The following is a 113,002-nucleotide window of genomic DNA, read 5'->3' on the forward strand; positions in this document are numbered from 1 at the left end:
GGGGGGGGGGCGCGGGGGGGCCCCCCCCCCCGGCCGGGGGGGCGGGGGGGGGGGGGGGGGGCCGGGGCCCCCCGGCCCCGGCCCCCGCCCCCCCGGCCGGTCACCCCGCTGCGCTGGACACGCCTGCGATCAGGTGGCGCGCTCGATGTTGTCGGCGCTGGTGTTCGCGGACTTGCTGGCGTCGTTCAGCGTGTCGACCCACTTGTCGAAGGTCGGCTTCACATCGCGCCAGTCGTCCCGGAACCGGTCGGCCTTCGGACCCTTCCAGTAGCCGGAGCTGTCCGCCGTGGCCGACTGCAGGTCCTTGATCAGGAGCTGCAGGTCGTGGGCCTTGCGTGCGTACAGCTTCGACAGTTCCCGGAGCCTCGTGAGATCTGCACCGCGATCCATGGGCGTTCCTCCCCGTGTCATCAAAGGCAAGCGGACTGTCCGTTCGCAACAGTGGACGCTACAACACCACCTGCAGTTCCCGTCCACCGCTGTTGCGAATGGGATCTTCCGGTGAACGACCGGTGTGTACGGCGTGTGGCAGGGCAGGTCAGACTCCTGCCGTGGCGCGGGGGATGCGACAGTATCCTGGGGTTCCGGAGACAGCGGGGGAGAGCTGCTATGGCAAATCCTGACATACAGGAACTCAATCAGCGTGCAAGCCAGTTGAGGTCGCTGGCCGACCACATAGACGAACTCGTCGACACCGCGAAGAACCACAGCACCACCGGCATGAAGACCTGGTCGGGTCCGAACGCGGACGACGTGCGAGGCGCGCTGAGAACCTGGAAGACGAAGTGCGGCACGGTCGCGAAGACCTTGCGCGACGAGGCGCAGAAATGCTCTCAGGACGCCAAGGACTTGCAGGACAAGAAGAAGTAAGAGGCGAAGAGACCAGTGCCCTCCTTTGACAGCTCCCGTGCCCGCTTCCGTCTCGCCGACCGCCACATCGCGGTCTTCGCCCACCTCGTGGACGGTGAGACACCGCCGGAGGAGTTGACGCAGTCACTCACCGAGCTGCAACGCATCGGTCTGGTGGGCGAGGAGGGCGAACTCGCCCCGCTCCTCGGCGACCTGCTCCGCACCCTCGCCGACCCGGTCATGATGATCCAGGTGGAGATCACCGGAGCGCACGGCCCGTTGAACCACGGGGTGGTGGTCGGTCAGGACGCCGTGATCGCCCACGACGGCTGGCCGGGCGAGGAGGAGTCGGAGTACGTCTCGATCGAGCCCAACACCCTCGTCTGGGAGCTGGCCCGCAAGGTCAACCTGCACCGCGGGGAGCGGCCCGAGGAGGGCGCCCCCGAGTTCCGTGTCGGTACGACGATGGCCGCCCTGGACGCCGCCTTCGTCGCCCTGGAGGAACCGGGCCCCGACGACGACGCCACCCGCGACCTCGTCCGCACGGCACTCGTCGAGGCGGACCCCGCGCTCGCGGACCGGGACCAGACACTCACCACCCTCCGCGACCTGATCGTCTCCCTGAACGCGACCTGGCGTATCACCACGAGCTGGGACGGCGAGCACGAGGGCGAACGGGCAGCCATGGTCCGCGCCCTGGCCGTCTGGGACTGCGGCCCTCTCGGCCACTGGATCCGCGAACAGCCGGAGGAGCCGATCCTGCCCGGGCAGGTCGGCCCCGAGAGCCCGCTGGTCCTGGTGCGTTCCCACGCGGCGGAGGTCTGGCGGAAGATCACCGCCCTGATCCCCGACCGGGAGGAACTGGTCGGCGGCGGCAGCACCGCGTGACCACCGCCCACACGGTCCCCGCGGGGGCGGTGCCCCCCGCCCGCGGGCCGGGACGACGCTGGTGGCCGGCGACCCTCTGGGTCACCCTGGGCACCCCGTCGGCGCTGGCCGGCTGCGGCTGGCTCGGACAGGACGCCGGCCTGCTTGCGACGCTGCTCGGTGTGGTGGTGGCCCTGCTGGTGCTCGCCGCGGCCTGGATCCTGTGCGGCGCGAAGGCGGGCGCCGGCGTCGCTGTGTTCGGCTTCGCCTTTCTCCTTTTCGTGGGCCCCGCCCTCGGCGACTACGCGATGCGGGAGCGCGGAGTACGGCACGACGACGCCGTGATCACGGAAGTCAGTACCTACCGGGGGAAGGGCGGGGAGAGGCGCCCCGTGTGCACGGTCGCCCTCACCGACACCGACACCGACACCGACCGCGGACGCACCGTCGAAGTCGGCGACACCGGCGGCTGCACACGCGACTTCACCCCGGGCACCCACGTCACCCTCGTCGACGACCCGGAGGGCCGCCTCGCCCCACGCCTGGCCGACAAGGCCGACGGAGTCGCCCCTTACCTCCTGTGGACACTCGCCGGCCTCCTCACCGCCCTGGAGACCTGCGCCGTCTTGGGCAGACTGCACCGGCGCCGACGGCACGACGAGGCACCGCCGCATCTGAGCTGACGGCACGCTCGATCGGGTCGACGCAGGAAGCGGTCCTACACGCGATCCCCTACGAGCGCGAAGGCGAACGCAAGGCGCCGGTCGATCCAGTCGGCATGCACGGTCACCTGTTCGCTGCCCTCCGACGCCATGACCACCTCATCTCCTACCCGCCAGTCGAGCGAGCGGGGTTTGGAGCGCTGGTCACCGCCTTCGGCACCCAAGTCGGCGACTGCGCTGACGACGGTTCCGAGCAACCGGCCGGCCACACGACCGGCGATCTCCTTGGCGTCTCCGCTGACCCACTCATTGCGCCCCACGATGGCCGGGTGGCCCGGCTGCTCGATGCGCCAGGTGTGTCGCAGAGGGCGGTGCTTCGGCGGCACACGCGTGAGCTTGCCGAGGACCTGTCCTCGCCCGTCGCGCACCAGGTGGCGCTGCTCGCCCTCCTCGTCGACGGGCGGTTCCACGTGGCACAGGAGGCGACGGAGCCCGGGATCCTCGTACAGGGTGTGTTCAGGACGGGACGACAGCGCGGGTGGATGTGCCTCGGCGTTCCCCAGGAAGGCGCAGGGTGCCATGACGCGCAGAGCATCGGGTCCCTGCACCACCCGCACCGCGGGCGTTCCACGCACGGCGTACTTGCGCTTGACGGTCGCGGGGCGTTCCACGGATGAGATGACGAACGTCTGGACGTCGACCCATTCGATCGGCTCCACCGGGGGCTCGTCGACCTTCTTCCTGCCGAACGCCATGTCTGCCTCTCCAGGCCTCTCGGGGCCCTCTCCCCACGCTCGCCGAACGACTCTACCGAGACACTTCGCGGATGGCGTGGCCCGCTACGCGCTCGTCCGGGTCAGCTCGACGCCCTGCTCCGTCAGGCCCGTCACCTCGAACAGCACCCCCGCGAACTCCACCGTCTCCCCGCTGCGTACGTCCTTGTAGAGGGCGACCGGGATTCCGGCGCAGTTGGCGGCGATGCCCGCGGTGCCTGTGGTGGTGTCGACGTAGGAGGCCGTGAGGGACAGGCCCGTGGGGAAGCGCTGGACGCCGCCGTTGTCGAGGAGGGAGAGGGTGGCGCCCTTGGGCGGGAAGCCGCCCGCGGCGGTGGTCAGGACCGTGCGGTTGGTGGTGAAGCAGAGGCCGTCGTCGGCGGGGCCCTGCCGGGATTCGAGGACCTCCGGCGCGGTGGCGAGGGCCGCGCGGTCCTCGGCGGCCTTCGGCTCCAGGACCACGCGGTAGGTGCAGATCTGCCGCACGGTGTAGTCGTGGCCGGCGACGGTGAGCTCCGCTCCGGGCTCGACGTTCCACTGCCGTTGACCTGACGCGTACGTCGCGCCGTCCCGCAGTGTCGCCGTACGCTTCGTGCCGTCCGCGTCGGCTCCGGCGTACTGCACGCCGCCACCGCCGGGCAGCCGGAAGCCGCCCCCGCGCAGGACGTGCACGCCGTCGGCCGGGGCGGTCCCCACGCAGGCAGGGCCCTTGTCGCGGGCCGCGGGGCTCGCGCCGTCGCCGCCCTCGTCACCGCCGTCGGACGACGAACCGCAGCCAGCCAGCGCCAGCGCGGCCAGGGCGACGATCGCTGCCGCCGTCCCCGAAACCCCGTATCGCGTACTACTCACCGGCCTGAACACCGCTCTCTTCCTCGGCCACGACCTCGGTCGGGCGCTCCAGAACGACACGGGTGCGGTAGTCGACCTCCGCCACCCGCCATGTGTCACCGGTGATCTCCACGGTGTCGCCCGCGGTCAGTCCGTCGTACTCCACGGGCGGCCGGCCCTCGCAGCTGACCTGGATGCGGCCGTGCACCGAGGGCTGCGCGAAGACCGTCGCGACGATCCGGTGCGGGAGCCCGTCGTGCCGCACCGTGTACGGCACGTGGTACCGGAGCACCCACCGGCCGTCGAACTCGAAGGGGTACTTCACCTGGGGTCGGTCGGGCACTGCACTCACCTGTGGGGCATCGTCACGGGACATCGAAGGCCTCGGGTCCCTGGAAGTACTTGTCGAGCTGGTCCTGGCTGACGGTGATCGGAGGGTAACCCTGCACGCCCCAGGGATTGCCGAGGATGATCTTGCCGTCGTCGGTGAAGCCGCGCACGTAGTAGGCGTGGTTGCTGTGGTACGTGCTGCCCCACTCCTGCGGATGGTCCTTGTCCAGACCCTCGTCGTCCGGGGTGGAGAGGGTGACGACCTTCCCCGACTCGTACGCGCTGCGCAGCGAGTCGATGTCCTTGTCGTCGTCCTTGCCGATGCCGAGGAAGCCGCCGGACTCGAGGTCGTCGCCCTCCCGGCCGGTCAGGTAGGGGGCGGCCTTCTTCGGGTCGTCGCCCTCGATACCGCCGTACCCGCGCTCCCCCTCGCCGTCCTCCGAGTAGGTCATCGCGAAGGCCTTCTCGTAGTACGCCGGCCAGGTCTCACCGTTGCCGTACGTGCTGATCGGGTTCCCGTTCTGGTCGGTGGGCAGGTCGGAGGTCATGGTCACCCAGTGGTGATTGCCCTCCTTGTCCCAGACACGCACGCTGACCGTGCCGTTGGGGTTCTCCTTGATGCCGTCCTGGATGAACTTCGGGTCCTTCTGCGCCAGGCCGGCCAGCGAGGCGACGTACCAGCAGTCGCCGAACTGGTTCTGGCTGACGTCGTCGGCGGAGACCCCGTTCTGGAACAGCGGGTCGGAGGGAGGCGCCCAGTGGATGCCGTTGTTGGTCTGGCCGTTCTGGCTGTTGCCGCCGCTCTCGTAGGCGTCGGTGTTGGTGAACGTCGGCTGCATGCCGGGGAAGGCCGCCTGGAACTTGCCCACGTTCTCCGGACTGATCTTGGACAGCATCAGGCTCAGCGTGTCCCGGCGCGCGGTCTCGGGCAGGCCGTTGTGGTCGAACGGGCTCCAGTTGGAGTCGTCGGTGTCGGTGAGCAGCTCGTTGTAGAAGGCCAGGTCCTTGGGGGAGGCCTTCGTCATGAAGGCGTCCAGCTCGGCCGCGGTCAGGCCGTCCAGTTCCCCGGAGAACTTCTCCAGGTCCTCCCGGTTGCCGTTGCTGCCGAAGTCCTTGCCGTCCAGGGCCCGCAGGTCACGCAGAGCGGAGTCGATCTTCTTCGCGTCCGGCGGCTTCTCGTCCAGGAAGACGCTGCCGTCACTGACCGGGTACCCGCGCTTCTCCAGCTCCTGCAGGCCCTCCAGCTGCTTGACGCGGCGCTTCATGGACGCCTGCATGTCGCCCAGCTCGCCCTGGAGCGAACCGGGCAGGCGCCGGCGGCCGCCGAAGAACGACGGCATGGGGATCAGATCGCCGACCAGCCCCTGGAGATCGGGGTCACGGGAGGCGCTCTGCCCGGCCGGCAGGTTCTGCTGGGCGGTGGTGAGCAGGGTCGCGAGTCGGCTGTGCAGCTGCCCCGAGTGCCCGGCGAGGCTGTCGAGATCACCGGCCAGCGCCCGCAGCTTCGCGGCGTCGAAACCTCGGAAGGCCATCAGTTGCCGCCCGTCCCGGCCTTGGCCTTGTCCTTCTCCTTGGCCTGCAGGTCCAGCTCCTCCGCCTGGCTCTCCCAGCGGGTCGCGTCCGCCAGCAGGGCCGTACCCATGCCGTTGAGCGTGCGCTGCCGCTGCTGCAGGGTGCCGGTGCACTCGTCGGCGAACGGACCCTGCCAGATCGCACCCTTGTCGTCACCGGTACGGAAGCCGGCGGCGCGCGGGGAGGCCTTCTTCACCGCGTCGTCGAGATACGGCCCGAGGTGACGGGCCAGGATGCGCGCCTCGCGGGCACACTCGCGCAGCTGCTTGGCGCGCTTCTTCAACTCGGCGGCGTCCTCGCTGGGCCCCACGTCCGCATCCTCCCCCGTTCGCCTTCTCCGTACGGCGCCGGGCTCGCTCGACGGAGCCATGACACCGCTGGTGCAGCATACGGGGCGGGGGACCAGGGCCCAGGTGGGGGCGATTCGTCTCCACGGATGACGCACAACCACCACACTTGCGCCCCGGCCGAGGCCGGCGACGCGCCGTTCCGGCACGGGCGCGATACCCCGCCGGCCGGCTCGGAGCCCTCGCGGCCACCCTGCGACAGCCGGGCTCCGCCTGGCACCATGAGGTGATCCGCCTCCCGCGGGGCGGAGCCGGTGATCGACGGACGGGGGACAGGCATGGCGTTCCGAGGGGCGGACCCCGAGGATCTGGAGCATCTGGCGAAGCTGCTGGACGGGCGTGGTGGGACGGCGGAGCGTCTCGACGAGGCTTTTACCCGGGCGTCCCGGCTGGGGGTGAGCGGGCAGCTGGCGGTACTGAAGCCGATGCGGGCGTGGTCGGCCGACGGGGCCAGGGACCTGCGCAAGCGTGCCGTGATCCTGCGGCTGGAGAACGGTGATCCGACGGCGGGCCTGCTGTGGGCGGGGTTCACGGCGGAGGACCTGGAGAAGTACCAGGGCGAGGGGATCAAGCCGGAGACGCTGCTGTTGGCCAACTCGGTGGCGGCGAGCGGTGATCCGGCGGCGAAGGATCTGGCGCGGCAGCCGGGGGAGAAGCTCGGCGACTGGGTGGCCCGGCTGGAGGCGCACGCGCTGTCGAAGATCCCCGGTCTGGAGCCGCACGAGGAGACCCTGACCGAGATGATCAAGTTCGGCAGCGACGCGTTCAACGTCGCCGCCGCGGCCCAGGTCGTGGGCGCGACCGGTTTCTCGGGAACCAAGGTCCTGCTGGGCAACGCGATCAAGACCGGCAAGCTCGGTCCGATGAAGGACGCCCTCGCCGCCCGGTGGACCGCGCCCGGCAGCAACCCCCTCCTGAACTGGGCGGGCACCAAGCTGGGCAACTACAACCCGCCGATCCGCTCGCTGTCCGCGCCGGGCAGCTGGTTCCCCGGTCAGCTCGGCAACATGGCCTCCCGGAGTCAGACGTACCAGCGGGTCGCCAACGTCCCCCTGAGCTCCGGCTTCCTCGGTGACCGCTGGGGCGGCGGATGGGACATGCTGCGCCGACGCGGGTTCATGAACGCCAAGCTGCTGGGCGTCACTCCCAACCAGGCCATCAACTTCTTCGCCGGGTCGGACGACCTGGCCCGCATGTACGGCGGGCTGACCCACTCCGGGCAGGCGGTCACCCGCGCGGGGCAGGCCAGCCTCATCACCGTGGGCAAGGCGGGAGGGTTCGGCGCGGCGGCGAAGACCGCGGGACTGTGGCGAGGGGCCGGAATCGTCGGGTCGGCTGGCGCGACGGCGTTCTCGGTGGCCAACATCGCCACGATGGACCACGGGAAGGAGTGGGAGAAGAGCAAGGCCGGCTACCTGGCCAACTACGCGGAGGTCGGGTTCAACGCCTCCCTGACCGCCGCTATGGTCGCCCCCACCCCCCTCACCATCGGCCTCGCCGTGGGCACCGGCATCGTCTACGGCGGACTGAAGGTCGTCGAGCACTGGGACGACATCACGGAAGGCGCCGAGAAGGCCGCCGACTGGGTGGGCGACAAGGCGAGCGACATCGGCGGCGACATCGCCGACGGCGCCAAGAAGCTGGGCAGCGCCCTCAACCCGTTCGACTAGCCCCTACATAGGAAACGAGCACCTCACCGCCATGGAGACGAGTAGCGAGCCCCTGAAGTTCGAGCTGTCGCCGTACACGGACCGGCCCAAGAAGGCGTTGCCCACGACCGGCATCAGGGGAGACGTGGGCCGCTTCGGAGCCGTGGCGGTGGAACGCTGCCCGTTGCACCGGCCGCAGGCGAAGGGCATGGACACCGTCCGGCTGACCGGCCCCGCCTTCCCGGAGACGGTCTTCCGGGGCAAGCGCAGGTCGGGGATGCCCTCCCTCTTCAAGGCCGAGCTCACCCTGGACGGCGGCCCCGCCGAGCTCCGCTTCAACCCCCGGGCCCTGCGCAGGGAGGACCGGGCCCTGCGCATCGCCTACGAGGGCCGGGAGTACGTCTACTCCGTGGAGGGCCTGGGCAAGGCGAAGGTCCTGGAGCGGGAGGGCGTCCGGGTCTCGATGCAGCCCGGCCGGTTCGTCCCGTCGGCCGGAACCGGCACCACGGGCACCGCCACCGGACCGGCCGACGCCGTGGACCTGGCGATCGCCATCGTGCTGGAACAGGTGGACACCGACGTCCTCACCCTCGGCGGCGCCGCGCTGTCCTCCCCGTTCGCCCTGATGCAGCACTTCTCGGACCGGGCGGAGTAGGACCGGGCGGAGTAGCTGCCCCGGCGAGGCCTCGGGAATGGCCGGGCGTCACTGGAAGATCTCGAGCCAGCCCAGCGACCTGCCGAAGAAGGCGCGCACCGCTCCACCCCGGGTGAGGTTGCGGGTGTTGACGCCGCACATCACGGCGGCGAGGGCGAGATCGGTGGCGTCCGCCGGGCCCAGAACGGTGAAGGTGGCCTTCCTCCGCGACCCCTTGCCGTGCCGGCGCGTACGAATCTCCACACCGTCCCGGACCAGGGCGCGGTCCCGGTGCCGGGCGCTGGTCGCGAAGTAGCGGTACTCCCGCCCGGCGACCCGCATCCGCAGGGCACGCCCGGCTCTGGTCTGCGCCCAGCGGTTGCGCTTGAGGCGGATGCCGTCCCGGCCGACACTGAGCCGTCCACTGAAGAGCGAGGGCTTCCGTCCGTAGGCCCATCCGTCGAACGAGGTCGTGGGAACGGTGTCCCCCCGGACCTCCGCCACGTGACGGTCCCCGTGCCGTCGCGCCGGGTAGGTCACCTCGATCCGCCCGAACTCGCCCGCCGTCCCCCGGTACCCGAACTTCCAGGTGAGCCGGTGACCCGAACGGTCCTCCCAGTGGTCGAGGCTGTACGTGTGCGGTTGCATGCTTCCTTCCCTTCGCGCATCTCGCCGAGGGCGTGCCCGGGGTTCAACCCCGCGGGCTCTCGGAACCCCGCCGGGCCCGTGTCAGGGCGTCCAGCAGAGCCTCGCGGTCGTGGGTGGCGATCAGCAGCGCCTCGCCCTCATCCGTCTCGACCACGATCTGGTGCATGCCCATCGGCACGCCCCAGCCGCCACCCATGATCCGCGGCGGCCCGATCACGTGGCTGCTCCGCCGCAACTCCGCGAGCTCCGCACGGGACCGCGAGGCGAGGAGCGCCGCGAACTCAGCGTCTGTGGGCTGCTCGCGGGCCTCGCGAATCGACTCGACCGACAACGCCGCCACCGCGACCGTCTCCCGTCCCACGGTCAATCGACCGTCCTGAATGCGGACTTTGTAGTAGATGCGCTTGGAGATCGGCACACTATTGAACACGAGCCCGAGAAACGTCGAGAACCCGAGAACGACGAACCAGACCGTGCTGTCGTGGGGGAGCAGGACGCTGCCCTGATAGGCCACCCATGCGGCCAGAACCACTGACGTGGTGACGGCCCAGCGCATGGGCAGCTTCTCACGGTACGTCACCGCCCGCCCGAGCGGTGCGCCGGCCGCGCTCGCCCCATGGTCCCCCGCCCGTCCCACGACGGCTCCCTCCCCTCACGCCGAGCTTCGCTGGGGGCAGGTTACCCAGGCGCACTCCCGGGCTGCGTGGAGTGGCCGACCGCAGCGGCCCGGTCCCGGTGGTGGCGCGGCTGCTCTTCACGCGGTTGCAAAGATGAACTCCTCACGGTCACCGGGTCGTCACATCGGCCCCTCGGCTGACTCACGGCACTTCGATTGCCTTTGCTTTACTGTTCCATGACGCGGCAACCGGCACGGGGCGCGAGATCAGGCGCCAACGGGGCCCCGTTCCGCCCATGTCGGATTCACGGCATGTGCGGGGAATGGCCGTGGCCGGGAGAACGGGCGCCGTCGGAGTGAACCGAGGACAGGAAGGTGTCAAGCGAATGAGCGGGGTTTCCTTTGAGCTCCAACGCGCGGCATCCACCCGAGGGCGCAAGGGTGAGATCTATTCGTGGATCGGCGAGGTGAGCGGTCTCGGCCGTATCGAGCTGAGCTTCCCCACGGAACACAGTGACTACCCGGCGGAGTACTGCGAAGTGGCGGTGACCGGAGACAGCTTCCCGCTGGTCACCTATCTTGGTCTGCGGTATTTGCGGCGACCCCTCCTCGCGCGGGGTGAGATGCGGGTCGACTGGGACCCGGCGGACTTGTCCCGCAACCTCTACTGGTGGGGACGGCGGGGGCGCGCTCTTCGTATCCAGGTCAAGGGCCGCTCGTACGAGTACGCGCAGGTCGGCGGCAAGTGCAGTCACGAGTTGAGCCGGGCCGGCGCGGGCGTCCGCATGAGGCGTTCCAGTTGGAATAATCCGCGAACACTGTCCGGGACCTGTTCCGGCGCTGCGGACTCGCTTGACATTGCTGTCGCGGTTGTTCTGGAGGCCGTGTACACACGGAATCTTTCAGCGCCCGGAGCTCTGGTCTCCATGCCGGGACGCTTTCTGAACCGGTGCAACTTCATTTGAACTCGGGGGACAGGATCTAATGCCTTCTTTGGATGCGGCACGGCGTCGACTGCGGTTGTCCGACGCTCACATCAGCGTGCTGGGACTGCTCGTCGACGAGGCCCGGATGCCGGAGGAGCTGACACAAGCGCAGGCCGAACTGCGGGACGCGGGGCTCATCGACAACGAGAAGATCGTCGCCGATCTCTACCCGCTCGTTTCCACACTCATGGCGCCGCGCGTCATTGCGCGCGTCGAAGTGACTGGACCGCAGGGGGTCACCAGCAACGGGGCCGTCATCGGTGATGAGTTCATCTTCATCCACGAGGCCTGGCCCGGTGCAGCGGAGTCGGAGTACGTTCCCGCGGAACCCGAGACCCTGGTGTGGTCACTGGCGAGAATGGTGGACCTGCACCGTGACCTCACTGGTGAGGCCGACAGCGGTGAGACGATCGCATCCACCATGGGCATGTTCGACCAGGTCGTCACACGCATGGAGGCGGGCGGGTCCGAGGAGCCGGAGGCCGTCGCAGAGACGACCGGTGCTCCCTTGCGTCTCACCGAGATCCTCGCGGAACTGAACTGCATGTGGCGTATGACGGTGGTCTGGCAGGGCGGCGGGGAGGCGACGGGGCCCGACGGACTGTCGGTGTCGGCGCTGTGGGTCTGGGACTGCGGGATCGAGGGCTACTGGCTGCGGGAACTGCCCGCCGAGCCGGTCAGCGACGGCGACGTGGACGAGAGCAGCGAGCTGCGGGTACGGCGTACCTCGGCCAAGGAACTCTGGCGCATGATCACGGACTTGCTTCCTGACGAGACGCAGCTCGCAGCCGCTCGTCCGTCGGCTTACTGAGCCCGGAGCAGGCGAATCTCGGCACCGCTCGGGTTCCTTCCAGAGTTTCCGCGTGCCGTTTTACCGAGCGAGACCGCGTGCAGGGCACGGCTGACGAAAACGGGGACAGATGAGCGACAGTTCGAAGCGAATGGCCAACCCGTCGGACCTCGAGCACTTGGCGAAGCTGTTCGACGGCAGGGGACATATCAAGGACAAGCTGGACGAGGCCTTCACCCGGGCCTCTCGGCTGGGCGTCGGGGACAAGCTGGCAGCCATCAGGCCGATGCAGTCCTGGACCGGCGATACGGCCGTGGACCTGCGGCGACGTGCGGCGATTCTGCGGGCTGAAAAGGGCGACCCCAAAGCCGCAGCGCTGTATGCGGGTTTCAAGCCGGAGGACCTCAAGGGTCTGTCCCTACCGCCGGACGCGATGTTGATAGCGAACGCGTCCATCGCCAGTGGCGACAAGTTCGATGCCGCCTGGCTGAAGCGCAAGCCCGGCGAGACGTACCAGGACTGGTTGCAGCGCATCCCGGGAGACGCTGTCGCCAAGGTCAGCGGCGACGAGAATCTCGGCGAGGTGGTCGGTGACTACATCGAACTGACCGCCCTGGCGTCCACGGTCCCGGGCGCCTTCAAGATGGCGACCCTGGGCACTCTCAGTCTGGTCAAGCGGTTCAAGCACGGTGACTTCATGAAAGCGCCGGGCACCACTCTCGCGCAGATCCTCAAGGGGCGTCCGCCGTCCCTGCTGCCGGCTCGCATAGCCAGGTTGGGCGCTCAGATCGGCCGGAGCACACCCACGGTCGTCCTCGACGTCCTGACCGGCTCGGACAAGCTCGCTCAGCTCCATGGCGGAAGGCTGTATGCCTGGGAGGCCAACCTCCTCAGGGTGGGCAACAACGTCGGTAAGGCCTCCCGGGTGGCGGGCGCCAGCCGTCTGGGGGCGCTGAAGTCCGGCGCGGGCGCTGCGTTGCGTACCGCCGGCTGGTGGCGGGCCGCCGGTATCGGCGGCAGCGCGGTGTCCACGGTGATCGGGGCGTACGACGTCTACCAGGAGGGCAACCCGGTAGAGGCCTTCAAGAGGGACAAGGCCGGTTACGTCTCGAAGGTGTCCGGCGTGGCCTTCAACGCGTCGCTCACCGCGGCCATGGTCGCCCCCAACCCGATCACGATCGGGGCGGCCGTCGTCACCGGCGCGGTCTACGGTGTCTCCTCCATCGTGGACAACTGGGACACGGTCAAGCAGTTCCCCGGCAAGGTCGCGGACGCAGGAGCATGGGCGGGGAAGAAGGTGGCGGAGGGCGCCGGAAAGCTGGCGGACGGCGCCAAGAAGCTGGGCAGCGCGCTCAATCCGTTCGATTGACCCACCGCGACAGTCGGCGCTACAGCCAAGGTGGACCATGTCCCAAGGATCGTTCGAACTGCGACGTCTCACCAACTCCGTGACGTCACAGATCCAGCACCACGTGACGTTCTGGCGTGGCGAGGTGGGCGGGCTGGGCACCGTCGAGCTCGTGGTCCCCGCCCTGGAGGTCGTGCCGGTCGCGGACCAGACGCGAACCTGCGGCGCGATGGTAGTTGGAGAGAGCGTCCCGACCTCCTACTTCACCGGCATGCCGTACGGCGGGCGGCCCCGGCTGGCCTCGGGGCGGCTGAACGTCGCGGGGCAGCAGGCCGCCTTCGAGCGCAGCGCCCTGAGCACCAGCCGACAGGGGCGGGCCCTGCGGATCCGGGCCGTGGGCCGGGAGTACCGGTACGTCGAGACGCGCGGCCGGCGGCACCACGTGCTCGAGCGCGCCGAGGCCCGGATCGAGATGGCCCGCTCCGGCTGGGCCCGCCCCGACGTCCTCTCCGGCACCCCGCACGGCGCCGTGGACTCCATCGACATCAGCCTCGCCGTCCTCTTCGAGGGCGTGTACACCCGCAACCTGTCACTGAGCGGGGCACTGCTCTCGGGACCGGGACGGCTGGCGGACCGGTTGGGGGGATAGGAGGTCCGTCAATCGACAGTAGGTTCGTTCCGCCGGGGGCTGTAAAGCAGTCTGTTGAGAGTCTCGGATACTGCACCGACCGTGGTCAGTTCGAGGGTGTCGACGCCTTCGAACACCACGGCCAAGGCCAGATCGAGCGAGTCGACCTCACCCGTGGCGGCGCCGAAGCTACTCATTCCCTTACCGGCGGTACTCTTCGCTCGGTTCAGTGTCACCGCAACGCCGGGGCGGCGCAAGGTGGCACCTTTGCCGTGAGAAGTGACGCAGTATTCATAAACTCGTTCCTGACAGATCAGGCGGAGGGCGCGTGAGGAATTACTCAAACCCTTGCTGTTGTAACTCATCTCACAGAGATGCCCGTCAGCTGTAAGTCGGGAGTTCTTGAGCGTCGGCCGACCGGGGCCCACCGTTCGGTAGGTGACTTCCGGCATCCTGTCCCCCCGCAGGCGTACCTCGCAGTGAACTCCTGGTGTCTTGCTGAACCCCTTCCTGCGCTCAACCTCTACCGTCACTTCCCCAAAGCCCCCGACGACCCCGCTGTGGCCGTACACCTTCTTTAGGAAGAAGGGTGTGAGCTCGAAACTGAAATCTGTCATCTTTCCTTCCGGTTGGGATCGGCTTCGCTTCAGAACCAGCTCATGGGATTGGCCGCTTTGGCGATGCTCTTTGCGCCGTCTGCAATTCCTTCCCCGGCCTTGGTCAGTTTGTTGCCCGCCCAATCGGCCGCCTTGCCGGCGCCGGCCTTGATCTCCGGCCAGTGCTCAACCACCTTCGCCCCGCCGTACACGAGGCCTGTGCCAACTGTCAGGCCGATGGTCAGAGGGGTCGGGGCCACCATCGCTGCGGTCAGTGAGGCATTGAACCCGACTTCCGCGACATCGGCGACGTAGCCGGCGCCCTTCCGCTTGAAGGCTTCCGCGGGGTTGCCCTGCGCCGCAACGTTTGCGGCACTGAGGCCCGTCGAGAGAGCGCTCGTGCCGATACCCGCGACGCGGAAGACTCCGGCCGTTTTCCCGGCTGCGCCGAGTCCCTTCAACAGAGGGGATGCGGTCTTACCTGCGGCAATGACCGATGGCCGCGCGTTACTCAGCTTCTGGAAGTGAGCAGCGGTTCGGGCGACCCGCAGAAGGTTCGCGTTGCCGGCGCGAGCGACGAATGCGCCGGAGTGGGTCAGTCCGCCGTAGCGTATGGCCAGCGCGTCGGAACCGACCAGTGTGTTGATGCCCCTGGTGACCAGTGGGGAGCGCACCACTGGAAGCCTTCGGAAGGCGTCCCAGGCGTGGCCCAACGCCGTCGACCGCATCGTCGCAGTGAACGGAACTCTACTGACACTTCTGTAGGCGGAGCTTCGAGTGAATGCATTGCCCAACTGACCGGGGAGCCAGCTACCGGGCGCGGCAAGGGATCGCAGTTCACCGGTCGGCAGCCTGACCAGTCTGTGGCCGGCCATTGCACGCAGCGCGCCCCCGCGGCTCCACCAGTTGGATTCGATGGCGCCTCGCAGCCAGCCGCTGTACCAGGAATTCCGGAACAGGACATTGGTCATGCCGGCCCCCGAGGCGAGCGTCACCCCGCCGATCTTGACCATGCTTGCGGCATCGCCGACGTCAGTCAGGAACGTCGCGATCCCCTTCTCGCCGATCCTCTCGAGCCCGGGAACCTTGGCGAGATAGTGAGCCTCGATGCGGGCCAGCCATTCGCTGTACGTTTCCCGAGGGCCCCGCTCGAAGAGCTCGTCGGCTCGCACCAGTTGGGCTCGTCTGCGAAGATCGGTCGGCGTCTCCACGACCCAGGCCCGCATCGGTCTGATGGGGGCAAGCTTGTCGGAGACACCGAGGCTGGAGGCCCGTCGGAATGCTTCGTCGAGCTTGTCCGCCAGGCCCCCTCTCCCGTCCAGGAGCTTGGCGAGGTGGTCGAGGTCGTCCGGGTTGACGGTCCGCATCGTGGCCCCCCCTGGTCATGCGCCTGCGGCAGCGAGTTCGGCCGAGTCCGGCAGCAGGTCGGTCAGCATGTCCCAGATCTCGCCGACGCTGGATCGTACGACCGTCAGGATGCTCTCGGGGCCGACCTGCCCGTCCTCGGTCGGTTCCTGGGGCCGGGTGCGCAGCCAGTAGCCGTGGCGACCGCAGTCCCACACCGTGATGCTCCGCAGCGCCTGGCCGCCCCGCTTGTCCTCCCAGGCCGCGGTGACGCTCCACGACGAGTCCATGGAGAGGACCAGATCGACGAGGTCCGAGAGCTGTGGTTCGGCAAGGACTGCTGGTGCGGAGAGGGCTTCGAGCGCAATCGCTTTCGCGGTCGCCGGGTCGTCGGAAGTGCCCTCCACGGCCTTGAACATCTCGTCGAGCACCCCCATGGTCGTCTTGATCTCGGAGACCGTGGTGGTGTCCGAATCGTCGAGGGCGACGCGCCGCAGCTTGACCTTGCGGGCCATCTCCCACACCAGCGTCTGCGGCTCGATGGGGACGTACTCCGACTCTTCCTCACCCGGCCACGCGTCGTGAGAGAAGACGGAGTTCCGTCCGACGACCAGGCCGTGGGTCAGCAGGCCGTGCCGGCCGGTGACCTCGGCTTGGATCAGCACCACCGGACGGGCCAAGGTGGTCAGGAGCTCCCGCAGGATCGGTGCGAGCTCTCCCTCCGGGCCGACGAGGCCGGCCCGCTGCAACTCGGTCAGGGAGTGGTGGAGCTCCGCGGGTGGGACTTCCTTGTCCAGCAGGTGGGCGAAGACGGCGATGTGGCGGTCGGCGAACTTGAAGCGGCCCCGGGAACTGTCGAAGGAAGGCATGTCACGCAGTTTCCCGCACGCTGTGTTGCACGTGCTCAGCGGCGCTGGACCGAAGGCGTCACCGCGTGGGCCAGCGCGGTGAGGAAGGCCGTGCGGTCGCGGGTGGCGACGCGGAGGGGTTCGGCCCCGTGGGTGCGGAGCACGACGCTGTCCATACCCATCGGCACGCTCCAGCCGCCGCCGACCAGGCGGGGTTCGCCGTGGTCGGCAGTGCGGAGGCCGGGCACGGGGGCGTCCACGGCGTTCAGGGATGTCGCGTACTGCTCGCGAAGGGTGGGGTACGTGGCCTGGGCGGCCGCCTGCACGGACGCCGGGTCGAGGGCCGTGAGCGGGATGCGCTCACGGCCGACACGGAGGGTCTCCTCGTCGACCTGGATGCGGTGGTAGACGAACTTCGAGAACGGAACGGCGAGGCAGGGCAGCAACAGCAGGAGGAAGAGCGCGCACATGCCGAGCCACAGGCCGAACTCGTCGGGGATCGTGTCCAGTCCCATGTACGCCATACCGGCCGCATACGCGGCGATGCAGATCGCCGACCAGGTCTTCGGGGTCTTCTCTACGTAACGCATTTTCCTCATCCGACTGCTACTGCCGTACGTCACCGGTTGACGGACTGGATCTCCTGGACCGTGACCGCCTGTGCGTTCCCGAAGGTTCCGTCAGGCAGGTCGCCGCCCGCGCCCCCGGAGCCGGTCCACGCGATGTCCCAGGTGATGGTGGCCTGGAGGTTGTAGGTCCCGTCACCGGACGAACGCAGGTACTTGATTCCGCAGGGCGGGGTCCGGTCGGCCTTGCCCTTGGCGTACGGCTCGCCGATGGAGTCGTCGGCGTTGATCGTGCATGCGCCGGAGGCGGGGTAGGTCTCGGCGTCCGGCGTGCCCGGCTCAAGCTTCAGGGAGACCGGCCTGGCGGTCGTCGTGGCCGTGAGGGCGAAGCCGGGAGCGTTGATCTCGGCCGTGGCCTGGACCTCGTCGAAGACGGCCTTGTCGAGCCACGCCCAGGTCGGCAGGTTCACCTTCGTGGCCTGCTCGGGAGCGAGGCTGACCTTGGTGTCCGGCAGCTGCATGTGCTGGTAGGCGAGGGCGGCGAGGATCTCCGGCCTGATGGCTTCCTCGTGCTGAGGCGGCGGGGCCTCGCCGTTCTCCACCCAGAAGGGGAGGTCGGTGCAGGCGCTGCGCTTGAGGATGTCCGGTTCGTCAGGGTTTTCGACGCCGGCCCAGAACATGCCCTCGCCGTCCTTCTCGACGTTGTAGTCCCTGTAGCCGGGGGTGTCGGTCCAGCCGAACTCGTCCTCGTAGTGACTCCTCGCCTGGCCGATCGCCGCACCCGCGTGTCCGGTCATACCGGGAGTGCTCGCTGCCTTCTCGAGGTCCGCGGACATCTTCTTCTTGAAGTCCTTGGCTCCGAGGTACGGGGCGTACCAGCATGGGGGAGGCGTCCAGTTGACGTCCGTGGACGTCACATTGCCCTTGCCGCCGCCCTTGGCGACGGACCCCGAGTACTGGATGCGGGCGGCAGCGTAGATGCCGGTCTTGTCGCTGCCGGCTGTCTGCTCTGCGCTGGCTCCCTCGCCGGAACCCACCGGCTTCGCCGCATGGGCGGTCCCCGTCAGGACGACCGTGCTGAGAATCAGCGTGAGTGTCGCGGTGCCGATACATGCACGAAGGGATGTCGTCACTGGCACTTTGCCGCCTTCGTCTCGACGAACACCTTGGAGGCCTGCCAGAGCCCGTTACCTGTGGGGTACTTGACCATGATGATCTTGTAATGGTCGAAGTCCTCAATGCTTGGTTCGGTCGTCAGGATCTTGTCGGTCTTGATCTCCTTTCCGTAGAACTTGCCTGAGTCCGCACAAAAAGCGACCTCGACTGAGTTGCCATTGCTGGCCGAACGAGTGGTGGCGTCGTAGTGGCGCAGTGTGCCGGTGGCGGTCCAACCGCCCTCGATCCACGCGTCGATCTGCGTCTTCGCGTAATGCAGCCCCTCGCCCGTCGCGTAAGCGGCTACGGCGGCCTCCCTGGAGGTGCGCTTGTCCACGCCCCGATAGATGGCGCGGAAGAAGTTCGCGGCATCTTCCATCGCCGCAGCCTCGTTCTTGTCCTTCGGCTTCTCCCAGTCGAAGACCAGGTTCATGTCCTTGGGCAGGGAGACGTCCACGCCGTCCGGCTTGTCCGCGGCCGGGGCGCCCGACGGGCTCGGTGACTTCGTCGGCTGTGACGAGCTCTGGTCGGCACCGGCGATCTTGTCGTTCTCGCCCGAGTCGTCGTCCCCTCCTCCGCAGGCCGTCAGCAGCAGGGCTGCCGTCGCGGTGAGTGCGGCGGCAACGGGCAAAGAGCGGCGCTTCACTGTGGGCTCCCCGTGAGACAAAGGTTCAGTCAAGAGAACAGACGCTATCGGTGGGGTTCATGGTTTCGCCAGAGCGAACCGTCCGAGGCCGGAGGCCGGCGGCGCACGCGCTTCCGGCCCCCGACCGGCAGGTGCTCGGCGCCCCTCACCCCAGCTTGCGGTTCTGCGCGTTCACCACCGTCGGTGACAGCTTCGCGTCGCTCGGCCTGCGGTTGGCGATGGCCATGCCGTCGACCGAGAAGTGGACGGCGAGGACGTCGCCGCTGCGGACGACCTCGGTGTGCAGGACGTGCGGGACGCCGAGCGAGGTCATCGTGGCCTTGAAGCCGAGCGACTCGTCCCCGGCGGGCGTGACCTGCTCCGGGGTGACGGAGTCGTAGGGGGTCTTCGCCCCGTTCGCCTCGGCCGTGAAGCCGCCGCCGCACGACTCCACGGCCTTGCGTACGCCGGCGAAGGCGGACTTCGCATCCCCGGACCGGTGGGCGGTGAGGGTGATGTAGGTGAAGCCGATGCCGTTCGCCGAATCGGATTCCGGCGCTCCGGTGTCCCGCTGTCCCGAGACCACCCGGGTGAGGTCCGCCTCGGGGTCGCCGAGGGGCAGTTGGTTCATGGCGTGGGCCAGCGGTGCGCAGACGGGCTTGTCGAGCGTCACCTCGTCCGGGGTCCGGGCGAAGCGGAACTCTTCGTCGGGCTCCGCCACCCTGAGCCCCTTCACGTCGGACGTCGTGACCATCGTCCGGGCCAGGCGCTCCGACGCACTGGTTTCCTTCGTCGAGGGCGCGGTCGTCGCCGGCTCGCCGACCGCCGAGTCCGAGCCGGAGTCGACGTCCCCGGTGCCGCCGCAGGCGGTGAGCGCGGCGACCGCGAGCAGGGACAGGGTGGCGAGCGCGGCCGAGGTGGCGCGATTCATGCGGGCTCCTGCGTGGGGGGCGTCACTGTTCCGAGCGAAGATCTTGGCACGGTCGATCCGTTCCCTCGTGAGTGATTCGTGCAGGCATGATGGCGGCACCGTGACGGATCGCACGCCCGGAAGGCTCCCGGGCTCCGCTCCTGAATTCGCACGCGCACAGTCGGGCCGGTCGTACGCAGGGCGGCGCTCAATGGGGTTGTGGCCCTGCGAAGTTGCGGACGGGTAACACCGGGTGGAGAGGGGTTCGAGGAGGTGGCCGTGCCTTGAGGGGCTTATGTGCTGCTGATACGGTGCCATGGCTTGACACTCGCCCCAGCGCTGGATATTCGCCCAGGTCGGACGGGTGCGTCAGGGGATGTCCCTGGACGTCACCGACCGGGCGGCGCGGGTGAAGTGTCCGAGAATGCAGGCGATTCAGGTGATTTCGCGCGCTGAGTAGTGCGCGGAGACGAATCTTGGGTGTACGGGGAGCGGTTGCGTGAAGATCCAGGAGCGTACGGGGGCGGGCGCGGGACGTTCCGCGGCTCCGGCTCAGCCGTCGGTCGGTGACCGGCTTCCCAGCCCCCCTCGCGAGCGCAAACCGGCGTTGGCCGCGCTGGCGGTGCTGCTGATCCTGGTGGGAGCGCTGGGGGCCACGATGCTGGTGCTGCGGGCCGGGGACCGGATCGAGGCGGTGCAGGTCACCGCCGACATCAAGCCCGGAGAGTCCCTCACCGGGAAGAACATCAAGCCCGTCATGGTCAACGACGACTCCGGCGCCGACTTCGTGCTGTGGGAGCAGCGGGCGAGCCTGATGAAGCTCCAGGCGAAGTCCACGATCTACGGCGGCACGGTCGTCGTCGGCCAGATGTTCGCCGACAAGACCGGCATGGAGCAGGGCAAGGCCACGGTCGGCGTGTCCCTCAAGGAGGGCCAGTACCCGGCCGGTCTGGGATCGGGTGACAACGTGGCCGTCTACCGCGTGGGCAGCAAGGCCTCCTCCGGTGGCAGCGAGCAGAACGGCTCCTCCGGCTCGTCCGGTGCCGACAGCTCCCTGCTGGTCGAGCGCGCGGTCGTCGTGTCCGCCGGGTCGACCGACAGTGACACGATCAGCAGCACCGCCCTGCCGGTCACGCTGACCGTGGACGCCGGCGACGCGGCCGCCGTCGCGCAGGCCGCCTCCGCCGGCGAGGTCGCCGTCGTCCTGATCCCCGGCAACTAGAAGGCGACCCCCATCCCATGGCCCTCATCGCCCTCGCCGCCGACAAGGGTTCCCCCGGCGTCACCACTGCGGCCGTCGCCCTCGCGGCGGTCTGGCCGCGCCGTGTCCTGCTCGCCGAGACCGACCCGGCCGGCGGCGACCTGGTGTACCGCTCCGCCGCCGCGCACGGCGGACCGCTCAACCCGAACACCGGCATGCTGTCGATAGCGGCCACCGCCCGGCGCGGCCTCGTCCCCGACCAGCTCTGGGACCACGTGCAGCCGCTGAGCGGCGGCCTCGAAGTCCTCGTCGGGCTCGGCATCTCCGAGCAGGCCGCCGGTCTCGCGGGCCTGTGGCCCACCCTCGGCCGGGCCTTCGCCTCGCTCGCGGACTCGCCGAACGCCCCCGCGGACGTCATCGCCGACTGCGGACGCATCAGCGGTGACACGCCGGCCACCGAGCTGTTCCCGCACGCCGCGCTCGTGCTCCTCGTCTCCCGTACCGAGCCGGAGGCCATCGCCCGGGTCCGCGACCGCGCCGCCGCCCTGTCCGCCAAGCTGCACGGCGGCCCGCGCGGTACCGCGACCCTCGGCATGCCGATGATCGGCGTCGTCCTCGTCGCCGACACCAACGACGCGGCGAAGCTCTCCGGCCAGGTCAACGACATGCTCGTGCACGCCCAGACCGGCGCCCGCGTGGTCGGCACCATCGCCGACGACCCGGCCGGCGCCGACCAGCTGGCCGGCCGCAGGCGCGGCCGGCTGGAGAAGTCGCTGCTCATCCGCTCGGCCCGCAAGGTCACCTCGGACCTGTACCAGCAGTTCGGCGCGGCCTGGTCCATGCCCGTCGGACCCGCCGGCACCGACCTGTCCGGCCACGCGGGGGCCGGCCGATGACCGCTGTCGACCACTCACTGGTCAAGCGGTTCCGGCAGGACGCCGGCGACCGCATCGCCGAGCAGCGCCGCCAGGACCAGGTCAGCGGCGTCACGCCGATGTCCACCGAGGACGAGCGGCAGTACGCGCGCGCCGTCATCGCGCAGATCCTGGAGGAGTACGCCCGCGCGGAGATCAACGCCGGGCGCACGCCGCTGGACGCGGAGACGGAGGAGGCGTACGCCGCCGCCGTACACGCGGCCCTGTTCGGCGTCGGGCGGCTCCAGCCGCTGCTCGACGACCCCGAGGTCGAGAACATCGACATCAACGGTTGCGACCACGTCTTCGTCGGCTACTCCGACGGACGCGAGGAGCGCGGCGAGCCGGTCGCCGAGACCGACGAGGAACTGATCGAGCTGATCCAGATCCTCGGCGCCTACTCGGGCCTGTCGTCCCGCCCCTTCGACTCCGCCAACCCGCAGCTGGACCTCAGGCTGCCGGACGGTTCGCGTCTGTCGGCGGTCATGGACGTGGCGCGGCGCCCGGCGCTGTCCATCCGCCGCGCCCGCATGGGCAAGGTCTTCATCTCCGACCTGGTCGGCAACGGCACCCTCACCCCCGAGCTGGGCCACTTCCTGGCCTGCGCGGTCCGGGCCCGCAAGAACATCATGATCGCCGGCGCCACGAACGCCGGAAAGACGACGCTGCTGCGCGCCCTCGCCAACGAGATCCCGCCGCACGAGCGGCTCATCACGGTCGAACGGGCGCTGGAGCTGGGGCTCGACACCTTCCCCGACCTGCACCCCAACGTGGTGGCGTTCGAGGAGCGGCTGCCCAACTCCGAGGGGCAGGGCACCATCAGCATGGCGGAGCTGGTCCGCCGCTCGCTCCGTATGAACCCCTCCCGCGTCATCGTCGGCGAGGTGCTCGGCGACGAGATCGTGACCATGCTCAACGCGATGTCGCAGGGCAACGACGGCTCGCTCTCCACGATCCACGCCAACAGCTCGCACGAGGTCTTCAACCGCATCTCGACGTACGCCCTCCAGGCCACGGAGCGGCTGCCGATCGAGGCCAGCCAGATGCTGGTGGCGGGCGCCGTCAACTTCGTCGTCTTCGTCCAGCGGCGCAACAACTTCCAGAGCGGCGGACGCCTCCAGCGCATGGTCACCTCGGTCCGCGAGGTCAACGGCGTCGACGGACGCGTGCTGTCCAGCGAGGTCTTCGCCGAGACGCCCGACGGCCGGGTGGTGCCGCATGCCCCCATAGCCTGCCTGGAGGAACTCATCGCCTACGGCTACCGGCCCAACGGAACCTGGGGGTGAGGGACATGACCACGCACACCACGGATGTCATCACGTACACCACGGATGTCACCACGCCCACCGCGGACGTGACCGCGTACTCCGCGGACGTGAGCACGTACTCCGCCGACGTGACCGCGTACTCCGCGGACGTGACCGCGCACACCACCGGCGTGCCGCTCGCCGCACTGGACTCCCTCGGCTCGATGGGCGGCCTGTTCTCCACCACCGTCCTGTACGCGCTGGGCTGCGGTGTCGCCGTCGGCGGCGGCCTCGCCCTCCTCCTCCTCGCCGTGCGCGGCCTGCCCGCCAAGCCCGAGCACGAGAAGCGGCAGGCGGCCGAGCGGGCGAGCGAGCTGATCCGCTGGGCCGGTCAACGGGGTTCCCTCGCGGCCATCGTCGGCCTCGTCGTGCTGCTCCTGACCCGTTGGGCGGTGCTGGGCATCGCGGCCGGCGTCCTCGTCTTCTTCTGGGACCGCCTCTTCGGCGGCGCCGGTGAGGAACGGGCCGCCATGAAGCGCGTGGAGGCCCTCGCCTCCTGGACGGAGTCGCTGCGCGACACCATCGCCGGCGCGGTCGGCCTGGAGCAGGCCATCCCCGCCTCGGCCCGTGCCGCCGCCCCCGTCCTGCGTCCGCACCTGGACGCGCTCGTCGACCGGCTGCGCTCCCGCACGCCGCTGCCCGAGGCGCTCCAGCACCTCGCCGACGAGATCGACGACGCGTCCGCCGACATCATCGTCGCGGCGCTGATCCTCAACGCGCGGCTGCGCGGCCCGGGTCTGCGCCAGGTCCTCGGCGCGCTCGCCAAGTCGGCGCGCGAGGAGGTCGACATGCGTCAGCGGGTCATGGCGCAGCGCGCCTCGACCCGCCGGTCGGTCCAGATCGTCGTCGCGGTCTCGGTGCTGTTCGTCCTAGGCCTGTCCGTCTTCAACCGGGACTTCGTCGAGCCGTACGGCTCACCCGTCGGCCAGCTCGTCCTGGCCTGCGTGTGCGGACTCTTCGCGCTGGGCTTCTGGTGGCTGCGCAAGCTGTCGACCATCGAGACGCCGGAGCGCTTCCTGGTCCGGGACGGCTCCGACGTCCAGTTCGTGCGCCCCCGCACCGCGGACCGTACGGGCGCCCAGGGCCAGCCCGCGCAGCGCCTGCCGCAACCGTCCCAGCCGTCGCAGGCGTCTGGGGACGAGGGGGTACGACGATGAACCTGACAATGCCGGTCCTGGTCGGCGCGGTCATCGGCCTGGGCGTCTACGCCCTGGTCCGCGCCCTGATGCCGAGCAGGCGGAGCCCGATCCAGCAGGTCGCCCGCATCGACGCGATGCGGGCCCGTGGGACGGCGTACGAGTCGGCCCGGACGGTCCAGGACTCCGGCCGCCTCGGTTCGCTGCGGGCCCAGGTCGGCGCACGCGTCGCCGAGCTGTACATGCAGCAGGGCTGGGAACAGCGCTCGCTGCGGGCGGACCTGGCGGTGTTGGACCGCAGCTGGGAGAAGTTCCTGGCGACCAAGGCGCTGCTGGCGGCGGGCGGCCTGTTCTTCGGGCCGTTCCTGTTCGCCATCGTCTGGACGCTGGGCTTCAACGACAGCCCGATCGTCCCGGTCTGGCTGGCGCTGCTCTGCGCCGCGGTCTTCTTCTTCCTCCCCGACCTGGAGGTGCGCCGGGACGCGGCCGAGAAGCGCCGCGACCTGCGCCGCGTGATCGGCGCCTACCTGGACCTGGTCTCCATGAGCCTGGCCGGCGGGCGCGGCCTGCCCGAGGCGCTGATGGCGGCGGCGGAGGTGTCCGACGGCTGGGCCACCCACCGGATCCGCAACGCCCTGGCCGACGCGCGCATCACCGGCATCAGCCAGTGGCAGGCACTGGGCCAGCTCGGCGAGGACCTCGGCGTCGAGGAACTCAAGGACCTGTCCGCCTCGCTGGCCCTGGTGGCCGACGACGGCGCCAAGGTCCGCGAGTCCCTCGCCTCCCGCGCCGAGACCATGCGCCACCGCGAACTCTCCGAGATCGAGGGCAGCGCGGGCGAGAAGTCCCAGTCGATGCTCGTGGCCCAGCTCCTGCTGTGCGCCGGGTTCCTGGTGTTCCTCATCTACCCGGCGGCGATGCGGGTGTTCCAGGTGTGACGCCCCGTCCCCGCCCTCGCCTCTTGCGGCTCCTTCGACTCCTTCGGCTCAGCAGCTCCGAGCCGCTTCCACCCCAGAACTGATACGAAAGGACACAAGCCACCATGAACGGACGGAACCTCCGCACCGGCACCACCGGCATCGTGCCCGTGGACTTCCTGATCACCTTCCTGCGGGCCCGCGTGGACCGCGCCCGCTCCGGCGAGCTGGACCGCGGCGCGTCCGCGGTCGAGTGGGTCATCATCTCCGCTGTCGTCGTCGCGATCGTCGGCGTGGTGGCCGCCATCATCAACGCCGCGCTCAGCGAGGGCGCCAACAAGGTCGGCGAGTGCATCAAGGGCGCGGACGCGGGCAGCACCTGCTGACCGCGGGCACGGGTTCCGCCGCGGCAGGCAGTACGGGAAGCAGGGGGATACGGGGTGTCAGTGCGCGTACGTGGTTGGGTGCGCCGACGCGTGGAGGCTGCCTCCGCGCGCGGTGACTCCGGCATGACCGCGATCGAGTTCGTGCTGCTCACGCCGGTCCTCTTCTTCATGATCTTCGCGACCGTGCAGTTCGGGCTGTACTTCTTCGCCGACCACGTGGCGCAGGCGGCGGCCCAGGCGGGCGCGCGCAAGGCCCGCGCCACGGCGCACGACCAGCCCGGCGGCTGGCGGGGCGAGGCCCAGGACGTGGTCGACAGCTACATCCGCCAGCTGGGCCCCCAACTGGTCCTCTCCCCGGACGTGAAGCTGCTCCAGCCGGAGCAGGACACGGTCGGTGTGGAGATCACGGCCCGCATCCCCACCGTCTTCCCGGGCCTGGACCTGACGGTGCACGCCCAGTCGATGGGGCCGGTGGAGCGGTTCGTCCAGGAGGGGGAGAACTAGATGGACGACTCCCGTCCGACCACCGGTGACGAGGGCCTGTCCACCATCGAGGTGGTGATCCTGGCCCCGGTGATGATCCTCTTCATCCTCGTCCTGGTGGCCTTCGGCCAGCTCGTGGACGGCCGCGGCGCGCTCGACGGAGCGGCCCGGGACGCCGCCCGCGCGGGCTCCATCCAGAAGGACCACGGCACGGCCCTCGCCGAGGCGAAGAAGGCGGCCGAGTCCAACCTGGCGGACGTCTGCGCCGGCCCGGTCTCCGTCCTCCAGAAGAGCGCGGGCTTCGAGCCCGACACCCTCTTCACGGTCGAGGTGAGCTGCGAGGTGCGGGGCCTGGCCTCCATCGGCCTGAACATCCCGACGACGCTGACGGCGAGTTTCAGCTCCCCGCTGGACCCCTACCGGAGGACGGCGTGAGGGCCCCCGTACGCACCTGGCTCACCGACCGGCGCGCCCGCCTCGACGACCGCGGCTCGGGCGCCGGCGCGGTGATCGTCTTCGCCCTGGTCTTCCTCTCCCTCTCGGCCTTCGTCATCGACGGCGGCATGTCCATCTCCAAGCGGGAGCGTGCCGCGGACATCGCCGAACAGGCCGCGCGCTACGCCGCGCAGGACATCGACCGCGAGGCCCTCTACGACGACGTGGGCGGCCCCGCCCCCATCAACTACGAGAACTGCGACGCCCGGGTCAAGTCCTTCGCCGCGGAGATGGACATGACCGGCCAGGACATCGCCGCGACGCACTGCGTGACGGCCGACGTCGCCCAGGTGCAGGTCGAGGTCCAGCTGACCTACTCCCCGGTCTTCACGGGGATGTTCTACGGCGGCGACGTGGTCGTCCACGGGCAGGCGGTGGCGGAGAACGAGGTGGGCTGACCCGACGCCTCTCCTTCCCTCCCGCCCCGCGCCCCATCCCCCCACCAACGGAGGTACCACTCCCATGCGCACACGCCCGACCACCACCGCGGCCGCCGCCCTGACGGCCGCGGTCGCCCTGATGCTGTCCGGCTGCGGCGGCTCCGACACCGAGGACTCCGGCAAGGACAAGATCGCGGGCGCGGACACGGGGGCTTCGGCCTCGGCGTCCCCGACCGCCTCAGCGCCCGCCGGCGGGGACGGGATCGAGCGGCCGGAGGTCAGGCTGCCGTCCGACGTCGAGAACATCTTCGAGGACGGCTCGACGGGTGACACGAAGAAGGACGCCGTACTGGCGGACAACGAGAGGCGCGTCAACTCGATCGACGAGGCGATCGTCGTGGATGCGGACAAGCATCCGGCGCTGGAGTTCTACTCGAAGGGCGACGCCCTCATGTCGGCCGCCACCTACATCAAGTCGTTCTACGACAACGACCGCAGCTTCACGGGCAAGACCCGTTATTACGACCGTGAGGTCACGTTCGCTAAGGACGGATCGGCAACCGTCACGTACTGCATGGACGCGACCGGCACATACCCGAAGAATCGCAAGACCGGCAAAGTGGACCGTTCGGTCAAGGCGTCACCCAGTGACTACGCCTTCTACAACACCCGGTTGGAGAAGAACGCCCAAGGCGTGTGGCAGACGACGAGTGTGTCCTCGACCGAGGCGGCCAAGAGGTGCATGTGATGCGAGTTGCTTTCTCGACCCGCCTGCTCCTGGTCCCTGTCCTGGCCCTGGGAATCGGCGCGGTGCCGTCCGTAGCCGTGGCAGGTGGCGGCCGCGACGCCGGAGGTGGCACGGAGGCCAGCTCCAGCGCGTCCTCCCAGGAGGGCGTCATCAGGGCGGAGACCAAGGTCACGACCACTGTGAACGGCAGCTCTCGGACTACCGGCACGGGGACACTCACACCGGACAACAGCGATTGGACGCCGCCGGCGTGTTGGTACGAGCCCGCCTTCTCGCCCAAGGAGATCGAGGAAACCGTAAAGCTGTGGCGGAGTATTGACGGCTTGCCGTTCCTTGGTGGCGTCGGGGACTTCGTCGGTGACTCTCTGGATGCTTACTACAAGGACGGAGAGCCCTACAAAAACTACAACCTCGACAAAGAGGGCGAGGGAATGTTCTGGGCGGCGGTGAAGAACCCCAACCGCAAGGACGATCCCGAGGCCAACTCCTGTGACAAGCAGCCCTTCTGGGTGGACGAGGGCGAGGTTCCTGAAGAGCCCTTGGCTCTCACCCCCCAGGTGCTCGCCGAATACGCCTACGACGAACTCCCCGTCCCAGGCACCGAGATCACCATGGCGCCGGCCGGGGCCACCAAGGTGAACCTGCCGACCTGGATCTGGCTGGACAAGGCGAAGTTCAAGAAGATCTCCGTCACCGCCAGCCTCCCCGGTACCGGGCTCTCCGCGACCACCACCGCCGAGCCCGTCTCCCTGCACATCGACCCGGGCACCGGCGACGCCCAGACGTACCCGGCCTCCGGCGACTGCGGGATCAACGGCGACGGCAGCATCGGTGAGCCCTACGCGGCCGGAAAGGCCGACGACACCCCGCCCTGCGGCGTCACCTACCTGCGCGCCTCCGGCGCCGACGGCGCGTACCCCCTGCAGGCGACCGTCACCTGGAAGATCTCGTGGACCAGCACCACGGGCGAGGGCGGCAAGCTCCCGGAAGGCACGTTCGGCGCGACGCAGGACGTGACGGTCCAGGAGATCCAGTCGGTGAACCGCTGATGCCGGCCGGTGGACGGGGCGGCGACGCCCCGTCGGCCGTGGCGCGTCGGCTCACCGGCCCGTCGCTCCGCCGTCGCTTGTGCGGGGGCGGTGAAGAGGTCCCGGCGCCAACGGGCAAAGACCGTAAAGCGGGCGGCGGTCGTGAGGTCGGCCCCCGCCGGCCCTTCGACGCTGTCGGTATGAGTCCATAAGATCTCTGTAGGCTCAGCACACCCCTCATACCTGGTGCACCGACCTCATATCTGGTACACCGACCACCCCGACCACCCCTGCTCACACTCACCACACGATCCGGGAAACCCGCCATGCCGCGACGCCGCACCCCCAGCTCGTCAAGCTCGACGGGAAGTTCGCCGGCCCCGAGAAACCGGACGCCTCAGCCGGTGCGGGTGCGGCGGCGGTCGTTCGGGGACTTCGTCAAGGCGTTCCTGGCCTTCGTGGCGCTGGTGGGGCTGGTCGTCGGGGTGCCCCTCGGGCTGGCCGTGACCGTCGGGTGGCCGTTCCCGGACGGTGCGCCCGGTCTGGACTGGCTGCAGCGCGAGATCACCGTCGACACCTTCCTGAGCATCCTGACCGTCATCGTCTGGTTCGCCTGGGCGCAGTTCGCCGCCTGCGTGCTCGTCGAGGTCAAGGCCGCGCTGTCCGGCGTGGGGGTGCCGGGGCGGGTGCCGGGGGCCGGACCCAGTCAGCTGCTGGCCCGGCAGCTCGTGGCCGCGCTGCTGCTCGTCGGCGCCACCGCGGCGAGCCTCACGCCGGGGCTCTCGCAGCTCGGGCACAGCCTGGAGGGGAACCAGAAGCCGTCCGTGGCGGCCGCCCAGCAGACGCCGGGACTCTTCGCCCAGCAGCAGGAGCAGGCCGCCGCTGCCGCGGGCGCCCTCGCCGAACAGGCCGGTCAGGCAGCGGCCCGCGCCGACGGAGCCTCCGCCGCGCACGGCGACACGAAGTACTACCGCATCCAGCCGCCCGAGGGGCGTCACCACGACTCCCTCTGGGAGATCGCCGACCGGCACCTCGGGGACGGGCGTCGGTACCACGAGATCTTCGAGCTCAACAAGGACCGCGTACAGCCGGACGGTTCGAAGCTGTCCGAGGCCTCCCTGATCCGGCCGGGATGGATCATGGAGATGCCCGGCGACGCCCGCGGCGGCGAGCTGGTCGAGATGCCCGACGAGGCGCCGAAGGTCTCCGAGCAGGTGCAGCAGCAGATCCAGGACTACGCGCGCACCGGGGACCAGGCGCAGGGGAGCGGCGGCGCCCAGGGCGGCGGGGCCGGCGACGCCCACGTCTCCCTCCCCGAGCAGCGACCCGCGCCCGCACCGGCGGCCCCGAGCGCCGGGCAGGAGCACACCACCCCCGCCGAGGCCGGACCGACCGCGCAGGACGGCCGGTTCGGGGACTCCTTCGGGCTCCCCGAGGCTCTCCTGGCCGCCCCCCTCCTCGCCGCCGGCCTCCTCGGTGCCCTCGGCCGCCGGCGCCGGCAGGCGCTGTGGCAGTCGGCGCTCGGCGGCATCGGCGGACGGCGCGGCATGGAGCCGCCCACGCCGAGCGGCGACGCCCAGGACGTGCAGGACGCGCTGCTGGTGGGCGCCGACCCCGAGGGCGTACGCCTGCTGGACCGGTCCCTGCGCGGGCTGGCCGGCGCGCTCGCCGCCGAGTCGCGGCCGCTGCCGGTCGTCTACGCCGCCTGGATGGGCGGCAACGGCGACCTGCACCTCCAGCTCGCCCAGCCCGCCGGGAAGCCGCCGGCGCCCTGGCAGGTCGGGCAGGACCAGACCTTCTGGCTGCTGGCCCGCGCCGACGCCGAGCGGTACGAGGACGTCGACACCGCGGCGCCGTACCCCGGGCTCGTCAGCCTCGGCACCATGGACGACTCCCGGCTGCTGCTCAACCTGGAGTCGGTGCCCGGCCTGGTCTCGCTCAGCGGTGCGCAGGCCGACCGGGCCGCCGTCTTCGCGTCGGTCGCCGCCGAACTGGCCACCAACGGCTGGTCGGACCGCATGACGATCACCCTCGTCGGGTTCGGCGAGGACCTCACGCCCCTCGCGCCCAACCGGATCCGGCACCTCGACGGCTTCGACGACCTCTTCGAGACCATGTCCGCCGAGACCCGGCAGCGCCGCGGCGCGCTCGGCGCGGCCGGGCACGACTCCGTCCTCACCGGCCGCACCGGTCCCGCCCAGCACACGCGCTGGGCACCGCACCTCGTACTGCTCGCCGCCCAGCCGTCCGACGAGGACGCCCTGCGCCTGGCCGAGCTCGCGGCCGACGCGAGCCGCCTCGGCATCGGCTACCTGGTCGGCACCGAGGGAGCGGAACTGCCGGGCGCCGCCTGGGAGATGGAGATCACCGGCGAGGGCAGGCTGCTCGCGCCGCTCCTCGGCCTGGAACTGGAGGCCCAGTTGCTGCCGGCCGCCCAGCAGCGGGCCGTCGTCGAGCTGTTCACCGACGCCGACCCGGAGCACGGCCCCGGCGGCCCCGGCGGACCGCCCCACACCCCGCCGTTCCTGGTCGACATCAGCGAGCAGGGCCGCCCGGCGGTGTACGCCCGCCTCGTCGGGTCGTACGAGATCATCGGCCTGGAGGCGCCCGACGGCGAGCGCAGCGCCCAGCTGCACGAGGCACTCGCCCTGCTCCTGCTGCACCGCGAGGGCGTCCACCCGCGCGTGCTGGCCTCCGCGCTCTGGCCGCGCGGGGTCACGCCGGACGTGCGCGACGCGCTGCTGGAGCGCCTGCAGGCCTGGCTGGGCACCGACCCCGACGGCACGCCGAGGCTCGGCACCGACGCCACCGGGCGGCTCACCCTCGCCCAGTCCGTCGTCTCCGACCTGGACGTCCTGCGCTCCCTCTACTACGAGGCGACCCAGGGTCGGGGCGTCGGCAGCCGCCAGGTGCGCGGCCGGCTCCTCACCGACGCGCTGGTGCTGGTGCGCGGGCCGTTGCTCGCCGACCGGCCCGAGGGCCGCTACCGCTGGCTCACCCACGAGATCGTCGACGCGCAACTGCCGCTGCTCGTCGCGGACACCGGGCTGGCGCTCAGCGAGTTCCACCTGGAGAAGGACCGCGCCGAGAAGGCGATCGAGGCGCTGAACGCGGCCCTGCGCACCGCCCCGGCCGACGAGCGGCTGTGGCACGAGCTGCTGCGCGCGACGCACGCCACGGGCGACCCGGACCGGCTGCACGCCCTCGCCGCCGACCTCGTCGGGCGCAGCGGCGCGCGCGGCCTGCCGCCGCGCACCGAGGCGCTGCTCGACGAACTGCTGCCGACCTGGCGCGAGGGCGTCGCCGCCGCCGGATGAGCACCGCCCTGCTGCTCGTCCTCGTCGCCGCGCTCTGGGGCGCGGCGACCGGCGCGCTCCTGCCCCGGGCGGCCTACCGCTTCTCCGCCCCTCCGGGGGAGGCGTGGCGCGAGTGCTGCCCGCGGGAGCACCCGGTCGCGGGCTGGCTCGGCCGGGCCCGGTGCGGGCAGTGCCCGGCCGAGGCGGCGTCCTACGGTCCCCGGGCGACCATCCCGGCCACCGTCACCGCCCTCGTCTGCGCCGCCCTCGCCGCCGCCGCCGGGACCCGTCCCGAGCTGGCCGTCTGGCTGCTGCTCGCCCCCGCCGCCGTCCTGCTCGCCGTGGTCGACCTGCGGGTACGGCGGCTGCCCGACCCCCTCACCCTGCCGCTCGCCGGTGCCGCCCTCGCCCTCCTCGGCCTCGCCGCGCTCCTGCCCGAGCACGCCGGCCGCTGGACCACCGCCCTGCTGGGCGCCCTCGCGCTCGGCGCCGGCTATGGCGTGCTGTTCCTCATCAACCCGGCCGGCATGGGCTTCGGCGACGTGAAACTGGCCCTCGCGGCCGGCGCCGCCCTCGGCTGGTACGGCTGGTCGGCGGTCATGCTCGGCACCCTCGCCGGTTTCCTGCTCGGCGCGCTCTACGGCGGTGCCCTCGTCGTCGCCCGGCGGGCCGGCCGCAAGACCGCCATCCCCTTCGGCCCGTTCCTGCTCGCGGGCGCGTTCCTCGGCGTCCTGGCCGGGGCCGGTGCGGCCTGAGCGCGGACCCGTGAAAGGCCTGGCGTACGCTGGGTCGCGTCCGTCCACAACCCCTTACGAACTCTGCGAAAGGGACGCCGGTGACCGAGAAGGCCGACCTTCAGCCCATCCTCGACCGCGCCGCCGCCGGTGGGCGGATCACCCCCGAAGAGGCGCTCGACCTCTACCGGGACGCGCCGCTGCACGCGCTGGGCGCCGCAGCCGACGCCGTACGCAGGCGGCGGTACGCCGGTACCGAGCACATCGCGACGTACATCATCGAGCGGAACATCAACTACACGAACGTGTGCGTCACGGCGTGCAGGTTCTGCGCCTTCTACGCCGCGCCCAAGGACACCGCCAAGGGCTGGACCCGCGACCTCGACGACATCCTGCGCCGCTGCGCGGAGACGATCGAGCTGGGCGGCACCCAGATCATGTTCCAGGGCGGCCACCACCCGGACTACGGCGTCGAGTACTACGAGAAGCACTTCGCCGCCATCAAGAAGGAGTTCCCGCAGCTCGTCATCCACAGCCTGGGGGCGAGCGAGGTCGAGCACATGGCGCGGATCTCGAAGGTGTCGGTCGAGGAGGCCATCACCCGTATCCACGCCGCCGGGCTCGACTCCTTCGCGGGCGCCGGCGCCGAGCTGCTGCCCGAGCGTCCGCGCAAGGCGATCGCGCCGCTGAAGGAGTCCGGCGAGCGCTGGCTGGAGATCATGGAGATCGCGCACAACCTGGGCGTGGAGTCCACCTCCACCATGCTCATGGGGACCGGCGAGACCAACGCCGAGCGCATCGAGCACCTGCGGATGATCCGGGACGTGCAGGACCGCACCGGCGGCTTCCGCGCCTTCATCCCGTACACCTACCAGCCCGAGAACAACCACCTGAAGGGCCGTACGCAGGCCACGCTCTTCGAGTACCTGCGGATGATCGCCATCGCCCGGCTGTTCATGGACAACGTCGCCCACATCCAGGGCTCCTGGCTGACCACCGGCAAGGAGGTCGGCCAGCTCTCCCTGCACTACGGCGCCGACGACCTCGGCTCGATCATGCTGGAGGAGAACGTCGTGTCGTCGGCCGGTGCCAAGCACCGCTCCAACCGGCTGGAGATCATCGACCTGATCCGCAAGGCGGGGCGCGTCCCGGCGCAGCGGGCCACGACGTACGAGCACCTGGTCGTGCACGACGACCCGGCGAACGACCCGGTCGACGAGCGAGTCGTCTCGCACATCTCGTCCACGGCGATCGAGGGCGGCACGGCCCACCCCGAGCTGAAGCTGCTCGCCTCCAACTGACGCCGCCGTGCTGACGATCCACGTCTCCGAAGCCTCGCCCGAGGCGGCCGTCGTCGTCGACGGCGCGCTGCTCGCCGCCGTCGGCCCGTACGAGGCACTGGCCGCCGCCCATCCGCGGGCGCGGGTGCGCCGGTGGCCCGGCCTCCTGACGCCCGGCCTGCTCAACCCGTACGGTCCGGAACTGCTGGAGCAGGCCTACCACCCCGACCCGCGCGAAGCGGACCGGCTGGGCACCGAACCGATCTTCGGGAAGCGCGCGCTCGCCCTCCTCGGCGCGGACCCGTCCGCGCGGGGCGCCAGCGCGCGCCGAGGGGTGCAGCGCATGCTGGCGCACGGCACGGTCGCCGTCGCCGGAGAGCTGCGGGGCCGCGCGGCCCTGGACGCGGTGCGCGGCGCGGGGCTCGCCGTGGCGGCGCGTCCGGCCACCCTGCCCGGGCCCGCGTCCCTCTCGCCGAAGCCGCTGGTGCTGCTCCCCGGGCTCGCTCCCGGGAAGCCCGCCCGGTTCGCGGTGTTCGACGTACCCGACCGGGCCGCGCTCGTGCGGGACGGCGCGGCCACGTGCGTGGCCACCGTCGTGGGCGGCCGTCTGGTGTACCGGGGGCGCTGAGCGGGCGGTCCCGGGGCCCGAGCGCGCGGTCCCGCGAGGCGCGCTGGCCGGCCTACGCGCCGAACGCCGCCCCGAACGCCCCGTCCTCCTGCTCCACGCCGCTGCACGTGGTCAGCGCGTCGTCGGCCGACGCCTCCTCGCCGCACCGCCGGTCCCGGAAGGCGGCCCACACCGACACCCACGCGAGGCCCTTCTCCTCGGCGAAGGCGCGCACCTCCGCCGCGTCCGCCAGGGTGAAGGTCTCGCCGGCGACGTCGTTGACGCCGAGCATCGAGGTGAGTGCCATGCCGCGCCAGGAGTCAGCGTCCGAGGTGCCGAAGACCTCGCGGAGCTGCGGGTGCGCGGCCCGGGCCGAGGCGAGGGCGTACGCGCCCATGTCACCGTCGTACGACTCGCCGTAGTTCATGGTCATGAGATTGACCGTCGAGACCCGGGCGCCGTGGTCGTTGGCGGACGCCAGCAGGGCCAGGCCGTCGGCGTCCAGGCCGGAGGGCATCACCGGGAGGGTGAAGGAGACCTCCAGGTCGCTCCGCTCCTCCTGGAGCAGCGCGATCGCCGCCGACCGCAGGGCGACGGAGTCCGTGTCGGTCAGGTCGTCGCCCTCGACGTCGAAGTCCGCGCGCGTGGCGCCGGCCGCGTCCAGGGCCGCGCCGTACGCGTCCGCCAGGTCCGAGACGCTGTCGCAGGCCGCCGCCAGTTCCGTCCCGGAGGCGCCGCCGAAGGAGACGCGGACGTCGGCGCCGGACTCCGTCAGCCGCGCGACACGCGAGGCGACGGCGGGGTCGTCGATGTCCTGGACACCGTTCCAGCGCGGGACGCAGTCGTCGCCGGAGGAGAGGACGAACGCCAGGTTGTACGTCGCCGGGGAACCGCCCGAGTCGGTCGCGGAGGCCGTGGTGGCGCTGACGTAGGGGGCGTAGGCGGTGACCGGCGCGGACGACTCGGACGGTGCCGTGGTGGCGCCGCCCTCCGTGCCGCCGCCCGCGCCGTCGTCCTGTCCGGCGCAGCCCGCGGTGGCCAGGGCGAGCAGCAGGGCGCACCCTGCCGCCGTCTTCCGGTATGCCCTCATGTGCGGCACGCTCCCGTTCTCGTCGTCGGACGAGTGAACGTCTCACGCGTTGCTGGGGCTTTCCTGAGGAAAGGGGCCGTGTTCCCGTCGTCCCACAGGACGCGCACAGGCTGCGGCGCCATTCATCGGAATCCCACAGCGCGGTCCGAGTCCGCGCCGGACAAAGCTCCCTAGCGTCCGGGGAATGCACTCCGAGCCTGCCCTCCCCTCCCGCGCCGCCCCGCGCGGTCGCCGTCGCAAGCGCGGCAACGGACCCGCGCAAGGGCCCGTCTTCGTCGACGGTTCCGGACGCCGGGCCCGGCTGCTGCGCCGGCTGGGCCTCCTCGTCGGGGCGGTCTGCCTCGGCTACGCGGCCGTCCTCGGCCTGGCCTTCATGGGCGTCGGCACCTCGGTGAACCCGTCCTCGCTGCTGCCCTTCGGGGGCGGACGGGAGGCCGGTCCGGGACCCGGCGGCGGCACGCGTCCGCAAGGCGGCCCGGGCCCCACGGGCGCCCCGCCCGCAGCGACGGCCGGGCCCCCTACCGCCACGTCCGGCGCCACCGCTCCCGGCGCCGCCACCACCGACTGACCGGGAACGCCCTCACCCCATGACCACGCCCCCACCCCCCTCCCCGCCCGCCCGGCGCCGTCGCCGCGCCCCCTCCCGCATCGAGCGGGCCGCCGGCCGCGCCGCCGCGCTGCAACGCCCGCGCGTCCTGCTCGCCCTGCTGCTCCTGCTCGCGCTGACCTGCGTGATGCTGCTCGACGGCTATCTGCGCGCCGAGGTCGGCGGCGACCAGCGCGTCCGCACCGGCGCCAGTGCGAGCGACGTACCCGAGGAGGTCCTCGACGGCGGGCCGATCCTCACCTTCCCCGGCGGACGGGCCACCACCGTCTCCGTCCCGGACAGGACGATCGCCCTGACCTTCGACGACGGCCCCGACCCCACCTGGACGCCGCAGGTGCTGGAGATCCTGGAGAAGTACGACGTGCCCGGCACGTTCTTCCTGGTCGGCTCGATGATCGCGCGCTACCCGGACATCGTCGGGGACCTGGTCGAGCAGGGCAACGAGGTGGGCGTCCACACCTTCACCCACATCGACCTCTCCTACCAGAGCGAGTCCCGCGTCACCCGGGAGATCGAGCAGACCCAGCTCGCCCTCGCGGGCGCGGCCGGCATCACGACCACCCTGTTCCGGGCGCCGTACTCCTCCCAGACGAACGCCATCGACAATTACAGCTGGCCCGTCTACGAGCAGCTCGGCGAGGACGGCTACACCAGCGTCTTCATCGACACCGACAGCGACGACTGGAAGCGCCCCGGCGTCTCGAAGATCGTCGAGTGGGCCACTCCGGAGGACGACGAGGGGGCCTCCGTCCTCTTCCACGACTCCGGCGGCGAGCGGTCCCAGACGATCGAGGCGCTGCCGAAGTACATCGAGAAGATGCAGGCGCAGGGCTACACCTTCACCACCGTCAGCGGCGTCATGGCGGAGCAGCGGCCCGCCGCCGGGCCCGCCGGACAGGCGGGCGGCGCGGCCGGCCCCGGGGGCGGCCTCCAGGCGGCCCACCACGAGGCCACCGGCACCACCCTCTACGAGGGCAAGGCACTCGTCGCGGCCGTCGCCGTCGCGGAGTGGGTGGTGCCGACGCTGTCGGCCGGACTCGTCGTCGTGGGCGTGGCCGTCATGGGCCGGTTCGGGCTGATGCTGCTCCTCGCCCGCCGCCACCACCGGCGGCGCAACCGACGCCGCTTCAGCTGGGGCCCGCCGGTGACCGGCCCGGTGAGCGTGATCGTGCCGGCGTACAACGAGAAGGAGTGCATCGCGGCCACCCTCCGCTCGCTGGCGGACAGCACCCACCCGATCGAGATCGTCGTCGTGGACGACGGCTCGACGGACGGCACCGCCGAGATCGCCGAGTCCCTGGGCCTGCCGGGCGTGCGGGTCGTCCGGCAGGCCAACGCGGGCAAGCCGGCCGCCCTCAACAACGGGGTGCGGCACGCCCGGTACGACATCGTCGTGATGATGGACGGCGACACCGTCTTCGAGCCGGACACCGTACGGCACCTGGTGCAGCCCTTCGCCGACCCTGCCGTCGGCGCGGTCGCGGGCAACGCCAAGGTCGGCAACCGGCGCACCCTCATCGGCGCCTGGCAGCACATCGAGTACGTGATGGGCTTCAACCTCGACCGGCGCATGTACGACCTGCTGCGCTGCATGCCGACCATCCCCGGCGCGATCGGCGCGTTCCGCCGCGAGGCGGTGCTCCGGGCCGGCGGCATGAGCGACGACACCCTCGCCGAGGACACCGACATCACCATCGCCCTGCACCGTGCCGGATGGCGGGTCGTCTACCAGGAGCACGCCCGGGCCTGGACGGAGGCGCCGGGCTCCCTGAAGCAGCTCTGGTCGCAGCGCTACCGCTGGTCCTACGGCACCATGCAGGCGCTGTGGAAGCACCGCGGCTCCCTGACCGACAAGGGACCGTCGGGCCGCTTCGGGCGGGTCGGCATGCCGCTGGTCGTGCTCTTCCAGGTCGTCACGCCGGTCTTCGCGCCGCTCATCGACGTGTTCACCGTCTACTCGATGCTCTTCGTCGACTTCCGGGCGGCCCTGCTCGCCTGGCTGGCGGTCCTCGCCGTGCAGCTCGGGTGCGCGGCCTACGCCTTCCGCCTCGACCGGGAGAAGTACCGGTACCTGCTGATGATGCCGCTCCAGCAGCTGGCGTACCGGCAGATGATGTACCTCGTCCTCATCCACTCCTGCGTCACCGCCCTCACCGGCGGCCGGCTGCGCTGGCAGAAGCTGAAGCGGACCGGCGAGGTGGGGACGCCGGCCGGGTCCTCGGGGGCCGGGTGATGGGTGCGCACAGCAAGGGGACGGCCCGCCGCGCTCCCGCCGCGGACGCGCCGCCCGCGGCCGCCGTACCAGGGGCCGCGAGCGGCGGCCGGGACCGCTACTTCGACGCCCTGCGCGCCCTCGCCCTCGTTCGGGTCGTCGCGTACCACGCCTTCGGCTGGCCGTGGGCCGGGCTGGTGTTCCCCTCCATGGGTGTCATGTTCTGCCTGGCCGGCACCCTGATGGCCCGGTCGCTCCGGCGCCCCGCCGCGACGGTCGTCCGGGCCCGGCTGCGCCGCCTGCTCCCCCCGCTGTGGTGCTGGGGGGCCTTCGTGGTGGGCGCGATGCTGGTGCGCGGCTGGATGCCGGGGTGGCGGATCGTCTTCTGGGTCGTGCCGCTCGGCGACCCGCCGGGCAGCGCCTGGGCCGAGCAGGCCTGGGAGATCCTCTGGTACCTGCGGACGTACCTGTGGCTGGTCCTGCTCTCCCCGCTCCTGCTGCGGGTGTTCCGGCTCGCTCCGGTGCCGGTGCTGCTGCTGTCCCTCGCCCCGGTCGTCGCCTTGCAGTGCGTGTGGCGGCCGCCGGAGAACCGCCTCGGGACCGGGCTGCTCGACCTCGCGACGTACCTCTTCTGCTGGGTCCTGGGCTTCGCGCACCGCGAGGGGGTGCTGGGGCGCCTCCGGCCGGCCGCGGTCGTCGCCCTGTCCTGCGCCGCCCTCGCGTGCGGCGGCTGGTACGCGTTCGCCCACCGCGCCGCGTACGGCACGTACGACCTCGACGACATCCCGCTCGCCCAGGCCTTCTGGTCGGCCGGGTTCGTGACGCCGCTGATGTACGCGAGGGCCCGCCTCGACACCGGCCGCGCCGGGCTCACCCGGTGGCGGTGGCGGTTGCGGTGGCAGTCGCGGTGGCAGTCGCGGTTGCGGTGGCCCGCCCGGCTGGTGGGGGTCCTCAACGCGCGGGCCGTCACGGTCTACCTCTGGCACGAGATCGCCCTGGTGGCCGCCGTCCCGCTGATCGACCGGCTCTGGGAGGTGCCCGCCTTCGAGGCCCACCTGCCCCTGGACAGCCAGTGGTTCCTGCTGGGGGTGGCCTGGGCCCTCATCGCGGTCTTCGTGCTGCTGTTCGGCTGGGTCGAGGACGTCGCCGCGCGGAGGAGGCCGCGCCTGCTGCCCTGAGCCCGTGCTGCAACAATGGGCCCGTGACCCGCGCTTCCCTGAACAAGCAGCCGCACGAAGTCGCCTCGATGTTCGACCACGTCGCGCAGCGGTACGACCTGACGAACGCCGTGCTCTCGCTCGGCCAGGACCGGGCGTGGCGCAAGGAGGTCGCCAGAGCCGTCGACGCCCGCCCCGCGCAGAAGATCCTCGACCTCGCGGCCGGCACGGCGACCTCCTCGCTGCCCTTCGCCCGCACGGGGGCCTACGTCGTCCCCTGCGACTTCTCCCTGGGCATGCTCCAGGTCGGCAAGGAGCGGCACTCCTGGCTGCCGTTCACCGCCGGCGACGCGACCCGGCTGCCGTTCGCGGACGACGCCTTCGACGCGGTCACCATCTCCTTCGGGCTGCGCAACGTGCAGGACACGGACGCCGCGCTGCGCGAGATGCACCGGGTGACGCGGCCGGGCGGCCGGGTCGTCATCTGCGAGTTCTCGCACCCGACCTGGACGCCGTTCCGGACCGTCTACACCGAGTACCTGATGCGCGCCCTGCCGCCGGTGGCCCGCGCGGTGTCGTCCAACCCCGACGCGTACGTCTACCTCGCCGAGTCCATCCGCGCCTGGCCCGACCAGCCGGCGCTCGCCCGGCGCCTGGCCGAGGCCGGCTGGTCCAAGGTGGCGTACCGGAACCTGACCGGCGGCGTGGTGGCGCTGCACCGCGCCTTCAAGGAGAGCTGAGGCCGCGCGGCGGGGCGGGTCGGCCGCCCGTGGCCCGGCCCGCTCCCGCGTCACCCCCGCCGGTACCCGGCAGACCGGCTCCGCCGGGAACCACCCGGAAGGGTTGCGTGACCGACTGAGACACGCCCCTACTTCAGGGGACCGGTGTCGTCCGTCCGCGGCAGGGGCAGCCGGTAGCAGTGCCCCTGGCGCGCGGAGACCGGCGTCGTGAAGACCTCGGAGAGCCGCATGCCCAGCCGCTCCGTGACCGCGATGGACCGGGCGTTGCGCGCGTCGACCATCGCCACGACCTCGGACACGCCCGCGGCCCGCACCCGCTCCAGCGTCTGCCGGGCCGCCGTCGTGACATACCCCTTGCCCCAGTGCTCCCGGCCGAGGCGCCAGCCGATCTCGATCTCGCCCTGGGGGCCCCATTCCCCCGGCCACGGCTGGGCGCCGGTGAAGCCGACCACCCGGCCGTCCTCGTCCACCATCGTCCACAGGCAGAAGCCGCGCTCGGCGTCGTGCCGGCGCTGGCGGGCGGTGAGCTCCTCGTAGACGGACAGCTCCGCGGACCTCCCGCCGTGGAACTCCATGACGTCCGGGTCGTCGAAGATCCGGTGCCAGGCGACGGCGTCCTCGTCGGTGGGGACGCGCAACCGTACAACGGGCAGAGCTCGGTTCACTGGGCAGCCCTTCAGCCGGGTGATCGGTGACGCTGAATAGACTGCCCATGTCCAGTGCCCGTCGGCACGCAGATTTCGAATCTCTGGGGAGATCCCGCCGTGACCGAGCCCCTCTCCGACAACACCGCCGATGTGATCGTCGTGGGCGCGGGGCCAGCCGGCTCCACGACCGCGTACCACCTGGCCAAGGCGGGACTCGACGTCCTCCTGCTGGAGAAGACCGCCTTCCCACGGGAGAAGGTCTGCGGCGACGGCCTCACCCCGCGCGCGGTCAAGCAACTCGTCGCCATGGGGATCGACATCTCCGAGGAGGCCGGCTGGCTGCGCAACAAGGGTCTGCGCATCATCGGCGGCGGCTCCCGCCTCCAGCTCGACTGGCCGGATCTGGCCTCCTTCCCCGACTACGGACTCGTCCGCAAGCGCGACGACTTCGACGACCAGCTCGCCCGGCAGGCCCAGAAGGCCGGCGCGCGCCTGTACGAGCGCTGCAACGTCGGCGCCCCGATCGTCGACGACCGCACCGGCCGCATCACCGGCGTCCACGCCAAGCTCGGGGAGGAGAAGCGCGAGGCCACCTTCCACGCGCCGCTGGTCGTGGCCGCCGACGGCAACTCCACGCGGCTGTCCCTGGCGATGGGCCTGCACCGCCGCGAGGACCGCCCGATGGGCGTCGCGGTCCGTACGTACTTCACCTCGCCCCGCCACGACGACGACTACCTGGAGTCCTGGCTGGAGCTGTGGGACCGCCGGGGCGCCCAGGACCGCCTGCTGCCGGGCTACGGCTGGATCTTCGGCATGGGCGACGGCACCTCCAACGTCGGCCTCGGCGTGCTGAACACCTCCTCGTCCTTCAAGGAGATCGACTGGCGCGAGATCCTCAAGGCCTGGTGCGCCTCCATGCCGGAGGACTGGGGCTACACCCCGGACAACATGACCGGCCCGATCCGCGGCGCCGCCCTGCCCATGGCCTTCAACCGCCAGCCCCACTACACCAAGGGCCTGCTGCTCGTCGGTGACGCCGGCGGCCTGGTGAACCCCTTCAACGGCGAGGGCATCGCCTACGCCATGGAGTCCGGCCAGATCGCCGCCGACGTCATCGTCCAGGCCCACGCCCGGGCCACGCCGGCCCAGCGCGAGATCGCCCTCCAGCGCTACCCGCGCGTCCTGAAGGACACCTACGGCGGCTACTACACGCTGGGCCGCGCCTTCGTGAAGCTCATCGGCAACCCGAAGGTCATGCAGATCGCGACCCAGCGCGGCCTCACCCACCCCATCCTGATGAAGTTCACCCTCAAGATGCTCGCCAACCTGACGGACCCGACGGGCGGCGACGCGATGGACCGCATCATCAACGGGCTGAGCAAGGTCGCGCCGAAGGCGTGATCAGCCGCGGGACGGGCGGGGCCGGGTGAGGTCCCCGGACGCCCCGTCGAGGGCCCGGGCGCCTGCGGCCCGGCGGGCGAGGACCTCCTCGCGCCGGTCCGCCGACTGCCGCAGCGCCGCCTTCCGGTCGCGCGCGGAGAGCCGGTCCACGTAGACGTGCCCGTCCAGGTGGTCGGTCTCGTGGGCCAGGCAGCGCGCGAAGTACCCGGTGCCCTCGACGAGGAGCGGGGCGCCGTCCTTGTCGAGGCCCCGGACGACGGCCCGGTCGGGGCGCGGGACGCTCATGGTGGCGCCCGGCACCGACAGGCAGCCCTCGCCCTCGTCGAGCAGCCGTCGCGCGGCGGGACCGAGGGGTTCGGGCACCGGGTTGACGATGTGCCCGACATGTCGGACACCGTCGTCGTCCAGGCAGTCGTAGACGAACAGGCGCAGGGCGACCCCCACCTGATTCGCCGCCAGGCCGGCCCCTTCCGCGACGTACATCGTGCGGAACATGTCGTCGACGAGCGCGGCGAGGTCGGGCCCGAACTCGGTGACGTCCCGGCACGGCCTGTGCAGCACCTCCTCGCCGAACTCCGTGATCCGCCGCACCGACCCGCGCAGGGCCTCCGGTGCGAGCGGGGGACAGGACGCGGCGGGCCGCCCTTGTACGAACACACTGGGCATGACGTTCTCCTTCGGCTGGCGGTCGGGCCGGGGGAGTCCGGCCCGCGCCGAGCATGCCAGGAGAGCCCGAAGGGCCGCAGCCCCCGAGCGGCTGCGGCCCTTGCGGTACGTGCTGTGCGGCGTCCGGCTACAGGACGCGGACCGCGCCGCTCGGCGGGTCGTACGACAGCGACGCCTTGACGACGCCGGTGGAGGAGTTCTGCGCGCCGACGAACATGCCGTCGCCGACGTAGATGCCCACGTGGTACGCGCTGCCCGCGCCGCCCCAGTAGAGGATGTCGCCGGGCTGGAGGTTGTCGAGGCCCACCTGGGTGCCGGCGGTCGACTGGTCCTGGGAGACCCGCGGGAGGCTGATGCCCACCTGCTTGAAGGCGGCCTGCACGAGACCGGAGCAGTCGTAGGCGGACGGTCCGGTGGCACCGGAGACGTACGCCTTGCCGACCTGGGCCTGCGCGAACGCGACGACCGCGGCGGCGGAGCCGGTGGCCGTGGAGGTGCTGGTGCTGCCGGCGCTGGTGCTGCCCGTGCTGTCCGAGGACCCGGTGTCCGCGGAGGCGCTCAGGGTGGCGCGCTCGGCGCTGCGGGCGGCACGCTCGGCGGCCGCCTTGCGCTCGGCCTCCTCGGCCTTCTTCTTCTCCTCCGCGGCCTTCTTCTTGGCCTGCGCGAGGTCTGCCTTGGCCTGCTTCGCCGCCTTCGCGGCGGCCGCGTCGCGCTCGGCCACCAGCTCGTAGTTCGCGGCCGCCTGCTGCGTGGCGTCCGCGGACTGGGCGACCTGAGCGGCCAGGTCGGCCGTCAGGGTGGGCAGTTCGAGGGTCTGCGTCACCGGTTCTGCCGCGTGGGCCGAACCCGACGCCCCGGCCACTGCCAGGGTGCTGAGGACGCCACCGGCAACTCCGGCCCGCATCGCGATGGTCGACGCGCTGCGGCGGGGCTTCCGGTGGCTGCGTATGTGAGCGGTGTGGGACATAGGGACAACCGGTATCAGGAGCTCCTCCATACCTTCAAGAAACGTGGGCTGCGCCACAGTTGTTCAATCGGGCCCCGAATCCCGGGCGTGTCGCTCCTTATTGACGCCCTAACGGACATTGCGGGCGGCCCGTAACCGGCCTGTGATCACGGCCTTTGATCGTTACGCCCGAATTGCCCCGCGCTTACCACTGGTTGAGGCAGTTGGCCAAGCCCGGTTCTCAGACGCCTCTCATGAATGTGGCGCACGTCACGGAACGGTTGTCCCGCCCGCCGCGTCCGTGGCGTGCGACCCGGGCGTCGCGGAGTTCGTGAACGCGTGCACGTGTCCACATCGCACCGGCTCCTCCCTCTGATGTGTGAACGCGCCCTCTATCAAGTGATCGTGTCCGGCGCCAGTTTGCATGCAAGGGAAGCATCTTGATATGGAGACGCCCCTGCCCGCACCCCTCTGGCCAGCGGCGACGATCGGAAATGTCACCTCTGGTGATCAGCTGAACGCTTCTTGTGTGAAGATCACCGCTCATCCGACTTCATGATCCTTCGTCAGGTGGTGGAGATCACAAAGCTTGTGCAATACCCCGTGTCGCAGATCACAGAGCGGCAGGCATAAGATGCGAGGCAGTTGGGCTTGTGACCTGCTTCACATGTTCGCGATCTTCGCCGGGACGAGCGGGGCTCGTGGGGCTGTCGGGGCGGGAGGGAGCGAGTCCGATGCAACCGCCAGCAGTCAGTGCCGACTGAGAGGAGCGAGGAGCGGTGAACGCGTATGCGCCCATCCTCGTACTGGGAGCCCTCGGGGCAGGCTTTGCGATCTTCTCCGTGGTCATGGCCACGCTGATCGGTCCGAAGCGGTACAACCGGGCGAAGCTCGAGGCCTACGAGTGCGGCATCGAGCCGACCCCCACGCCGGCCGGCGGCGGGCGCTTCCCCATCAAGTACTACCTGACGGCGATGCTCTTCATCATCTTCGATATCGAGATCGTCTTCCTCTACCCCTGGGCCGTCACCTTCGACGCCCTGGGGATTTTCGGGCTCGTGGAGATGCTGCTCTTCGTGCTCACCGTCTTCGTCGCGTACGCGTACGTATGGCGGCGCGGCGGCCTGGAATGGGACTGAGGGGCCATTGACATGGGACTCGAAGAAAAACTGCCGAGCGGCTTCCTGCTGACCACCGTCGAGCAGGCCGCGGGCTGGGTGCGCAAGTCGTCCGTCTTCCCCGCCACGTTCGGCCTCGCCTGCTGTGCCATCGAGATGATGACCACCGGCGCCGGCCGCTACGACCTGGCGCGCTTCGGCATGGAGGTCTTCCGCGGATCGCCCCGGCAGGCGGACCTGATGATCGTCGCGGGCCGGGTCAGCCAGAAGATGGCGCCGGTGCTGCGGCAGGTCTACGACCAGATGCCGAACCCGAAGTGGGTGATCTCCATGGGGGTCTGCGCCTCCTCGGGCGGCATGTTCAACAACTACGCGATCGTCCAGGGCGTCGACCACATCGTCCCGGTCGACATCTATCTCCCCGGCTGCCCGCCGCGGCCCGAGATGCTGATGGACGCCATCCTCAAGCTCCACCAGAAGATCCAGGGTTCGAAGCTGGGCGTGAACGCCGAGGAAGCGGCCCGGGAGGCGGAGGAGGCGGCGCTCAAGGCCCTGCCCACGATCGAGATGAAGGGGCTGCTGCGGTGAGCGACGCGAACAACACCGCGGGTGACGCGAACGGGGTCAACCCCGAGAAGGAGCTGTCCGCGGAGAACCTCCCGGGCCAGCGCGGCCAGGGCGGCGAGGAGATCCGCGTCCAGCGCGGGATGTTCGGCGCGAACAACGGCGGCGACACCTCCGGCTACGGCGGCCTGGTCCGCTCCGTGCGGCTGCCCGGACCGGCGAGCAGGCCCTACGGCGGCTGGTTCGACGAAGTCGCCGACGAGCTGGAGGGCGCGCTGGAGGAGCAGGATCTCCTGCCCGCCAACGCCATCGGGAAGACGGTCGTCGACCGGGACGAGCTGACCTTCCACATCGAGCGCGAGCACCTGGTCCGCGTCGCCCGCACCCTGCGCGACGACCCGGCCCTGCGCTTCGAACTGTGCACCGGCGTCAGCGGCGTCCACTACCCGCACGACAAGGGCCGTGAGCTGCACGCCGTCTACCACCTGCGCTCGATCACCCACAACCGGCTGATCCGCCTCGAGGTGAGCGCCCCCGACAGCGACCCGCACATCCCGTCGCTGGTCCCCGTCTACCCGACGAACGACTGGCACGAGCGCGAGACGTACGACTTCTTCGGCATCGTCTTCGACGGTCACCCGGCCCTGACGCGGATCATGATGCCGGACGACTGGCAGGGCTTTCCGCAGCGCAAGGACTATCCCCTCGGCGGCATCCCCGTCGAGTACAAGGGCGCCCAGATCCCGGCTCCGGACCAGCGGAGGTCGTACTCGTGAGCAGCACACAGTCAGCGTCGGCGGCCTCGGCGCGCGAGACCACCGAGGGCACCGTCTACACGGTCACCGGTGGCGACTGGGACGAGGTCGTCCAGTCCGCGGCCCGCGCCGACGACGAGCGCATCGTCGTCAACATGGGCCCGCAGCACCCGTCCACCCACGGCGTGCTCCGTCTGATCCTGGAGATCGACGGCGAGACGGTCACCGAGGCCCGCTGCGGCATCGGATACCTGCACACCGGCATCGAGAAGAACCTCGAGTACCGGACCTGGACGCAGGGCACCACGTTCGTGACGCGCATGGACTACCTGACGCCGTTCTTCAACGAGACGGCGTACTGCCTGGGCGTCGAGAAGCTCCTCGGCGTCGAGGACCAGATCCCGGACCGGGCCTCGATCATCCGGGTCCTGCTGATGGAGCTGAACCGGCTCTCCTCGCACCTGGTCTGCATCGCCACCGGCGGCATGGAGCTGGGCGCCACCACGATCATGATCTACGGCTTCCGCGACCGCGAGCTGATCCTCGACATCTTCGAGCTGATCACCGGCCTGCGGATGAACCACGCGTTCATCCGGCCGGGCGGACTCGCCCAGGACCTGCCGCCCGGCGCGGTGGACCAGATCCGCGAGTTCGTGAAGACGATGAGGAAGAACCTCCCGGAGTACGACAAGCTCGCCACCGGGAACCCCATCTTCAAGGGTCGCATGCAGGACGTCGGCTACCTCGACCTGGCCGGCTGCATGGCGCTCGGCGCCACCGGCCCGGTCCTGCGCTCCACCGGCCTGCCGCACGACCTGCGCAAGAGCCAGCCGTACTGCGGCTACGAGACGTACGACTTCGACGTCCCGACCGCCGACACCTGCGACTCCTACGGCCGCTTCCTGATCCGGCTGGAGGAGATGCGCCAGTCGCTGCGGATCGTCGAACAGTGCCTGGACCGGCTCCAGCCCGGCCCGGTCATGGTCGCCGACAAGAAGATCGCCTGGCCCGCCCAGCTCGCCCTGGGCCCGGACGGGCTCGGCAACTCCCTCGACCACATCAAGAAGATCATGGGCACCTCCATGGAGGCCCTGATCCACCACTTCAAGCTGGTCACCGAGGGCTTCCGCGTACCGCCGGGACAGGCGTACACGGCGGTCGAGTCGCCCAAGGGCGAGCTGGGGGTGCACGTCGTGTCCGACGGCGGCACCCGCCCCTTCCGGGTCCACTTCCGCGACCCGTCCTTCACCAACCTGCAGGCCATGGCGGCGATGTGCGAGGGCGGCCAGGTCGCCGACGTCATCGTCGCCGTGGCATCCATCGACCCCGTGATGGGAGGCGTCGACCGGTGACCACCTCTTCTTCGGAGCGGGGCGTCAGCCTGGGCATGCCGGAACTGCCCGCGCCCGCCTACCCGGACGACGTCCGGGCCCGGCTGGAGACCGACGCGCGCGAGGTCATCGCCCGCTACCCGGACTCCCGGTCCGCCCTCCTGCCGCTGCTGCACCTGGTGCAGTCGGAGGAAGGCCACGTCACGCGCACCGGCATGCGGTTCTGCGCGGACGTGCTCGGCCTCACCACGGCCGAGGTGACCGCGGTCGCCACCTTCTACTCCATGTACCGGCGCAGGCCGAGCGGCGACTACCAGGTCGGCGTCTGCACCAACACGCTCTGCGCGGTCATGGGCGGCGACGCGCTCTTCGAGTCCCTCCAGGAGCACCTGGGCGTCGGCAACGGCGAGACCACCGAGGACGGCAAGGTCACGCTGGAGCACATCGAGTGCAACGCGGCCTGCGACTTCGCGCCGGTCGTGATGGTGAACTGGGAGTTCTTCGACAACCAGACCCCGGCGAGCGTGCGGCGCCTCGTCGACGACCTGCGCGCGGGACGGACGGTCACGCCCACCCGGGGCGCACCCCTGTGCACCTTCAAGGAGACCGCCCGGATCCTGGCGGGCTTCCCCGACGAGCGGGACGGCGCCGTCGCGGCCGGCGGCAGCGCGGGTCCCGCCTCCCTGGCCGGACTGAAGCTGGCCAAGGGCGAGGCGACCGCCGCGCGCGTGGTGCACCCGCGGGACGGCGGGCCGCACGACGCGTCGCAGGACCGCGCCGCGCACGACCCGTCCCCGACGGAACACCTCAGTTCGCACGACGCGCCGCAGGACACATCGGCGTCCGACCCTTCCCACCCGGCAGGGCCCACCGCCGAGGAGGGGGAGTGATGACCGTGGCAGCCGAGATCAAGGACACCAGCCCGGAGAAGCTGCTCGCACCCGTGCTGTCGGCCTTCTGGGACGAGGACGAGTCCTGGACCCTGGACGTCTACCGGAGGCACGAGGGGTACGAGGGGCTCCGCAAGGCGCTGGCGATGTCGCCGGACGACCTGATCGCGTACGTCAAGGAATCAGGTCTGCGCGGACGCGGCGGCGCCGGCTTCCCGACGGGGATGAAGTGGCAGTTCATCCCCCAGGGAGACGGCAAGCCCCACTATCTTGTTGTCAACGCCGACGAGTCGGAGCCGGGGACCTGCAAGGACATCCCGCTCCTCTTCGCGAACCCGCACAGCCTCATCGAGGGCATCGTCATCGCGTGCTACGCCATCAGGTCGTCGCACGCCTTCATCTACCTGCGCGGCGAAGTCGTACCGGTGCTGCGGCGGCTGCACGAGGCCGTGCGCGAGGCCTACGCGGCCGGCTTCCTCGGCGAGAACATCCTGGGCAGCGGACTCGACCTCGAACTCACCGTGCACGCGGGCGCGGGCGCGTACATCTGCGGTGAGGAGACCGCGCTGCTCGACTCGCTCGAAGGCCGCCGGGGTCAACCGCGGCTCCGTCCCCCCTTCCCCGCTGTGGCCGGCCTCTATGCCTGCCCGACTGTGGTGAACAACGTCGAGTCCATCGCGTCGGTTCCCGCGATCCTGCACAAGGGCAAGGACTGGTTCAGGTCGATGGGCAGCGAGAAGTCCCCGGGCTTCACGCTCTACTCGCTCAGCGGCCACGTCGCGGGCCCCGGCCAGTACGAGGCCCCGCTCGGCATCACGCTGCGCCAGCTCCTCGACATGAGCGGCGGCATGCGCCCCGGCCACCGGCTGAAGTTCTGGACACCGGGCGGCTCCTCGACGCCGATGTTCACCGACGAGCACCTCGACGTCCCCCTCGACTACGAGGGAGTGGGCGCCGCGGGTTCCATGCTCGGCACCAAGGCGCTCCAGTGCTTCGACGAGACGACCTGCGTCGTGCGCGCCGTCACCCGCTGGACCGAGTTCTACGCCCACGAGTCCTGCGGCAAGTGCACACCCTGCCGCGAGGGTACCTACTGGCTCGTCCAGTTGCTGCGCGACATCGAGGCCGGCAAGGGCGCGATGTCCGACCTCGACAAGCTGAACGACATCGCCGACAACATCAACGGCAAGTCCTTCTGCGCCCTCGGCGACGGTGCCGCCTCGCCGATCTTCTCCTCGCTCAAGTACTTCCGCGAGGAGTACGAGCAGCACATCACGGGCCGCGGCTGCCCCTTCGACCCGGCCAGGTCGACGGCCTGGGCGGACCACCGTACGGAGGTGAACGCATGACTGTGACCACCAGCTCTCCCTCCGGCGGGGGAGAGGCGGCGGTCCCGCCGGAGGACCTCGTGTCGCTGACGATCGACGGCGTCGAGATCAGCGTGCCCAAGGGCACCCTGGTCATCCGGGCCGCCGAGCAGCTCGGCATCGAGATCCCCCGCTTCTGCGACCACCCCCTCCTCGACCCGGCCGGCGCCTGCCGGCAGTGCATCGTCGAGGTCGAGGGCCAGCGCAAGCCCATGGCGTCCTGCACCATCACCTGCACGGACGGGATGGTGGTGAAGACCCACCTCACCTCGCCCGTCGCGGAGAAGGCGCAGCACGGGGTGATGGAGCTGCTCCTCATCAACCATCCGCTGGACTGCCCGGTCTGCGACAAGGGCGGCGAGTGCCCGCTGCAGAACCAGGCCATGTCCCACGGCCAGGCCGACTCCCGCTTCGAGGGGAAGAAGCGGACCTACGAGAAGCCCGTGCCGATCTCCACGCAGGTGCTCCTCGACCGCGAACGGTGCGTGCTGTGCGCCCGCTGCACCCGGTTCTCCAACCAGGTCGCGGGCGACCCGATGATCGAGCTGATCGAGCGCGGCGCGCTCCAGCAGGTCGGCACCGGCGAGGGCGACCCCTTCGAGTCGTACTTCTCCGGCAACACCATCCAGATCTGCCCGGTCGGCGCGCTCACCTCGGCGGCCTACCGGTTCCGCTCCCGCCCCTTCGACCTGATCTCCTCGCCGTCGGTGTGCGAGCACTGCTCCGGCGGCTGCGCGACCCGCACCGACCACCGGCGCGGCAAGGTCATGCGGCGCCTCGCGGCCGACGACCCCGAGGTCAACGAGGAGTGGATCTGCGACAAGGGCAGGTTCGCCTTCCGGTACGCGCAGCAGCGGGACCGGCTGACGACGCCCCTGGTGCGCAACGCCGAGGGCGACCTGGAACCGGCCTCCTGGCCGGAGGCGCTGCAGATCGCCGCGCAGGGACTGCTCGCCTCGCGCGGCCGGACCGGTGTGCTGACCGGCGGCCGGCTCACCGTCGAGGACGCCTACGCGTACAGCAAGTTCGCGCGCGTGGCGCTCGACACCAACGACATCGACTTCCGCGCGCGCGTGCACAGCACCGAGGAGGCGGACTTCCTGGCCTCCCGGATCGCCGGCCGCGGCCGGGACCTCGACGGCACGGGCGTCACCTACACCGCGCTGGAGAAGGCCCCCGGCGTCCTGCTCGTCGGCTTCGAGTCCGAGGAGGAGGCGCCCGGCGTCTTCCTGCGGCTGCGCAAGGCCTGGCGGGGACACGGACAGAAGGTGTTCTCCCTGGCCACCCACGCCACGCGGGGTCTGGAGAAGGCAGGCGGCACGCTGCTGCCCGCCGCTCCCGGCACCGAGACCGAGTGGCTGGACGCGCTCGCGAGCGGGGCCGGTCTCGCGGACGACGGAGCACGGGCCGCCGAGGCGCTGCGCGCCCAGGGGGCCGTGATCGTGGTCGGTGAGCGGCTGGCGTCCGTGGCCGGCGGCCTGACCGCCGCCGTACGCACCGCCGCCGCGACCGGCGCCCGGCTGGTGTGGATCCCGCGGCGGGCCGGTGAGCGCGGTGCCGTCGAGGCGGGCGCGCTGCCGTCGCTGCTGCCGGGCGGGCGCCCGGCGACCGACCCCCGCGCGCGTGAGGAGGTCGCCGCCGTCTGGGGCCTGGCCGACCTTCCGCACCGCTACGGGCGCGACACCGGCGAGATCGTCGAGGCCGCCGCCCGGGGCGAGTTGCAGGCGCTGCTGGTGGCGGGCGTGGAGGTCACCGACCTGCCCGACCCGGCACGCGCGCGTGCGGCCCTGGCCGAGGCCGGGTTCGTGGTGTCGCTGGAGCTGCGGCCCAGCGAGGTCACCGCACTCGCCGACGTGGTGCTGCCCGTCGCGGCGGTCGCCGAGAAGGCCGGGACCTTCCTCAACTGGGAGGGCCGGGTGCGCTTCTTCGAGGCCGCGCTCAAGCCCGACCAGATGACCCGCCGTCTCGCGCCCACCGACGCCCGCGTCCTCCAGATGCTGGCCGACGCCATGGACGTGCATCTGGGCCTGCCGGACCTGCGCACCACGCGCGCGGAGATCGACCGGCTCGGTCCCTGGGGCGGGCCGCGGGCCACTGATCCGCTGCACACCGCGGGCGCGCTGCCCCGGCCGGCCGCCGGAGAGGCCGTCCTGGCCGGGCACCGGCTGCTGCTCGACCAGGGCGTCCTCCAGCAGGGCGACGAGGCGCTCGCCGGCACCCGGCACGCCGCACGCGCGCGCCTGTCGGCCGCCACGGCCGCCGAGGCGGGTGTCAAGGACGGCGACCTCCTGGCGGTGACCGGCCCGGCCGGGTCCGTCGCACTCCCGCTGCAGGTCACCGAGATGCCCGACCGCGTGGTCTGGCTCCCGCTGAACTCGGCCGGCGACGGCGTCGCCTCGGACGCCGGGGTGCTGCCCGGCTCCCTCGTCCGCATCGGCCCGGCGACGCTCGCGGGCACGGCCCCCAAGGAGGTGGAGGCATGAGCCCGTACCTCGCCGCGGAAGACCTCTCGATGTTCGGCACCGACCCCTGGTGGCTGGTCGTCGTCAAGGCGGTGTTCTGCTTCGCCTTCCTGATGATCACCGTGCTGTTCTCCATCGTGTGGGAGCGCAAGGTCGTCGCCTGGATGCAGCTGCGCATCGGCCCGAACCGTCACGGCCCCTGGGGCATGCTCCAGTCGCTCGCCGACGGCATCAAGCTGATGCTCAAGGAAGACCTCGTCGTCAAGCGCGCGGACAAGGCCGTGTACGTCCTCGCGCCGGTCGTCGCGGCCATCCCGGCCTTCATGGCGATCGCCGTGATCCCCTTCGGCCCGGCCGGCAACGAGGTCTCGATCTTCGGCCACCGCACCGCCATGCAGCTCACCGACCTGCCGATCGCGATGCTCTTCATCCTGGCCGTCGCCTCGGTCGGCATCTACGGCATCGTGCTCGCGGGCTGGAGCTCCGGCTCGACGTACCCGCTCCTCGGCGGTCTGCGGTCCTGCGCGCAGATGATCTCCTACGAGATCGCGATGGGCGCCGCGTTCGCCTCGGTGTTCCTCTACTCGGGGTCGATGTCGACCTCGGAGATCGTCTCCCAGCAGACCGACCGCTGGTACATCCTGCTGCTGCCGGTCTCCTTCATCCTCTACATCGTCACGATGATCGGCGAGACCAACCGCGCCCCCTTCGACATGCCGGAGTCCGAGGGCGACCTGGTGGGCGGCTTCAACACCGAGTACTCGTCGATCAAGTTCGCGATGTTCATGCTCGCCGAGTACGTGAACATGGTGACGGTCTCGGCGGTCGCCACCACCCTCTTCCTCGGCGGCTGGCGGGCCCCCTGGCCGGTCAGCACCTTCTGGGAGGGCGCCAACCACGGCTGGTGGCCGCTGCTGTGGTTCGTGGTCAAGGTCCAACTGCTGCTGTTCTTCTTCATCTGGCTGCGCGGCACGCTCCCCCGGGTCCGCTACGACCAGCTGATGAAGCTCGGCTGGAAGGTCCTCATCCCGGTCTCCCTGGTCTGGCTGATGCTCGTCGCGACGGTGCGGGCCCTCAGGAACGAGAACTACGACTTCGCCGAGATCGCCCTCTACATCGGCGGCGGCGTCCTGGTCCTGCTGCTGCTCTCCTTCGTCGTGGACATGTACCGCGACAAGGGCGGGAAGGGCGAGGGCCCCGACGGGGGCGAGGCCGGGGAGCCGGCCGCCTTCGACCCGATGGCCGGCGGGTTCCCCGTACCGCCGATGCCGGGACAGGAGTTGCCGCCGGTGCCCAGGCGCCGTCCGCGCCGGGAGCGGGAGCTGATTGTCAGTGGCGGGCCCGACACTCAGAGTGACGGATCTCTGGGCGGATCTACGGATGGAAAGGAGGCGTCCGATGGCTGAGGAACCGAAGGAGACCACCCCCGGTTTCCAGAACCCCGTGGCCGGCTTCGGCGTGACCTTCAAGGCCATGTTCAAGAAGCGGCTGACCGAGCAGTACCCGGAGCAGGAGAAGACCACCGCTCCGCGATTCCACGGACGGCACCAGCTCAACCGCCATCCGGACGGCCTGGAGAAGTGCGTCGGCTGCGAGCTGTGCGCCTGGGCGTGTCCCGCCGACGCCATCTACGTGGAGGGCGCGGACAACACCGACGAGGAGCGCTACTCGCCGGGTGAGCGGTACGGCCGCGTCTACCAGATCAACTACGCCCGCTGCATCCTGTGCGGCCTGTGCATCGAGGCGTGCCCCACGCGCGCGCTGACGATGACCAACGAGTTCGAGCTGGCCGACTCCAGCCGCGCCAACCTCATCTTCACCAAGGACCAGCTGCTCGCCGGTCTGGAGGAGGGCATGGTCGACTCGCCCCACGCCATCTACCCGGGCACGGACGAGCAGGACTACTACCGCGGCCTGGTCACCGAGGCGGCCCCCGGCACCGAGCAGCAGGTCGCGCACTCCAGGGGCGAGGTCGTCCAGGAGGGCGACTCGACCTTCGGCGGGACCGAGCCGGCGTCGGAGGGGGTGGTCCGCCGATGACCGGGCAGCTCGCCGCCGCGGCGACCCTCTCCGCCGGCACCTCCACCGGAGAGGCCGTCCAGTTCTGGATCCTCGGCACCGTCGCGGTGATCGGCGCCCTGTGCACCGTCTTCATGAGGAAGGCCGTGCACAGCGCGCTCTGCCTCGCCGGGACCATGATCGTCCTGGCGGTGTTCTACCTCGCCAACGGCGCCTACTTCCTCGGCATCGTGCAGATCGTCGTCTACACCGGCGCGATCATGATGCTGTTCCTCTTCGTGGTGATGCTCGTCGGCGTCACCGCGGCGGACTCCCTGAAGGAGACCATCAAGGGCCAGCGCTGGCTGGCCCTGCTGTCCGGGCTCGGCTTCGGCATCCTCCTGATCGGCGGCATCGGCAACGCGTCCGTCTCGGAGTTCACCGGCCTCGCCCAGGCGAACGCGAACGGCAACGTGGAGGGCATCGCCTCCCTCATCTTCACCAAGTACGTGTTCGCCTTCGAGATCACCGGCGCCCTGCTCATCACGGCCGCCGTCGGAGCCATGGTGCTCACCCACCGGGAGCGCACCGAGCGGGCCGCCACCCAGCGCGAACTGTCCGAGCGGCGCGTCCGCGAGGGCACGCACCTGCCGCCGCTCCCCGCCCCCGGCGTCTACGCCCGGCACAACGCGGTCGACATCGCGGGCCTGCTGCCCGACGGCACCCCGTCCGAGCTCACCGTCAGCAAGACGCTGCGCGAGCGGGGCCAGATCCGCGACGTGTCGAGGGAGGCGCTCAACGATCTGAAGGCGCTGGAGCAGCGGGCCGAGGAGCGCCTGGGGCGCAAGGCGGTCGGGCCGGCCGACTCCAAGCGGTCCGAGGAGGCGTCGAAGTGAACCCCGTCAACTACCTCTACCTCGCGGCCCTGTTGTTCACCATCGGCGCCACCGGCGTGCTGATCCGGCGCAACGCGATCGTGGTCTTCATGTGCATCGAGCTGATGCTCAACGCCTGCAACCTCGCGTTCGTCGCCTTCTCCCGCATGCACGGCAACCTCGACGGCCAGATCATCGCCTTCTTCACGATGGTCGTCGCCGCCGCGGAGGTCGTGGTCGGGCTCGCGATCATCGTGTCGCTGTTCCGTTCCCGCCACTCGGCCTCGGTCGACGACGCCAGCCTGATGAAGCTGTGAGGGGTCGCTGAATCGTGGAAAATCTGATTGCGCTGCTGGTGGCGGCGCCCTTGCTCGGAGCGGCGGTGCTGCTGTGCGGCGGACGCCGGCTGGACGCCGTCGGCCACTGGATCGGCACCCTGCTGGCCGCCGCGTCCTTCGTGATCGGCGTCGTCCTCTTCGCCGACATGCTCGGCAGCGGCGCCGAGGACCGCACCCTGACGCAGCACCTGTTCAGCTGGATCCCGGTGGAGGGCTTCCAGGCCGACGTCGCCTTCCGGCTCGACCAGCTGTCGATGACGTTCGTCCTGCTGATCACCGGCGTCGGCTCGCTGATCCACCTGTACTCGGTCTCGTACATGGAGCACGACGAACGGCGGCGCCGCTTCTTCGGCTACCTCAACCTGTTCCTCGCGGCGATGCTGCTGCTCGTCCTCGCCGACAACTACCTGCTGCTGTACGTCGGCTGGGAGGGCGTCGGCCTCGCCTCCTACCTGCTGATCGGCTTCTGGCAGCACAAGCCGAGTGCCGCCACCGCCGCGAAGAAGGCCTTCCTGGTCAACCGCGTCGGTGACATGGGCCTGTCCATCGCGATCATGCTGATGTTCCTGTGGTTCGGCACCTTCGCCTTCGGGCCGGTGCTCGGCGGCCACGGGGAGGCGGGGCTCGCGGGCGCGGCCGACGAGGGCAAGCTCACCGCGATCGCCCTGATGCTGCTGCTCGCCGCCTGCGGCAAGTCCGCCCAGGTCCCGCTCCAGTCCTGGCTCGGGGACGCGATGGAGGGCCCGACCCCGGTCTCCGCCCTCATCCACGCCGCGACCATGGTGACGGCGGGCGTGTACCTGATCGTCCGCTCCGGCGCGATCTTCAACGGCGCGCCCGACGCCCAACTGGTCGTCGTCATCGTCGGCGCGGTCACGCTGCTGTTCGGTGCGATCGTCGGTTGCGCCAAGGACGACATCAAGAAGGCGCTGGCCGGGTCGACCATGTCGCAGATCGGCTACATGGTGCTGGCGGCCGGGCTCGGCCCGATCGGCTACGTCTTCGCGATCATGCACCTGGTGACGCACGGCTTCTTCAAGGCCGGGCTCTTCCTCGGCGCCGGCTCCGTCATGCACGGCATGAACGACGAGGTCGACATGCGCCGCTACGGCGGCCTGCGCAAGTACATGCCGGTCACCTTCGTCACCTTCGGCCTCGGCTACCTCGCCATCATCGGCTTCCCGGGCCTGTCCGGCTTCTTCTCCAAGGACATGATCATCGAGTCGGCGTTCGCCAAGGGCGGCACCGAGGGTTGGATCCTCGGCGGCGTGGCCCTGCTGGGCGCGGCCATCACCGCGTACTACATGACGCGCGTGATGCTGATGACGTTCTTCGGCGAGGAGCGCTGGCGCAACGCTCCGACGGCGTCGCCCGCGGCCCCCGACGTGGAGTCCGCGGCGGAGACCCGCGGCGAGACCGCTTCCGCTCATGCCGCTGCCGCGGCGGGGCCGCCGCACCCGCACGAGTCGCCGAAGCTCATGACGATCCCGATGATCGTGCTGGCCGTCGGCTCGGTCTTCGGCGGCGCGTTCTTCAGCATCGGCGACCGGTTCGTGCACTGGCTGGAGCCCATCACCGGGCACGACCACGGGCACGCGCCGATCAGCGCCCTCACGGTCACCATCTCCACGGTCGCCGTGATGGTCATCGGCGTGGCGGCCGCCTGGGCGCAGTACGGCCGCCGTCCGGTCCCGGCCGTCGCCCCGCGCGGGTCGCTGCTCACCCGGGCCGCCCGGCGCGACCTGCTCCAGGACGACTTCAACCACGTCGTCCTGGTCCGCGGCGGCGAACACCTCACGCGCTCGCTGGTCTACGTCGACCACACCCTGGTCGACGGGGTCGTCAACGGCACGGCGGCCTCCGTCGGCGGCCTGTCCGGGCGGATGCGCAAGCTGCAGAACGGGTTCGCGCGCAGTTACGCGGTCTCGATGTTCGGCGGTGCGGCGGTCCTCGTCGCCGCGACCCTGCTGATGAGGGCGGTCTGATACCGATGTCCTTTCCCCTGCTGACGCTCACGGCGGCGCTCCCGGCCGTCGGGGCCATCGCCACGGCCGCCGTGCCGGCCGCGAAACGCACGGTGGCCAAGTGGCTGGCGCTGCTCGTCTCGCTGGGCACGCTGGCGCTGGCGATCGCGGTGCTGGTCCGCTTCGACCCCGGCGGCGACCGGTACCAGCTCACCGAGTCCCACTCCTGGATCGCCGACTTCGGCGTCCGGTACGAACTGGGCGTGGACGGCATCGCGGTGGCGCTGATCGCCCTGACCGCCCTGCTGATCCCGTTCATCATCCTCGCGGGCTGGCACGACGCCGACCCGCTGGAGACCGGCAGCAGCCGGTGGCGGCCGACGCAGGGCTTCTTCGCCCTGATCCTGGCCGTCGAGGCGATGGTGATCATCTCCTTCGAGGCCACCGACGTCTTCCTCTTCTACATCTTCTTCGAAGCCATGCTGATCCCGATGTACTTCCTCATCGGCGGCTTCGGGGACCGGGCCCACGAGCACGGCGAGAAGACGGCGGCGACGCAGCGGTCGTACGCGGCCGTGAAGTTCCTCCTCTACAACCTGGCCGGCGGACTGATCATGCTGGCCGCGGTGATCGGGCTGTACGTGGTCGCCGGGAACTTCTCCCTCACCGAGATCGCCGCGGCCCGGGCCAGCGGTGAGCTGGACATGGCGACCAGCACCGAGCGGTGGCTGTTCCTCGGCTTCTTCCTCGCCTTCGCGGTGAAGGCGCCGCTGTGGCCGCTGCACACCTGGCTGCCCAACGCCATGCAGGAGTCGACCGCGCCGGTCGCCGTGCTCATCACGGCGGTCGTCGACAAGGTCGGTACCTTCGCGATGCTCCGCTTCTGCCTCCAGCTCTTCCCCGAGGCGAGCAAGTGGGCGACGCCGGTGATCCTCGTCCTGGCGGTCATCAGCATCATCTACGGAGCGCTGCTCGCGGTCGGCCAGCGCGACATCAAGCGGCTGATCGCCTACGCGTCGATCTCGCACTTCGGCTTCATCATCATGGGCATCTTCGCGATGACCAGCCAGGGCCAGTCCGGCGCGACGCTCTACATGGTCAACCACGGGATCTCCACCGCCGTGCTGATGCTGATCGCCGGCTTCCTGATCTCCCGGCGCGGCTCGCGGCTCATCGCCGACTACGGCGGAGTGCAGAAGGTCGCCCCGGTGCTCGCGGGCACCTTCCTGATCGGCGGTCTCGCGACGCTCTCCCTGCCGGGCCTCGCGCCCTTCGTCAGCGAGTTCCTGGTCCTGGTCGGCACGTTCACGCGCTACCCGGTGATCGGCATCATCGCCACCTTCGGCATCGTGCTCGCCGCGCTCTACACCCTCGTCCTCTACCAGCGGACGATGACGGGTCCGGTGAAGCCCGAGGTGAGCGCGATGCCCGACCTGCGGGTGCGGGAGCTGGTGGTCGTGGCGCCACTGGTGGCGCTGCTGATCTTCCTGGGCGTCTTCCCGAAGCCCCTCACGGACATCGTCAACCCAGCGGTGGAGCAGACCATGTCCGACGTACACAAGAAGGACCCCCAGCCTGAGGTGGAGGCGGCCAAGTGAGCGCAACAGCCGTCCACAGCCTGTGGACAACGGCGGCGACGGCGGCCGATCCGATCTCGAAGATCGACGCGCCGAAGATCGAGTACGGGCAGCTGTCGCCCACCCTGATCATCATCGGCGCGGCGATCGTCGGCATCCTGATCGAGGCCTTCGTACCGCGCAGGTCCCGCTACTACGTGCAGATGTTCGTGGCCGCCGTGGCGCTCGTCGCCGCGTTCGCTGCGGTCGTCGCGCTCGCGGCGGGCGGATACGGCACGACCAAGGCCGGCATCGCGGCGATGGGCGCCATCGCCGTCGACGGACCGGCCCTGTTCCTGCAGGGCACCATCCTGCTGGCGAGCCTGGTGGGCCTGTTCACCTTCGCCGAGCGGCGGCTCGACCCGGAGGCCCACGGCAACCGCGTCGACTCCTTCGCCGCGCAGGCCGCGGCCGTGCCGGGCAGCGAGAGCGAGCAGAAGGCGGTGAAGGCCGGGTTCACCACCACCGAGGTCTTCCCGCTGCTGATGTTCGCCGTCGCCGGCATGCTGGTCTTCCCGGCGGCCAACGACCTCCTGACCCTCTTCGTGGCCCTGGAGGTCTTCTCCCTCCCGCTGTACCTGCTGTGCGCGCTGGCCCGCCGCAAGCGGCTGATGTCGCAGGAGGCCGCGGTCAAGTACTTCCTGCTCGGGGCGTTCGCCTCCGCGTTCACCCTGTTCGGCATCGCCCTGCTCTACGGCTACGCGGGCTCCATGTCGTACGGCACGATCGCGCAGGTCGTCGACGGCACCGTCCAGAACGTCACACCGGCGCTCGCGGACACCATGGGCAACGACGCGCTGCTGCTCGTCGGCGCCGCGCTGATCGTCATGGGTCTGCTGTTCAAGGTGGGCGCGGTGCCGTTCCACATGTGGACCCCGGACGTGTACCAGGGCGCGCCGACGCCGGTGACCGGATTCATGGCGGCGGCCACCAAGGTCGCGGCCTTCGGCGCCCTGCTCCGCATCCTGTACGTCGTCCTGCCCGGCCTGCGCTGGGACTGGAGGCCGGTGATGTGGGCGGTGGCGATCGTCACCATGCTGGCCGGCGCGATCGTCGCGATCACGCAGACGGACATCAAGCGGCTGCTGGCGTACTCGTCGATCGCGCACGCGGGCTTCATCCTCGCCGGCGTCATCGCGACCACGCCGGACGGCATCTCGTCCGTCCTCTTCTACCTGGCCGCGTACTCCTTCGTGACGATCGGCGCCTTCGCGGTGGTCACGCTGGTGCGCGACGCGGGCGGCGAGGCGACGCACCTGTCGAAGTGGGCCGGGCTCGGCCGCAGGTCGCCCCTGGTGGCGGCCGTGTTCGCGGTGTTCCTGCTGGCCTTCGCGGGCATCCCGCTCACGTCCGGCTTCTCCGGCAAGTTCGCCGTGTTCAAGGCGGCGGCGGAGGGCGGCGCGGCCCCGCTGGTCGTGATCGGTGTGATCTCGTCGGCGATCGCGGCCTTCTTCTACATCCGCGTGATCGTGCTGATGTTCTTCAGCGAGCCCCGGCCGGGCGGCCCGACCGTCGCGGTGCCGTCGCCGCTGACGATGACGGCGATCGGCGTGGGCGTGGCGGTCACGGTGGTGCTCGGGGTGGCGCCGCAGTACTTCCTGGACCTGGCGGGACAGGCGGGCGTCTTCGTGCGCTGACGCGCCTCTCGCCGGTACGGCGGACCGCGGCGGCCCGGCACCCTCGGGGGGTGCCGGGCCGCCGCGTGCGTGTGAGGGCTACTCCCCGTTCCGGCGTGCCTTGATGGCGGTCAGGTCCAGGTCCATCGGGAAGGGGGCGCTCACCTTCATGCGCTCACGGAAGATGCCGACACCGACGTAGGCGCCGGTGGCGGGCTCCAGCTCGAAGGCGTGGACGACGGCGAGACCCTTCTCGTTCTCCACGCGCCAGTAGTGGGTGATGCCGGCGCGGGCGTACTTCAGGGGCTTGGTCTCGCGGTCGCGGGAGAGGGACTCGGCGGAGACGACCTCGATGGCCAGGGTGACGGACTCGGCGGGATAGCGGGTCTGCTCAGGGTCGTCGACCACGTCGCCGTGCACGACGATGACGTCCGGCTCGGGCCGGTTCTGCCGGTCGATGTCGATGGTGAACTCGCGAATGACCTCGAACTCCGCCGGGGCGAGGGATTGAAGCTGCCATTCGAAGAAGCTCACCGCGCGTGAGTGGAAGAGGGTCTGCGGACTCACGAAAACGAGGCTCCCGTCGATCAGCTCCGTATGCGGAGGCAGGTTCGGAAGCCGGTCCAAGTCGTCCGCCGTCCAGCCGCCCTCCGGCGGGACAGGCCAGTCGGGTGTGGACGCCCTCGGTGCGACGCTCATCAGTGCTCCCATGGGACGGAGTCTCGCGGGTGCCATCAGACTATCCGCCGAAAACGGGCGAGTCTCCCGCGAACGTGTGAACGACTGTCGTGTCCTTGACGCGAAGGGACGGTAGGACGGCCGTAAGGGCGGGTGAGCCTGTGGATAACTCCGGGGCTGTCGGCGCGGCCCCCTATCGTGGAGGCAGTGGTCGGGGCACGACGGACCAGACGGGCGAGGCAAGGCGTACGGGGGACCAGGCGATGGGCGGGACGGGCGTGATCGGCGAGATGGCAGAGACGGCACAGGCGACGGGCGTGGGCGGCGAGGCGCTGGCCACTTTGCACCGGGTCTTCGGGTACGAGGCCTTCCGCGGCGAGCAGGAGGCGATCGTCGAACACGTGGTGGCTGGCGGCGACGCCGTCGTGCTCATGCCGACCGGCGGCGGCAAGTCGCTCTGCTACCAGATTCCGTCCCTGGTCAGGCCCGGCACGGGCATTGTGGTCTCGCCGCTCATCGCGCTCATGCAGGACCAGGTGGACGCCCTGCGCGCACTCGGTGTGCGCGCCGGGTTCATGAACTCGACGCAGGACTTCGACGAGCGGCGCGTGGTGGAGGCCGAGTTCCTCGCCGGCGAGCTGGACCTGCTGTACCTGGCCCCCGAGCGGCTGCGGCTGCAGGGCACCCTCGACCTGCTCTCCCGGGGCAAGATCTCCCTCTTCGCGATCGACGAGGCGCACTGCGTGTCGCAGTGGGGCCACGACTTCCGGCCCGACTACCTCGCCCTGTCCCTGCTCGGCGAGCGTTGGCCCGACGTGCCCCGGCTGGCGCTGACGGCGACGGCCACGCACGCGACGCACCGCGAGATCACCGAGCGGCTGAACATGCCGGCCGCGCGGCACTTCGTGGCCAGCTTCGACCGGCCCAACATCCAGTACCGCATCGTGCCCAAGAGCGACCCCAGGAAGCAGCTGCTGAGCTTCCTGCGCGAGGAGCACGCGGGTGACGCGGGCATCGTCTACTGCCTCTCGCGCAACTCCGTCGACAAGACCGCCGAGTTCCTCTGCCGCAACGGCATCGAGGCGGTGCCGTACCACGCGGGACTCGACGCGGGCACCCGCGCGGCGCACCAGTCGAGGTTCCTGCGCGAGGAGGGCCTGGTGGTCGTGGCGACCATCGCCTTCGGCATGGGCATCGACAAGCCGGACGTGCGCTTCGTCGCGCACCTCGACCTGCCCAAGTCGGTCGAGGGCTACTACCAGGAGACGGGCCGCGCCGGCCGGGACGGGCTGCCGTCGACGGCCTGGATGGCCTACGGCCTCAACGACGTCATCCAGCAGCGCAAGATGATCCAGTCCGGAGAGGGCGACGAGGCGTTCCGCCGCCGCGCGCAGTCCCACCTGGATGCGATGCTCGCCCTGTGCGAGACCGCCCGGTGCCGCCGCGGCCAGCTCCTCGCCTACTTCGGCCAGGAACCGGACCCGGCCGGCTGCGGCAACTGCGACACCTGCCTCACCCCGCCGCAGACCTGGGACGGCACGGTGGCGGCACAGAAGGTGCTGTCGACGGTGGTGCGGCTGAAGCGGGAGCGCGGGCAGAAGTTCGGCGCGGGCCAGATCATCGACATCCTGCTGGGCAAGCGCACCGCCAAGGTGATCCAGTTCGACCACGACCAGCTCTCCGTGTTCGGCATCGGCGAGGAGCTGACCGAGGGCGAGTGGCGCGGCGTCGCCCGGCAGTTGCTGGCCCAGGGCCTGCTCGCCGTCGAGGGCGAGTACGGCACGCTGGTGCTGACCGAGGACAGCGGGTCGGTGCTGAGGCGCGAGCGGGACGTGCCGCTGCGCAAGGAGCCCGCGAAGCCGGCCGGGGCCCGGGCGGCGGGTGGCGGACGCGGCGACCGCAAGGCCAAGGCCGCCACCGCCGAACTGCCCCAGGAGCTGGTCCCCGCCTTCGAGGCACTGCGCGCCTGGCGCGCGGAGCAGGCACGGGAGCAGGGCGTCCCGGCGTACGTCATCTTCCACGACGCCACCCTCCGGGAGATCGCCACCGCCTGGCCCACCTCGGTCGAGCAGCTCGGGGGCGTCAGCGGGGTCGGCGAGAAGAAGCTGGTGACGTACGGGGAGGGTGTGCTCGCCGTACTGGCCGGGCTCCAGGGACCGGACGCCGCCGCGGCGCCCGCGGCCCCCGAGGCCGACCCGTCGGCGGACGGCTCCCGACCTGCCGCGGACGACTGGCCCGAGACCGAGCCGGAGCCGGAGCCGGACGACTGGATATAGACGACCGGACACCGGCGCCGTGCGGCAGTGTCGGCACCGTGCTCGCCACCCGCAAGTACGCCCACGGCCTGGACCGCCTGATGGGCCTCGCGGAGACCCTGCACGAACACGGGCGGGTCACCAACGAGGTGCGGGCCACGGTCCCCGTCCCGGCCCCCGCACCGGTCGCCGAACGCCTCCGCGTCCCACCCGGCTGCCGGGTCACGAGACCCTCGGCGCGCAGGAGGTCCAGGGTCTGGCGGACGGTGTTCCGGGTGGCGTCGTACTCCGCGGCGAGGGCGTCCTCGTGGGGCAGCGCGCCGTCGGGGAAGGCGTCGGTGAGCAGCTGCCGGCGCAGCAGGTCGGCCAGTTGACGGGCCCGGTCGGCGCGCAGCCGACGCCGCGTGCGGTGGGCGGCGACGGTGGTCGCGCCCTGGCCGACGTGGTCCCGGAGGCGTTCGGAGGGGGGCATGGGCTGGACCATACCGAGCGGGTGGCGTCAGTGGTGTTGCTGCTTTGTTGCGCCACCGGGGGCTTCGTCGGCCAGGGGGATGAGCTGCGGTTTCGCCGCTTTGGGAGCGAGTTCCGCCACCCGGTCCCGGAGCCGGCCACCCCGCCGGAGCCGGTGCCGGTGCCGGAGCAGCGGCGCAGCCGGGCCGCGCCGGAGCCGGGGCCGGGGCCGGAGCCGGGGCCGCGCCGGGGTTACGCCAGCGCCGTCAGTCCCGGGGCGAAGGTGATCAGCAGCGGGAGGAGGGGGACGAGGGCGGCCGTGGCCGTGGTCAGGGCCCGGTGCCGGGGTGTCAGGCGGGGCGGCGGTTCGAGGAGGCGGTCGACCCGCTCACCGAGGAGGCGGTGGCTGGAGGCGCAGGACAGGACGCCCCGGTGCTGGTTCAGTTCGATCAGCGCCAGTGCCGTGGTCAGGTGGCCGCAGCGGCGGGAGGCGGTGTCGTCGGCGGACAGCTCGACCAGGCGGTGGGTCTGGTCGCAGAAGTGGGCGAAGAGCGGGACGCGCGGGAAGCCGGTGGCCAGGGCGGTGGACAGGTGCAGCAGCCAGTCGTGGTGGGCGCGGGCGTGGCCGCGCTCGTGGGTGAGGACGGCGTCGAGCTGGTGGTCGGTGAGGCGTCGCAGGGCGCCGGTGGTGACGATCAGCTGGGGCGGGTGGCCGGGCATCCACCAGGCGTCCGGGTACTCGTCCTCCAGGACCAGCAGGGGGCCGCGGGCGGCGGGGAGACCGGCGGGCAGGTCGGGGGCGCGTTCCCGCAGCTGGGCGCGGGACCGGGCGCGACCGCGGCGAGCCTCGACCAGCTCCCGGGCGAGCATGGCGGTGGTCCAGGCGGCCCCGCAGGCCAGCAGCAGGGTGAGGGCGGCGGCCCAGGGCGGGCCGGCGGAGAGGTTGTAGGCCGCGGTCACCGCGGGTGGCGCCGGCGCGAAGAGCTGGGCGCGGACGGTGCCGAAGACGGCGGCGACCCCGAGGACGAGGGCCGTCAGGCAGCACAGCAGGACGGTGGCGACCAGGCACTGCCACGCCCACAGCGCGACCACGGGGTCCCGCTCGGGCCACGCGGACCGGGTCAGCGCGCGCGGCACCGGTACCGCGGCGGTCACGGCGAGGACGAACAGCAGGAGCAGGCAGACGGTCATGCCACGGGCTCCGGATCCTGGTGTCGGAAGGGCGGCTCTGGCTGTACGGGCTGTGCTGGTCTGGTGCGGGGCGGTGCTGATCCAATGCGGGGTGGTGCTGGTCTGGCCCTGTGCTGTGCTGGTCTGGTGCTGTGCTGTGCGGCACTGCGGTCGGTGCGCGGTGCGCGGTGCGCGGTGCGCGGTGCGTTGTGGCTGCGGCCGGTCGCCGGGGACCCGCGGGTCTCGCGGGTCTCGCGGGTCTCGCGGGTCCCGGAGCGAGGTGCGGCTCCGGGCCGGGTACCGCTCCTGCTCGGCCGGAGGCGGGCGGACGTGCCGCGCGCACACCGCCCGACGCCAGTATGACGGTGCCGGGCGGTGCGAGTCAGCTGCCGAGGGCGTCGGATCCGGACAGTGGGAGTTACCGGTCGGCCGCCTGCCCGACCACCCGGCCGGTCACCTCGCCGAGGCCGACCCGGACCCCGCCCGGCCCCGGCGCCCAGGCCGAGAGGGTCACCACGTCGCCGTCCTCGAGGAACGTGCGCTTGCCGTCGGGCAGGTCCAGCGGGTCGCGGCCGTTCCAGGTCAGTTCGAGCAGCGACCCGCGTTCGCGCTCGGTCGGCCCGCTCACCGTGCCCGAACCGTAGAGGTCGCCGGTGCGCAGCGAGGCGCCGCCCACGGTCATGTGGGCCAGTTGCTGGGCGGCCGTCCAGTACATGGTGGAGAAGGGCGGCTCGGAGACCACGTGGCCGTTGACGGCGACGGAGATCCGCAGGTCGTAGCCGCCCGGCTCGTCGGCTTCCCCGCTCGTGTCGTCGAGGTAGGGCAGCAGCTCGTGCGTGCGCTCCGGAGGCGTCACCCGCGCGTCCTCCAGGGCGTCCAGCGGCGTGATCCAGGCCGACACCGACGTGGCGAAGGACTTGCCGAGGAACGGGCCGAGGGGGACGTACTCCCAGGCCTGGACGTCCCGCGCGGACCAGTCGTTGAGCAGGCACAGCCCGAAGACGTGCTCGCGGAAGTCGCCGAGCGCCACCGGGCTGCCCAGCTCGGACGGCACGCCCACCACGAAGCCGACCTCCGCCTCGATGTCGAGGCGGACGGACGGTCCGAAGACGGGCGCGGGGTCGGTGGGGGCCTTGCGCTGCCCGGACGGCCGTACGACGTCCGTGCCGGACACGACCACCGTGCCGGAGCGGCCGTGGTAACCGATGGGGAGATGCTTCCAGTTCGGGGTGAGGGAGTCGGCGGCGTCGGGGCGGAACATCCGGCCGACGTTCCGGGCGTGGTTCTCGGAGGCGTAGAAGTCGACGTAGTCCGCGACCTCGAAGGGCAGGTGCAGGGTCACCGACGACAGCGGGTGGAACAGGGGCGCCAGGGTCTCGCGGTGGGAGGGGACCGTCACCCAGGCCGTCAGCGCGCGCCGCACGTCGGACCAGGCGGTACGGCCGGCCGCCAGCAACGGGTTGAGGGTGGGCCGCGCGAGCAGGGAGGCGTACGGCGACCCGAGCGCGTGGGCCGCCGCGCCGGCGTCGAGGACGTGGTCGCCGAGCCGGACGCCCACCGTCCGCTCCTGCGTGCCGGGGATCGAGAACACGCCGTACGGAAGGTTGTGCGGGCCGAAGGGGTCGCCCTCGGAGACGTCGAAGGGGGGCATCGGGTGGTGCCTCGCTTTCGTGCTCGCCATGTGCGCCGTGCGCGCCGGGTGCGCCACGCGGTTCGTGGCCCGGCCACACGTTACGGGTGACATACCGGTCTTGGGCAGTGTGCCGTGAGGGGGCTGTGTGGTGTGGGGGAGGGCGTGCACAGGCGGGCTGACGTGCGGGGAGTGGTCCGTCGGCCGGTACGCCGGGGATGCGGTGGGGCCGGTGGGGCGGCGCCCTCGCCGCGGGCGCACGCCCGCGTGAACGCCGAAGGATGTGGCGCTCCGCTTCCGTTCGGACACGGCAGGTTGTCCACAGGCCGGTACGCAATCTTGACGGAGCGGTGCGAACGGGGCGACTCTGGGCGGGTGCCGGAGGGCCTCGGGGAGGGGGCTCTCAAGGGCACACCAGGGGGGCGGATGGCCATTGGGGAGGCCGGTCCGGGTGCGGTGCGGGATGGTTCGCGGCCGAGGAAGCGGCTCGAGGAGACCATGCGCGGCCGGCTCGGCCGGGAATGCGTGTACGTACCGTCATGCCGTTTCGGGCTGTACGCGGCACTGCGTCACTGGTGCCCGCCGGGCGGCCGCGTGCTGATGTCGCCGGTCAACGACGACGTCGTCTTCTTCGTCGTGCTGGCGGCCGGACTGCGGCCGGTCCAGGCCCCGCTGAACCCCTCGGACGCCTCCATCGACATCGATGCCGTGCCGGGGCAGACGTGGGGCTCGCTGTCCGCCGTCCTGACGACGAACCTGTACGGGAACCCGGACCCGGCGCCCGGACTGCGGGCCCGCTGCGACGCGTTGGGCATCCCGTTGTTCGAGGACGCGGCGCACGCCATCGGCAGTGAGGTGGGCGGGCGCCCGGTCGGAGCCTGGGGCGACGCCTCCGTCCTCAGCCTGTCCAAGCACGTCGGCGCCAAGGCCGGAGGAATCCTCGCGTTCGCCGATCCGGGGCTGCGGGAAGCACTGGGGAAGACCTGCGAGGACCTCCTGCTGCCCCGTCGCACCTCGGCCGAAGTGGCCTACGCCGTGCGGCCGTACGCGGAGGCCGCGGTACGCGGGCTGCGGCTGCGGAGGGCCGCCTGGGCCACGATGCGCCTGCTGGGGTGGATGGAGCGCGAGGAGATCCGGATGCCCCTGCGTCCGCGGGAGCTGGCCCGCGCGCTCGCCTCCGCGCCGGACCTGGCCGCGCACGACCCGTGGGTCCGGGTCGACATGCACGACTACCGGCTGCGGGCGGGCCGGTTCCGGCTCGGGCGCATCGCGCGGCGGCTCGACGGGCTGGACGACGTACTCGCGCGGTGCCGGTCGGGGACCGAGCTGCTGCTCTCGACGCGCTGGGCGAGGCCGGCCGGGTGGGACGCGCCGAGGGGCGGGGCACCCGGTGAGGCGCCCGGCGGGACGCAGCCGTTGTTCCGGGTGCCGCTCCTGGTGGCGGACCGGGACGCGGCGGTCCGCGCGCTGGCCCGGCGCGGCATCGTCGTCGGCTACCTCTACGACCCGCCGCTCGACGACTACGCGGGCGCGGACTTCACCGACCCCTCCCCGTCCCCCGAGGGGGCGCGCTGGTTCGCGCGGCACGCGCTGCCCGTGGATCCGCTGCGCGCCCGTGCGGCCGTGGCGGCGCTGGAGGAGTCGGGAGCACGACCGGCCGAGCTGCCGGAGGGGCTGGTTCCGTCCGGTGGCTGAGACGCGGGTGCACGAGACCGCCGCGGCATCCGCCGACGGCGGCTCGACGCTGCCCGGAAGCGGGCACGGTGGCGACTCGCTCTTCAAGAACGCCTACTTCCTGATGCTCAGCACCGGCGTCTCCGCCGTGCTCGGCCTCGGCTTCTGGCTCGTGGCCGCCCGCTACTACTCGGAGGAGGCCGTCGGACAGGGCTCCGCCGCCATCGCCGCCATGCGGCTGCTGGCCAGCATCACGGCGACCACGATGATCGGCGCCGTGGTCCGCTTCGTGCCCCGGGCGGGCCGTGCGACCGGGCCGCTGGTGTGGCGCGCGTACGCGGCCAGTTCGGTGGTCGTGGCCGTGGCCGCGGTCGTCTTCCTGCTCACCCTGGACCTGTGGGGCGCGTCCTACGCGCCGCTGGGCACCGCGGCGGCGGGCACGCTGTTCGTCGCGGCGTGTGTGGCCTGGGCGCTGCTCACGCTCCAGGACGGTGTCCTGACCGGGCTGCGGAAGGCGGAGTGGGTGCCCGCCGGGAACGCAGTGTTCTCGCTCGGGAAGCTGATCCTGCTCGCCGTCTTCGCGACCACGCTCCCGGTGCTCGGCATCTTCGTGTCCTGGGCCGTGGCCATCGCCTTCTCCACTCTGCCGCTCGGCTGGCTGATCTTCCGCCGGCTCATCCCGCGCCAGGCAGCCGCGGACCACGACGTGGAACCGCCCGGATCACGCGAGATGGGTCGGTTCCTGGCCGGGGACTCGCTGGGCGCGCTGTTCAGCCTGGCGATGATCAACCTGCTGCCGGTGATGGTCGCGGTCAACTTCAGCGCCGCGCAGAACGGCTACTTCTACGTGGCGTACACCGTGGGCGGCACGATGGAGTTCATGGCCATCAACATGGCCTCCTCCCTGACCGCGCACGCCTCGCACGACCCGCGCCGCCTCGCCGACGGCGTCCGCGGAGCGCTGCGCCGGATGACGCTGCTGCTGGTGCCGGTGGTGCTCTTCCTGGTCGTCTTCGCCCCGCAGATCCTCGCGCCCTTCGACGCGGACTACGCCGAGCACGGTTCGACGGTGCTGCGTCTGCTGGCCCTCGGGGCGCTGCCGCGGATCGTGGTCGAGCTGTACATCGGGGTGCTGCGCGTCCAGGGGCGTACCGGCATGCTCGCCGCCGTGCAGGGCGCCATGTGCGTCCTCGTCCTGGGCAGCGCCACGCTGCTGTTCACGTCGGCCGGGATCGCGGGCGCCGGCTGGGCGGTGCTGGGGGGCATGACCGTGGTCGCCGTGGGCTGCGTGCCCGGCCTGCGCGCCACCCTGCGGGGCGCCGACGGGGCCGGCCGTCCGGGGCCGGGCGGTCCCGGGGGCCCGGGCGTCTCCGGCGGCCCCGGTCCGGGCGGCGAGCGCGAGGCCGCTCCCGGCAGTACGTACGGCACGCGCTGGGCGCGGCTGAACGCCACCGCGGGGTACGGGACCAGCTGGGCGCGGCGGGCGGCCTACGAGGACGGGAAGTCCGGCGGGGCGGCGCGGGAGGACACGGTCGCGCTGTTCATAGGGCGCCCGGGTTACGAACGTGAGGCGCTGGAGGCGGACACCCTCGCGGTGATCGTCCGGCGCCCCCGGGACCCCGGGGCCGAGGCCGAGGCCGCTGAGAAGGGGGAAGCGCGACCGGCGTCCCCGGAACCCCGCGTCGAGCGGGCCCCGGGGCCCGCACCGGCGGCCGAGGAGCCCGGCCCCGGCGCGGGCGCCCGCACCGCCGCCGGCTCCGGGCCCGGCCCGGACGTCCGGCACGACGAGGCCGGCCCGGGCAGTGGCGGCCCTGACGGCGGCCCCGTGACCGGCCACGCCGACAGCCCCGTAGGCGACGACAGCGCCGTGGCGGAGCGGCGGCTCCGGCCGGTGCTGTGGCTGCTGGTCGGCGTCGCCGCGATGGTCCTTCTGGTGGCGTCGCGCGGGCTGCCCTGGCTGAGCGGCGCGTCCGGGGCCGGGGCCGAGCTGACCGGGCGGGCGCTGCTGCGGGGCCTGCCCCTGCCGGCGCTGGTCGCGGGGGCCCTGCTGCTCGTGGTGTTCGTGGCGTCCGTGACCTTGTGCGCCTCGCCTGACCCCTGGCTGCCCGGCACCGCGTTGGGGGCCGTCGTCGTCGCCCTCCACGCGGCCCCCGTCGCCCTCGGCCACGAACCGGAGCCGGTGGGCGGGACGTTCTATGCGGAGGCGGCCCGGTTCCTCGCGGACGCGACGGGTCTCGACGGACCCGGCACGCTGTTGCGCTGGGTTCCGCTCGTCCTGCAACTGCTGTGTCTCGTACCGCTGTGGTCGCTGCTCGCCGAGGCGGGCGGTCGGCTGCCGTGGCAGGCACGCTGGGGGGTTCTGTATCTCGCCGCGGTGGGGAGCTGGGTCTGGCGTCAGGAGCTCGCGCCGGTCGCGCCGCCCCTCCTCCTGCTGCTCGTTCTCGTCGTCCTGCTCCTGTCGTTGCGCCGCCCGGCCTCCCCGGCGGACCCGGCCTCCCCGGCGGACCCGGCCTCCCCGGCGGACCCGGCCTCCCCCGCGGACCCCGCGCACACCGCGGACTCCGCGGACCTGACGGACCCCGCGGACCTGACGGACCCGGCTGACCCGGCGGGCCAGGCGGAGTCCCCGCACCGCACCAGACCGAACGGCATGACCAGGGACTGATCAAGCACGGAGCCGAATCGCCAGGGGGGAACCGTCGTGCGTCCGCCAACCACTCCGCGGGAGAGATCCGCACCAGAGCCCGCGTCCGGGCCGGAATCCCCGGACGCACCGGACCGGGACGCACCGACGCCCTCGGACGCGCCGAACCGGACCGCACCGACGCCCCAGGACGCACCAACGCCCTCGGACGCCCGGGAAGCCCCGGAAGCCCGGGAGTCCCGGGAGTCCCGGGAGTCCCGGGAGTCCCGGGAGTCCCGGGAGGCCCGGGAGTCCCGGGAGGCCCGGGAAAAGCGCACCTCGCGCGAGCCGGTCACCCCGCCCCCGCCCGAGCCCGCCGACGCCACCCCGCGCGGCCCCGCCGACGCCATCCCGCGCGTCCCCGATGCCCCCACCCCGCCCGAGCCCGCCGACGCCACCCCTGCCGACCCGGCCACCACCGCCTCGCAGGAGTCACCCCCCGCGCCCTCCCAGGAAGCGTCCGCGCGCCCGGCCCGGAGCACCCCCGCGCGCCCGGTCCGGAGCACCCCCGTACGTGCCCACCGCCCCCCTGCCCCGGAGCCCACCGGCTCCGCCGCCGAGCCGCCCGTGACGGACCTGGCCGACCTCGCCCCCGCCGCCTGGCCGGCCCGCGCGGCGGCCGCCTGGCCGGCCGTGCCCCTGATCGCCGCGCTCGCCCTGTGGGCCTACGCGATCCGGCACACCGACGTCTCCGCCCTGGACGACTTCGGTCTGCTCAGCGCCCTGCACCCCACCTTCTGGGCCGGCCTCGGGGTGCTCACCGCGGGGTTCTGGTCCACGGTGCGCGATCCGCGCCGCCGCGACGGCTGGTCGCTCGCGTACGTACTCGGCCTGCTGGTGATGGAGCGGGCCACCCAGGCCGTCCTCTACCCGGCCCCCCTGTACGCGTGGGCGTGGAAGCACGACGCGGTCATCGACCACCTGCTCACCTCCGGCGGCCTCCAGACGGCCGACCAGCTCGGGGACATGGCCGTCTACGACCAGTGGCCCGGCTTCTTCGCCGCCCAGGCCGCGCTGGTGCGGCTGCTGGGCGTGGACAACGCCGCGATGTACATGGCCTGGTGGCCGCTGGTCTCCAGCGTCATGCTGCTGCTTCCACTGCTGCTGATCTACCGCACCTTCACCGCCGACCGGCGGCTGATCTGGACCGCCGTGTGGCTGTTCTGCGTCGGCAACTGGGTGGGACAGGACTACTTCTCACCGCAGTCCGTCGCCTTCGCCCTGCACCTCGGCGTCATCGCGGTCGTCCTGCGCCGCTTCGGCGGCCGGGGCGGACGGCGCGGACGGTCGGGGCAGGCGGTGTGGACCGTACTGCTCAGCGTGCTGGTCACCGCCGTGGTCGTCTCGCACCAGCTCACCCCCGGCATGCTCGTCGTCACGCTCGTCGCGCTGGCGTTCACCCGCCGCCACCGGCACTGGGTCCCGGTGATCACGACGGTGGTGCTCTTCCTGGCCTGGTGTCTGACGGCCGCGCTGCCCTTCCTGTCCGCCGCCATGCCGGACATGATCCGCTCCATCGGTGACGTCGGGGCCAACGTGGAGACCGGCTACGGGGCCACACCCACCGGTACCGGCGCGGTGGCGACCTCCTGGGCGGCCCGGCTGCTGTCGGGCTCCGTGCTGCTGCTCGCGCTGGCCGGCGTCCTGCGCCAGCGGGTACTGCGGCGCCGGGCGCTGCCGCTGCTGCTGGTCGCGGCGGCACCGCTGCCGATGTTCGTGGCGAGCAGCTACGGCAGCGAGATGATCTTCCGGGTCCTGCTGTTCATGCTGCCGGGTGCCGCCTTCTTCGCCGCCGCCGCGCTGCTGCCGAAGGTCCGCACGCTGGCCGGCGACGCCGCCGCGCGGGAGGCGGGGGGACACGCGCCGGTCGCCCCCGCCCGGCGCCGCCGCCTCCCCCTGCCCTCGTTGCCCCCGTTGCGGTACGCCGCGTGGGCGCCGTTGCCCGCGCTGCTCGCCGGGACCTTCGCCTTCGTGCCGAGCTACTCCGGCAAGGACCGCATCAACTACTTCCCGCCCGCCGAGGTCGCCCTCGTCCGGCAGCTCTTCGACCGGGCGCCCGACGACTCCCTGGTCGTCGCCGCCAACCGGAACTACCCGCTCGCCTACGAGCAGTACTGGAGGGTCGACCACTACTGGTTCCTCGACGACGAGCGGCGCCACGTCGACGAGATCGTGCGCGACCCGGCCACCGTCCTCGCCCGCGACATGGCGGCCGTGGAGGCGCCGGCCCGCGCCTACTTCCTGCTCACCAAGGGCCAGGTGGCCAACTCCGAGATGAACGGACAGCTGGACGCGGCCCAGTTGAGACGCGTCCGGGAGTCCGTGGCGTCGTCGTCGCGGTTCGAGCTCCTGGCGGAGAACGGCGCCGGCGTGCTCTACGCCCTGAGACCGGCGAGTTGAGCCGCCGGACCGAGGAGACCGAGAGAGGAGCGAGTGATGAAACCCCAGGACCTCGTGATCCGGATGCTGCCGCCGTTCGGCGGCTGGTTGGCGCTCGCCGCGCTCGCCCTGCCCGGCGGCTCGCCCCTGCGCGGCGCCGCGGTGGCGGCCTTCCTGGCCGTCGGCCCGGGCGCCGCCCTGGTCGGCGTCTGCGGCCCCGCACTGCGGGCCCGCCGTGCCGAGGGCCCCGTGGAGCGCCGGGACCCGGACTTCGAACGCCACTCCGAGCTGCTGGAAGGGCTGATGCTGGCCGTCCTGCTCAGCGTGGCCGCCGCGATGCTGGTCGCCACGGTGCTGATCGCCGCGCGGGCCTTCAGCGGGGACCGTGTGCTGCTGACGCTGACCCTGCTGACCACGCTCGCCGCGTTCTGCCCACGCCTGCGCGCCTCCCCGACGCCCAGGACGGCGCCGGGGGCGGCGCCGAGGACACGGAAGGGTTCCACTCTGTGAGGTTCGCCCGTCCCGCTCGCCGCACGTCCGCGGACCCGACGACGACCGGACAGCACCGCCGCCTCGGCGTCCCCGGGGCCCACGGCAGCCGGCGCCGGCTGCTGACCCTGTCCGTCACGGCCACCTGCGCGGTCCTGATCGCGGTGCTCGCCCTGCGCGACGCCGCCGGCCCGGCCGGCCCGGCCGGTGACGAGGAGTGCCGGCCGACCGCGCTCCTCGAACCCCCCTGCGGCGCCTGGTTCGGCGCCTTCGTGCCGCACGACAAGTCCGACCTGGCCGAGAAGGTGCACGCCTACGAGCGGAAGGTCGGCCGCGGGCTCGACATCGTCTACACGTACCACGACATGTCCGCGGTCACGGAGACCCGGCTGGAAGGCCAGCTCCTGACCGAGCAGGAACAACGCGTCGGCGCGGACCGCATGCTGCTGCTCTCCTGGGAGAGCAAGTGGTGGGGCGGTACGAGGGAGCAGCAGCCCACCTGGAAGCAGATCGCCGCCGGCGAGCTGGACGACACCGTGATCGACGTCCAGGCCCGGCGCATCGCGGAGTACGGGCAGCGCACGGGGAAGAAGGTGTTCCTCTCCTTCGACCTGGAGATGGACACCCGCACCCCGGACAACGGCACCCCGGCCGACTACGTGCGGGCCCACCGGCACATCCACGACCGGTTCCGCGAGCTGGGCGTCGACAACGTCGTGTGGACCTGGATCATCACCGGCTACCTGGACCACGCCGACCTGTTCGAGCGGATGTACCCCGGGGACGAGTACGTCGACTGGATCGGCTACAACCAGTACAACTACTACCGCTGCCACCGGGCGGACTGGCTGAGCTTCGCGCAGACCCAGCACGCCACCCACGACTGGGTCCGCGCCCACCTCACCGACGAGAAGCCCCTGATGCTCTCGGAGTTCGGCAGCGCGTCCGACCCGGAGCGCCCGGACCGGCAGGCGGACTGGTACGCCCAGGTGCCCGGGGTGCTCAAGGACCTGGAGGGCGTGAAGGCCGCCCTCCAGTGGAACTACCGCGACCCGGGTCCCCACTGCGACCTGGCCGTGGCGGGCGACCGGTCGTGGGCGGCCCTGCGCGAGGCGGCCGCCGACCCGCACCTCAACCAGCCGCGGGGCTGACGGAGGCCGGGGGCCCGGGTCACCCCGCGAACTCCGGCCCCCGTACCACGGTCCGCCCCCGCCGGTACCAGCGCCAGGCGACCGTCCTGGGCCCGTCCCGGTAGGGGGCGATGCGGGCGCCCCCTCCCGCCAGCCACGCCTGGACGTCGGCGACCGTGTGGCTCCGCCGCACGATGAGCCGGGCGATGCGGTACCGCTCGTCCCGGTCCGAGCTGAGGGCGTGCCGCACGGCGGTCGCCGTCTCGTACCCGGCACGGGCCGACGCGGCCCGTACCCGCGCGCTGTTGTAGCCGTGCGGGTAGGCGAGATGGCGGACCGGGTGTCCGAGCGCGTCCTCCAACAGGGCCTTGGAGTCGCGCAGTTCACGGGCGAGCCCCTGGGCGGACAGGGTGTCGAGCTGGGCGTGGGTGACGGTGTGGCTGCCGATCTCCATGCCGGAACGTTCCAGCTCCGTCACCGCGTCCAGGGTCATCATCGGAGCGGGCGGCAGCAGACTGCGACCGCCCGGTGCGATGGCCCCGGTGGTGAGGTACGCGGTGGCCGGGAGCCCGCGCCCGGCCAGCGCCTCGGCCGTGGGACCGGGCAGGTCGGCGAAGCCGTCGTCGAAGGTGAGCAGGACGGGCCGGGCCGGCAGCACCGCCCTCCCGGCCAGATGGTCGGCGAGCACGCTGATGGTGACGGGCGTCCGGCCGCTGTCGACGATCGCGTCCAGGTGCGCCGCGAACTCCTGGGGAGAGACGGTGAACTCGGCGATCCAGGACGGCGGGTCGTCCATCACCGCGTGGTAGAGGAAGACGGGTATGTGCCCGGCCGCCACCCATACGCGCCCGCGCGCCCCGCCCGTTCCCGCACCCTCGTTCATCCCGCCTCCCGTCCGACCGTGCGCAGGGCGCGACGGGCATGCAGGTAGCCGACGGGCCCGTACAGCAGGCCCCGCAGCTGGAGCCGCGCCAGACGCCGCGGCCAGGGGTACGTACGGGAGTCGTGCCCACCCGGCGCCCCCGTCACGGGACCCACGCCACGACCGGCGGCGGGACCCCCGGCGGCGGGACCCCCGGCGGCGGGACCACCGGCCGCGGTCGCGTCGGCGGCGCGAGCCCCGGCCGCACGGACGGCGGTCAGCGCCCGCGCGTGCGCGAGCCCGCCCGGCACCCGGGCGAGGAAGGCGGGCAGCAGCGCGGGCCGGTTCACCAGGATCGCGGTGAGGTAGGCGGTGAGGCCCGCGCCGTAGCCGTACGCCTGGGTCTCCAGGTCCCGCCAGGTCTCCCGGTGGTGGTGCCAGACCAGGGCCGAGGGGGTGTAGCGCAGCCCGTGCCCCTGGGCGAGGACGCGGACGAAGCCGTAGAGGTCGTCACCGCCCCGGGCCCGGGTGCCCGCGCCGGTCGCCGGGTCGAAACCGCCGACCGTGCGCAGCACCTCCGTACGGAAGGCCATGTTGGCGCCGGAGCCGAAGCGTCCCGCGGTGAACGGGAACAGCGGCTCGTCGGCGGGTGGGTGCCGGGGGTCGTAGGTCCGGGGGGCGAAGCCCTTCGCGAAGCCGCCGTGGCTCTCCAGCAGCACCTGGGCGGGGGTGCCCAGCCGTGCGGGCAGGATCAGCCCCGTGGCGCAGCCCAGGCGCGGGTCGGCGGTGAAGGGCGCGGTCAACTCGCTGAGCCAGCGCGGGTCCGCGACCACGTCGTCGTCGGTGAAGGCGACCACCTCGGCGCGTACGGCCGCGAGCCCCCGGTTGTGCGCGCTCGCCAGCCCGGGGACCGGTTCGCGGACGTACCGCACCCGTTCCCCGTACTTGCGCTCGACCAGATCCCGGGTCTCCTCGGTCAGGGGGGCGTTGTCGACGACGACGATCTCGAAGTCCGGGTGGTCCTGCGCGAGCAGGGAGTCCAGCGCGCGGGCGAGCTGGTCCGCGCGTTCCCGGGTGGCGACCACGACACCGGCGGACGGCGGCGCGGGCGACGGCCCGGGCGTCGTCCCGCCGGGCACCTCCCGGGCGAGCGCCGCCAGCACCTCCGTGGGATCGGCGCCCTCGGGCACCTCCCCGAGCAGTGTCCCCACCGGCCGCCCCGCCCGCCTGACCAGGAGGAACACCGTCCCGGACGTCACCGCCGCGCTGCCCGGCCCCGGTCTCAGGACGGGGCCCTCGGCACCGAGGTCCAGCTCGGCGACCTGCACCGGCCCGATGCTCAGGAACTCCGCGATCTCCCGCTGTGTCTCCTGCCGCGCACGCCGTACACCGGCCATGCGCCCACCCCCTCGTGGTTGCCCTTGGTCATGACCGGCGCAGCCGGGCCGCGCCCCTGAGCGTCCGTACCGCCAGCGAGGCCAGCCGGGGACGGTCGCGCACGAAGCCGTGCGCGCGGCGGGCCGGTTCGCGGCCGAGCCGGTGCAGCGCGGCGCCCGCCCCCGGGCGCGTGGCGGCGCCCTCGTACACGGGCATGCCACCGGTCCTGAGCGCGTCCTTGTACTCCGCCGCACCCCGGCCCAGGTCCAGCATGCCGATCCCCCCGGCGGCGGCCGCCTCGGCCATGCGCAGATGCAGGACCAGCCCCGGCGAGTACTTGGCGAAGGACGGGTCGTACGCCGGGAACCAGCAGGCCAGGACCGTCGCCGAACGCAGCCCGAAGTGGGCGGCGACCGGCCGGCCGCCGGCGTAGAGCACGGACAGCGTGCCCGTGCACTCCGGTGCCCGGGTCTCGGCCAGCCGGGCCACGAGCCGGGTGATCCACTCCCGCGCGAACCGGTCCCGGCGCCCCGTCCTGCGGTACTGCGCCGACTTCCACTCCATCAGCGTGCGCAGGGCGGCCGGCTCGCGCTCGTCGAACACGAAGCGCACCTCCCCGACCTGGCGGCCGAGTCTGCGCTCCTTGGCGAGCGTGGTCTTCAGGAACTTCGGCGACCGGACGCGCAGCGTGCCCTCGTACGCCTCGTACCCCTGCGCCACGTCGACGACGTACGTGGTGTGTTCCTCCGCCGCGAACGGGACGAACAACGCCTGGTCCGCCTCCAGGTTGTCGAAGGCGAAGCTCGACAGGGAACAGGCCCTGAGCAGCCGGCGGGTGTCCGGGACGAGTCCCTCGCGCAGCACCGCGCCCTGGCAGTCCGAGACCCCGAGCCCGATCGCCCGGCCCTGGCCCAGCGCACCGCGCTCGTGCGGCAGGAAACCGGCCGCCTCGCCGCCCTCGTACACCACGGCCACCCGCGCCCGCGGCCGTACCCGGCCCACGACGTCGGTGAACTCCGGCTCCATGAAGGGATTGCGGGGCGCCGTCGACTTGGCGCGCAGCTCCCGCCAGTGCTCCCGTTCCCCCTCGCCCAGCTCCTGTGGCCTGAGCACGCGCACACGTCCGCCGTTCAACCCGACCCCCCGATCAAGTCCCCCTGGACAGAAGGAAGGTACCCCCCGGGGGGCCCGGCCGGTAGGCGGCGGGCCATCTTGTTGCCAATCGGTGCACAGGCCTTGAACCGGCCTTAGGGGAGATGTGCCAGGTTCCGGACACGAACGTGCGTCCTCGCGCGTACTTGCGCCCTACTCGTACGCACTTGTGCCGTACTCGCGCGTCCTCGTTCGGATGCGGTCGCGGGTGAGTCGGACAGGTCCGGTGTCCGTATTCTCTGATCATGGACCGCACCGCGTATTCACTCGTCGCCACCGACCTCGACGGCACGCTGCTCCGCGGCGACGACACCGTCTCCGACCGGTCGCTGGCCGCGCTGGCACGGGTGGCCGAGGCGGGTGCGCGGCACCTGGTGGTGACCGGCCGGCCGGCCCCCCGGGTCCGGTCCCTGCTCGACCGTCTCGGCTGCACGGGGCTCGCGGTGTGCGGACAGGGCGCGCAGGTGTACGACGCCGGCGCGCACCGGATGCTGTGGTCGGTCACCCTGGACCGGGAGCTGGCCGAGACCGCGCTCGGCAAGATCGAGGCCGAGGTCGGGCAGGTGCACGCCGCCGTCGACCAGGACGGCGTGGACGGCCTCACGCTCATCGAGCCGGGGTACCTCATGCCCCACCCGACGCTGCCCGCGGTGCGGGTCGAGCGGCGCGACGAACTGTGGGAGGCGCCGATCAGCAAGGTGCTCCTGCGCCATCCCGACCTCGGCGACGACGCGTTGGCGGCGACGGCGCGCGCGGTGGTCGGCTCCCTCGCCACGGTCACGATGTCCGGGCCCGGGACGGTGGAGCTCCAGCCGTGCGGCATCACCAAGGCGACCGGCCTGGCGCTGGCCGCCGAACACCTCGGGCAGAGCCGGCGGCGGACGATCGCCTTCGGCGACATGCCCAACGACATCCCGATGTTCCAGTGGGCCGCCCGCGGTGTCGCCATGGCCGACGCCCATCCCGAACTCAGGGCGGTGGCGGACGAGGTCACCCTCACGAACGAGGACGACGGCGTGGCCGTCGTCCTCGAGCGGATCTTCGGTACCTCCTAGCGCGGCCGCCGCCGCGGGGGGCACCCCTTTGTGCGAGTCCGTACGAGCCGGTACGAGTCACTACGACTCACTACGACGCGGTACGGCTCAGTACGCGCCGAAGACGTTGTCCATCGAGCCGTACCGGTCGGCCGCGTAGTTGCAGGCCGCGGTGATGTTGGCGACCGGGTCGTACGGGTCCCAGGAGGTGCCGGGCACGTGGTACGCCTGGAAGGTCGGGTCGATCACCTGGAGCAGGCCCTTGGACGGGGTGCCGTTGATGGCGTTGATGTCCCAGTTGTTGATCGCGAGCGGGTTGCCGGAGGACTCCCGCATGATGTTGCGGTGGATGCCCTCGTAGGAGCCGGGGATGCCGTGCTGCGCCATGACGTCCAGCGACTCGCGGATCCAGCCGTCGAGCGTGTTCGGGTACGTGGTCGCGGCGGTGGCGGCGGCCGGGGCGGCGGCCGGGGTGGCCGCGGACGCGCCGGTGGCGCCGATGAGCGGCAGGGCGAGCACGGCGGCGCCGGTGCCGGCGACGGCGAGCTTGCGGGCGATGCGGGCGGTCCGGGTGTGACGGTTCTGACCGTTGGCAGACATGCTTGAGTCCCTCTCCTTACGCCTGCGAGGTGAGCTGTCGGGTTCGGGCGGGGAGGTGCCCGGCCGCGCCCTGACGGGTGCGGCTTCACCCCGAGCCGCTCCGGTGGTGACCGGTGCGGCGACTTACCTGGGTCCCCCGCTCCTGCCTGCGAGTTTGTTGGTGGATGACTGTGCGTTCGGGCGGTGGCAGGATTCGGCGTCCGCCCGACAGGCCGGGAACGTATGCGAGAGCACATGTCCGGAACAAGTGCAGGAATCACCCAACGCGCCTGTTGACCTTGATCTGGGGCGTTTGAGGTGCTTGATCCTTTGCGTCTGCCAAGCCTCAACTGGCTTGCGGGGCAAAGGGAGGGCGCAGTCGGCGACGCGGTTGCTCACAGGGGGGACGGAGTGAGCCAACTCACGGGACTCAATAAGAGCGGCAAATCGGGCATTAATCCCAACTATGCGCCAACCGGCCGTGGGTGGGGAGTGCGGTGCGGGACGGCTCGCCGGGCGGCTGCCGCTCGGACGGCACCGGCCTTCGCGCGCTCCCCTCATGGGGGCCGCCCTCCGCGCCCCGTCCCGTCCGGTGTTCCCGTGCGCCGTGCGGGCATCCGTTCGGCACGGGAGGGGGTGTGCCGAGTGGGTGACGTTCTCGGAGTGCGGGCCGTTGGGAGGGGTGATGGGATCTTCCGTGGCGGCTCCCGGTCCGCTCGTGTTCCGGGCCGCGTCCCTCCAGCGATGTCGATCAATATCTGCTCATATCGCCTGATCAAAAACTTGCCGCGCATGATCCGATACCGACCGGCCTGTAACGGTGGGCGCTAGCGGTGATCGAAACGTGACCGGATACGCTGACTTGAGTGGTGGCAGCGACCTATCGACAAACCAGGTAATCGCCAGTAGACACCAGCAGACAGGAGACCCCTCGTGACCGTCGTCGGGCCGTTCGGGCTGAGCGTGCGGGACCAGGCTCTGGAAGCCGATGTCCAGGCCGGATTGGTGGCTGTCGAGGAAGGGTTGCTCGAGGCAACCAAGAGCGAGGTGCCCTTCATCACGGAGGCCGCCCAGCACCTGGTGCGGGCGGGAGGCAAACGGTTCCGCCCGTTGCTGGTGATGCTCGCGTCCCAGTTCGGCGACCCCTACGCCCCCGGCATCGTGCCCTCGGCGGTCGTCGTGGAGCTGACCCACCTCGCCACGCTGTACCACGACGACGTGATGGACGAGGCCGCCGTACGGCGCGGCGTGCCCAGCGCGAACACCCGCTGGGACAACTCGGTCGCGGTCCTCACCGGCGACTTCCTGTTCGCCCGCGCCTCCCAGATCCTCGCCGACCTCGGCCCCGAGGCGGTCCGTGTGCAGGCCCTGGCCTTCGAGCGGCTGGTGACCGGCCAGATCCTGGAGACGGCGGGCCCGCAGGACGGCCGGGACCCGGTCGACCACTACCTGGACGTGCTGGGCGGCAAGACGGGATCGCTGGTGGCCGTCTCCTGCCGGTTCGGCGCGATGATGTCCGGCGCCGACGAGACGGTCGTGGACGTGCTGACCCAGTACGGCGAGCGGCTCGGGGTCGCCTTCCAGCTCGCGGACGACGTCCTGGACATCGCCTCCGACTCCCACGAGTCGGGCAAGACACCCGGCACCGACCTGCGGGAGGGCATTCCGACCCTCCCGGTGCTGCGGCTGCGCGAGCGGGCGGCCCGGCTGGGGCTGGCCGAGGACGTCGCCCTGTGCGAGCTGCTGGACTCCGACCTGAGCGACGACGCCCGGCACGCGGAGGCGCTGCGCCTGCTGCGCGCCCACCCCGCGCTGGAGCAGGCGCGCCGGGACACCGTCCGGTACGCCGAGGAGGCCCGGGCGGCGTTGGCCCCGCTCAAGGAGTGCGACGCGAAGACCGCGCTGGTGGAGCTGTGCGAGGCCGTGGTGCACCGGGCCGGCTGAGCCTCGCCGGCCGGGTCGGCGCCGCCACGCGTGCCGGCGCCGGTGTCGCCGCCCGGTAGGGGCCGCCCGTGAGGGCCGGCCCGGAGCGGGTCGGCGGCGCACCCGCTCCCGCGGGGGGCGTGTACCGGAGGGTGCACCCCACCCCTACGGGCCGGGGGAGTCGCCGCCCCTGCGTGTCATCCCGCAGGAGTACGCGGAGTTGAGCCCGCGGTCTGACGCTTCCGCCCGGCGTATTTGGTCAGATGGTCACCACGGAAAACACCAATCCTCACCGATTCGGGTGAGAATGGCGGCTCACGGGTGAGAGAACGAGTGCGAGGTCGCGAGACAGCCGCCGCCGACGACGGAGGTAGGGCACACATGGCACCGATCGATTCCGACGACAACACGACCGCCGCCGGGGAGGGCGAGGAGACGCGCGCCGGACGGCGAAAGGCCGCGCGGTACGTCGTCCCGGTCGCGGTGATGGGAGTGGCGGCCGCGACGATCGGCCTCGTCCCCGCGCTCGCCGACTCCGGGGACCCCGACCTCCCGAAGATCACGGCGGAGCAACTGCTGCAGAAGATCGCCGCGTCGGACGTCGAGCAGCTGTCCGGCACCGTCAGGATCAGCACGGATCTGGGCCTGCCGGACCTCGGCGGCCTGGAGAGCGGCCTGCTGTCCGGGATGTCGGGTGGCCCCGGCGCCGGCGGCGACGAGGACGGCTCCGCGGCCGACCCGTCGGCCAAGCTCACCGGGCTGGTCTCCGGCACCCACACGCTGCGGGTCGCCGCCGACGGCCCCGACCGGCAGAAGCTGTCCCTGCTGGAGAACGCCGCCGAGTACAGCCTGATCCACGACGGCAAGGACGTCTGGGGCTACGACAGCGCGTCCAACGAGGTCTTCCACTCCACCGCCCCCGAGACCACCGGCCAGCGGGAGAAGGAGATGCCGGTCACCCCGAAGGACTTCGCCGACCAGGCGCTCGAGGCGGTCGACGACACCACCTCGGTGACCGTGGACGGCACCGCGCAGGTGGCCGGCCGCGATGCCTACCGGCTGGTGATCAAGCCCAAGCAGTCCGGGTCCACCGTCGGTGCCGTCACCGTCGCGGTGGACGCCGGGACCGGTATGCCGCTCAAGTTCACGCTGACCCCGGCGAGCGGCGGCGCCGCCGTCGTGGACGCGGGCTTCACCCAGGTCGACTTCGCGAAGCCGGACGCGTCGACGTTCGACTTCACCCCGCCCAAGGGCGCGAAGGTCACCGAGGGCGACGAGGCGGCCGGGGCGCCGGAGCGGGAACACCGGGCCGGGGGCGGTCTCGCCGAAGGGGCGGACGGCCTGAAGGTCATCGGGGAGGGCTGGAACGCGATCGCCACCTTCGACACCGGTGGCCAGGGCGGCCTGCCCACGGCTGCCGCGGGCGGTGGCCTCGGCGGTTTCCTCGGCTCCTTCGGCGACCAGGTCAAGGGCGACTTCGGCACCGGCACGGTCTTCAAGACCCGCCTGGTCAACGCCCTGATCACCGACGACGGGCAGGTCTACGCCGGTGCCGTCACCAAGGACGCGCTGGTCGAGGCGGCCGACGCCGCGAAGTAGCGGCACCGCCGCCCCCGTACGACAGGAGCCCGTACGACAGGAGAGGGAGCCGATGGCCCGACCGGCCGCCGCGCAGCCGAAGCGCCCGGACCGGGGGAGCGTGGAGGACGCCGTCATCGCCACCCGCGCGCTGACCAAGCGCTACGGCGGCGGACACCTCGCCGTCGACGGTCTGGACCTGACCGTCCCGGCGGGCAGCGTCTTCGGCTTCCTCGGCCCCAACGGCTCCGGCAAGACCACCACCATCCGGATGCTGATGGGGCTGATCGAGCCGACCTCGGGGACGGCGCGCGTGCTGGGCCGGCCCGTGCCGCGCGCCGCCCGCACCGTGCTGCCCCAGGTCGGCGCCCTCATCGAGGGCCCCGCCCTGTACGGCTTCCTCTCCGGCCGCGACAACCTGCTGCGCTACGACGCCGCCGACCCGACCGCCGACCCGCGCACCCGGCGCGAGCGCGTCGCCACGGCGCTGGACCGGGTCGGCCTCGGGGCCGCCGCCGGCAAGAAGGCGAAGGCGTACTCGCTCGGCATGAAGCAGCGGCTCGGGCTCGCCGCGGCACTGCTCCAGCCGCGCCGCCTGCTCGTCCTGGACGAACCGACCAACGGCCTCGACCCCCAGGGCATGCGCGAGATCCGCGCCCTCGTGCGCGAACTGGCCTCCGACGGCACCACCGTCTTCCTCTCCTCCCACCTGCTGGACGAGATCGAGCAGGTGTGCACGCACGCCGCCGTGATGGCCCAGGGGCGGCTGATCACCCAGGGCCCGGTCGCCGACCTGGCGGCGGGGGCGCGCGGCCGGCTGGTGGTGACCACCCCGGACGCGGGGGAGGCCGCGCGGGTGCTGAAGGAGCAGGGGGCCGCGGACGTGCTGATCGCCGAGGACCGGGCGAGCGCGGAGCCGCCCCCCGACCGCGACCTCGCCGATCTGAACGCGGCGCTGGTGTCGGCCGGGGTCCGGGTCCGGGGCTTCGCGGTGGAGCGGGCCTCGCTGGAGGACGCGTTCGTGGCGCTCACCGGGGAGGGTTTCGATGTCGCGGGCTGAGACGCCGAGTGCGGTGCGTGCACCGAGCCCGCTGTGGACCTTCGGGCTGCTCAGCAGCGAGCTGGGGATCACCTTCCGGCGCTGGCGCACCCTCGCCCTGCTGGGCGTGCTGGCCGCCGTGCCGGTCCTGGTCGGCATCGCCGTGAAGATCGAGACGAGTGACGGCGCGTCCTTCGGCGGCGGCGGAGGCGGAGGCGGCGGTCAGGGGCCGGCCTTCATCTCGCAGATCAGCAACAACGGTCTCTTCCTGGTCTTCACCGCGCTCGCCGCGACCCTCCCGTTCTTCCTGCCGATGGCCGTCGGTGTCGTCGCGGGCGACGCGATCGCCGGCGAGGCGAGCGCGGGCACGCTCCGCTACCTGCTGGTCGCCCCGGCCGGCCGCACCCGGCTGCTGCTCGCCAAGTACGCCACGGTGATCGCCTTCTGCCTCGCCGCCACCCTGGTCGTCGCCGTGTCGGCGCTCGCGGTCGGAGCGCTGCTGTTCCCGGTCGGCGACCTGGTCACCATCTCCGGCACCCGGATCACGTACGCCGAGGGCCTGGGGCGCGCGCTGCTGATCGCCCTGGTCGTCGCCGCCTCGCTCCTCGGGGTCGCGGCCCTCGGCCTGTTCGTGTCGACCCTGACCGGCAGCGGCATCGCGGCGATGGCGACCACGGTCGGGCTGCTGATCACCGTCCAGATCCTCGACCAGATCCCGCAGCTCGACGCGGTACAGCCGTACTTCTTCTCGCACTACTGGCTGTCCTTCGCCGACCTGATGCGCGAACCGGTCTACTGGGACGACCTGGTGAAGAACCTGGGCCTCCAGGCCCTCTACGCCGCGGTGTTCGGTTCGGCGGCCTGGGCCCGGTTCACCACGAAGGACATCACTTCGTAGCCGTGTCCTCGTACGGGAAGCGGGCGAGCGGCGCCTCCCGCGCGAAGAAGGTCTTGGCGCGGGTCAGCGCGTCCGTGTCCCGCAGGACGTCCCCGGGCCTGCTGCCGTTGCCGAGCAGCACCCCGCCGAAGCGCATGCCCATGTAGGCCGCCGAGTTGTTGAGGCTGCCGATCAGCGGGTCGGCGACCTCCTGCTCCTCGTGCGCGAGCGCGGTGACGCCCCACAGGGTGCGGCCGGACAGGGTCTCCTTGAAGTCCAGGCCGGGGGTGCGCAGCCAGCCGGACCAGTGGTCCAGGTAGCGCTTGACCGGGGTGGACAGCGAGTACCAGTACAGCGGCGAGGCGATCACCAGGTCGGTCGCGTCGAGCGTCGCGTCGAGCAGCAGGCCGGCGTTTCCCTCGGTGGGGCGTGTGTGGTCGCTGTCGTGGCGCAGGTCCCCGAACTCGGGCAGCGGATGCGCGGCCAGGTCGATCCATCGCTGCTCGACGTCGGAGGGCAGCTGTTCCGCGGCGCGCCGGGCGAGCAGCTCGGTGTTGCCGTCGGGCCGGCTGCTGCCCAGCAGGAAGAGGAAGCGGCGGGTCATCGGGTCCCCCAGAACGGTTGTCGTGAGCGGATACCAGCACCTGCATTATATGCGTACGCATTTACCTGTCCAGGGGTCTCCCCGGAGTGACCCCTGGAACGAGCCTGTGACACCCCGGTGACGCGCGCAGGGCGAGTGAGCGGAGAGACTCGTCAGCAGGTGTACGACGGGCATGACAGGCTCTGGACGGTACGGGAACCGAAACCGCCGACGGAAGCCGCAGATGAGTGGGGGAACGATGTCTCGACTCGGTCGCGAGGAGCAACGGGACCACGAGGGCGCCGAGCCCCCGGTCGCCCCTGCGGCGACGCCGATCGAGGTCCGCGTACCGGCGGCGGGGCCCGGCGCACGCAGTGCCTCGGTCGACGGCGCGGTGGTCGTCGCGGCGCCCGGTGAGGAGATCCAGAACGCCGTCCTGAACCGCCTGCACCGCCTCGCCCTCGCGGTCGGCGCGCCCGTCCTCGCCACGATCCACGACGAGCGCATCGGCTGCTCCGTCCCCCTCCGGGTCGATCCCGACGGCTCCAGCCACCTCGCCGCGGAACCGGTCCCGACGGGCGCCGCGGAGAGGCCCGTACGACGGGACCGGTCCACGCACGTGCTGCGCGCGGTGGAACCGGTACGGGACGGCGCCCCCACGGCCCACCGGCCGACGGGGCCCGAGGAGCGGCGGACGGCGGCCGGTGATGCCGCGCCGACGTTCACCCCGCGCGCCCCGGCCGCACCGGCGGGGGGCCCGGCGCCCGGTACCGTCGCGGCGCCGGCGGGGGGCCCGGTGCCCGGTACGGTCGCGGCGCCGACGGGGGTCTTCGGGCCGCCGCCCCGGATGGACGGCGGTGCCACGACCACCGGGACCGCGCACCCCCGGCCCGCACCGGGACCGGCCGCCGCATCCGGGCTGACGATCACGCGCGCGTCGGCGGTCACGCCCCCGCCGGTGTCGCCTCCCGGGCACGCCTCGGCGTCCCCGTTCACGCCCACACCCACGCCCACACCCACGCCGGCGCCCGTCGCCTGGCCCGAGCCGGTCGACGACCGCGAGCCCGAGCGGTACCAGGCGTCCGGGTCGCTCCACGTACCCGAGCCGGAGCCCGAGCCGACCACGGCCTCCGAGCCGCCGCGCGCCCCTGCTCCCGCCCCCGCTCCCGCCCCCGCCCCCGCTCCTGTCATCGACCTCGGCCTCGCCGCCGCGGCCGAACCGGCGCCCAGGTCCGCCCCCACCCCGGCCCGCGGCTTCGACGCCGTGGCCGAGGCCGTGCTCGGGGACGGGCCGCTCACCGCGCCCGGTGACGCCACCGCCCCCTCGCTCCTCGCGGAGCCGACCGGCCGTATCAACGAGGCCGTCAAGGAGGGGCGTACGGAAGAGGCGGCCCGGTTGGCCGAGCAGACCGTGGCGGAGGCCTCCACGACGCTGGGGCCGGAGCACCCCGAGGTGCTCCGGCTCCGCGAACTCTCCGCCTACATCGCCTACTTGTCCGGCGACCCGGACCGTGCCTTCCACCTCTCCATGGACCTGGCCCGGATACACCGCCGCGCGGGCGACGCCGAGGCCGCCTACGGCAACGTCCGCAGCGCGGCCACCGCCTGGCGGGCCGTACGCGACCCGGAACGGGGCCTGGAGCTGGGCCGCGAACTGCTCGGCCTGTGGAGCGAACTCGCCGACGAGGAGGGCCCGGCCGCGGACGACGCCGAGGAGTTGCGGACCGCCCGCAACCGCATGGGCCGCCTCACCGAACGGGCCCGCGCCGCGACCGGCTGACCGGACGGCCTCGGTGCCGGGCCGTCCGCGCTACCGGGACAGCTCCCACATCGCGTACGCGATGGCGTCGCTGTTGCGGTTCAGGGCCGTGTCGTTGATGTTGGCCGTCGTGTCGCAGGACGAGTGGTAGCAGCGGTCGAAGGGCTGGCCCGCGGTGCCGCCCCACTTGGCCGCCTGCGCCGACGTCTTGCGGTAGTCGGCCCCGCTGAACAGGCCGCCGACGGGGACGCCCGCGTTCTTGAACGGAGCGTGGTCGGAGCGGCCGTCGCCCTCGGTCTCGATCTCCGTGGAGACGCCGAGGCCGGCGTAGTAGTCCTTGAAGGTCTTCTCGATGGTGGGGTCGTCGTCGTAGACGAAGTAGCCGGGGTTGGGGGAGCCGATCATGTCGAAGTTCAGGTAGCCGCTGATCTTCGCGCGGCCCGCCGAGCCGAGGCTGTTGACGTAGTAGCGCGAGCCGACCAGGCCCAGCTCCTCCGCGCCCCACCAGGCGAAGCGCAGGTGCTTGGCGGGCTGGTGGCCGGAGCGGGCCACGGCCAGGGCGGTCTCCAGGACGGCCGCGGAGCCGGAGCCGTTGTCGTTGATGCCGGGGCCGGAGGAGACGCTGTCCAGATGTGACCCGGCCATGACAACCCGATTCGCGTCACCGCCCGGCCAGTCGGCTATCAGGTTGTACCCGGTCCGGCCGGACGCGGTGAACGACTGGACGGTGGTGGTGAACCCGGCCGCGTCCAGCTTGGCCTTCACGTAGTTCAGCGAGGCCTGGTAGCCGGGGCGGCCGTGGGCGCGGTTGCCGCCGTTCGCCGCGGCGATCGACTGCAGCTGGGTCAGGTGCGCCTTGACGTTGGCTATGGGTATGTCGGGAGCCGCGGCGACGGCCGCGGGGTGCTCGGAGGCGGAGGCCGCGCCGGCCACCGAACCACCGGTCATGAGGGTGGCGACCGCGACGGCGCCGGCCGTCAGGGAACGCCCGGAAAGGGGGAGCTTCATGTGGGGGGCTCCGGATTCCTAGGGAGGCCCTGGGGAGGGGACTCCGCAGTGAATGGGGTGCCTGGATGGTGTGGCCGGGACTGACCCGGCGTCAAGACCGGTATCCGGCCACCGCGTTGCGGATATCGGGAGCCCCCTGGCCGGCCCGCCCTAGTGGACGCAGAACTCGTTCCCCTCCGGGTCCGCCATCGTCACCCACTCCCCGCCCTGCTCCTTCACCTGCCGCAGGACGCTCGCCCCGAGCGCCTCCAGCCGGGCGACCTCCGCCTCGCGCCGCCCCTCGCCCGGGTGCAGGTCCAGGTGGAGCCGGTTCTTCCCGGTCTTGACCTCCGGCACGCGCTGGAACAGCAGGCGCCGCCCCAGCCCGGTACCGCTCTCCTCCTGGTACGGGTCGTCCGGATGCCGTACGGCGGCCAGGTCCCGCCAGGCGCGGCGGCCGTGGGACTCGACGGTCGACTCGGCCGGTACAGCCCCGAAGCCCAGCAGTTTCCCGATGAGGGCGCTGTTGTCCTCCACCTCGTAGTGGAGGGCGGCGGCCCAGAAGTCCGCCTGCGCGTGCGGAGCCGCGGCGTCGATGACGATCTTGAAGTGCACGGGGGCGGGTGACGAGGTCGATGTCATGTAACCACTTATACTGGTTATGTGAGTGAGTGGACGGCGACATCGCCGAAAACGTCCCCCGGGCTGACGCTCGTGACGCGCGAGGGCAAGCCGTACCGCTTCGACCCGGGCGCCCTCTGTCTCGAACTGCTGACGACCGGCGGCCCGGGCGTCTACGCGCGCTGGGAGGTCCTGCACGAGCCCGCGGACCTGGTGGACTGGGCCGGGCGCAGCCGGCTGCCCGGCGGGCTGGAACCGGCCGTGGACCAGGCGGACGTGCGGCGGGCCCGGGACCTGCGCGACGCCCTGTTCACCCTCACCGTGGACCGCGCGCACGGACGGCCGCTCCGGCCGGGCGCCCTGGAGACCGTCAACGCAGCCGCGGCCGAGCCCTCGCTCGTCATCCGCGCCGAACCGGACGGCACCCGGAGCTGGGCCCCGGGTGCCACGGGTGTGGGCCTGCTGTCCACGGTCGCGCGTGACGCGATCGAGCTGTTCACCGGCCCGTACGCGGACCGCATCCGCGAGTGCGGTGCCCACGACTGCCTGCTGCTCTTCGTGGACACCTCGCGCCCCGGGCGCCGCCGCTGGTGCGCGATGGAGCACTGCGGCAACCGGGAGAAGGCGCGGGCGCACCGCGCACGGCGGACGCCCGACGCGCGCTGATCCGACGCCGGGCGGGAAGGGCTACGGCTTCGCCACCGGCGCGTCCCGCTGTGCGGGGCCCGCAGGGCCGGGGGCGGGTGCTCCGCCGGGGGCGGGCGTCCCGGAGGCCACGATCCCCGACTCACGCTCGGCACCCGCCTTCACCGGCGGCACCCCGGTGCCCGTCCGGTCGAGCTGCGCCCTCAGTGCCCGGGCGGTCCGGCGGACGGTACGCAGGGCGTCCCAGGTGAGCAGCGTCAGCGCCAGCCAGACCAGCGCGAAACCGGCCCACCGCTCGGGCGGCATGGCCTCGCCGAAGTAGAAGATGCCGAGCAGGAACTGGAAGACCGGGGCCAGGTACTGCAACAGCCCCAGGGTGGAGAGCGGCACGCGGATCGCCGCCGCACCGAAGCAGACCAGCGGGATCGCGGTGACCACGCCGGTCGCGGCGAGCAGGGCCGCGTGCCCCGCGCCCTCGGTGGTGAAGGTGGAGTCGCCACGGGCGCCCAGCCACAGCAGGAAGCCGAGCGCCGGCAGGAACTGGATCGCCGTCTCGGCGGCCAGCGACTCGACGCCGCCGAGATTGACCTTCTTCTTCACCAGGCCGTACGTGGCGAAGGAGAAGGCGAGGCAGAGGGAGATCCACGGCGGCCGTCCGTAGCCGACGGTGAGGACGATCACGGCCGCGGCGCCGGTGCCGACCGCCGCCCACTGCACGGGCCGCAGCCGCTCCTTGAGCAGCAGCACGCCCATCGCGATGGTGACCAGCGGGTTGATGAAGTACCCGAGCGAGGCCTCGACGACGTGGCCGCTGTTCACGGCCCAGATGTAGACGCCCCAGTTGACGGTGATGACCGCGGCGGCCACGGTGATCAGCCCCAGCTTCCGCGGCTGCCGCAGCAGCTCACCGGCCCAGGCCCAGCGCCGTACGACCAGCAGCGCGACGGCGACGAAGGCCAGGGACCACACCATCCGGTGGGCGAGGATCTCCCCGGCCCCGGCGGGCTTGAGCAGCGGCCAGAACAGCGGGACGAGGCCCCACATCCCGTAGGCGGCGAAGCCGTTCAGCAGGCCTACGCGCTGTTCGCTCCTCGACGACCCGGCCACGGGCACCTCCTTCTCGCGCTGTGGCATGCCGGGGCGGACGCATGCCACGACGAAGGTAGCGCCGCACCCGGCCCTCTGTCATGCCCGTATCGGCATACGGTCATGACACGCGGCGGCCGGGCGGGGTCGTCGGCGGGTGTCAGGCCTTGAGCGCGGCGGAGACGGCCTCGGCGAGCGGCGTGGTCGGGCGGCCGGCCAGCCGGGAGAGGTCACCGGTCGAGACGATCAGCTCACCCTTCTCGATGGCCCCGTCCACGCCCGCCAGCACGGCGGCCAGCGGCCCGGGAAGCCCGGCGCCGGTGAGGATGCCGGCGTAGGCCTCGGTGGAGACCGGGGTGTAGACGATCTCCCGGCCGGTCTGCCGGCTCAGTTCGGCGGCGTACTCGGCGAAGCCCCAGGCCTCGTCGCCGCCCAGCTCGTACGCCTTGTTCTCGTGGCCCTCGCCGGTCAGTACGGCGACGGCGGCGGCCGCGTAGTCGGCGCGGGAGGCGGAGGAGATCCGGCCCTCGCCGGCCGCCTGCACGACGGCGCCGTGCTCCAGGACCGGGGCCAGCTGCTCGGTGTAGTTCTCGTGGTACCAGCCGTTGCGCAGCAGCACGTACGGCAGGCCCGAGCCGACCAGGACGTCCTCCGTCGCGCGGTGGTCGTCGGCGAGCGCGGCCGTGAGGCTGCTGGGGGCGCTGGTGTAGGCGAGCAGCGCGACACCGGCCTTCCGCGCCGCCTCGATCACGACCGTGTGCTGCTGGACACGGCCCTTGTCGAACTCGTTGCCGGAGATCAGCAGGACCCGGTCGCCGGCGGCGAACAGGCCGTCGAAGGTCTCGGGGCTGTTGTAGTCGGCGACCGCAAGCCGGACGCCGCGGGCGGCGAGGTCGGCGGCCCGGTCCCGGTCGCGGACGACGGCGGTGATCCGGTCGGCCGGCACCTTCTCCAGCAGCTGCTCCACGACGTGGCGGCCCAGGTGTCCGGTGGCTCCGGTGACGACGATGCTCATGGCTTCAGTACTCCTTGTGGGGGTGCGATGCCATCGACCCTACGGCGTACGCTAACTAAATGACAGTGCCCACTTTGAAGTAAGGTACTTACCTACTGGTTAGCGCACCTCTGGTTGGTGCCCAGACCGGTGAGGTGCCTGCGGACCGTCGTGGGCATGCGAGAGGCCCGGACGTTCCCGCCCGGGCCTCCTCACGGTCGTGCGCCGCCGGTGTCAGCCGACGACCGTCCAGGTGTCGCCGCCGGCGAGCAGCGCGGCGAGGTCGCCCTTGCCGTCCCTCTCGACCGCGGTGTCGAGCTGGTCCGCCATCAGCGTGTCGTAGACCGGCCGCTCGACCGAGCGCAGCACACCGATCGGCGTGTGGTGCAGGGTGTCCGGGTCGGCGAGCCGGGACAGGGCGAAGGCGGTGGTCGGGGACGCGGAGTGGGCGTCGTGGACCAGGATGTCCGCCTCGTTGGCCGCCGTGACCGCGACGACCTTCAGGTCGCCGGTGGCCGGGTCGCGCACGACCCCCTTGGAACCCTCGCTGCCGAAGCGGATCGGCTGCCCGTGTTCGAGCCGGATCACCGCCTCCTCGGCCTGCTGCCTGTCCTTGAGGGCGTCGAAGGCGCCGTCGTTGAAGATGTTGCAGTTCTGGTAGATCTCCACCAGGGCCGTCCCCGGGTGCTCGGCCGCCTGGCGCAGCACCTCGGTGAGGTGCTTGCGGTCCGAGTCGACGGTCCGGGCGACGAAGGACGCCTCGGCGCCGAGCGCGAGGGAGACCGGGTTGAAGGGCGCGTCCAGCGAACCCATCGGGGTCGACTTGGTGATCTTGCCGACCTCGGAGGTGGGGGAGTACTGGCCCTTGGTCAGACCGTAGATCCGGTTGTTGAACAGCAGGATCTTGAGGTTGACGTTGCGGCGCAGGGCGTGGATGAGGTGGTTGCCGCCGATGGACAGCGCGTCGCCGTCACCGGTCACGACCCACACGGACAGGTCGCGGCGGGAGGAGGCGAGCCCGGTGGCGATGGCGGGGGCGCGGCCGTGGATCGAGTGCATCCCGTAGGTGTTCATGTAGTACGGGAAGCGGGAGGAGCAGCCGATGCCGGAGACGAAGACGATGTTCTCCCTCGCCAGACCCAGCTGGGGCATGAAGCCCTGCACGGCGGCGAGGACGGCGTAGTCGCCGCAGCCGGGGCACCAGCGCACCTCCTGGTCGGACTTGAAGTCCTTCATGGACTGCTTGCCCTCGGCCCGGGGGACCAGCTTCAGTGCCTCGACCGTGCCGGTGCCGACCGGTTTCTCTTCCGTGGACGTCTCAGCCATCGATGGCCTCCTTCAGGACCGTGGCGAGCTGTTCCGCCTTGAACGGCATGCCGTTGACCTGGTTGTACGACTGGGCGTCGACCAGGTACCTCGCCCGGACGAGCGTGGCGAGCTGGCCGAGGTTCATCTCGGGGACCACCACCTTGTCGTAACTCTTCAGCACCGCTCCGAGATTGCGCGGGAACGGGTTGAGATGGCGCAGGTGCGCCTGCGCGACGGCGTGACCGGCGGCGCGCAGCCGGCGCACGGCCGCCGTGATCGGCCCGTACGTCGAACCCCAGCCCAGCACCAGCGTCCGCGCGCCGTCCGGGTCGTCGACCTCCAGGTCGGGGACCTCGATGCCGTCGACCTTGGCCTGCCGGGTGCGGACCATGAAGTCGTGGTTGGCCGGGTCGTACGAGATGTTCCCGGTGCCGTCCTGCTTCTCGATGCCGCCGATCCGGTGCTCCAGGCCCGGCGTGCCCGGCACCGCCCAGGGACGGGCGAGGGTGTGCGGGTCGCGCTTGTAGGGCCAGAACACCTCGGTGCCGTCGTCCAGGGTGTGGTTGGCGGTGTGCGTGAACTGCACCGTGAGGTCCGGCAACTCGTCCGGCTCCGGGACGCGCCACGGCTCGCTGCCGTTGGCCAGGTAGCCGTCCGAGAGCAGGAAGACCGGGGTGCGGTACGTCAGCGCGATCCGGGCCGCCTCCAGCGCGGCGTCGAAGCAGTCGGCCGGGGTGCGCGGGGCGACGACCGGGACCGGCGCCTCGCCGTTGCGCCCGTACATCGCCTGGAGGAGGTCCGCCTGCTCCGTCTTGGTGGGCAGGCCGGTGGACGGCCCGCCGCGCTGGATGTCCACGACCAGCAGCGGCAGCTCCAGCGAGACCGCGAGCCCGATGGTCTCGCTCTTGAGCGCCACCCCCGGGCCGCTCGTGGTCGTCACGGCCAGCGAGCCGCCGAACGCCGCGCCCAGCGCCGCGCCGATGCCCGCGATCTCGTCCTCGGCCTGGAAGCTGCGCACACCGAAGTTCTTGTGCTTGCTCAGCTCGTGCAGGATGTCCGAGGCCGGGGTGATGGGGTACGAGCCGAGGAAGAGCGGCAGGTCGGCCTGGCGGGACGCGGCGATCAGGCCGTAGGACAGGGCCAGGTTCCCGGAGATGTTGCGGTACACGCCCGGCGGGAACGCCTGCGCCGCCGGCGCCACCTCGTAGGAGACCGCGAAGTCCTCCGTGGTCTCACCGAAGTTCCAGCCCGCCCGGTAGGCCGCGATGTTGGCGGCGGCGATGTCGGGCTTCTTCGCGAACTTCACCCGCAGGAACTTCTCCGTGGCCTCGGTGGGCCGGTGGTACATCCAGCTCAGCAGCCCGAGCGCGAACATGTTCTTGCTGCGCTCGGCCTCCTTGCGGGTGAGGTCGAACTCCTTGAGCGCCTCGACGGTCAGGGTGGTCAGCGGCACCGGATGCAGGTGGTAGCCGTCGAGCGAACCGTCTTCGAGGGGCGAGGTGTCGTAGCCGACCTTCTGCATCGCCCGCTTGGTGAACTCGTCCGTGTTGACGATGATCTCCGCGCCGCGCGGCACGTCGTCGATGTTCGCCTTGAGTGCGGCCGGGTTCATGGCGACCAGCACGTTGGGGGCGTCACCGGGGGTGAGGATGTCGTGGTCGGCGAAGTGCAACTGGAAGGACGAGACACCCGGCAGGGTGCCCGCGGGCGCCCGGATCTCGGCCGGGAAGTTCGGCAGCGTCGACAGGTCGTTGCCGAAAGACGCCGTCTCCGAGGTGAAGCGGTCGCCGGTGAGCTGCATCCCGTCGCCCGAGTCCCCCGCGAACCGGATGATCACCCGGTCCAGCCGGCGGACGTCCTTCGCCCCGACCGGTTTGCGCTGCGCTCCCACGACGGTCTCGTCGGTTCCGTCGGCCTGCTCCGCTGGGCTGCTGACCTGGCTGGTCACTGAACTGGACCTCCCTCGAGGCGGCTGTCCCGGGGACCGGTCGCTCACCGGCCGTCCCAGGATCAACCCTACGTCCGCAAGGGTTTACTTCCGGTGGACATTCGCATGATGGACACGACTCTCCGGGCGGCCCGCCGCCCCGGCGACCCACGGTTCGCGCACCCCGCGCCACGCGTGGCGACGCGCCGCGCACCGGCCCCGTTCCTCACTCGTTCGGATGAGGCGCAGGTCGGCGACGGTGAGCCGCCGGCGGACCGCGTCAGGAGTTGAGGTAGGTGAGGACGGCGAGCACCCGCCGGTGGTCCCCGTCGCTCGGGGACAGGCCCAGCTTCATGAAGATGTTGCTGACGTGCTTCTCGACCGCCCCGTCGCTCACGACGAGCTGCCGCGCGACCGCCGAGTTGGTCCGGCCCTCCGCCATCAGGCCCAGCACCTCGCGCTCCCGGGGGGTCAGCCCCGCCAGGACGTCCTGCTTGCGGCTGCGCCCGAGCAACTGCGCGACCACCTCCGGGTCCAGGGCCGTCCCGCCCCGCGCGACCCGCACGACCGCGTCCACGAACTCCCGCACCTCGGCCACCCGGTCCTTGAGCAGGTACCCGACCCCGCGGCTGGAGCCGGCCAGCAACTCCGTGGCGTAGCGCTCCTCCACGTACTGCGACAGCACCAGCACGCCCAGACCGGGGTGCGCCTTGCGCAGCTGCACCGAGGCGCGCACGCCCTCGTCGGTGTGGGTCGGCGGCATCCGTACGTCCGCCACCACCACGTCCGGCAGCTCACCCTGCGCGTCCAGTTCGGCGATGGTCTTGATCAGCGCCTCTCCGTCGCCGACGCCGGCCACGACCTCGTGCCCGCGGTCGGTCAGCAGTCGGGTCAGCCCCTCTCTGAGCAGCACCGAATCCTCGGCGATGACCACCCGCACCTTGTCCTCCACGCTCTCGGCCCCCCAAAGCCCGTCCACCGCACGGTCCGCGCGGCCCACGCCGCGTCCACGAACCGTCCGTGCGACAGGTCCAGCATCCCAGGATCGGGGGCCGGATGCGTCGGGGCAGCGGGAAGAGGACGGGAGGGACGGGCGGACGCCCGGTCCGGCCGCCCTACGACGGCTTGCCGGTCCGGTCGCCCTACGACGGCTTGCCGGTCACGTCGCCCGGGCCGGGGGAGGCGCCGGGCGGACGGTTCCTGCGACGTCGTCCCGGGGGCCGGCCCCCGGGACGTCCAACCGGCCGGCCCGGCCGGCGTCTCGCGCGGCGGCCCCGCGCCCGCTCACCTGGCGACCGGTTCGCTCCGCCAGGGCAGCTCCGCCGTCACCCGCGTCGGTCCGCCGGCCGGCGAGTCCACGACGAGGATGCCGTCCACCGCGTCGAGGCGCTCCGCCAGACCCGCCAGTCCCGACCCGGCCGACGCGTCCGCGCCGCCCACGCCGTTGTCCACGACCTGGAGCATCAGCCGGTTCTGCACCCGCCACACCTCCACGGCGGCGGACGTGGCCCGGGCGTGCTTGCTGATGTTCTGCAGCAGCTCCGACACCGTGAAGTACGCGATCCCCTCGATGGCCGACGCGGGCCGCTCCGTCAGGTCGACCTCCACCCGCACCGGCACCGTGCACCGCGACGCGACCGCCGACAGCGCCGCGTCCAGGCCGCGGTCGGTCAGGACCGCCGGGTGGATGCCCCGGGCCAGGTCCCGCAGCTCCTGGAGAGCCGTCTTCACCTCGCCGTGCGCCTCGTCCACCATGACCGCCGCCGCCCGCGGGTCCTCCCGCAGCTTCTCCTTCGCCAGGCCGAGGTCCATGGCCAGGTTGACCAGGCGGGCCTGCGCCCCGTCGTGCAGGTCGCGTTCGATGCGCCGCAGGTCCGCCGCGGCCGTGTCGACGACGACCCCGCGGTCCGACTCCAGCTCCACGACCCGCGTCGCCAGCCGGGACGGGCCCAGCAGCCCGTGCACCATCAACCGGTCCACCGTCGTCAGCGCCCGGACGATCCACGGGGTGGCCAGGGTGATCAGCAGGCCGACCAGCGCGGTCAGGGTGATCTCGAAGGGGTTGTCCAGGTAGACGCTGTGCGTCTCGTCGCCGTACAGCTGGATCCCGTCCTGCCCGGCCCACATCGGGAACACCCAGAACCACAGCGGGTACGTCAGCATCGCCCACCCGACCGTCCAGAAGTTCACGGCGACGACGAACGAGAACACCGACCACGGGAACTGCAGCACCGCGTACAGCAGGCTCCGCCACGAGGCGCCGCTCTTGAGCACCGCTCCCATCCACCCCATCGCGCCCTGCTTCCGCCGGCGCAGCGGCTCCGGGTCGGCCACCTGGAGACCCAGCAGGGCGCGGGCGCGTGCCCGTTCCATCGCGCCGAAGCCCCGGCACCCGGCGAGCGCCGCCGCCAGCACCGGGACCCCCAGGAACGTCACCAGCAGGCCGGCCCCCAGCGACACCATCGTGACGGCGTAGGTGAAGAGCAGGATGCCGATCGGCAGGCCCAGCAGCACATAACCGAACTCCCGCAGGCTGCGCCCCTCGAAGGGCGCCCGCAGCCCCGCCGGCAGCCGGTGGCGTCGCGCCTCGGCGCCCCCGGCGAGACCGGGCCCGCCCCCGAACCCGTAACCCTGTCCGTAATCCGTGGCCATCGATGCCGTCCTTCTCCTCGTCCTACGGCTCTGCTGTCGTCACTCCACCCTCCTGCACCGCACACCCACGGGCCATGGAGCCCGTCGGCGTCCCGGGAGGGGGGTTTTCCCCACCCCCGCTCGGTCCCCTACCTCGTGCCGGAGGCGGGCGCGTCGTCGGCGGCCGTGCGGTCGCGCCAGGGCAGCTCGGCCGTGACCAGGGTGGGGCCGCCCTCCGGCGAGTCGACGACGAAGAGCCCGTCGACGGCCGTCAACCGCTCGGCGAGGCCCTTCATCCCGGTCCCGCCGTCGAGGCTCGCGCCGCCGCGACCGTCGTCCCCGACCTGGATGAGCAGCCGGTCGGAGGACCGCCACACCTCCACGGAGGCGGACCTCGCCCCGCTGTGCTTGCTCACGTTCTGGAGCAGCTCCGAGACGGTGAAGTAGGCGATGCCCTCGATGGCCGCCGCCGGGCGCTCCGCCAGGTCGACGGTCACCGTGACCGGCGAGGTGCAGCGGGAGGCGACCGAGGAGAGCGCCGCGTCCAGACCACGGTCGGTCAGAACGGCCGGATGGATACCGCGCGCCAGATCCCGCAGCTCCTGCAACGCCAGCTTCACCTCGCCGTGCGCCTCGTCGACCATGGCCGCGGCGGTGTCCGGGTCCTCCAGGAGCTTCTCCTTGGCCAGCCCCAGCCCCATGGCCAGGTTGACCAGACGGGCCTGCGCCCCGTCGTGCAGGTCGCGCTCGATGCGCCGCAGGTCGGCCGCGGCCGTGTCGACCACGATCCCCCGGTCCGACTCCAGCTCGGCGATGCGCCGCTCCAGCTCGTCGGACGGCGACAGCAGCGCGCGCACCATCGCCCGGTCGGCGTTGGCCAGACCCCGCGCGATGAACGGCAGGACCGGCCACAGCACGAACAGCGAGGTCAACGTGATGACGAAGGTGAGGATGCCCCACGGAAGCCGTATGAAGTCGTACAGGACCGTGCGCCAGCCCACCGGGTCCTTCAGCGCCATCCACAACCGGGGCAGGAACCCGTCCCCGCTCCGGCGCGGCAGCCGGCTCGGCTCGTCCACCCGCACCCCGAGCAGCGCCCGGGCCCGCGCCCGCTCCAGCCTGCCCAGCAGCCGCGCACCCATCAGCCCCACCGCCAGCAACGGGAAGCCGACCACCGTCACCGTCAACCCGACGCCGACGGACAGCATCGTCACCACGTAGACGAAGGCGAGCAGCGACACCGGGAAGTTCGCCAGCAGATGGGCGATCTCCTTCCAGGTGTGCCGGTCGTAGGCGAAACGGGCCGGCGGCGGGCGGTCACCGGGCGCTGCGCCCGGGTACCCGTCGGAGGGCGGTGTCGAGAGGCGTTCGGTCATACGGGTCAGCGTGCCGTGCGCCGGGGCCCCGCGCCATGAGGTGGGCCGCCAGGACGCACTGAGGAAAACCCCACCCCCGCGTCCCAAGGTGCGACGGGCTGCTTACCGTCCCTTTATCAGGCCCTAGACTCCCGTGCGTACAGATCGTCGAACAGCAGCGTTCACGACAGGGAGCGAGGGACGGACGTGCCGGAACCGACCGTCGGTGGTGTGAGCGCCGGTGACGTACCGGCCGCCGAAGTGCCCGTCGGCCTCGCCGCGGACCACTTCCAGTCCTACTCGGTCGTCGGGCTGCTCGCCGTCGTCGGCGTGCTCTTCGTCGCCGTCGCCTTCGGCGCCGGCCGCCTGCTGCGGCCCGTGGTCCCGACGCCCGAGAAGCTCCTGACGTACGAGTGCGGCGTGGACCCCGTCGGCGAAGGCTGGGCCCACACGCAGGTCCGCTACTACGTCTACGCCTTCCTCTACGTCATCTTCGCCGTCGACTCGATCTTCCTCTTCCCCTGGGCGACGGTCTTCGCCGATCCTGGATACGGAGCGACGACCCTCGTGGAGATGTTCGTCTTCCTGGGCTTCCTGGCCGTGGGCCTGCTCTACGCATACAAGAAGGGCGTCCTGTCGTGGACGTGAACCCCTCCTCCGAACCCGTGCCGCTCCCCGAGCCCCAGAGGCTGGGCGCGCTCTCGCGCCTCGCCCCGGAGCCGATGAAGGTCGTCCTGAACTGGGGCCGCCGGTACTCCCTGTGGGTCTTCAACTTCGGCCTCGCCTGCTGCGCCATCGAGTTCATCGCCGCGTCGATGGCCCGCCACGACTTCATCCGGCTCGGCGTCATCCCCTTCGCGCCGGGTCCGCGCCAGGCCGACCTGATGGTCGTGTCCGGCACGGTGACCGACAAGATGGCGCCGGCCGTCAAGCGCCTGTACGAGCAGATGCCCGAGCCGAAGTACGTCATCTCCTTCGGCGCCTGCTCCAACTGCGGCGGCCCCTACTGGGACTCCTACTCCGTGACCAAGGGCGTCGACCAGATCATCCCCGTCGACGTCTACGTCCCCGGCTGCCCGCCACGCCCCGAGGCGCTGCTCCAGGGCATCCTCAAGCTCCAGGAGAAGATCGCCCGGGAGTCGCTGGGGGAGCGGTACGGCACCTCGCCCCGTCCGTCGACCGCCGCCCTGCAGAGCGACCTCGTGCGACCGCCGGCGCCCGACGCGGGGGAGGCCCGATGACCGCCGGCTGGCTGCCCGCCGACACCGAGGAGCTCTTCGGCACGGAGGCCACGGCCGAGGAGTCCTACGACGTCCTGACCGTGGACGTGCCGCCGGCGTCCTGGATCTCCGCACTGGAGACCGCGCGCGACCGGCTGGGCTGCACCTACTTCGACTGGCTCAGCGCGGTCGACGAACCGGGCACCGGCTTCCGCGTCGCGGCGCACGTCGTGGCGCTCGGGCCGGTACGCCGGCTGCTGCTGCGTACGACGGTCCCGCACGAGGCCCCGGCCCTGCCGACCGCCGTCGGCGTGTACGCGGGCGCGGCCTGGCACGAGCGCGAGACCCACGAGATGTTCGGCGTCACCTTCGCCGACCACCCCGGGCTGGACCACCTGCTGCTCCCGGAGAACTTCGAGGGCCACCCGCTGCGGAAGGACTTCGTCCTCGCCGCCCGCGTCGCCAAGGCCTGGCCCGGGGCGAAGGAGCCGGGGGAGTCCGACCACGGTGGCCCCCGACGCCGCCAGATGCTGCCACCCGGTGTCCCCGACCCCAACGAGTGGGGCCCGCTCAAGGGCCAGCTCCCTGCCGCTCCGTCCCGCCCGGCGCGCGGCGCGGGCCGCGCCGCGGGAGAGCGCCCCGCCCGCCCGGCAGGCGACCGCCCGGCCCGCCGGACCCGCACAGCCACCGAGGGCTCCGCCAGCCAGACGGGAAGCGCCGAGGCTCCGTCGACGCCTCGCCGTTCGCGCACGGCGGCGGAGGGGTCGGCCAGTCAGGCGGCGGCGGGTGCAGGGGCTCCGGCTGGGGCTCCGTCGGCGCCTCGTCGTTCGCGCACGGCGGCGGAGGGTTCCGCCAGTCAGACGGCCGCACCGGACGAGGGGGCCTCGACCGGTCCGACGGTCCGGCGCGCACGCAGCGCGAGCGAGGGCTCCGCATCCCAGCGGCCCACTTCGGACGCTCCCTGGCACCACGCCCGCCCCGCCTTCGACGAGGCCGGCGAAGCTGAGGAGGCCGAGGGGGCCGGGGAGACCGGGGAGGCTGAGACGGCCAGGAAGAGCGAGGAGACGGAGACCGAGGAAATCGGGAAGGCCGGGGAGGCCGGGGGAGGCAAGGAGACGCACGGGGCCGAGCACGATGCGCGTCGTCCCGGCGCCGGCGCCGCTGCCTCGGACGAACCCGACACTCCCGCGAAGCCCGCTGCCGCGGACGAACCCGACGGCTCAGGAACCACCTCCCCGGACCGCCGCCCGCACTCCCCGAACCGACCCGACTCCCCCGGAGGAACGCAGTGAACGACGCGCTCGACGTCGCCCTGCGACTCCTGATCGTCTTCGTCGTCTTCCTCACCTTCCCCCTGATCGTGGGTCAGACCGAGCACAAGGTGATGGCCCACATGCAGGGCCGCCTCGGCCCGATGTACGCGGGCGGCTTCCACGGCTGGGCCCAGCTCGTCGCCGACGGCGTGAAGTTCGCGCAGAAGGAGGACGTGGTCCCCGCCGACGCGGACCGCCGCATCTTCCAGCTCGCCCCCGCCGTCGCCCTGCTGCCGTACCTCCTGGTCCTCCTCGCGATCCCCGTCGGCCCCGGCGAGGGGGCCGTGGGCCAGGTCGTCGACGCCGGTATCTTCTTCGTCCTCGCCGTGATGGGCGTGGGCGTCCTCGGCTCGCTCATGGCCGGCTGGGCCTCCGCCAACAAGTTCTCCCTCCTCGGCGGCCTGCGCACCGCCGCCCAACTCCTCGCCTACGAACTGCCGATGCTGCTCACCGCAGCCTCCGTCGCGATGGCGGCCGGCACCGTCTCCCTCGTCGGCATCCTCGACGCCTTCGAGTGGTGGTGGCTGCCCTGGCAGATCGTCGGCGCGATCGTCTTCTTCGTCGCCGGGCTGGCCGAACTGCAACGCCCTCCGTTCGACATGCCCGTCGCCGACTCGGAGATCATCTTCGGCGCCTACACCGAGTACACCGGCCTGCGCTTCGCCCTGTTCCTCCTCGCCGAGTACGCCGGGATCGTCGTCCTGTGCGGCCTCACCACCGTCCTCTTCCTGGGCGGCTGGCACGGCCCCTGGGGTGCCGACGGCCTCGGCTGGGTGTGGACCCTGCTGAAGACGGCCCTCCTGGCCTTCGTCGTGATCTGGCTGCGCGTCACCTACCCCCGGCTCCGCGAGGACCAGCTCCAGAAACTCTCCTGGACCCTCCTCGTCCCCCTCTCCCTCGCCCAGATCGCCCTCACCGGCATCGTCAAGGTGGTGATCGCGTAACCATGGCCCCCCTTCCCGGCAGCGGCCTGGCCAAGGGCCTGGCCGTCACCCTCCGCACGATGACGAAGAAGACCGTCACCGAGCAGTACCCGGACGCCCAGCCCGAACTGCCGCCCCGAACCCGCGGTGTGATCGGTCTGTTCGAGGAGAACTGCACGGTCTGCATGCTGTGCGCCCGCGAGTGCCCCGACTGGTGCATCTACATCGACTCCCACAAGGAGACGGTGCCGGCGGCGACCCCCGGCGGGCGCGACCGCAGCCGCAACGTCCTCGACCGCTTCGCCATCGACTTCTCCCTGTGCATGTACTGCGGTATCTGCATCGAGGTGTGTCCTTTCGACGCCCTGTTCTGGTCGCCGGAGTTCGAGTACTCCGAGACCGACATCCGCGACCTCACCCACGAGCGCGACAAGCTCCGCGAGTGGATGTGGACGGTCCCGGCCCCGCCCGTCCTCGACCCCGGCGCGGAGGAACCGAAGGAACTCGCCGCCGCCCGCAAGACCGCCGACAAACTGTCCGCGCAACAGGAGGCACCTCCCCAGGAGGCTCCCCCGCAGGAGACGCCCCCGCGGAAGGCACCCCGGCAGGAGGCGCCCCCGCAGGAGGCGCCCCCGCAGGAGGCTCCCCGGCAGGAGGCTTCCCGGCAGGAGTCATCCGCGCCGGAGACGCCCCGCCAGGCGGCCCAGCAGCCGGAGGCCTCGCGGGAGACGCCCGGGGCCACCGAACGGCACGCCGACGAGCAGGCCCGCGCAGCGGAGCAGCCCACCCGCCCGATGGGCGACTCCAAGCAGCAAACGGACCAACCGAGGCCGAACGAGCCCGGACCGCGTCCGGACCAGCAGACGAACCAGCCCGGCCCGCACCAGCCGCAGCCGGGTCGGCCCAGGCCGCAGCCGGGCCGGCCGAGGACGGGCCGGCCCGGGCCGGACCAGCGGGACGAGCCCGACCAGCCCGACCGGGGGGACGAGCCCGACCGGCCCGACCAGCCCGACCGCCGGGACAAGACCCGCCGACCCGACCAGCCGGAACAGGAGGACCGGGGATGACGCCCGCCGCGACCGCCGGCCACCTCGCCGTGCATCCCACGACCCTGGCAGCCGAATCCCACGGCTTCCTCTCCCCGACCGGCGTCGAGATCGCCTTCCTCCTCGTCGGCCTGGTCACCCTCGGCGCAGCCGTCGTCACCGTCACCACCCGGCAGCTCGTCCACGCCGCCCTGTGGCTGGTGGTGGCCCTCGGCGGCCTCGCCGTCGAGTACCTCCTGCTCACCGCCGAGTTCATCGCCTGGGTGCAGGTCCTCATCTACGTCGGTGCCGTCGTCGTCCTCATCCTGTTCGGTCTGATGCTCACCAGGGCGCCCATCGGCCGCTCCCCGGACGCCGACTCAGGCAACCGCTGGGCCGCCCTCACCGTGGCCCTGGCCGCCGCCGCTGCCCTGGTGTGGGTCGTCGTCGACGCCTTCCGCACGACCTGGATCGACCTGGACGGCCCGGCCGCCGGTTCCACCGCCGTGACCGGAGCGAGCCTCTTCCAGAACTGGGTCCTCCCCTTCGAGGCCCTCTCCGTCCTCCTCCTCACCGCGCTCGTCGGCGCCATCGTCCTGTCCCGCAAGGCGAAGGCGGACCGCGCCACCGACCCCGGCCGCGCCACCGACCTCAGCCGCACAGCCGACCCGAGCCCCACGCCCGACCCCGGCCGCACAGCCGCCCCACGCCCCGCAGCCGACCCGAGCCCCACGGCTGCCCTCGGCCGCACATCCGACCCCGGCCGCACAGCCGACCCGGACAGTGCCCCCGAGACAGGCCGCACCCCTGAGGCCGGTCGGCCGACCGCCACGCCGAACGGTGCCGACAAGGCCGGTGACCGCTGATGCACCTCGCCTGTCCCGCCGTCCTCTCCGCCCTCCTGTTCTGCACGGGCCTGTACGGCGTCCTCGCCCGCCGCAACGCGATCCTGGTCCTGATGTCGGTCGAGCTCATGCTCAACGCCGTCAACCTCAACCTCGTCGCCTTCGACGTCTGGCTCAGCAGGACCGCCGAGGAGACCCTGCACTCCGGCCAGGCCCTGACCCTGTTCACGATCGCCATCGCGGCCGCCGAGATCGGCATCGGCCTGGCGATCGTGCTCGCCGTCCACCGCAACCGCGGCACCTCGGACATCGACAAGCTCCGCGACACCGCGGAGGGACACGAGCCGGACGGTCCCGACACCGATTCCCCCGCGACCGGGACGGCCGCCGAGAAGGCTGAGGCCACCGCGTGACCACGACCACCCTCGCCGTCCTCGTCCCTCTCCTCCCCTTCCTGGGCGCAGCCGTCGGCCTTCTGCTGGGCCGTACGGCACCCGGATTCGTCCGCCCGCTCGCCGTCCTGCCGACAGCGGTGGCCCTCGTCCTCGCCGTCCTGGTCGCCACCCGTCAGGGCGGTGACGAGCCCGTGGACGCCGTCACCGAACTGACGCCCACGGGTTCGGTGCCCATCGAACTCGCCCTGCACATCGACGGCTTCGCCGCCCTCGTCGCCGTCCTGGTCGGCTGCGTCGCCACCTGTGTGCAGATCTACTCCACGGGCTACCTGCGCGACGACCCGCGCTACTCCTCGTACGCCGCTCTCGTCTCCCTGTTCACCTCCGCCATGTTCCTCGTCGTCTACTCCGGCGACCTGATGGTGCTGCTGGTCGGCTGGGAGATCATGGGCATCTGCTCGTACTTCCTGGTCGGCCACTACTGGGAGACCCCGGAGGCCCGAGCCGCCTCCCTCAAGGCCTTCCTGGTCACCAAGCTCGGTGACGTCCCCTTCCTGATCGGCCTGCTGGCGCTGGCCACCGAGGCCGGCTCCTTCCGCATCACCGAGATCCTCGGCGCGGTAGCGAGCGGTTCCCTCGACCACCCGACGCTGATCGCCCTCCTCCTGCTGGCCGGCGTGGCGGGCAAGTCGGCGCAGTTCCCGCTGCACACCTGGCTCCCCGACGCGATGGCGGGCCCGACACCCGTCTCCGCGCTGATCCACGCCGCGACGATGGTCGCCGCCGGTGTCTACTTCGTCGCCCGGCTCCTTCCCCTGTTCGAGGCCTCGCGGGCCGCGATGATCGTCCTCGCCGTCATGGCCGCGGTCACGATGGTCGGCTCGGCGCTCGCCGCGCTCGCCCAGGACGACATCAAACGCGTCCTCGCCTACTCGACCATCGGACAGCTCGGCTACATGACCGGCGCCCTCGCCGCCGGCGACCGCGGTGCCGCCGTCTTCCACCTCATCTCGCACGGCGCCTTCAAGGCGCTGCTGTTCCTCGCCGCCGGCGTGATCATCCACGCCGCCGGCACCAACTCGCTGGCCGCCATGTCCCGCATGCGGGGTCTGCGCGACCGCGTCCCTGACGCCTACTGGACGATGACCGTGGCGCTGCTCGCACTCTCCGCGATCCCGCCCTTCAGCGGCTTCTTCTCCAAGGAGTCCGTCCTCGTCGCCGCGGAGCACGTCGCCACCGGTCACACCGAACACGCGCCCGGCGCCGCGGGCTGGACCGTCCTCGTCGCCGGTCTCGTCACGGCCCTGCTGACCGCCGCCTACGCGACGCGCCTGTGGCTGCTGGCCTTCCGCGGCCGGGGCGCCGAAGCCCCCGACCACGGCAGACAGCCGCTCGCCATGAACGCCGTGCTCTGGGTCCTCGCCCTCCCCTCGCTCGCCCTCGGCGGGCTCGCCTTCCGTCTGCTGCCCGACTGGTTCGACGGCCAGGACCTCACCCCGACGCTCACCACCTCCGTGCTCGGTACGGGTGTGGCCCTGGTCGGCGGCATCGTCACCTACGCCGTCTGGCGCCACACCGCGGCGTTCGCCGACCGCCCGCCGCTGGGGGCGGTCGCGGCGCACCCGGAGGGCGACGCCGCCCGCGTGGAGGCAGAGGCCATCGCCAGCCACGAGCCCGCCTACGGAGACATCGCGTACGCCCCCGACCCCTCGGACCCGGGACGGCTCCTGCTGGGCCCCCTTCACCGGCACGCGGCCGTCGGCTTCCACCTGGACGCGGTGTACACCGCGCTCTTCGTCCGGCCGGTGCAGGCAGGTGCGAGCCTCGTCCGGTTCCTGGACCGCGAGGTGGTCGACACCTACGTACGCGGGGCGGGCGCCCTGCCCCGCTGGCTCGGCACCGCCGTCCGCCGGGCCCAGACCGGCAATGTGCAGACCTATGTGAGCGCGCTGCTCGCCGGCACCGTCGTCCTCGCGGTCGCCGCCGTCCTCGTCGCCACGGGAGCGTGAGCAGGCGTGATCGATATCAACGAGTCCCTGATGCAGTTCCTTCTCGCGTTGATCGTCGTCGGCCCGCTGATCGGCGCCGCCGCCGCTCTGCTCCCGGCCCCGCCCGGGCTGAAGGGGAAGTCACCCGAGCAGGCCGTGCTGCGGCACGGCGTCACCGTCACCGGCGTCATCCTTCTCGCCGTGATCGTCCTCGTGCTCGGCTTCGACCACGACCATCCCTCGAAGATGCAGGCCAGCACGGACATCAGCTGGATCCCCGCACTCGACGTGCGCATCCACCTCGGCATCGACGGCATCTCCCTCCCCCTGCTGGTGCTGACCGCGCTGCTGACCTTCCTCTGCGCGCTCTACTCCTACTTCAGGCAGCGGAACGAGCGGCTGACACAACGAGCCCCGGGCCCGAGCCCCAAGGCCTTCGTCGCGCTGCTGCTCGTCCTCGAGTCCGGCACCCTCGCGACCTTCGCCGTTCTCGACCTGATCCTGTTCTTCCTCGCCTTCGAGATGGTCCTCATCCCGATGTACTTCCTCATCGCCCGCTGGGGCGGCGAGGGACGGGCCGCGGCGGCCTGGAAGTTCATCCTGTACACCCTCCTCGGCTCCGTCGTCATGCTGCTCGGCCTGCTCCTGATCGGACTCACGGCGGGCACATTCGACATGGTGGCACTCGCCACTGACAACGGCCGGTCGCTGACCGCATCCGTGCAGGTCATCGCCGTTCTGGCGATCGGGATCGGGCTCGCGGTGAAGACCCCGATGTGGCCTCTGCACAGCTGGCTGCCCGACGCCCACACCGCCGCCCCGACGGTCGGCTCGGTCCTGCTGGCCGGCGTCCTGCTGAAGATGGGTACGTACGGGTTCGTCCGTATCCTCCTCCCGGTCGCGCCGGACGGCTTCGAGACCTTCGCGCCCTACCTCGCCGCCCTCGCCGTCGTCGGCATCATCTACGGCTCCCTGGCCTGTCTGGCCCTGGTCAAGCGGGGCGCGAAGGGCGACCTCAAACGCCTCATCGCCTACTCCTCCGTCGGCCACATGGGCTTCGTCCTGCTCGGCATCGCGACCATGACCCCGACCGGCGTGAACGGCGCCCTGTTCGCCAACATCGCCCACGGCCTCATCACCGGCCTGCTCTTCTTCGTGGTCGGCGGGCTCAAGGACCGCACCGGCACCACCGATCTCGACACCCTCGCCGAGGAGACCGGAGCCGCCCTGTACGGCAGGGCGCCGCGCCTCGGCGGCCTGCTCGCCTTCGCCGCGGTCGCCTCGCTCGGCCTGCCGGGCCTCGCCGGGTTCTGGGGCGAGATGCTGGCGCTCTTCGGCGCCTTCGATCCCCACGAGGGCCTCAGCCGCCCCGCCTTCCTCACCTTCATGGCCGTCGCCGCCTTCGGCACGCTGTTGACCGCCGCGTACATGCTGATCGTGGTCCGCCGTGTCTGCATGGGCGCCGTACCGCGGGAAGCCCCGGCCCTCACCGACGTGCGCACGTACGAGTTCGCCGCCTGGACACCACTCGTCGCCCTCACCGTCGTCGCCGGGCTGTGGCCCAGGACCCTTCTCGGCCTCACCGACCCGGCCGTGCAGCAGCTCCTCTCAGGAGGCACCCGATGAGCTCCCCGGCCCAGTCCCTCGCCCAGGTCCTCTCGCAGGCACCGGCCCAGAGCCTCGTCCAGTCCGTCGACTGGCTCGCCATCGCGCCGCCCACCATCGCCGCGGTCGTGGGGCTCGTCGTCCTCGTGACCGACCTGTTCGTCAAGGACACCCGCAAGCCGCTGCTCGGCTGGATGTCGGTCGCCGGGCTCGCCGCCGCCGCGCTCATGCTGCTGCCCCTGGTGAACGGCGACCGCTCGACGTTCTGCCTGACCGGCGACGCCGACGTCTGCAGCTACACGGCCGACACCTTCACCCTCGCCCTCCAGTTCCTGGTCCTCGGCGGCGCCCTCCTGGCCGCCCTGCTGTCGGTCACCGCCCTGAAGGACGCCGACCGCGGACTCCCAGAGGGCGAGTTCTGGTTCCTGCTGCTCTCCTCCGCGGCCGGCGCCGCCCTCCTGCCCGCCTCCCGCGACCTCGCGACCCTCATCGTCGCCCTGGAGGTCGCCTCCCTGCCCGCCTTCGCCCTCGTGGGCCTGCGCCAGGGAGACCGGCGCTCCTCCGAAGCGGCCCTGAAGTTCTTCCTGTCCTCGGTCACCGCGACCGCGGTCAGCCTCATGGGCATCAGCTTCGTGTACGCCTCGACCGGCACCCTCTACCTCACCCAGGTGGCCGAACGGATCACACACGTCGACGGGCAGCTCACCACCCTCGCGCAGACCGGCGTCGTCCTCACCCTCGTCGGCTTCGCCTTCAAGACGGCCGCCGTGCCCTTCCACTTCTGGGTGCCCGACACCTACGTGGGCGCACCCCTGCCGATCGCGGCCTACCTCTCCGTGGTCGGCAAGGCGGTCGGCTTCTCCGGCCTGATCCTCGTCACGGTCATCGCCCTCCCGTCCTACGCGGACGTCTGGGGGCCGGCCCTGGCGGCGCTGGCCGCCCTCACCATGACGGTCGGCAACGCGGGAGCCCTCCGCCAGCGGACCACGCGCGCGTACAGCGCGGTTCGCCTGCTCGCCTGGTCGTCCGTCGGCCAGGCCGGCTACCTGCTGGTCCCGATCGCCGCCGCCGGATACTCGGACGAGCCCGAGCGGGCGATCGGCTCCACCGTCGCCTACGCCCTCATGTACGCCGCGGTGAACCTCGGCGCCTTCGCGGTCGCCGTGCTCGTCGGCCGTACGCGGCCCCGCAACCGCGTCGCCGACTACCGGGGCCTGTACGCCTCCCACCCGCTGACCGCCCTGCTCCTGGCGTTCTTCCTGCTGTGCCTCGCCGGGCTGCCGCCCGGCATCATCGGCCTCTTCGCCAAGGTCACGGTCTTCTCGGCAGCCGTCGACGCCGGGCTCGGCTGGCTGGCCGTCGTCATGGCGGCCAACGTCGTCATCGCGCTGTACTACTACCTCCAATGGACGGCCCTGCTGTTCCGGACGCCCGAGGACGCGACGGTGAGGCATCGCGTCCCCGCGCCCATCACGGCCGCGCTCACCGTGACCGCGCTCCTGGCGGTCGCCCTCTCGGGAGCGCCCCAGCTGATCCTGCGCTTCGCCGACACCGGCCTCTTCTGAGCGGGGCGGCTTCCAGTACGCGCGCGTGCGGTACCCGCCGCGGCGCGCGGTGTCCGCTGCGGCCGTCACCCGCATGGACCCGCGCGCCGCGGTGAGGGCCGGGGAACTGGCGGTCCTCGCCTGGCGTTGACCAGTACGGAAGGGTCCACTGGACGTGATGCCACGCACCGGTGGCATCGGAGTCCAGGAAGCAACCACAGCGAGCGACACCTGCAAGCAAAGGGTTCCCCTGCTGCACCACTTGGAGGGCGCACCGTGCACCGCCGGCACAACGGGCTCAGGACGGCAGTACTCCTCGGGGGACTGTCGGCGCTCATCATTGTCATCGGCAGCTTCTTCGGCCGAGCAGGGCTCGTCGTCGCCGTACTCGTCGCCCTGGGCACGAACGCGTACGCGTACTGGAACAGCGACAAGCTCGCTCTGCGCGCGATGCGTGCCCGTCCGGTGAGCGAGTTCGAGGCCCCCGGGCTCTACCGGATGGTCCGCGAGCTCTCCACCCAGGCCCGCCAGCCCATGCCCCGCCTGTACATCTCGCCGACGGAGGCACCGAACGCCTTCGCGACCGGTCGCAACCCGCGCAACGCGGCCGTGTGCTGCACCGAGGGCATCCTGCGTCTGCTCGACGAGCGAGAGCTGCGCGGTGTCATCGGCCACGAGCTGAGCCACGTCTACAACCGCGACATCCTGATCTCGTCCGTCGCCGGCGCCCTGGCCTCCGTGATCATGTTCCTGGTCAACTTCGCCTGGCTGATCCCCGTCGGCCGGTCCAACGACGATGACGGGCCGGGTCTGCTGGGCATGCTCCTCATCATGATCCTCGGTCCGCTCGCCGCCACCGTCATCCAACTGGCGATCAGCCGCTCCAGGGAGTTCGAGGCCGACGCGTCCGGCGCCCAGCTGACCGGCGACCCCATGGCCCTCGCGGGCGCCCTGCGCAAGCTCGAGACGGGCACGAAGCAGCTGCCGCTGCCCCCCGAGCCCCGGATCGAGACCGCCAGCCACATGATGATCGCCAACCCGTTCCGCCCGGGGCAGGGGGTCTCGAAAATGTTCTCCACTCATCCGCCGATGGCGGAGCGGATCGCCCGACTCGAAAAGATGGCAGGTCGACAGCAGTGAAGACCATCCTCAACGTCATTTGGCTCGTCCTCAGCGGCTTCTGGCTGTTCCTCGCCTACCTGGTCGCGGGGCTCCTGCTCTGCGTGACGATCATCGGCATCCCGTTCGGCATCGCGGCCTTCCGCATCGGCGTCTACGCCCTGTGGCCCTTCGGGTACACGGCGGTCGAGCGCCGCGACGCGGGGGCGCCCTCGTGCATCGGCAACGTCCTGTGGCTGGTCCTGGCGGGCTGGTGGCTCGCCATCGGCCACATCGTCACCGGTATCGCCCTGTGCGTGACCATCATCGGGATCCCGCTCGGCGTCGCCAACTTCAAGCTGATCCCGGTCTCCCTGCTCCCGCTGGGACGCGAGATCGTGCGCACGGACCAGCCGTTCACGGCCACCGGCACCACGCAGCGGACCGGCTGGTAGAAACCGCCGTTGTCCACAACCGCGGGGTTGTCCACAGGCTCGCCCGGCTGTCAGCGGCGACCTGCACCATGAATGCATGACCGAGAACGAGCAGCCCTCCGCACAAGTGGCCACCGACCCGGGCAACGCCCTCTCCTGGGGACGGAGTTCCCTCCCCGCCCCCGGGCCCACGGCACGTGGCGGGATACGAGAAGGCCGAACGAGGGCCTGAAGCCGGCGCCGGGGGACCGGCTTCCGCATACGCACGGCCACGGACCTGGGGTGGGGGCGGACCCGACCACGCCGTCGGCGTCCACCACCCACGGAACGCCGGACGTCCGGTAGCGCGAACGCCTGCCGCGAGCCCCGGCGCCCGGCCGAGGCACCCCCGCCGGCGTCTACCGCGGGACCCTCCCCCTTCGCCCCCGCGTGCCCCCGTACGCCACCGCGCCCGCGGCCAGCACACCTCCGCCCACGATCACCGAATCCGCCGGAAGGGAGAAGGCGAGCACCAGGCATCCGACGAGACCCAGCGCCGGCACCACCCGCGACGCCCGCGACGTGTCGAGCGTCCAGGCCGAGGCGTTGGCCACCGCGTAGTACGCCAGCACACCGAAGGAGGAGAAGCCGATGGCACTGCGCACGTCCACCGTGGCGGCGAGGATCCCGACCACCGCTCCCACGGCCAGCTCCGCGCGGTGCGGTACCCGGGAACGAGGGTGCACCGCGGCCAGCGCTCCGGGCAGGTGCCGGTCCCGGGCCATGGCCAGCGTCGTCCGTGAGACGCCGAGGATCAGCGCCAGGAGGGAGCCCAGCGCGGCCACGGCGGCGCCCACCCGCACGACCGGAGCCAGCCCCGGCAGACCTGCCTCCCGCACGGCGTCCGCCAGCGGCGCCGTCGCCTCTCCGAGGCC

The 113,002-nt window shown here is 71.8% G+C and carries 104 protein-coding genes, 2 pseudogenes and 1 riboswitch (1 of these 107 cut by a window edge); of the genes and pseudogenes, 68 read left to right on the forward strand and 38 right to left on the reverse strand.

The annotated features are described in order from the left end of the window. Positions 1-129: 129 nt before the first annotated feature. A complete protein-coding gene (locus ACGF5T_RS00005; RefSeq protein WP_366768461.1) occupies positions 130-390 on the reverse strand; it encodes a WXG100 family type VII secretion target in 261 nt (86 codons plus the stop codon). A gap of 219 nt (positions 391-609) precedes the next feature. Between ACGF5T_RS00005 and ACGF5T_RS00010 the strand changes: the two genes are divergently transcribed. The 3 genes from ACGF5T_RS00010 to ACGF5T_RS00020 are packed head-to-tail and all read left to right on the forward strand — an operon-like array spanning position 610 to position 2,399. Then, complete coding sequence (locus ACGF5T_RS00010) at positions 610-870, forward strand: hypothetical protein (RefSeq protein WP_366768462.1); 261 nt, start codon at positions 610-612, stop codon at positions 868-870. Positions 871-885: 15 nt separating this feature from the next. Next, positions 886-1,737, forward strand: a complete 852-nt coding sequence (locus ACGF5T_RS00015) for a hypothetical protein (RefSeq protein ID WP_366768463.1) — start codon at positions 886-888, stop codon at positions 1,735-1,737. Next, positions 1,734-2,399 carry a hypothetical protein gene (locus ACGF5T_RS00020; RefSeq protein WP_366768464.1) on the forward strand — a complete coding sequence of 222 codons (666 nt, stop codon included), beginning with the start codon at positions 1,734-1,736 and terminating at the stop codon, positions 2,397-2,399. Before ACGF5T_RS00015 ends, ACGF5T_RS00020 begins: the two co-directional genes overlap by 4 nt. A gap of 35 nt (positions 2,400-2,434) precedes the next feature. On the opposite strand, the gene ACGF5T_RS00025 is transcribed toward ACGF5T_RS00020, so the two are convergent. The 5 genes from ACGF5T_RS00025 to ACGF5T_RS00045 all read right to left on the reverse strand — a co-directional run bounded on the left by ACGF5T_RS00025 (position 2,435) and on the right by ACGF5T_RS00045 (position 6,191). After that, positions 2,435-3,133: a hypothetical protein gene (locus ACGF5T_RS00025; protein ID WP_366768465.1), complete on the reverse strand. Its 699-nt coding sequence runs from the start codon at positions 3,131-3,133 to the stop codon at positions 2,435-2,437. Between the two features lie 84 nt (positions 3,134-3,217). Further along, positions 3,218-4,000, reverse strand: coding sequence for a hypothetical protein (locus tag ACGF5T_RS00030; protein WP_366768466.1), 783 nt, complete (start codon positions 3,998-4,000; stop codon positions 3,218-3,220). Continuing rightward, positions 3,993-4,322: a hypothetical protein gene (locus tag ACGF5T_RS00035; protein WP_366768467.1), complete on the reverse strand. Its 330-nt coding sequence runs from the start codon at positions 4,320-4,322 to the stop codon at positions 3,993-3,995. The genes ACGF5T_RS00030 and ACGF5T_RS00035 overlap by 8 nt, the downstream gene beginning before the upstream one ends. Before the next feature lie 22 nt (positions 4,323-4,344). Then, positions 4,345-5,841, reverse strand: a complete 1,497-nt coding sequence (locus tag ACGF5T_RS00040) for a C2 family cysteine protease (protein ID WP_366768468.1) — start codon at positions 5,839-5,841, stop codon at positions 4,345-4,347. Beyond that, on the reverse strand, positions 5,841-6,191 hold the full coding sequence (locus ACGF5T_RS00045; RefSeq protein WP_366768469.1) for a hypothetical protein: 351 nt from the start codon (positions 6,189-6,191) through the stop codon (positions 5,841-5,843). The genes ACGF5T_RS00040 and ACGF5T_RS00045 overlap by 1 nt, the downstream gene beginning before the upstream one ends. A gap of 315 nt (positions 6,192-6,506) precedes the next feature. Between ACGF5T_RS00045 and ACGF5T_RS00050 the strand changes: the two genes are divergently transcribed. Next, positions 6,507-7,898: a PE-PGRS family protein gene (locus ACGF5T_RS00050; RefSeq protein WP_366768470.1), complete on the forward strand. Its 1,392-nt coding sequence runs from the start codon at positions 6,507-6,509 to the stop codon at positions 7,896-7,898. 31 nt (positions 7,899-7,929) lie between these two features. Further along, entirely contained in the window at positions 7,930-8,532 is a 603-nt protein-coding gene (locus tag ACGF5T_RS00055) for a hypothetical protein (protein ID WP_366768471.1), read from the forward strand. A 48-nt stretch (positions 8,533-8,580) separates the two neighbouring features. On the opposite strand, the gene ACGF5T_RS00060 is transcribed toward ACGF5T_RS00055, so the two are convergent. Then, positions 8,581-9,159 (reverse strand): hypothetical protein, encoded by a 579-nt coding sequence (locus ACGF5T_RS00060; protein WP_366768472.1) that lies wholly within the window; start codon positions 9,157-9,159, stop codon positions 8,581-8,583. 43 nt (positions 9,160-9,202) lie between these two features. Beyond that, positions 9,203-9,715, reverse strand: a complete 513-nt coding sequence (locus tag ACGF5T_RS00065; RefSeq protein WP_366768473.1) for a hypothetical protein — start codon at positions 9,713-9,715, stop codon at positions 9,203-9,205. A 446-nt stretch (positions 9,716-10,161) separates the two neighbouring features. On the opposite strand from ACGF5T_RS00065, the gene ACGF5T_RS00070 reads away from it, so the two are divergent. From ACGF5T_RS00070 to ACGF5T_RS00085, 4 genes are all read left to right on the forward strand, one after another. Then, positions 10,162-10,740 carry a hypothetical protein gene (locus ACGF5T_RS00070; protein ID WP_366768474.1) on the forward strand — a complete coding sequence of 193 codons (579 nt, stop codon included), beginning with the start codon at positions 10,162-10,164 and terminating at the stop codon, positions 10,738-10,740. Between the two features lie 76 nt (positions 10,741-10,816). Then, the gene (locus ACGF5T_RS00075; RefSeq protein ID WP_366768475.1) at positions 10,817-11,572 is read left to right on the forward strand and encodes a hypothetical protein; all 756 of its coding nucleotides are present in this window, start codon (positions 10,817-10,819) and stop codon (positions 11,570-11,572) included. Positions 11,573-11,681: 109 nt separating this feature from the next. Next, positions 11,682-12,920 carry a mucin-2 gene (locus ACGF5T_RS00080; RefSeq protein ID WP_366768476.1) on the forward strand — a complete coding sequence of 413 codons (1,239 nt, stop codon included), beginning with the start codon at positions 11,682-11,684 and terminating at the stop codon, positions 12,918-12,920. Between the two features lie 37 nt (positions 12,921-12,957). Then, complete coding sequence (locus ACGF5T_RS00085) at positions 12,958-13,548, forward strand: hypothetical protein (RefSeq protein WP_366768477.1); 591 nt, start codon at positions 12,958-12,960, stop codon at positions 13,546-13,548. An 8-nt stretch (positions 13,549-13,556) separates the two neighbouring features. On the opposite strand, the gene ACGF5T_RS00090 is transcribed toward ACGF5T_RS00085, so the two are convergent. The 7 genes from ACGF5T_RS00090 to ACGF5T_RS00120 form a co-directional block, all read right to left on the reverse strand. Beyond that, entirely contained in the window at positions 13,557-14,144 is a 588-nt protein-coding gene (locus tag ACGF5T_RS00090) for a hypothetical protein (RefSeq protein ID WP_366768478.1), read from the reverse strand. 29 nt (positions 14,145-14,173) lie between these two features. Beyond that, positions 14,174-15,490, reverse strand: coding sequence for a PE-PGRS family protein (locus ACGF5T_RS00095; RefSeq protein WP_366768479.1), 1,317 nt, complete (start codon positions 15,488-15,490; stop codon positions 14,174-14,176). 15 nt (positions 15,491-15,505) lie between these two features. Then, positions 15,506-16,336, reverse strand: a complete 831-nt coding sequence (locus ACGF5T_RS00100; RefSeq protein WP_366768480.1) for a hypothetical protein — start codon at positions 16,334-16,336, stop codon at positions 15,506-15,508. Between the two features lie 35 nt (positions 16,337-16,371). After that, the gene (locus tag ACGF5T_RS00105) at positions 16,372-16,905 is read right to left on the reverse strand and encodes a DUF3093 family protein (RefSeq protein WP_366768481.1); all 534 of its coding nucleotides are present in this window, start codon (positions 16,903-16,905) and stop codon (positions 16,372-16,374) included. 29 nt (positions 16,906-16,934) lie between these two features. Next, the gene (locus ACGF5T_RS00110; protein WP_392886364.1) at positions 16,935-18,020 is read right to left on the reverse strand and encodes a hypothetical protein; all 1,086 of its coding nucleotides are present in this window, start codon (positions 18,018-18,020) and stop codon (positions 16,935-16,937) included. Beyond that, the gene (locus ACGF5T_RS00115; RefSeq protein WP_366768482.1) at positions 18,011-18,682 is read right to left on the reverse strand and encodes a hypothetical protein; all 672 of its coding nucleotides are present in this window, start codon (positions 18,680-18,682) and stop codon (positions 18,011-18,013) included. The genes ACGF5T_RS00110 and ACGF5T_RS00115 overlap by 10 nt, the downstream gene beginning before the upstream one ends. 145 nt (positions 18,683-18,827) lie before the next feature. Continuing rightward, positions 18,828-19,592 (reverse strand): hypothetical protein, encoded by a 765-nt coding sequence (locus ACGF5T_RS00120; protein ID WP_366768483.1) that lies wholly within the window; start codon positions 19,590-19,592, stop codon positions 18,828-18,830. 478 nt (positions 19,593-20,070) lie between these two features. On the opposite strand from ACGF5T_RS00120, the gene ACGF5T_RS00125 reads away from it, so the two are divergent. The 15 genes from ACGF5T_RS00125 (at position 20,071) to ACGF5T_RS00195 (ending at position 34,504) form a co-directional block, all read left to right on the forward strand. Continuing rightward, the gene (locus ACGF5T_RS00125) at positions 20,071-20,793 is read left to right on the forward strand and encodes a hypothetical protein (protein WP_361014168.1); all 723 of its coding nucleotides are present in this window, start codon (positions 20,071-20,073) and stop codon (positions 20,791-20,793) included. A 17-nt stretch (positions 20,794-20,810) separates the two neighbouring features. Further along, a complete protein-coding gene (locus ACGF5T_RS00130; protein ID WP_366768484.1) occupies positions 20,811-21,668 on the forward strand; it encodes a hypothetical protein in 858 nt (285 codons plus the stop codon). Continuing rightward, the gene (locus ACGF5T_RS00135; RefSeq protein WP_356609261.1) at positions 21,665-22,972 is read left to right on the forward strand and encodes an ATPase, T2SS/T4P/T4SS family; all 1,308 of its coding nucleotides are present in this window, start codon (positions 21,665-21,667) and stop codon (positions 22,970-22,972) included. The genes ACGF5T_RS00130 and ACGF5T_RS00135 overlap by 4 nt, the downstream gene beginning before the upstream one ends. Before the next feature lie 185 nt (positions 22,973-23,157). Then, entirely contained in the window at positions 23,158-24,150 is a 993-nt protein-coding gene (locus tag ACGF5T_RS00140) for a type II secretion system F family protein (RefSeq protein WP_361014385.1), read from the forward strand. Continuing rightward, positions 24,147-25,067, forward strand: coding sequence for a type II secretion system F family protein (locus ACGF5T_RS00145; protein ID WP_356609259.1), 921 nt, complete (start codon positions 24,147-24,149; stop codon positions 25,065-25,067). The genes ACGF5T_RS00140 and ACGF5T_RS00145 overlap by 4 nt, the downstream gene beginning before the upstream one ends. 104 nt (positions 25,068-25,171) lie before the next feature. Then, a complete protein-coding gene (locus ACGF5T_RS00150; protein ID WP_356609257.1) occupies positions 25,172-25,432 on the forward strand; it encodes a hypothetical protein in 261 nt (86 codons plus the stop codon). 54 nt (positions 25,433-25,486) lie between these two features. Then, positions 25,487-25,936: a TadE family protein gene (locus tag ACGF5T_RS00155; protein ID WP_063482782.1), complete on the forward strand. Its 450-nt coding sequence runs from the start codon at positions 25,487-25,489 to the stop codon at positions 25,934-25,936. Next, positions 25,937-26,350 (forward strand): TadE/TadG family type IV pilus assembly protein, encoded by a 414-nt coding sequence (locus ACGF5T_RS00160; RefSeq protein WP_366768485.1) that lies wholly within the window; start codon positions 25,937-25,939, stop codon positions 26,348-26,350. Then, the gene (locus ACGF5T_RS00165; RefSeq protein ID WP_356609252.1) at positions 26,347-26,808 is read left to right on the forward strand and encodes a pilus assembly protein TadG-related protein; all 462 of its coding nucleotides are present in this window, start codon (positions 26,347-26,349) and stop codon (positions 26,806-26,808) included. Before ACGF5T_RS00160 ends, ACGF5T_RS00165 begins: the two co-directional genes overlap by 4 nt. 64 nt (positions 26,809-26,872) lie before the next feature. Continuing rightward, on the forward strand, positions 26,873-27,538 hold the full coding sequence (locus ACGF5T_RS00170; RefSeq protein ID WP_361014178.1) for a hypothetical protein: 666 nt from the start codon (positions 26,873-26,875) through the stop codon (positions 27,536-27,538). Continuing rightward, a complete protein-coding gene (locus ACGF5T_RS00175; RefSeq protein WP_361014388.1) occupies positions 27,538-28,587 on the forward strand; it encodes a hypothetical protein in 1,050 nt (349 codons plus the stop codon). The genes ACGF5T_RS00170 and ACGF5T_RS00175 overlap by 1 nt, the downstream gene beginning before the upstream one ends. Positions 28,588-28,892: 305 nt before the next feature. Further along, the gene (locus tag ACGF5T_RS00180) at positions 28,893-31,883 is read left to right on the forward strand and encodes a BTAD domain-containing putative transcriptional regulator (RefSeq protein WP_366768486.1); all 2,991 of its coding nucleotides are present in this window, start codon (positions 28,893-28,895) and stop codon (positions 31,881-31,883) included. Beyond that, positions 31,880-32,617 (forward strand): A24 family peptidase, encoded by a 738-nt coding sequence (locus tag ACGF5T_RS00185; protein WP_356609246.1) that lies wholly within the window; start codon positions 31,880-31,882, stop codon positions 32,615-32,617. Before ACGF5T_RS00180 ends, ACGF5T_RS00185 begins: the two co-directional genes overlap by 4 nt. An 80-nt stretch (positions 32,618-32,697) precedes the next feature. Continuing rightward, the gene (gene mqnC / locus ACGF5T_RS00190) at positions 32,698-33,897 is read left to right on the forward strand and encodes a cyclic dehypoxanthinyl futalosine synthase (protein ID WP_356609244.1); all 1,200 of its coding nucleotides are present in this window, start codon (positions 32,698-32,700) and stop codon (positions 33,895-33,897) included. 7 nt (positions 33,898-33,904) lie between these two features. Further along, on the forward strand, positions 33,905-34,504 hold the full coding sequence (locus tag ACGF5T_RS00195; protein WP_366768487.1) for a hypothetical protein: 600 nt from the start codon (positions 33,905-33,907) through the stop codon (positions 34,502-34,504). A 52-nt stretch (positions 34,505-34,556) separates the two neighbouring features. Here ACGF5T_RS00195 and ACGF5T_RS00200 read toward each other — a convergent pair whose 3' ends face one another. Then, the gene (locus tag ACGF5T_RS00200) at positions 34,557-35,573 is read right to left on the reverse strand and encodes a chitinase (protein ID WP_366768488.1); all 1,017 of its coding nucleotides are present in this window, start codon (positions 35,571-35,573) and stop codon (positions 34,557-34,559) included. Positions 35,574-35,757: 184 nt separating this feature from the next. Here ACGF5T_RS00200 and ACGF5T_RS00205 point away from each other — a divergent pair, with 184 nt between their 5' ends. From ACGF5T_RS00205 to ACGF5T_RS00220, 4 genes are read left to right on the forward strand one after another with little or no spacing between them, the layout of a single operon-like run. Next, complete coding sequence (locus ACGF5T_RS00205; protein ID WP_366768489.1) at positions 35,758-36,141, forward strand: hypothetical protein; 384 nt, start codon at positions 35,758-35,760, stop codon at positions 36,139-36,141. A gap of 19 nt (positions 36,142-36,160) precedes the next feature. Then, positions 36,161-38,413: a glycosyltransferase gene (locus tag ACGF5T_RS00210; protein ID WP_366768490.1), complete on the forward strand. Its 2,253-nt coding sequence runs from the start codon at positions 36,161-36,163 to the stop codon at positions 38,411-38,413. Next, a complete protein-coding gene (locus tag ACGF5T_RS00215) occupies positions 38,413-39,570 on the forward strand; it encodes an acyltransferase (RefSeq protein ID WP_392886376.1) in 1,158 nt (385 codons plus the stop codon). The genes ACGF5T_RS00210 and ACGF5T_RS00215 overlap by 1 nt, the downstream gene beginning before the upstream one ends. Positions 39,571-39,593: 23 nt before the next feature. Further along, positions 39,594-40,289, forward strand: coding sequence for a demethylmenaquinone methyltransferase (locus tag ACGF5T_RS00220; RefSeq protein ID WP_366768491.1), 696 nt, complete (start codon positions 39,594-39,596; stop codon positions 40,287-40,289). Between the two features lie 128 nt (positions 40,290-40,417). Here ACGF5T_RS00220 and ACGF5T_RS00225 read toward each other — a convergent pair whose 3' ends face one another. Then, positions 40,418-40,954, reverse strand: coding sequence for a GNAT family N-acetyltransferase (locus ACGF5T_RS00225; RefSeq protein ID WP_366768492.1), 537 nt, complete (start codon positions 40,952-40,954; stop codon positions 40,418-40,420). A gap of 99 nt (positions 40,955-41,053) precedes the next feature. On the opposite strand from ACGF5T_RS00225, the gene ACGF5T_RS00230 reads away from it, so the two are divergent. Next, positions 41,054-42,337, forward strand: a complete 1,284-nt coding sequence (locus tag ACGF5T_RS00230; protein WP_361014197.1) for a geranylgeranyl reductase family protein — start codon at positions 41,054-41,056, stop codon at positions 42,335-42,337. Here ACGF5T_RS00230 and def read toward each other — a convergent pair whose 3' ends face one another. Further along, a complete protein-coding gene (gene def, locus ACGF5T_RS00235) occupies positions 42,338-43,003 on the reverse strand; it encodes a peptide deformylase (protein ID WP_366768493.1) in 666 nt (221 codons plus the stop codon). 127 nt (positions 43,004-43,130) lie between these two features. Continuing rightward, positions 43,131-43,970, reverse strand: a complete 840-nt coding sequence (locus ACGF5T_RS00240; RefSeq protein ID WP_356609232.1) for an NlpC/P60 family protein — start codon at positions 43,968-43,970, stop codon at positions 43,131-43,133. 758 nt (positions 43,971-44,728) lie between these two features. Here ACGF5T_RS00240 and ACGF5T_RS00245 point away from each other — a divergent pair. The 14 genes from ACGF5T_RS00245 to nuoN are packed head-to-tail and all read left to right on the forward strand — an operon-like array spanning position 44,729 to position 60,864. Further along, complete coding sequence (locus ACGF5T_RS00245) at positions 44,729-45,088, forward strand: NADH-quinone oxidoreductase subunit A (RefSeq protein ID WP_003974383.1); 360 nt, start codon at positions 44,729-44,731, stop codon at positions 45,086-45,088. A gap of 12 nt (positions 45,089-45,100) precedes the next feature. Further along, on the forward strand, positions 45,101-45,655 hold the full coding sequence (locus ACGF5T_RS00250) for an NADH-quinone oxidoreductase subunit B family protein (protein WP_005313804.1): 555 nt from the start codon (positions 45,101-45,103) through the stop codon (positions 45,653-45,655). Next, positions 45,652-46,407, forward strand: coding sequence for an NADH-quinone oxidoreductase subunit C (locus ACGF5T_RS00255; RefSeq protein ID WP_392886381.1), 756 nt, complete (start codon positions 45,652-45,654; stop codon positions 46,405-46,407). The genes ACGF5T_RS00250 and ACGF5T_RS00255 overlap by 4 nt, the downstream gene beginning before the upstream one ends. Next, entirely contained in the window at positions 46,404-47,738 is a 1,335-nt protein-coding gene (locus tag ACGF5T_RS00260; protein WP_356609228.1) for an NADH-quinone oxidoreductase subunit D, read from the forward strand. Before ACGF5T_RS00255 ends, ACGF5T_RS00260 begins: the two co-directional genes overlap by 4 nt. Then, positions 47,735-48,607 (forward strand): NADH-quinone oxidoreductase subunit NuoE, encoded by an 873-nt coding sequence (gene nuoE, locus ACGF5T_RS00265; protein ID WP_356609226.1) that lies wholly within the window; start codon positions 47,735-47,737, stop codon positions 48,605-48,607. Before ACGF5T_RS00260 ends, nuoE begins: the two co-directional genes overlap by 4 nt. Further along, a complete protein-coding gene (gene nuoF / locus ACGF5T_RS00270; protein ID WP_356609224.1) occupies positions 48,604-49,956 on the forward strand; it encodes an NADH-quinone oxidoreductase subunit NuoF in 1,353 nt (450 codons plus the stop codon). Before nuoE ends, nuoF begins: the two co-directional genes overlap by 4 nt. Next, a complete protein-coding gene (locus ACGF5T_RS00275) occupies positions 49,953-52,457 on the forward strand; it encodes an NADH-quinone oxidoreductase subunit G (protein ID WP_361014210.1) in 2,505 nt (834 codons plus the stop codon). The genes nuoF and ACGF5T_RS00275 overlap by 4 nt, the downstream gene beginning before the upstream one ends. Then, the gene (gene nuoH / locus ACGF5T_RS00280) at positions 52,454-53,842 is read left to right on the forward strand and encodes an NADH-quinone oxidoreductase subunit NuoH (protein ID WP_356609220.1); all 1,389 of its coding nucleotides are present in this window, start codon (positions 52,454-52,456) and stop codon (positions 53,840-53,842) included. Before ACGF5T_RS00275 ends, nuoH begins: the two co-directional genes overlap by 4 nt. Next, the gene (gene nuoI / locus ACGF5T_RS00285) at positions 53,835-54,476 is read left to right on the forward strand and encodes an NADH-quinone oxidoreductase subunit NuoI (RefSeq protein ID WP_356609218.1); all 642 of its coding nucleotides are present in this window, start codon (positions 53,835-53,837) and stop codon (positions 54,474-54,476) included. The genes nuoH and nuoI overlap by 8 nt, the downstream gene beginning before the upstream one ends. Further along, complete coding sequence (locus ACGF5T_RS00290; RefSeq protein ID WP_356609216.1) at positions 54,473-55,330, forward strand: NADH-quinone oxidoreductase subunit J; 858 nt, start codon at positions 54,473-54,475, stop codon at positions 55,328-55,330. The genes nuoI and ACGF5T_RS00290 overlap by 4 nt, the downstream gene beginning before the upstream one ends. Beyond that, positions 55,327-55,626: an NADH-quinone oxidoreductase subunit NuoK gene (gene nuoK, locus ACGF5T_RS00295; protein ID WP_003974374.1), complete on the forward strand. Its 300-nt coding sequence runs from the start codon at positions 55,327-55,329 to the stop codon at positions 55,624-55,626. The genes ACGF5T_RS00290 and nuoK (ACGF5T_RS00295) overlap by 4 nt, the downstream gene beginning before the upstream one ends. A gap of 14 nt (positions 55,627-55,640) precedes the next feature. Further along, on the forward strand, positions 55,641-57,632 hold the full coding sequence (gene nuoL / locus ACGF5T_RS00300) for an NADH-quinone oxidoreductase subunit L (protein WP_356609214.1): 1,992 nt from the start codon (positions 55,641-55,643) through the stop codon (positions 57,630-57,632). Between the two features lie 5 nt (positions 57,633-57,637). Continuing rightward, entirely contained in the window at positions 57,638-59,209 is a 1,572-nt protein-coding gene (locus ACGF5T_RS00305; RefSeq protein WP_356609212.1) for an NADH-quinone oxidoreductase subunit M, read from the forward strand. Further along, a complete protein-coding gene (gene nuoN, locus ACGF5T_RS00310; RefSeq protein WP_361014218.1) occupies positions 59,206-60,864 on the forward strand; it encodes an NADH-quinone oxidoreductase subunit NuoN in 1,659 nt (552 codons plus the stop codon). Before ACGF5T_RS00305 ends, nuoN begins: the two co-directional genes overlap by 4 nt. Before the next feature lie 78 nt (positions 60,865-60,942). On the opposite strand, the gene ACGF5T_RS00315 is transcribed toward nuoN, so the two are convergent. Then, positions 60,943-61,542: a Uma2 family endonuclease gene (locus tag ACGF5T_RS00315; RefSeq protein WP_366768883.1), complete on the reverse strand. Its 600-nt coding sequence runs from the start codon at positions 61,540-61,542 to the stop codon at positions 60,943-60,945. A gap of 242 nt (positions 61,543-61,784) precedes the next feature. Here ACGF5T_RS00315 and recQ point away from each other — a divergent pair, with 242 nt between their 5' ends. After that, positions 61,785-63,797: a DNA helicase RecQ gene (gene recQ, locus ACGF5T_RS00320; RefSeq protein ID WP_361014224.1), complete on the forward strand. Its 2,013-nt coding sequence runs from the start codon at positions 61,785-61,787 to the stop codon at positions 63,795-63,797. 187 nt (positions 63,798-63,984) lie between these two features. Here the strand turns inward: recQ and ACGF5T_RS00325 are convergent. From ACGF5T_RS00325 to fahA, 3 genes and pseudogenes are all read right to left on the reverse strand, one after another. Then, positions 63,985-64,248: pseudogene (locus tag ACGF5T_RS00325) on the reverse strand (winged helix-turn-helix domain-containing protein); the annotation flags it as partial. Positions 64,249-64,478: 230 nt separating this feature from the next. After that, the gene (locus ACGF5T_RS00330; RefSeq protein ID WP_366768882.1) at positions 64,479-65,417 is read right to left on the reverse strand and encodes a M56 family metallopeptidase; all 939 of its coding nucleotides are present in this window, start codon (positions 65,415-65,417) and stop codon (positions 64,479-64,481) included. A 397-nt stretch (positions 65,418-65,814) separates the two neighbouring features. Then, complete coding sequence (gene fahA, locus ACGF5T_RS00335) at positions 65,815-67,047, reverse strand: fumarylacetoacetase (protein ID WP_356609193.1); 1,233 nt, start codon at positions 67,045-67,047, stop codon at positions 65,815-65,817. Between the two features lie 477 nt (positions 67,048-67,524). On the opposite strand from fahA, the gene ACGF5T_RS00340 reads away from it, so the two are divergent. The 5 genes from ACGF5T_RS00340 (at position 67,525) to ACGF5T_RS00360 (ending at position 75,402) form a co-directional block, all read left to right on the forward strand. Continuing rightward, positions 67,525-68,721 carry a DegT/DnrJ/EryC1/StrS family aminotransferase gene (locus tag ACGF5T_RS00340; protein ID WP_356609191.1) on the forward strand — a complete coding sequence of 399 codons (1,197 nt, stop codon included), beginning with the start codon at positions 67,525-67,527 and terminating at the stop codon, positions 68,719-68,721. Beyond that, positions 68,714-71,365 (forward strand): lipopolysaccharide biosynthesis protein, encoded by a 2,652-nt coding sequence (locus ACGF5T_RS00345; RefSeq protein ID WP_366768881.1) that lies wholly within the window; start codon positions 68,714-68,716, stop codon positions 71,363-71,365. The genes ACGF5T_RS00340 and ACGF5T_RS00345 overlap by 8 nt, the downstream gene beginning before the upstream one ends. 585 nt (positions 71,366-71,950) lie before the next feature. Continuing rightward, entirely contained in the window at positions 71,951-73,783 is a 1,833-nt protein-coding gene (locus ACGF5T_RS00350; protein WP_392886767.1) for a glycosyltransferase, read from the forward strand. A 36-nt stretch (positions 73,784-73,819) separates the two neighbouring features. Then, positions 73,820-74,272: a hypothetical protein gene (locus tag ACGF5T_RS00355; protein ID WP_356609185.1), complete on the forward strand. Its 453-nt coding sequence runs from the start codon at positions 73,820-73,822 to the stop codon at positions 74,270-74,272. Beyond that, positions 74,269-75,402: a glycosyl hydrolase gene (locus ACGF5T_RS00360; protein WP_366768878.1), complete on the forward strand. Its 1,134-nt coding sequence runs from the start codon at positions 74,269-74,271 to the stop codon at positions 75,400-75,402. The genes ACGF5T_RS00355 and ACGF5T_RS00360 overlap by 4 nt, the downstream gene beginning before the upstream one ends. Before the next feature lie 19 nt (positions 75,403-75,421). Here the strand turns inward: ACGF5T_RS00360 and ACGF5T_RS00365 are convergent, their stop codons facing one another. The 3 genes from ACGF5T_RS00365 to ACGF5T_RS00375 are packed head-to-tail and all read right to left on the reverse strand — an operon-like array spanning position 75,422 to position 78,733. Next, a complete protein-coding gene (locus ACGF5T_RS00365; RefSeq protein WP_392886393.1) occupies positions 75,422-76,264 on the reverse strand; it encodes a polysaccharide deacetylase family protein in 843 nt (280 codons plus the stop codon). Further along, positions 76,261-77,640: a glycosyltransferase gene (locus ACGF5T_RS00370; protein WP_366768877.1), complete on the reverse strand. Its 1,380-nt coding sequence runs from the start codon at positions 77,638-77,640 to the stop codon at positions 76,261-76,263. Before ACGF5T_RS00370 ends, ACGF5T_RS00365 begins: the two co-directional genes overlap by 4 nt. 28 nt (positions 77,641-77,668) lie before the next feature. Beyond that, a complete protein-coding gene (locus tag ACGF5T_RS00375; protein WP_366768876.1) occupies positions 77,669-78,733 on the reverse strand; it encodes a GNAT family N-acetyltransferase in 1,065 nt (354 codons plus the stop codon). Between the two features lie 284 nt (positions 78,734-79,017). Here ACGF5T_RS00375 and ACGF5T_RS00380 point away from each other — a divergent pair, with 284 nt between their 5' ends. Next, positions 79,018-79,827 carry an HAD family hydrolase gene (locus ACGF5T_RS00380; protein WP_361014251.1) on the forward strand — a complete coding sequence of 270 codons (810 nt, stop codon included), beginning with the start codon at positions 79,018-79,020 and terminating at the stop codon, positions 79,825-79,827. A gap of 87 nt (positions 79,828-79,914) precedes the next feature. On the opposite strand, the gene ACGF5T_RS00385 is transcribed toward ACGF5T_RS00380, so the two are convergent. Next, complete coding sequence (locus ACGF5T_RS00385) at positions 79,915-80,406, reverse strand: transglycosylase SLT domain-containing protein (protein ID WP_356609175.1); 492 nt, start codon at positions 80,404-80,406, stop codon at positions 79,915-79,917. A 5-nt stretch (positions 80,407-80,411) separates the two neighbouring features. Next, positions 80,412-80,576: riboswitch (cyclic di-AMP (ydaO/yuaA leader) on the reverse strand. 742 nt (positions 80,577-81,318) lie between these two features. On the opposite strand from ACGF5T_RS00385, the gene ACGF5T_RS00390 reads away from it, so the two are divergent. The 4 genes from ACGF5T_RS00390 to ACGF5T_RS00405 all read left to right on the forward strand — a co-directional run bounded on the left by ACGF5T_RS00390 (position 81,319) and on the right by ACGF5T_RS00405 (position 85,823). Next, the gene (locus ACGF5T_RS00390) at positions 81,319-82,329 is read left to right on the forward strand and encodes a polyprenyl synthetase family protein (protein WP_356609173.1); all 1,011 of its coding nucleotides are present in this window, start codon (positions 81,319-81,321) and stop codon (positions 82,327-82,329) included. Between the two features lie 360 nt (positions 82,330-82,689). Further along, positions 82,690-83,907, forward strand: a complete 1,218-nt coding sequence (locus ACGF5T_RS00395; protein WP_366768875.1) for a DUF2092 domain-containing protein — start codon at positions 82,690-82,692, stop codon at positions 83,905-83,907. Positions 83,908-83,959: 52 nt separating this feature from the next. Beyond that, positions 83,960-84,946, forward strand: coding sequence for an ABC transporter ATP-binding protein (locus ACGF5T_RS00400; RefSeq protein WP_366768874.1), 987 nt, complete (start codon positions 83,960-83,962; stop codon positions 84,944-84,946). Continuing rightward, entirely contained in the window at positions 84,933-85,823 is an 891-nt protein-coding gene (locus tag ACGF5T_RS00405) for an ABC transporter permease (protein WP_356609167.1), read from the forward strand. Before ACGF5T_RS00400 ends, ACGF5T_RS00405 begins: the two co-directional genes overlap by 14 nt. Here the strand turns inward: ACGF5T_RS00405 and ACGF5T_RS00410 are convergent. Then, the gene (locus ACGF5T_RS00410; RefSeq protein ID WP_366768873.1) at positions 85,813-86,406 is read right to left on the reverse strand and encodes an NAD(P)H-dependent oxidoreductase; all 594 of its coding nucleotides are present in this window, start codon (positions 86,404-86,406) and stop codon (positions 85,813-85,815) included. The two genes, ACGF5T_RS00405 and ACGF5T_RS00410, sit on opposite strands and share 11 nt — an antisense overlap. A gap of 238 nt (positions 86,407-86,644) precedes the next feature. Here ACGF5T_RS00410 and ACGF5T_RS00415 point away from each other — a divergent pair, with 238 nt between their 5' ends. Continuing rightward, a complete protein-coding gene (locus ACGF5T_RS00415; RefSeq protein WP_366768872.1) occupies positions 86,645-88,165 on the forward strand; it encodes a tetratricopeptide repeat protein in 1,521 nt (506 codons plus the stop codon). A 30-nt stretch (positions 88,166-88,195) separates the two neighbouring features. Here ACGF5T_RS00415 and ACGF5T_RS00420 read toward each other — a convergent pair whose 3' ends face one another. Together ACGF5T_RS00420 and ACGF5T_RS00425 are read right to left on the reverse strand one after the other, a co-directional pair. Next, a complete protein-coding gene (locus ACGF5T_RS00420; protein WP_366768871.1) occupies positions 88,196-89,152 on the reverse strand; it encodes a M28 family metallopeptidase in 957 nt (318 codons plus the stop codon). Between the two features lie 150 nt (positions 89,153-89,302). Beyond that, a complete protein-coding gene (locus ACGF5T_RS00425) occupies positions 89,303-89,773 on the reverse strand; it encodes a VOC family protein (protein WP_356609160.1) in 471 nt (156 codons plus the stop codon). A gap of 21 nt (positions 89,774-89,794) precedes the next feature. Between ACGF5T_RS00425 and ACGF5T_RS00430 the strand changes: the two genes are divergently transcribed. Next, positions 89,795-90,418: a CGNR zinc finger domain-containing protein gene (locus ACGF5T_RS00430; RefSeq protein WP_361014272.1), complete on the forward strand. Its 624-nt coding sequence runs from the start codon at positions 89,795-89,797 to the stop codon at positions 90,416-90,418. 21 nt (positions 90,419-90,439) lie between these two features. Here ACGF5T_RS00430 and rarD read toward each other — a convergent pair whose 3' ends face one another. From rarD to ACGF5T_RS00465, 7 genes are all read right to left on the reverse strand, one after another. Continuing rightward, positions 90,440-91,504 carry an EamA family transporter RarD gene (gene rarD, locus ACGF5T_RS00435; RefSeq protein WP_361014275.1) on the reverse strand — a complete coding sequence of 355 codons (1,065 nt, stop codon included), beginning with the start codon at positions 91,502-91,504 and terminating at the stop codon, positions 90,440-90,442. 139 nt (positions 91,505-91,643) lie between these two features. Further along, entirely contained in the window at positions 91,644-92,498 is an 855-nt protein-coding gene (locus ACGF5T_RS00440; RefSeq protein ID WP_366768870.1) for an SDR family oxidoreductase, read from the reverse strand. A gap of 213 nt (positions 92,499-92,711) precedes the next feature. Continuing rightward, positions 92,712-93,803 carry a 2-oxoacid:ferredoxin oxidoreductase subunit beta gene (locus ACGF5T_RS00445; protein ID WP_356609152.1) on the reverse strand — a complete coding sequence of 364 codons (1,092 nt, stop codon included), beginning with the start codon at positions 93,801-93,803 and terminating at the stop codon, positions 92,712-92,714. Beyond that, positions 93,796-95,733, reverse strand: coding sequence for a 2-oxoacid:acceptor oxidoreductase subunit alpha (locus ACGF5T_RS00450; protein ID WP_356609150.1), 1,938 nt, complete (start codon positions 95,731-95,733; stop codon positions 93,796-93,798). Before ACGF5T_RS00450 ends, ACGF5T_RS00445 begins: the two co-directional genes overlap by 8 nt. A 259-nt stretch (positions 95,734-95,992) precedes the next feature. Continuing rightward, the gene (locus ACGF5T_RS00455; RefSeq protein ID WP_356609148.1) at positions 95,993-96,664 is read right to left on the reverse strand and encodes a response regulator transcription factor; all 672 of its coding nucleotides are present in this window, start codon (positions 96,662-96,664) and stop codon (positions 95,993-95,995) included. 332 nt (positions 96,665-96,996) lie between these two features. Continuing rightward, the gene (locus tag ACGF5T_RS00460; protein WP_356609146.1) at positions 96,997-98,364 is read right to left on the reverse strand and encodes a sensor domain-containing protein; all 1,368 of its coding nucleotides are present in this window, start codon (positions 98,362-98,364) and stop codon (positions 96,997-96,999) included. Between the two features lie 128 nt (positions 98,365-98,492). After that, positions 98,493-99,719, reverse strand: coding sequence for a sensor domain-containing protein (locus tag ACGF5T_RS00465; protein ID WP_366769149.1), 1,227 nt, complete (start codon positions 99,717-99,719; stop codon positions 98,493-98,495). Between the two features lie 186 nt (positions 99,720-99,905). On the opposite strand from ACGF5T_RS00465, the gene ACGF5T_RS00470 reads away from it, so the two are divergent. The 12 genes and pseudogenes from ACGF5T_RS00470 to ACGF5T_RS00525 all read left to right on the forward strand — a co-directional run bounded on the left by ACGF5T_RS00470 (position 99,906) and on the right by ACGF5T_RS00525 (position 112,109). Beyond that, positions 99,906-100,346 carry an NADH-quinone oxidoreductase subunit A gene (locus ACGF5T_RS00470; protein WP_392886407.1) on the forward strand — a complete coding sequence of 147 codons (441 nt, stop codon included), beginning with the start codon at positions 99,906-99,908 and terminating at the stop codon, positions 100,344-100,346. Then, positions 100,337-100,939 carry an NADH-quinone oxidoreductase subunit B family protein gene (locus ACGF5T_RS00475; RefSeq protein WP_356609142.1) on the forward strand — a complete coding sequence of 201 codons (603 nt, stop codon included), beginning with the start codon at positions 100,337-100,339 and terminating at the stop codon, positions 100,937-100,939. Before ACGF5T_RS00470 ends, ACGF5T_RS00475 begins: the two co-directional genes overlap by 10 nt. Then, positions 100,936-102,210, forward strand: coding sequence for an NADH-quinone oxidoreductase subunit C (locus ACGF5T_RS00480; RefSeq protein ID WP_366769150.1), 1,275 nt, complete (start codon positions 100,936-100,938; stop codon positions 102,208-102,210). The genes ACGF5T_RS00475 and ACGF5T_RS00480 overlap by 4 nt, the downstream gene beginning before the upstream one ends. Further along, complete coding sequence (locus ACGF5T_RS00485; RefSeq protein ID WP_356609138.1) at positions 102,207-103,175, forward strand: complex I subunit 1 family protein; 969 nt, start codon at positions 102,207-102,209, stop codon at positions 103,173-103,175. Before ACGF5T_RS00480 ends, ACGF5T_RS00485 begins: the two co-directional genes overlap by 4 nt. 2 nt (positions 103,176-103,177) lie before the next feature. Continuing rightward, positions 103,178-103,708: pseudogene (locus ACGF5T_RS00490) on the forward strand (NuoI/complex I 23 kDa subunit family protein); the annotation flags it as partial. A 509-nt stretch (positions 103,709-104,217) separates the two neighbouring features. Beyond that, the gene (locus ACGF5T_RS00495; RefSeq protein WP_366769151.1) at positions 104,218-105,045 is read left to right on the forward strand and encodes an NADH-quinone oxidoreductase subunit J; all 828 of its coding nucleotides are present in this window, start codon (positions 104,218-104,220) and stop codon (positions 105,043-105,045) included. Further along, a complete protein-coding gene (nuoK, locus tag ACGF5T_RS00500; protein ID WP_366769153.1) occupies positions 105,045-105,437 on the forward strand; it encodes an NADH-quinone oxidoreductase subunit NuoK in 393 nt (130 codons plus the stop codon). The genes ACGF5T_RS00495 and nuoK (ACGF5T_RS00500) overlap by 1 nt, the downstream gene beginning before the upstream one ends. Beyond that, positions 105,434-107,428 carry an NADH-quinone oxidoreductase subunit L gene (locus ACGF5T_RS00505; RefSeq protein WP_366769155.1) on the forward strand — a complete coding sequence of 665 codons (1,995 nt, stop codon included), beginning with the start codon at positions 105,434-105,436 and terminating at the stop codon, positions 107,426-107,428. Before nuoK (ACGF5T_RS00500) ends, ACGF5T_RS00505 begins: the two co-directional genes overlap by 4 nt. A gap of 6 nt (positions 107,429-107,434) precedes the next feature. Beyond that, a complete protein-coding gene (locus ACGF5T_RS00510) occupies positions 107,435-109,033 on the forward strand; it encodes an NADH-quinone oxidoreductase subunit M (RefSeq protein ID WP_356609130.1) in 1,599 nt (532 codons plus the stop codon). Further along, entirely contained in the window at positions 109,030-110,577 is a 1,548-nt protein-coding gene (locus ACGF5T_RS00515) for an NADH-quinone oxidoreductase subunit N (RefSeq protein WP_356609128.1), read from the forward strand. The genes ACGF5T_RS00510 and ACGF5T_RS00515 overlap by 4 nt, the downstream gene beginning before the upstream one ends. 255 nt (positions 110,578-110,832) lie before the next feature. Further along, complete coding sequence (gene htpX / locus ACGF5T_RS00520; protein WP_366769156.1) at positions 110,833-111,696, forward strand: zinc metalloprotease HtpX; 864 nt, start codon at positions 110,833-110,835, stop codon at positions 111,694-111,696. Further along, positions 111,693-112,109, forward strand: a complete 417-nt coding sequence (locus ACGF5T_RS00525) for a YccF domain-containing protein (protein WP_356609124.1) — start codon at positions 111,693-111,695, stop codon at positions 112,107-112,109. Before htpX ends, ACGF5T_RS00525 begins: the two co-directional genes overlap by 4 nt. Positions 112,110-112,486: 377 nt before the next feature. Here the strand turns inward: ACGF5T_RS00525 and ACGF5T_RS00530 are convergent, their stop codons facing one another. Then, a protein-coding gene (locus ACGF5T_RS00530) for an APC family permease (protein ID WP_356609122.1) crosses the window boundary here: on the reverse strand, positions 112,487-113,002 show its end. Its footprint extends 729 nt past the window's final position; 516 of the gene's 1,245 nt are visible here — the last part of the coding sequence; its start codon lies beyond the right edge, outside the window; its stop codon occupies positions 112,487-112,489.

The organism is Streptomyces sp. NPDC047853 (genome assembly GCF_043204535.1).
In the GTDB taxonomy this organism is placed as follows: domain Bacteria; phylum Actinomycetota; class Actinomycetes; order Streptomycetales; family Streptomycetaceae; genus Streptomyces.

Excerpts from the sequence above, each read along its gene's own strand:
- ACGF5T_RS00105 (WP_366768481.1), bottom strand. The coding sequence starts at position 16,905 with ATGCGTTACGTAGAGAAGACCCCGAAGACCTGGTCGGCGATCTGCATC.
- ACGF5T_RS00055 (WP_366768471.1), top strand. The coding sequence starts at position 7,930 with ATGGAGACGAGTAGCGAGCCCCTGAAGTTCGAGCTGTCGCCGTACACG.
- ACGF5T_RS00415 (WP_366768872.1), top strand. The coding sequence starts at position 86,645 with ATGTCTCGACTCGGTCGCGAGGAGCAACGGGACCACGAGGGCGCCGAG.
- ACGF5T_RS00380 (WP_361014251.1), top strand. The coding sequence starts at position 79,018 with ATGGACCGCACCGCGTATTCACTCGTCGCCACCGACCTCGACGGCACG.
- ACGF5T_RS00170 (WP_361014178.1), top strand. The coding sequence starts at position 26,873 with ATGCGCACACGCCCGACCACCACCGCGGCCGCCGCCCTGACGGCCGCG.
- ACGF5T_RS00425 (WP_356609160.1), bottom strand. The coding sequence starts at position 89,773 with ATGACATCGACCTCGTCACCCGCCCCCGTGCACTTCAAGATCGTCATC.
- ACGF5T_RS00410 (WP_366768873.1), bottom strand. The coding sequence starts at position 86,406 with ATGACCCGCCGCTTCCTCTTCCTGCTGGGCAGCAGCCGGCCCGACGGC.
- ACGF5T_RS00160 (WP_366768485.1), top strand. The coding sequence starts at position 25,937 with ATGGACGACTCCCGTCCGACCACCGGTGACGAGGGCCTGTCCACCATC.
- ACGF5T_RS00175 (WP_361014388.1), top strand. The coding sequence starts at position 27,538 with ATGCGAGTTGCTTTCTCGACCCGCCTGCTCCTGGTCCCTGTCCTGGCC.
- ACGF5T_RS00305 (WP_356609212.1), top strand. The coding sequence starts at position 57,638 with ATGTCCTTTCCCCTGCTGACGCTCACGGCGGCGCTCCCGGCCGTCGGG.
- ACGF5T_RS00515 (WP_356609128.1), top strand. The coding sequence starts at position 109,030 with ATGAGCTCCCCGGCCCAGTCCCTCGCCCAGGTCCTCTCGCAGGCACCG.
- ACGF5T_RS00120 (WP_366768483.1), bottom strand. The coding sequence starts at position 19,592 with ATGAATCGCGCCACCTCGGCCGCGCTCGCCACCCTGTCCCTGCTCGCG.
- ACGF5T_RS00340 (WP_356609191.1), top strand. The coding sequence starts at position 67,525 with ATGCGCGGCCGGCTCGGCCGGGAATGCGTGTACGTACCGTCATGCCGT.
- ACGF5T_RS00005 (WP_366768461.1), bottom strand. The coding sequence starts at position 390 with ATGGATCGCGGTGCAGATCTCACGAGGCTCCGGGAACTGTCGAAGCTG.
- ACGF5T_RS00480 (WP_366769150.1), top strand. The coding sequence starts at position 100,936 with ATGACCGCCGGCTGGCTGCCCGCCGACACCGAGGAGCTCTTCGGCACG.
- ACGF5T_RS00130 (WP_366768484.1), top strand. The coding sequence starts at position 20,811 with ATGGCCCTCATCGCCCTCGCCGCCGACAAGGGTTCCCCCGGCGTCACC.
- ACGF5T_RS00180 (WP_366768486.1), top strand. The coding sequence starts at position 28,893 with ATGCCGCGACGCCGCACCCCCAGCTCGTCAAGCTCGACGGGAAGTTCG.
- ACGF5T_RS00050 (WP_366768470.1), top strand. The coding sequence starts at position 6,507 with ATGGCGTTCCGAGGGGCGGACCCCGAGGATCTGGAGCATCTGGCGAAG.
- ACGF5T_RS00145 (WP_356609259.1), top strand. The coding sequence starts at position 24,147 with ATGAACCTGACAATGCCGGTCCTGGTCGGCGCGGTCATCGGCCTGGGC.
- ACGF5T_RS00010 (WP_366768462.1), top strand. The coding sequence starts at position 610 with ATGGCAAATCCTGACATACAGGAACTCAATCAGCGTGCAAGCCAGTTG.
- ACGF5T_RS00215 (WP_392886376.1), top strand. The coding sequence starts at position 38,413 with ATGGGTGCGCACAGCAAGGGGACGGCCCGCCGCGCTCCCGCCGCGGAC.
- ACGF5T_RS00275 (WP_361014210.1), top strand. The coding sequence starts at position 49,953 with ATGACTGTGACCACCAGCTCTCCCTCCGGCGGGGGAGAGGCGGCGGTC.
- ACGF5T_RS00070 (WP_366768474.1), top strand. The coding sequence starts at position 10,162 with ATGAGCGGGGTTTCCTTTGAGCTCCAACGCGCGGCATCCACCCGAGGG.
- ACGF5T_RS00025 (WP_366768465.1), bottom strand. The coding sequence starts at position 3,133 with ATGGCGTTCGGCAGGAAGAAGGTCGACGAGCCCCCGGTGGAGCCGATC.
- ACGF5T_RS00405 (WP_356609167.1), top strand. The coding sequence starts at position 84,933 with ATGTCGCGGGCTGAGACGCCGAGTGCGGTGCGTGCACCGAGCCCGCTG.
- ACGF5T_RS00370 (WP_366768877.1), bottom strand. The coding sequence starts at position 77,640 with ATGGCCGGTGTACGGCGTGCGCGGCAGGAGACACAGCGGGAGATCGCG.
- ACGF5T_RS00150 (WP_356609257.1), top strand. The coding sequence starts at position 25,172 with ATGAACGGACGGAACCTCCGCACCGGCACCACCGGCATCGTGCCCGTG.
- ACGF5T_RS00095 (WP_366768479.1), bottom strand. The coding sequence starts at position 15,490 with ATGCGGACCGTCAACCCGGACGACCTCGACCACCTCGCCAAGCTCCTG.
- ACGF5T_RS00385 (WP_356609175.1), bottom strand. The coding sequence starts at position 80,406 with ATGTCTGCCAACGGTCAGAACCGTCACACCCGGACCGCCCGCATCGCC.
- ACGF5T_RS00330 (WP_366768882.1), bottom strand. The coding sequence starts at position 65,417 with ATGACCGTCTGCCTGCTCCTGCTGTTCGTCCTCGCCGTGACCGCCGCG.
- ACGF5T_RS00365 (WP_392886393.1), bottom strand. The coding sequence starts at position 76,264 with ATGAACGAGGGTGCGGGAACGGGCGGGGCGCGCGGGCGCGTATGGGTG.
- ACGF5T_RS00090 (WP_366768478.1), bottom strand. The coding sequence starts at position 14,144 with ATGACAGATTTCAGTTTCGAGCTCACACCCTTCTTCCTAAAGAAGGTG.
- ACGF5T_RS00445 (WP_356609152.1), bottom strand. The coding sequence starts at position 93,803 with ATGGCTGAGACGTCCACGGAAGAGAAACCGGTCGGCACCGGCACGGTC.
- ACGF5T_RS00290 (WP_356609216.1), top strand. The coding sequence starts at position 54,473 with ATGACCGGGCAGCTCGCCGCCGCGGCGACCCTCTCCGCCGGCACCTCC.
- ACGF5T_RS00355 (WP_356609185.1), top strand. The coding sequence starts at position 73,820 with ATGAAACCCCAGGACCTCGTGATCCGGATGCTGCCGCCGTTCGGCGGC.
- ACGF5T_RS00240 (WP_356609232.1), bottom strand. The coding sequence starts at position 43,970 with ATGTCCCACACCGCTCACATACGCAGCCACCGGAAGCCCCGCCGCAGC.
- ACGF5T_RS00135 (WP_356609261.1), top strand. The coding sequence starts at position 21,665 with ATGACCGCTGTCGACCACTCACTGGTCAAGCGGTTCCGGCAGGACGCC.
- ACGF5T_RS00100 (WP_366768480.1), bottom strand. The coding sequence starts at position 16,336 with ATGCCTTCCTTCGACAGTTCCCGGGGCCGCTTCAAGTTCGCCGACCGC.
- ACGF5T_RS00080 (WP_366768476.1), top strand. The coding sequence starts at position 11,682 with ATGAGCGACAGTTCGAAGCGAATGGCCAACCCGTCGGACCTCGAGCAC.
- ACGF5T_RS00040 (WP_366768468.1), bottom strand. The coding sequence starts at position 5,841 with ATGGCCTTCCGAGGTTTCGACGCCGCGAAGCTGCGGGCGCTGGCCGGT.
- ACGF5T_RS00420 (WP_366768871.1), bottom strand. The coding sequence starts at position 89,152 with ATGAAGCTCCCCCTTTCCGGGCGTTCCCTGACGGCCGGCGCCGTCGCG.
- ACGF5T_RS00400 (WP_366768874.1), top strand. The coding sequence starts at position 83,960 with ATGGCCCGACCGGCCGCCGCGCAGCCGAAGCGCCCGGACCGGGGGAGC.
- nuoH (WP_356609220.1), top strand. The coding sequence starts at position 52,454 with ATGAGCCCGTACCTCGCCGCGGAAGACCTCTCGATGTTCGGCACCGAC.
- ACGF5T_RS00200 (WP_366768488.1), bottom strand. The coding sequence starts at position 35,573 with ATGAGGGCATACCGGAAGACGGCGGCAGGGTGCGCCCTGCTGCTCGCC.
- ACGF5T_RS00315 (WP_366768883.1), bottom strand. The coding sequence starts at position 61,542 with ATGAGCGTCGCACCGAGGGCGTCCACACCCGACTGGCCTGTCCCGCCG.
- nuoK (WP_366769153.1), top strand. The coding sequence starts at position 105,045 with ATGCACCTCGCCTGTCCCGCCGTCCTCTCCGCCCTCCTGTTCTGCACG.
- ACGF5T_RS00250 (WP_005313804.1), top strand. The coding sequence starts at position 45,101 with ATGGGACTCGAAGAAAAACTGCCGAGCGGCTTCCTGCTGACCACCGTC.
- fahA (WP_356609193.1), bottom strand. The coding sequence starts at position 67,047 with ATGCCCCCCTTCGACGTCTCCGAGGGCGACCCCTTCGGCCCGCACAAC.
- ACGF5T_RS00465 (WP_366769149.1), bottom strand. The coding sequence starts at position 99,719 with ATGACCGAACGCCTCTCGACACCGCCCTCCGACGGGTACCCGGGCGCA.
- ACGF5T_RS00065 (WP_366768473.1), bottom strand. The coding sequence starts at position 9,715 with ATGCGCTGGGCCGTCACCACGTCAGTGGTTCTGGCCGCATGGGTGGCC.
- ACGF5T_RS00460 (WP_356609146.1), bottom strand. The coding sequence starts at position 98,364 with ATGGCCACGGATTACGGACAGGGTTACGGGTTCGGGGGCGGGCCCGGT.
- ACGF5T_RS00205 (WP_366768489.1), top strand. The coding sequence starts at position 35,758 with ATGCACTCCGAGCCTGCCCTCCCCTCCCGCGCCGCCCCGCGCGGTCGC.
- ACGF5T_RS00060 (WP_366768472.1), bottom strand. The coding sequence starts at position 9,159 with ATGCAACCGCACACGTACAGCCTCGACCACTGGGAGGACCGTTCGGGT.
- ACGF5T_RS00140 (WP_361014385.1), top strand. The coding sequence starts at position 23,158 with ATGGGCGGCCTGTTCTCCACCACCGTCCTGTACGCGCTGGGCTGCGGT.
- ACGF5T_RS00085 (WP_366768477.1), top strand. The coding sequence starts at position 12,958 with ATGTCCCAAGGATCGTTCGAACTGCGACGTCTCACCAACTCCGTGACG.
- ACGF5T_RS00495 (WP_366769151.1), top strand. The coding sequence starts at position 104,218 with ATGACGCCCGCCGCGACCGCCGGCCACCTCGCCGTGCATCCCACGACC.
- ACGF5T_RS00395 (WP_366768875.1), top strand. The coding sequence starts at position 82,690 with ATGGCACCGATCGATTCCGACGACAACACGACCGCCGCCGGGGAGGGC.
- ACGF5T_RS00440 (WP_366768870.1), bottom strand. The coding sequence starts at position 92,498 with ATGAGCATCGTCGTCACCGGAGCCACCGGACACCTGGGCCGCCACGTC.
- nuoI (WP_356609218.1), top strand. The coding sequence starts at position 53,835 with ATGGCTGAGGAACCGAAGGAGACCACCCCCGGTTTCCAGAACCCCGTG.
- ACGF5T_RS00185 (WP_356609246.1), top strand. The coding sequence starts at position 31,880 with ATGAGCACCGCCCTGCTGCTCGTCCTCGTCGCCGCGCTCTGGGGCGCG.
- def (WP_366768493.1), bottom strand. The coding sequence starts at position 43,003 with ATGCCCAGTGTGTTCGTACAAGGGCGGCCCGCCGCGTCCTGTCCCCCG.
- recQ (WP_361014224.1), top strand. The coding sequence starts at position 61,785 with ATGGGCGGGACGGGCGTGATCGGCGAGATGGCAGAGACGGCACAGGCG.
- ACGF5T_RS00210 (WP_366768490.1), top strand. The coding sequence starts at position 36,161 with ATGACCACGCCCCCACCCCCCTCCCCGCCCGCCCGGCGCCGTCGCCGC.